The organism is Dyadobacter sp. 22481 (assembly GCF_052044875.1).
In the GTDB taxonomy this organism is placed as follows: domain Bacteria; phylum Bacteroidota; class Bacteroidia; order Cytophagales; family Spirosomataceae; genus Dyadobacter; species Dyadobacter endophyticus.
Genome location: NZ_JBQENV010000005.1, coordinates 1 through 115,343 on the forward strand (window position 1 = coordinate 1; position 115,343 = coordinate 115,343).

General features: G+C 48.7%; 66 protein-coding genes and 1 pseudogene (1 of these 67 running past the window's edge). 27 read left to right on the forward strand and 40 right to left on the reverse strand.

Annotated elements, in window-relative coordinates; translation table 11 throughout:
• Positions 1–1,801 (forward strand): T9SS type A sorting domain-containing protein (locus ACTJJJ_RS28270; RefSeq protein WP_440703710.1); only part of this gene is annotated, 1,801 nt, incomplete at its 5' end.
• 138 nt (positions 1,802–1,939) lie between these two features.
• Here the strand turns inward: ACTJJJ_RS28270 and ACTJJJ_RS28275 are convergent.
• The 4 genes from ACTJJJ_RS28275 to ACTJJJ_RS28290 all read right to left on the reverse strand — a co-directional run bounded on the left by ACTJJJ_RS28275 (position 1,940) and on the right by ACTJJJ_RS28290 (position 8,904).
• Entirely contained in the window at positions 1,940–3,526 is a 1,587-nt protein-coding gene (locus ACTJJJ_RS28275; RefSeq protein WP_426293908.1) for a RagB/SusD family nutrient uptake outer membrane protein, read from the reverse strand.
• Positions 3,527–3,556: 30 nt separating this feature from the next.
• Complete coding sequence (locus ACTJJJ_RS28280) at positions 3,557–7,111, reverse strand: SusC/RagA family TonB-linked outer membrane protein (RefSeq protein ID WP_426293907.1); 3,555 nt, start codon at positions 7,109–7,111, stop codon at positions 3,557–3,559.
• Positions 7,104–8,114, reverse strand: a complete 1,011-nt coding sequence (locus ACTJJJ_RS28285; protein WP_426293906.1) for a FecR family protein — start codon at positions 8,112–8,114, stop codon at positions 7,104–7,106. The genes ACTJJJ_RS28280 and ACTJJJ_RS28285 overlap by 8 nt, the downstream gene beginning before the upstream one ends.
• Before the next feature lie 139 nt (positions 8,115–8,253).
• Positions 8,254–8,904, reverse strand: a complete 651-nt coding sequence (locus ACTJJJ_RS28290; protein WP_188928052.1) for an RNA polymerase sigma-70 factor — start codon at positions 8,902–8,904, stop codon at positions 8,254–8,256.
• A gap of 489 nt (positions 8,905–9,393) precedes the next feature.
• Between ACTJJJ_RS28290 and ACTJJJ_RS28295 the strand changes: the two genes are divergently transcribed.
• On the forward strand, positions 9,394–9,954 hold the full coding sequence (locus ACTJJJ_RS28295; protein WP_229221177.1) for a helix-turn-helix domain-containing protein: 561 nt from the start codon (positions 9,394–9,396) through the stop codon (positions 9,952–9,954).
• 154 nt (positions 9,955–10,108) lie between these two features.
• Positions 10,109–11,350: an ice-binding family protein gene (locus ACTJJJ_RS28300; protein ID WP_426293905.1), complete on the forward strand. Its 1,242-nt coding sequence runs from the start codon at positions 10,109–10,111 to the stop codon at positions 11,348–11,350.
• A 129-nt stretch (positions 11,351–11,479) separates the two neighbouring features.
• Here ACTJJJ_RS28300 and ACTJJJ_RS28305 read toward each other — a convergent pair whose 3' ends face one another.
• Positions 11,480–17,368, reverse strand: a complete 5,889-nt coding sequence (locus ACTJJJ_RS28305; protein ID WP_440703711.1) for an Ig-like domain-containing protein — start codon at positions 17,366–17,368, stop codon at positions 11,480–11,482.
• A gap of 163 nt (positions 17,369–17,531) precedes the next feature.
• On the reverse strand, positions 17,532–18,554 hold the full coding sequence (locus ACTJJJ_RS28310; protein ID WP_426293903.1) for an LLM class flavin-dependent oxidoreductase: 1,023 nt from the start codon (positions 18,552–18,554) through the stop codon (positions 17,532–17,534).
• Between the two features lie 197 nt (positions 18,555–18,751).
• On the opposite strand from ACTJJJ_RS28310, the gene ACTJJJ_RS28315 reads away from it, so the two are divergent.
• Complete coding sequence (locus tag ACTJJJ_RS28315) at positions 18,752–19,750, forward strand: WD40/YVTN/BNR-like repeat-containing protein (protein ID WP_426293902.1); 999 nt, start codon at positions 18,752–18,754, stop codon at positions 19,748–19,750.
• 116 nt (positions 19,751–19,866) lie between these two features.
• Here the strand turns inward: ACTJJJ_RS28315 and ACTJJJ_RS28320 are convergent, their stop codons facing one another.
• On the reverse strand, positions 19,867–20,403 hold the full coding sequence (locus tag ACTJJJ_RS28320) for a hypothetical protein (protein ID WP_188928042.1): 537 nt from the start codon (positions 20,401–20,403) through the stop codon (positions 19,867–19,869).
• Positions 20,404–20,681: 278 nt separating this feature from the next.
• Here ACTJJJ_RS28320 and ACTJJJ_RS28325 point away from each other — a divergent pair, with 278 nt between their 5' ends.
• Positions 20,682–21,479: an SDR family NAD(P)-dependent oxidoreductase gene (locus ACTJJJ_RS28325; RefSeq protein ID WP_426293901.1), complete on the forward strand. Its 798-nt coding sequence runs from the start codon at positions 20,682–20,684 to the stop codon at positions 21,477–21,479.
• Positions 21,480–21,593: 114 nt separating this feature from the next.
• On the opposite strand, the gene ACTJJJ_RS28330 is transcribed toward ACTJJJ_RS28325, so the two are convergent.
• From ACTJJJ_RS28330 to ACTJJJ_RS28340, 3 genes are all read right to left on the reverse strand, one after another.
• The gene (locus ACTJJJ_RS28330) at positions 21,594–22,244 is read right to left on the reverse strand and encodes a DUF5683 domain-containing protein (protein WP_426293900.1); all 651 of its coding nucleotides are present in this window, start codon (positions 22,242–22,244) and stop codon (positions 21,594–21,596) included.
• Positions 22,245–22,345: 101 nt separating this feature from the next.
• A complete protein-coding gene (locus tag ACTJJJ_RS28335) occupies positions 22,346–23,725 on the reverse strand; it encodes a T9SS type A sorting domain-containing protein (protein ID WP_426293899.1) in 1,380 nt (459 codons plus the stop codon).
• A gap of 174 nt (positions 23,726–23,899) precedes the next feature.
• Positions 23,900–24,466 (reverse strand): dihydrofolate reductase family protein, encoded by a 567-nt coding sequence (locus ACTJJJ_RS28340; protein WP_426293898.1) that lies wholly within the window; start codon positions 24,464–24,466, stop codon positions 23,900–23,902.
• 326 nt (positions 24,467–24,792) lie between these two features.
• Between ACTJJJ_RS28340 and ACTJJJ_RS28345 the strand changes: the two genes are divergently transcribed.
• From ACTJJJ_RS28345 to ACTJJJ_RS28375, 7 genes are all read left to right on the forward strand, one after another.
• Positions 24,793–25,356, forward strand: a complete 564-nt coding sequence (locus tag ACTJJJ_RS28345; protein ID WP_426293897.1) for an RNA polymerase sigma factor — start codon at positions 24,793–24,795, stop codon at positions 25,354–25,356.
• 108 nt (positions 25,357–25,464) lie between these two features.
• The gene (locus ACTJJJ_RS28350) at positions 25,465–26,433 is read left to right on the forward strand and encodes a FecR family protein (RefSeq protein WP_426293896.1); all 969 of its coding nucleotides are present in this window, start codon (positions 25,465–25,467) and stop codon (positions 26,431–26,433) included.
• Positions 26,434–26,641: 208 nt separating this feature from the next.
• A complete protein-coding gene (locus tag ACTJJJ_RS28355) occupies positions 26,642–30,157 on the forward strand; it encodes a SusC/RagA family TonB-linked outer membrane protein (RefSeq protein WP_426293895.1) in 3,516 nt (1,171 codons plus the stop codon).
• Between the two features lie 21 nt (positions 30,158–30,178).
• A complete protein-coding gene (locus ACTJJJ_RS28360; RefSeq protein ID WP_426293894.1) occupies positions 30,179–31,954 on the forward strand; it encodes a RagB/SusD family nutrient uptake outer membrane protein in 1,776 nt (591 codons plus the stop codon).
• 109 nt (positions 31,955–32,063) lie between these two features.
• Positions 32,064–32,417 carry a hypothetical protein gene (locus ACTJJJ_RS28365; protein ID WP_426293893.1) on the forward strand — a complete coding sequence of 118 codons (354 nt, stop codon included), beginning with the start codon at positions 32,064–32,066 and terminating at the stop codon, positions 32,415–32,417.
• A gap of 399 nt (positions 32,418–32,816) precedes the next feature.
• Positions 32,817–32,969 carry a hypothetical protein gene (locus ACTJJJ_RS28370; protein WP_426293892.1) on the forward strand — a complete coding sequence of 51 codons (153 nt, stop codon included), beginning with the start codon at positions 32,817–32,819 and terminating at the stop codon, positions 32,967–32,969.
• Positions 32,970–33,139: 170 nt separating this feature from the next.
• Complete coding sequence (locus tag ACTJJJ_RS28375; protein ID WP_426293891.1) at positions 33,140–33,565, forward strand: hypothetical protein; 426 nt, start codon at positions 33,140–33,142, stop codon at positions 33,563–33,565.
• Between the two features lie 174 nt (positions 33,566–33,739).
• On the opposite strand, the gene ACTJJJ_RS28380 is transcribed toward ACTJJJ_RS28375, so the two are convergent.
• The 11 genes from ACTJJJ_RS28380 to ACTJJJ_RS28430 all read right to left on the reverse strand — a co-directional run bounded on the left by ACTJJJ_RS28380 (position 33,740) and on the right by ACTJJJ_RS28430 (position 59,405).
• Positions 33,740–36,067 (reverse strand): glycoside hydrolase family 44 protein, encoded by a 2,328-nt coding sequence (locus ACTJJJ_RS28380; protein ID WP_440703712.1) that lies wholly within the window; start codon positions 36,065–36,067, stop codon positions 33,740–33,742.
• A 134-nt stretch (positions 36,068–36,201) separates the two neighbouring features.
• Positions 36,202–37,092, reverse strand: coding sequence for a hydroxypyruvate isomerase family protein (locus ACTJJJ_RS28385; protein ID WP_188928015.1), 891 nt, complete (start codon positions 37,090–37,092; stop codon positions 36,202–36,204).
• A gap of 58 nt (positions 37,093–37,150) precedes the next feature.
• Positions 37,151–39,280, reverse strand: coding sequence for a glycoside hydrolase family 44 protein (locus ACTJJJ_RS28390; RefSeq protein ID WP_426293889.1), 2,130 nt, complete (start codon positions 39,278–39,280; stop codon positions 37,151–37,153).
• Positions 39,281–39,356: 76 nt separating this feature from the next.
• Positions 39,357–40,547, reverse strand: a complete 1,191-nt coding sequence (locus ACTJJJ_RS28395; RefSeq protein ID WP_440703713.1) for a hypothetical protein — start codon at positions 40,545–40,547, stop codon at positions 39,357–39,359.
• 12 nt (positions 40,548–40,559) lie between these two features.
• Positions 40,560–42,137, reverse strand: a complete 1,578-nt coding sequence (locus ACTJJJ_RS28400; protein WP_440703714.1) for a RagB/SusD family nutrient uptake outer membrane protein — start codon at positions 42,135–42,137, stop codon at positions 40,560–40,562.
• Positions 42,138–42,227: 90 nt separating this feature from the next.
• Complete coding sequence (locus ACTJJJ_RS28405; protein WP_426293887.1) at positions 42,228–45,368, reverse strand: SusC/RagA family TonB-linked outer membrane protein; 3,141 nt, start codon at positions 45,366–45,368, stop codon at positions 42,228–42,230.
• A gap of 230 nt (positions 45,369–45,598) precedes the next feature.
• Positions 45,599–49,720, reverse strand: a complete 4,122-nt coding sequence (locus ACTJJJ_RS28410) for a two-component regulator propeller domain-containing protein (RefSeq protein ID WP_440703715.1) — start codon at positions 49,718–49,720, stop codon at positions 45,599–45,601.
• A gap of 92 nt (positions 49,721–49,812) precedes the next feature.
• Positions 49,813–53,820, reverse strand: coding sequence for a fibronectin type III domain-containing protein (locus ACTJJJ_RS28415; RefSeq protein ID WP_426293885.1), 4,008 nt, complete (start codon positions 53,818–53,820; stop codon positions 49,813–49,815).
• Between the two features lie 286 nt (positions 53,821–54,106).
• Positions 54,107–54,376 (reverse strand): hypothetical protein, encoded by a 270-nt coding sequence (locus ACTJJJ_RS28420; protein WP_426293884.1) that lies wholly within the window; start codon positions 54,374–54,376, stop codon positions 54,107–54,109.
• A gap of 75 nt (positions 54,377–54,451) precedes the next feature.
• On the reverse strand, positions 54,452–56,239 hold the full coding sequence (locus ACTJJJ_RS28425; protein ID WP_426293883.1) for a RagB/SusD family nutrient uptake outer membrane protein: 1,788 nt from the start codon (positions 56,237–56,239) through the stop codon (positions 54,452–54,454).
• A 10-nt stretch (positions 56,240–56,249) separates the two neighbouring features.
• Positions 56,250–59,405 carry a SusC/RagA family TonB-linked outer membrane protein gene (locus ACTJJJ_RS28430; RefSeq protein WP_426293882.1) on the reverse strand — a complete coding sequence of 1,052 codons (3,156 nt, stop codon included), beginning with the start codon at positions 59,403–59,405 and terminating at the stop codon, positions 56,250–56,252.
• A 1,474-nt stretch (positions 59,406–60,879) separates the two neighbouring features.
• Between ACTJJJ_RS28430 and ACTJJJ_RS28435 the strand changes: the two genes are divergently transcribed.
• The 5 genes from ACTJJJ_RS28435 to ACTJJJ_RS28455 all read left to right on the forward strand — a co-directional run bounded on the left by ACTJJJ_RS28435 (position 60,880) and on the right by ACTJJJ_RS28455 (position 69,866).
• On the forward strand, positions 60,880–65,202 hold the full coding sequence (locus tag ACTJJJ_RS28435; RefSeq protein ID WP_440703716.1) for a T9SS type A sorting domain-containing protein: 4,323 nt from the start codon (positions 60,880–60,882) through the stop codon (positions 65,200–65,202).
• A 149-nt stretch (positions 65,203–65,351) separates the two neighbouring features.
• Positions 65,352–66,854: a S41 family peptidase gene (locus ACTJJJ_RS28440; protein ID WP_440703717.1), complete on the forward strand. Its 1,503-nt coding sequence runs from the start codon at positions 65,352–65,354 to the stop codon at positions 66,852–66,854.
• Positions 66,855–67,092: 238 nt separating this feature from the next.
• Positions 67,093–67,461: a glyoxalase gene (locus ACTJJJ_RS28445; RefSeq protein WP_188927991.1), complete on the forward strand. Its 369-nt coding sequence runs from the start codon at positions 67,093–67,095 to the stop codon at positions 67,459–67,461.
• 70 nt (positions 67,462–67,531) lie between these two features.
• A complete protein-coding gene (locus tag ACTJJJ_RS28450; RefSeq protein ID WP_426293879.1) occupies positions 67,532–68,419 on the forward strand; it encodes a PhzF family phenazine biosynthesis protein in 888 nt (295 codons plus the stop codon).
• Between the two features lie 175 nt (positions 68,420–68,594).
• A complete protein-coding gene (locus ACTJJJ_RS28455) occupies positions 68,595–69,866 on the forward strand; it encodes a TlpA family protein disulfide reductase (protein WP_440703718.1) in 1,272 nt (423 codons plus the stop codon).
• 27 nt (positions 69,867–69,893) lie between these two features.
• Here the strand turns inward: ACTJJJ_RS28455 and ACTJJJ_RS28460 are convergent, their stop codons facing one another.
• Both ACTJJJ_RS28460 and ACTJJJ_RS28465 read right to left on the reverse strand, forming a co-directional pair.
• Positions 69,894–72,875 (reverse strand): glycoside hydrolase family 38 C-terminal domain-containing protein, encoded by a 2,982-nt coding sequence (locus ACTJJJ_RS28460; protein WP_426293877.1) that lies wholly within the window; start codon positions 72,873–72,875, stop codon positions 69,894–69,896.
• A 324-nt stretch (positions 72,876–73,199) separates the two neighbouring features.
• Positions 73,200–73,496 carry a hypothetical protein gene (locus tag ACTJJJ_RS28465; protein ID WP_426293876.1) on the reverse strand — a complete coding sequence of 99 codons (297 nt, stop codon included), beginning with the start codon at positions 73,494–73,496 and terminating at the stop codon, positions 73,200–73,202.
• 210 nt (positions 73,497–73,706) lie between these two features.
• On the opposite strand from ACTJJJ_RS28465, the gene ACTJJJ_RS28470 reads away from it, so the two are divergent.
• The 3 genes from ACTJJJ_RS28470 (at position 73,707) to ACTJJJ_RS28480 (ending at position 76,859) form a co-directional block, all read left to right on the forward strand.
• The gene (locus ACTJJJ_RS28470) at positions 73,707–74,942 is read left to right on the forward strand and encodes a helix-turn-helix domain-containing protein (protein WP_426293875.1); all 1,236 of its coding nucleotides are present in this window, start codon (positions 73,707–73,709) and stop codon (positions 74,940–74,942) included.
• Positions 74,943–75,090: 148 nt separating this feature from the next.
• A complete protein-coding gene (locus ACTJJJ_RS28475) occupies positions 75,091–75,723 on the forward strand; it encodes an outer membrane beta-barrel protein (protein ID WP_426293874.1) in 633 nt (210 codons plus the stop codon).
• Between the two features lie 23 nt (positions 75,724–75,746).
• Positions 75,747–76,859, forward strand: a complete 1,113-nt coding sequence (locus ACTJJJ_RS28480; RefSeq protein WP_426293873.1) for a serine hydrolase domain-containing protein — start codon at positions 75,747–75,749, stop codon at positions 76,857–76,859.
• 24 nt (positions 76,860–76,883) lie between these two features.
• On the opposite strand, the gene ACTJJJ_RS28485 is transcribed toward ACTJJJ_RS28480, so the two are convergent.
• From ACTJJJ_RS28485 to ACTJJJ_RS28495, 3 genes are all read right to left on the reverse strand, one after another.
• A complete protein-coding gene (locus tag ACTJJJ_RS28485; protein WP_426293872.1) occupies positions 76,884–77,051 on the reverse strand; it encodes a hypothetical protein in 168 nt (55 codons plus the stop codon).
• A gap of 108 nt (positions 77,052–77,159) precedes the next feature.
• Positions 77,160–78,155: a chemotaxis protein CheB gene (locus ACTJJJ_RS28490; RefSeq protein WP_426293871.1), complete on the reverse strand. Its 996-nt coding sequence runs from the start codon at positions 78,153–78,155 to the stop codon at positions 77,160–77,162.
• Positions 78,156–78,209: 54 nt separating this feature from the next.
• Positions 78,210–81,395 (reverse strand): CheR family methyltransferase, encoded by a 3,186-nt coding sequence (locus tag ACTJJJ_RS28495; protein WP_426293870.1) that lies wholly within the window; start codon positions 81,393–81,395, stop codon positions 78,210–78,212.
• Between the two features lie 157 nt (positions 81,396–81,552).
• On the opposite strand from ACTJJJ_RS28495, the gene ACTJJJ_RS28500 reads away from it, so the two are divergent.
• Positions 81,553–81,816 (forward strand): hypothetical protein, encoded by a 264-nt coding sequence (locus tag ACTJJJ_RS28500; protein ID WP_426293869.1) that lies wholly within the window; start codon positions 81,553–81,555, stop codon positions 81,814–81,816.
• 475 nt (positions 81,817–82,291) lie between these two features.
• Here the strand turns inward: ACTJJJ_RS28500 and glgX are convergent, their stop codons facing one another.
• Together glgX and ACTJJJ_RS28510 are read right to left on the reverse strand one after the other, a co-directional pair.
• Entirely contained in the window at positions 82,292–84,490 is a 2,199-nt protein-coding gene (gene glgX / locus ACTJJJ_RS28505) for a glycogen debranching protein GlgX (RefSeq protein WP_426293868.1), read from the reverse strand.
• Between the two features lie 84 nt (positions 84,491–84,574).
• Entirely contained in the window at positions 84,575–84,844 is a 270-nt protein-coding gene (locus tag ACTJJJ_RS28510) for a hypothetical protein (RefSeq protein WP_188927969.1), read from the reverse strand.
• Between the two features lie 188 nt (positions 84,845–85,032).
• Here ACTJJJ_RS28510 and ACTJJJ_RS28515 point away from each other — a divergent pair, with 188 nt between their 5' ends.
• Positions 85,033–85,461: a response regulator gene (locus tag ACTJJJ_RS28515; RefSeq protein WP_440703719.1), complete on the forward strand. Its 429-nt coding sequence runs from the start codon at positions 85,033–85,035 to the stop codon at positions 85,459–85,461.
• An 84-nt stretch (positions 85,462–85,545) separates the two neighbouring features.
• Positions 85,546–85,998: an alpha amylase C-terminal domain-containing protein gene (locus ACTJJJ_RS28520; RefSeq protein ID WP_426293866.1), complete on the forward strand. Its 453-nt coding sequence runs from the start codon at positions 85,546–85,548 to the stop codon at positions 85,996–85,998.
• A gap of 293 nt (positions 85,999–86,291) precedes the next feature.
• On the opposite strand, the gene ACTJJJ_RS28525 is transcribed toward ACTJJJ_RS28520, so the two are convergent.
• A complete protein-coding gene (locus tag ACTJJJ_RS28525; RefSeq protein WP_188927963.1) occupies positions 86,292–86,555 on the reverse strand; it encodes a GlsB/YeaQ/YmgE family stress response membrane protein in 264 nt (87 codons plus the stop codon).
• Between the two features lie 240 nt (positions 86,556–86,795).
• On the opposite strand from ACTJJJ_RS28525, the gene ACTJJJ_RS28530 reads away from it, so the two are divergent.
• Positions 86,796–87,422, forward strand: coding sequence for a hypothetical protein (locus tag ACTJJJ_RS28530; RefSeq protein WP_188927960.1), 627 nt, complete (start codon positions 86,796–86,798; stop codon positions 87,420–87,422).
• A 350-nt stretch (positions 87,423–87,772) separates the two neighbouring features.
• Complete coding sequence (locus ACTJJJ_RS28535; protein ID WP_426293865.1) at positions 87,773–88,405, forward strand: LysE family translocator; 633 nt, start codon at positions 87,773–87,775, stop codon at positions 88,403–88,405.
• 80 nt (positions 88,406–88,485) lie between these two features.
• Here ACTJJJ_RS28535 and ACTJJJ_RS28540 read toward each other — a convergent pair whose 3' ends face one another.
• The gene (locus tag ACTJJJ_RS28540; protein WP_426293864.1) at positions 88,486–89,259 is read right to left on the reverse strand and encodes a DUF4249 family protein; all 774 of its coding nucleotides are present in this window, start codon (positions 89,257–89,259) and stop codon (positions 88,486–88,488) included.
• A gap of 2 nt (positions 89,260–89,261) precedes the next feature.
• Complete coding sequence (locus tag ACTJJJ_RS28545) at positions 89,262–91,574, reverse strand: TonB-dependent receptor (protein WP_440703720.1); 2,313 nt, start codon at positions 91,572–91,574, stop codon at positions 89,262–89,264.
• 334 nt (positions 91,575–91,908) lie between these two features.
• Here ACTJJJ_RS28545 and ACTJJJ_RS28550 point away from each other — a divergent pair, with 334 nt between their 5' ends.
• Together ACTJJJ_RS28550 and ACTJJJ_RS28555 are read left to right on the forward strand one after the other, a co-directional pair.
• Complete coding sequence (locus ACTJJJ_RS28550) at positions 91,909–92,844, forward strand: sensor histidine kinase (RefSeq protein ID WP_426293862.1); 936 nt, start codon at positions 91,909–91,911, stop codon at positions 92,842–92,844.
• Positions 92,841–93,572: a LytR/AlgR family response regulator transcription factor gene (locus ACTJJJ_RS28555; protein ID WP_426293861.1), complete on the forward strand. Its 732-nt coding sequence runs from the start codon at positions 92,841–92,843 to the stop codon at positions 93,570–93,572. The genes ACTJJJ_RS28550 and ACTJJJ_RS28555 overlap by 4 nt, the downstream gene beginning before the upstream one ends.
• A 639-nt stretch (positions 93,573–94,211) precedes the next feature.
• On the opposite strand, the pseudogene ACTJJJ_RS28560 reads toward ACTJJJ_RS28555, so the two are convergent.
• From ACTJJJ_RS28560 to ACTJJJ_RS28600, 9 genes and pseudogenes are all read right to left on the reverse strand, one after another.
• A pseudogene (locus ACTJJJ_RS28560) lies at positions 94,212–94,772 on the reverse strand (transposase); the annotation flags it as partial.
• A 153-nt stretch (positions 94,773–94,925) separates the two neighbouring features.
• Positions 94,926–95,291 carry a hypothetical protein gene (locus tag ACTJJJ_RS28565; RefSeq protein WP_426293860.1) on the reverse strand — a complete coding sequence of 122 codons (366 nt, stop codon included), beginning with the start codon at positions 95,289–95,291 and terminating at the stop codon, positions 94,926–94,928.
• Entirely contained in the window at positions 95,263–98,442 is a 3,180-nt protein-coding gene (locus ACTJJJ_RS28570; protein ID WP_426293859.1) for an RHS repeat domain-containing protein, read from the reverse strand. Before ACTJJJ_RS28570 ends, ACTJJJ_RS28565 begins: the two co-directional genes overlap by 29 nt.
• A 191-nt stretch (positions 98,443–98,633) precedes the next feature.
• On the reverse strand, positions 98,634–106,352 hold the full coding sequence (locus ACTJJJ_RS28575) for a hypothetical protein (protein WP_440703721.1): 7,719 nt from the start codon (positions 106,350–106,352) through the stop codon (positions 98,634–98,636).
• A gap of 75 nt (positions 106,353–106,427) precedes the next feature.
• The gene (locus ACTJJJ_RS28580) at positions 106,428–107,744 is read right to left on the reverse strand and encodes a kelch repeat-containing protein (RefSeq protein ID WP_426293857.1); all 1,317 of its coding nucleotides are present in this window, start codon (positions 107,742–107,744) and stop codon (positions 106,428–106,430) included.
• Between the two features lie 20 nt (positions 107,745–107,764).
• Entirely contained in the window at positions 107,765–109,684 is a 1,920-nt protein-coding gene (locus tag ACTJJJ_RS28585; RefSeq protein ID WP_426293856.1) for an SdrD B-like domain-containing protein, read from the reverse strand.
• A gap of 1,049 nt (positions 109,685–110,733) precedes the next feature.
• Positions 110,734–110,910 carry an energy transducer TonB gene (locus tag ACTJJJ_RS28590; RefSeq protein ID WP_426293855.1) on the reverse strand — a complete coding sequence of 59 codons (177 nt, stop codon included), beginning with the start codon at positions 110,908–110,910 and terminating at the stop codon, positions 110,734–110,736.
• 1,545 nt (positions 110,911–112,455) lie between these two features.
• Entirely contained in the window at positions 112,456–114,186 is a 1,731-nt protein-coding gene (locus ACTJJJ_RS28595; RefSeq protein ID WP_426293854.1) for a tetratricopeptide repeat protein, read from the reverse strand.
• 25 nt (positions 114,187–114,211) lie between these two features.
• Positions 114,212–115,343, reverse strand: the 3' portion of a protein-coding gene (locus tag ACTJJJ_RS28600; protein ID WP_426293853.1) for a hypothetical protein. It continues 347 nt past the right edge of the window; only the last 1,132 of its 1,479 coding nucleotides appear in the window; the start codon falls outside the window, past its right edge; it ends in the stop codon at positions 114,212–114,214.

Below are 115,343 nucleotides of genomic sequence, written 5' to 3' on the forward strand. Positions count from 1 at the left end.
GCCTTCGCTCCCATCGGGCTGGCTCAACACAGGTGAAAACCTGGGAACCGCTGCCGGTAACGACGGAACGGTCAATGGTGTGCTGACGGGCATAGAAGTGACAACAACGGATGTGACCAACGCCAATTTCGGGGTACAGGTCCCACCGGTTACGACAAATGCAGCAGTGCCTTCACAACCCAATCCGGGGGGTGTGGTAACGGTCGATATTTCGGACGAGTTTGATTTTACAGACGCTGACGGAACAGTCGAAACCATTACATTCACTGAATTCCCAGAGAATGTGACAACGGTGACCATCAATGGTGTTACCTATGTAGCTCCGGGTGAAACACCGGGCACAGGACAAACCGCATGGCCGGACTCATTAACGGTTCCGGTAACAGGTCTTTCTGTTTTGATTGACCCTATCGACGGCGCTGTGACCGCCTCTGTTCTTTTTGTAGTAACAGATAACGGTGGTGCGGTAAGTAATGAAAGCACGGTAACGGCTCCATTCACTGCACCGGCAGTTGGTCTTTCCGGCAATGTCTTCCACGACGCCAATGCATTGACCGACAGTACAGTCAATACCACCTCGGCCATTGCTATTCCTAGTGGATTGTATGTGACGCTCGTGGATAGCACCGGAAATGCGGTAGCGACCGTTCCTGTCAATGCAAATGGTTCTTACGACTTCGGTAATGTAGTGCCAGGTACGTACAGCGTGGTATTGCATCAGACAGCGGCTGGCTCGACGACACCTAGCCTGCCTACCGGTTGGAATAACACCGGTGAACACCTGGGTACCAATGCAGGAAGCGACGGAACGGTGAATGGTATATTGCCAAACATCACAGTGACCACTACCGACGTGACCAATGCAAACTTCGGTGTGCAGCAGCCGCCGGTAGCAGATCCGAAGGATTACCTGATCGATCAGCCGACTACCGATGCGATCATCCCGCTCAACGGGACGCATACCAGCACCGGTACAGGCACGACCACGCCTGCTCAGCTGACAGGTACCGACCCCGAGGATGGTACATTGAATGGTTCAGGCAGAGATCGCACCGTGGTGATCACAACCCTTCCTGACAATGGCGAGCTGTATTACAACGGTGTGCTGGTAACGGCGGGACAAGTGATCCCGAACTACAATCCTGACTCGCTGGCTATCAAGCTCACAGGCACGGGTTACACCAGCATCAAGTTTGAATATGCTTACGTGGATGAGGCCGGCGAGCAATCACCGCCTGCACCATACACGATCCGCTGGGAAAAACCGCTTCCTGTCACGCTGGTGTCCTTCACTGCGACCGCGCGTGAAAATACTGCTGAATTGAACTGGGTAACCTCCGAAGAAACCAATTCGGAACGTTTCGAGGTACAACGCAGCATTGACGGCAAGTCGTGGAAGGCCATCGGCAGCGTACAGGCGCAGGGCGAAAGCAAGGTGAGAAAGACCTACGTTTTTGTTGATCACAAACCGGAGGTTGGCGATAACCTCTTCCGCCTGAAAATGATCGATATCGATGGCACGTTTGCATTCAGCGCTATCAGAAACGTTCGCTTTGAAAGCAAGCTGGAAAGCAGCATCTACCCTAACCCGGTTAGCAATGAGCTCACGCTCAAAGTTACCAGCTGGAAGCAGGTGAGAGCCATCCGGATCGACAACCTGGCAGGTTTGCAGGTTTACAGCTCAGGAGCGGCCTTATCAGGTAAGGTTGATGTAAGCAAACTCGATGCGGGCGTGTATATTCTGCGCATCACACACACTGACGGATCTGTTCACACACACAAATTCGTCCATATTAAATAATAACTGGCAGATGCCCTTGTACTGAGGGCATCTGCTTTTCTATGAGAAGTCGGCAAAAACTGCGCCACCTGATTCGTAACAAAACCCGCAGGTCTCTGCGGGTTTTGTTTTAAAATAGCCAGGAAACAATTTACTAACTTAGTTCCAATCGTCACTGATGTCTTTGGCCACGAGCGGATTGGTATTTTTCTCGGTCAGGGGAATGGGAAATAAAACGTGTTTGTCCTGAAAGAAAGATTGGCTGGAAGCAGGATATTTGGCTTTCTTTTCTGCGTTCAGGGTTTGCTTTGCGATACCCCATCGGATCAGGTCGAACCAGCGCACCTGCTCACCGGACAGTTCAAGCTGGCGTTCCAGCATGATCTTTTTCATCGCTTCATCCTTGTTGCCGAGCGTGGTGTAGGCAAATGCAGCGGAGCGCGTACGCACCTTATTGATCAGCGGCAGGGCCTCGGCGATTTTACCCGAATTCACCTGTGCTTCGGCCAGCATCAGCAGCACATCGGCATAGCGGATAACCTGCGAATTGATGTCCGATTGAGGCAATTCTCCTTTCTCTTTGTATTCGTAAGGCTCATATTTCCGCCACCGGTAACCGTTTCCATTTTCCGCATACGGGTAAGGTTTGGCGCCTCCTGTGCAGTTGTCGCAATAGTTGACGTCTCCCCCACTCGCCTTATCGCCGTAGAACGTGTTTTTAGCTCTCGGGTCCACGTAAGTTTTACCTGCTTCATCCTTGTAAGTGAAAGCATTAACGGCGGCGTCGGAGATAAATACATTTCGCCAGTCGTTCCACCCATATTCCATAGCACGGCCGGTCAATGTATTTTTTCCGCTTCCCGACCCTTCCTGCGACCCGAACATATAATAAGGGCTTCCTTCTGCCCAGCCGCCCCATGCCTTATGAGGAATATCGAAAACCGTTTCAGCATTTTTTACCGGCGATTTGGTAAAGAGCTCATCCAGGTTCGGGACAAGGTCGTAAGCGTAAGGCGCTTTGGTCAGCAACTCGAACTGGGCGGCTGCTTCGGCATATTTTTTCTGGTACAAATAGGATTTGCCCAGCAAAGCAATGGCTGCACCCTTGGTAGCCCTACCCAGGTCGGCAGCAGGGTTCGCATAAGCGACGGGCAATCCGGCAATGGCATTCGCCAGGTCGGATTCCACCTGTTTCCAGACCTCTTCCGTGCTGGCTCGCGGCAAATAAAATTCGCTGTTTTCACTGTAATCCTTGCGAATCGGCACCCTTCCCCAAAGTGTTACGAGCAGAAACTCCGCATAGGCCTTTAAAAAGTAAGCCTCGGATGTGTACTGCGTCAGTTTCGCTTTATCGGCGTCGTTGGCGGGAACCACCTTCGCAGCCTTATCGATCACCAGGTTCGCCCTGAATGTGACTTTATAGGCAGTAGACCAGAGATCATTGATCTGCGCATGATTGGGAGCGTAGCTGTAATCGTGCAGCTGTAACACGTCCCCCAAAAGCGGCGCATCTGCCTCGGCCTCATTGCCGGTCAGATCCATGAGATAGTAGAAGTCCCTCGAATACAGCCCCTTGTAAAGCATCAGACCATAAGTGGCCGTTACGGCTTCCGAAATAGTGGCTGGTGTAGTGAAATAGGTATCGTCGTTGTAGCTCACCTGGTTTACGACATTGTCCAGTGAATTGTCGCATCCGGCCATGGCCAGGCAGGCCAGCGTTCCCAGTGAAATTATCTGTTTTTTCATGATGCCTCAATGAAAATGAATGTTAAGAATTTAAAACCCAACCTGGACCCCGAGAAGGAAAGTACGCGGTTGCGGGTATTGACCGGTATCAACGCCTTTGGTGAAAATGAACGACTTGGCGTCATTCACACTCGCGCTGACTTCCGGATCATATCCCTTGTAACGGGTGAGAGTAAGCAGGTTCATGGCCGTGGCGTAGACCCGAAAGCTTGAAAACACCTTTGTGTTGCCGGCATTTAGTAATGCTTTTGGAATGGAAAACCCGACGGTCAGATTGCGGAGGCGCATAAATGAGCCGTTTTCGAGAAAGCGATCGGAAGCGCGCAGGTTGGAAGGCGTGTTCTGGCCGGACCTTGGCATGTCGGTAATATCACCGTCCTTTTTCCAGGCGTCCAGAACGGCCGTCGAGGAGTTGAAGGGGCGGGTTGTTCCCTCTGTCCAATAGCGCAATGCATTATAAACCTTCACATCGCCAATCCCCGCAAGGCCCATCGACAGGTCCCAGGCTTTATAACCCAGGCTCACCGAGCCGCCATAAGTCCAGACCGGAATGGCCGAGCCCAGAAATGCCTGGTCCGAATCGGTAATGCGTCCGTCCCCGTTCAGATCCTGGTATACGATATCTCCCGCCTTCAAACCATCCTGATAGGCTTTAAAGCCGTTCGCAATGGCCTGCTCGTTGTATTGGGCCACCTCGGTAGCGCTTGACACGACGTGGTCGACTTTGAAACCATAGAACGAACCGATTGCCGCACCCACATCGGTTTTGGTGATATTAATCCCTCCATTGGTGCCGCCGCTGATGATCGGCGCCCCGTTGCCCAGCGAAACGACATTGTTTTTGTTATAACCGGTATTCGCTGAAATACTGTAACTGAAATCGCCCGCCTGGCCCGCATAGGAAACCGCCGCTTCAAAGCCTTTGTTGACGGCGTTGGCTGCATTCTGTACCATGCTCGCATCGTTATAAACATCGCCCAGGCCCGTCGAAACCGGGAGTTTCACATCCAGCAGCAGGTCTTTACTGTTGCGTTTGTAGTAGTCCAGGCTTACCTGAAGTCTGTTTTGCAAAAGACCAAAATCAACACCGAAATCGACCTGTGTAGTCTCTTCCCATTTCAGGAACGGGTTGGGCACGCGGGTAACAGTCGCACCTTGCTGGAATGCCTTGTTTTCTCCAAAAGAATAGACAATGTTGTTGTTTCCGTAACCACGGTAAACGGTCGGATCGGTGAGGAAAAGGCCGATGTTGGCGTTTCCGGTAATGCCCCAGCTTCCGCGGAGTTTCAGGTCGGAAATGAAGGTGACGTTCTTCATAAAGTCCTCGTTGGCTAACTTCCACGCCACCCCTACCGACGGGAAGTTCCCTTTCCTGTAAGCTTTCCCAAATGCGGGGTTAATATCCTGCCGTATGGAGGCATTCACCAGGTACCTGTCATGAAAAGCATAGGTAATACGGCCGAAATACGATCGCGACGCATAAATGCCCGAGCCGGCACCGGTAATGCTGTTGGATTTGGAAACGCCGATCTGTTTGATGAGGTCATTGGTAAAACCAGCCCCTGTGAGGTTGACGCTCCGGCTTCTGTTACCTTCATTGAAAGTGTTACCCACCATGAGCGAGAAGTCGTGGCGGCCGATCGTTTTGGAATAGGTCAGAATATTTTCAACAATCGGCGAGACCGCGAATGAATAGCTCTCATCGATCTTGCGGTCCGTTCTGGTATTGCCGTTCAGATATTCACCTGTGTAATTGTAACTGTTGCTATTAGAAAGACCAATATTTGCCTGCGTTCTGAATTTGAGGCCATTGATAATATCTACCTCTCCCCAAAGCTGGAACAGATTAGAAACGCCGCGGGAAAGTTTCTCGGTCAGGTAAATGCCCGGCAAGGGATTCAGGGCGTCGTTCTGGTCGAGAATGGTGGTAACTCTGCTGTATCCGCCCAGGTTCGTCGGGTCCAGCGTAGGCGCGTAAGGCGGCATCCGAAGCGCCTCCACGAAGCTGGCGACGTTACCTGTTGTTTTGGTGTATTTAAAATTGATGGTCTGCCCCAGCCGTATCCGCTTGCCGATCTGCTCTTCCAGCTGCGTCCGCAAATTGATGCGCTGGTAGCCGTAATCCTTCATAATACCATCCTGATTGGTATAACCGGCAGAGAAATTATAGGTCGCTTTTTCGCTTCCGCCTGTCACATTTAAATGGTGCTCGGTGATCTTCGCATTCCTGAAAATCTCCTTTTGCCAATCGGTGCGGGTTACCAGTACATCGGGCGTATTGAGCTTGTCGGGTATCTTGTTCCCTTGCGCTTCATTGATGTCCTTCACCAGCTGAACATACTGTGCAGCATCGAGCATATCCAGTTTTTTCCATGGTTGCGAAACGCCCACGTAACCATTATATGTCACTTTCGGAGTGCCGGCTTTGCCTTTTTTGGTAGTAACTAAAACCACACCATTCGCTGCCGATGCACCGTAAATAGCCACCGAAGCGGCATCTTTCAGCACCGTAATATCCTGGATATCATACGGGCTTACAGAATTGATATCACCTCCCTGAATACCGTCGATCACATACAACGGGTCCGAATTAGTAAGGGAGCCTACACCGCGGATGATGATTTTGGCATTGGAACCCGGCAAACCGCCTGTATTCACGATCTGCACGCCGGCAATTTTTCCCTGCAAAAGCTGCTGGGCGGAGGTGGCCGACACATCGCCGAATTCCTTGCGGCCCACTACGGAAACTGCTCCCGTGAGGTCCTTCTTTTTAGCCGTTCCGTAACCGATCACGACCACTTCTTCTAACGCCTTGGTATCCACCAATAGCGAAACATCTACCACCGCACGATTGCCAACAATCTCTTCTTTGGGCAAATATCCCACAAATGAGAAGATCAAAACGGCGTTCGCATCTGCGCCAGTGATTTCATATCTACCGGCGATATCTGTTATCACCCCGCGCTGCGAGCCTTTGAGTACCACACTCACGCCCGGAAGCCCATCTCCGCGTTCATCGGTCACTTTGCCTTTTACAGTAACTTCTTCGGGACTCACTTTGGCGGTTTTCAAAACGGCAATAGCAGGCCTTCCCACGGGTTCGGTCGACATCGTCGGTGCCGAGTTAGCGCTTTCGAGGGTAGCAGTTCCGGTTTCGGAGGTCCTTTTCTCAAACCTTGGCACGATCACATATGCCTCTTTTCCTGCCTTTTTAAAACGGAGGTTGAATGGTTTGAGCAGGTCAGTCAACTGCTTTTCCAGCTTGCTACCATCCTGGCGGTAATCCGCTCCCGTCACTGTGATATTTCGTACTGTCTCCTCTTCAAACAATATACTCACCTGGTGCTGCTTGCCCAGGTCCACGAGCAGGTCTTTCAGGTTTTTGGCCCTGTTGCGGCTTTCTCCATGCTGGCCCTGGCGCGAACCAGCCTGGGCCGCAATCGGCTGGGCCGCAATAGGCTGGGCCGCAATAGGCTGGGCCGCAATAGGCTGGCTGGCCAATGAAATGCCCTGCGCTATGCAAAGTTGCTGAACAGATAACATGGTCAGCACGATACGGGTTTTTTGTAGAAATCTGCTACTCATGATTCGGGTTAGTTACTGATGTTCTCAATTCGATGAATTCGCTATGTTTTACCACTTCCAGATGGAGCAGCTCGGATAAGATGGCCAGCAAGTCTTCGGCCTGCCTGGCTTTGTAGACGCCGCCAATGCGGCGCTTACCCAGAACGGGATCGAGTATACGCACATCTACTTTGAAGCGGTCGTTCATCTGTTCCACCGCCTCCGATAAAAGGGTATTGTCGAAATAGAACATATCCTGCTTCCAGGCCACAAATGCGGCTGGTTTGGATGAGGACGTAAGGGTAAACGCGCCGTTGGATCCGGTAGCGAAGAGGTTGCCAGGCTTCATGTAAAGCTGCTTTCCCTTAGGCAGGCTCAGTTTTACTTTGCCTCTTGTCAGGAATACTTTGGTGCCTCGTTTTCTGGAAAATGCAACAAATTCGGTACCAAGCACTTCTATCACATAATCATGATCCATTCGCACGATAAAGCGGCTATCCTCCCTGGTATGAACGACTTTGAATTCCGCCTCTCCTTCCAATGTCACCTCCCTGTTGCCTGAACCGAAACCGAGCCTCGGAACGAGCAAGACAGAATTAGCATTGAGCACCACCTGCGTGCCGTCGGAGAGCTGATAGGAAGAGATACGCCCGTTACCGGAAACCAGCGATTGGTACAGCAGCTCATTTCTAAAAACAAAACCGGCTACCATCAGCACACAGGCGGCCGCGGCGCTGTACAACCAGGGGTTTTTCCAGAAAATAGACCGCGTCGACACAGGTTGCGACAATGGGGCCTGCTTGCCGGCATCCTCGTTGTTGATCAATGAAATGTAATTTGACAGCGCGTGATCCATCTTCGGTGAGAACTGCGGATGGCGGCTTTCCCACTCATCCAGATATTGATAATAAAGCTCCTCATTATGCGGATCGGCAAGCCAGTCCTCGACGAGCTTGCGCTGAATGGATGTGGTCCGTCCATCAAAAAAATCGAACAGGACATCTTTGGGTAGGGAATCTTTCATTTTATGCTTTTTAGCTTTTACGGGCTTTTAGGATCCTTTCAGGGCAACCACAACACCATTGTCCGGCAGGACACGGTGATGTTTATTTCAAAGGACAGACAAGCAGGATGCGCGCATCCCCATGCCGGGCCTCACACTTTTATTGAAAGCAGAAGACAAGACATATAAACCAACTGTCTTTCAACCCGTTGCGAAGCCTTGCAATGGCACGGGTAATGAGTGCCTCCACGGATTTGGGGGTAATCTGAAGCTCGGCAGCGATTTCTTCCAGCGTTTTGCCTTCTACACGTTTCAGCAAATACGCTTTCCTGCATTGCGGCGGCATTTCCTGCACAATGCGCTCCACCTGCTGGTAGAGCTCATTGTATTGCAATGCCTCGCAGGGATTAAGCGCATGGGCCGCGAAAGGCGCAGTCAGCGTCTCCATCGGGGAAGTGCGGTTCAAGTCCCATTTCAGGTAGTTGTACGACCGGTTACGGACCGATTTGTACAGATAAGCACGGTAGGAAGTGGTGACCAGCTCAAAAGTGCGGCTTTGCCAGAATGCAGCAAACACTTCCGAGACAATATCCTCGGCCACTTCTCTGGAATGCACAAAGCGGATCGCGTGGTTGCACAAATTGGTGTAGTACTTCCTGAAAAGCAGCTCGCATCCCTTTTGAGGCTCCCGGCTGAACATTTCACGGATGAGGTATTCATCATGGAGCATGACCGGTTCGTTGTCCTGCGCAGAAAGATCCACGATCTCGGGCGATTGGAGCGGTAATTTTTTGGTAGAATTAATGGCCATAGCGTTTCATTAAACCATTTGCAGATTTTGCAGTTCGATCTTACAGACAAGTCCGCATGACCCATCCCCATACTATAAATAATATTTTTTTTTCAGCAAATAATTCAATTAACCCCAGTTTGTGCGACAGGATTTATATTGCATAAATTATTCTCTCTGTTTTTCTGGCTGAGTTTTTTACTTCTTAAATCAGGAAATCGACGATACCCTGGTCGCAGAACTCTTTAGTGGCGGGTTTTTCTGTCCGCAGAGCTGGTATTATGTTTTGAAATTTTGGGACATTTTTGTGGTGAATTGAAATTTCATCCGGCCGTTTGGCGTGGTTATTGCTAGTGTATCATTGGTATTGAATTAAGTCCCGTCCGACATGGATTGCATAATAGGTGATCCGAATTTGACGCAACAAATTAGAACCGTATTTAACCCACTAAAGACATATGCAATAAAATCTAAACTGGCTGACAAGGCTGATGACTAAACTGTGCACGGATGAGACTTTACATTAAATATATGGTCAGTTTGCGGTGCAAAATGATGGTAAAAGAAGAACTGAAAAAGCTTGGCATCAGGTATACTGATCTTGACCTGGGTATGGTGGAAATACTTGAAGAAATGACAGTCAAACAGCGGGAGCGGCTGAAAGCAAATCTGCTCAAATCAGGACTTGAATTACTGGACGACAAAAAGAGTATACTGATCGAAAAAATAAAAAATGTGATCGTTGAAATGGTACATTACTCCGACGAATCGCCTAAAATCAATCACTCCGAATACATCAGCAATAAGCTCGGTTACGATTATACGTATCTTGCCAACATATTCTCCGAAGTGAAGGGCATTACCATACAGCAGTTTATTATTATAAACAAAATTGAACGAGTAAAGGAGTTGATGTTATACGATGAGCTCAACCTCACAGAGATTTCCTATAAGCTGAATTACAGCAGTGTCGCTTATTTGTCTAACCAGTTTAAAAGAATTACAGGTCTTAGCCCATCCTTTTATAAGCAATTAAAAGGAAAACGAAGCGGGAATCTTGAAAACATATGATTTGAAGAGGTAATAGTAAAGAAAACCTATCACTTTTTATCCCAAAAGAAATGTGTGAATATGGTAACTATTTCTACACTTTTTGTAACACTATTGGATAGCAAAGGGCTCATCTTTGCATTGTGAAAATTATTTCACAGCTATTCCAAATGATATGAAAACGTCTACATTCATCACGCTGGCCGTCATTATTTCAGCCGCTTTCACTGCTGCGCCAGGTTTGGCCCAAACGGCGCCGAGCTTAGGAACCGCAGCCGGATTTGCCCTTTTTACCTCCGTAGGGGAGTTTGCCAACACCGGTACCACCGCCGTAACAGGTGATATTGGCAATGGTGCTGGTGCCGTAACGGGGGATGCAGTAACAGTTACAGGTAATACGCACTTCGGAGATGTGCAGGGAGTCGCTGCTACGTTAGCCGTTGCAGCAGCCTACGCGCAACTGACAAACCCCATTTTAAACCCATGCGGAAATACTCTGACTTCCCCTATCGGCGGTGGCGCTACATTTGCTCCTGGGGTTTATTGTAGTACAACGGCTACGGTCTTGACCGGAGACCTGACTTTGGATGCAGGAGGCGATCCGAACGCAATATTTATTATAAAAATAGACGGTGCGCTTTCGGTAACCGCTCCGGTAAACATTATACTGACGGACGGTGCATCGCTTCAAAATGTTTACTGGCAAGTTAATGGTGCGGTCAGTTTAGACGCCGGGTCAGCTTTTAAGGGGACCGTAATCAATGTCGGCGCGATCTCACTTGCCTCGGGAGCTTCCATTTCCGGCAGAGCCTTTTCAACGGCGGGAAAGATTTCGCTTAATAACAATATTGTTTCCAATGAAGAGGTTGTTTTGCCTGTTACGCTGGTGGCTTTTACCGTCAAAAAAGGAGAAAATCAGACTGCTTTGCTGTATTGGGCCACTACTGCGGAAACAAATAGTGACCGCTTTGAAGTTGAGCACAGTTCGAAGGGTAAAATCTGGAAAGAGATTGCAACAGTTACTTCAAAAGGTGAAAGCCGCGAACTGATGTCCTATTCTTTCACTGATACGGCGCCGGAAGAAGGGAATAATCTTTATCGTTTAAAGATGATAGACAAGGACGAGAGTTTTACGTATAGCAGTATACGGAGCATTAGTATAAATTCGAAAAGCAAAACAGCTTTATATCCCAATCCAACCACTGCTCAATTAATATTGGAGGTGAGCGATATCAGCAAGATTGAGCGTGTACAATTCAATGATATGTCCGGAAAGTTGATTTTGGATCAAAAAAGAAGTTCTTTATCAGATATCCGTACTTCTTTCAATGTGAATAATTTTCTTTCCGGCTTATACATAGTAAAGGTGACACACACGAACGGATCAGTTGATGTGATGAAGATAGTGAAACGGTAGCCCGGGCTGGCCTTGCTATACGCACACTATTATAGTGAAGGTCCGGATTAAATCAACCGCCATAAAAAGTCCGGATCAACCTGGGCTGATCCGGACGGAAACTATTAATTACGAACTGAGACTATGCTACTAGCGCTTCACAACCTTCAATACAACGCCTTCCCGCGCTGAGCCTACCTTAATCAGGTAAAGCCCTGCGGTTTTGCCGAGCGGCAATGTGTGTCGCTCCTGGTCGGCTGGTTTTGGGATTGATTTGCTAAACAAAGAACGGCCATTCACGTCGGTAACCGTCACTTGGAGCGGCAATGCATTGGCGCCGGTTATGACAACCTCGGCCTCATCGCTGCTTATTGGATTTCCCATCAGCGTCGCGGTCAGTTTGGCTGGTACTATTTCATTTTCGATTACACCAAACCGGCCATTTGCCAGAGCTGCCGGTTCCTGGCCATACACGAGCTGCCCTTTGTAATACACGGTTATCTTATTGTTTTCCGCAAATGGCGCCGCTGCTTTGAAGGAATAATCATTGGTTTCATCAAATACAGACCAATCCGATTTCGCGATCCGGTACTGAATGTTGCCGGTGCTGCTGAGCGGGTACAGTTTTCCAAGTGAAGGCGCCCCTTTCAGCTCGAAATAGGTGTTGGCATTGGCTCTCTGCTGGTTGCCTGTGAACTGGCCGGAGATATTTCCGGCGCCCAGCTTCGCGAAGTCGATCCAGTAGTTCAGGCTCGCGGTGCCGTCGGACGTAAACCAGTAGCGGACAGAAAGATCGGCATAGTCCACCGGCACATTGCCAGCGTTCTCCACTTTAATCCAAGTGCTCAGCGAGGTCGGTGAAGCGCTGGTGTTTTTGTTTTCGGAAAAAACCTTCAAACTCTGCACCACCGCAGCCGTGTCGGGCTCAATGCCCCACCACAGCTTACCGTTGCGGTACAATGTAATATGGTTGTTCACCGCATATTCAGAACTACTTTTGAACGAATAGTCATCGGCCTCAGCAAGGTTCTCCCAATTCGCATTGGCAAACCTCGACTGTATCGCTCCCGAGTTCGCACCCGCATTCAGGTTACCCGCAGATGCGTTGAATGCATATTCGACATACCCCAATGCGCCCTGGCGTGGCTTATCAAGCGCTACATAAGCCATGGAAACCTTACCATTCCCGATTTCGGCATAGTCGATCCATTTGCTGATGCCCGCGTAATTTTCGGCGGTAACCCAGTAACGCGCAGTTAGCTCGCTGTAAGGAATGGCAGCGGGGCTTTCGTTGGCAATGGTCAGGTAAGGTTTGATGTTGTTATTATTTAGCTGCCCGTTGTCACCATCCTTGTAAAGCACTTTCAAGCCCGATGAAACCACCAGCGTTCGGCTTGAAGGCTGGGCCGGGCTGTATGTGGCATTACCACTTTGCGAGGCCGTAATAACGGCGCTTCCTGGTGCAACAACCCGCACTTTTCCGTTCGAGACAACGGCCACGGTCGTATCCGAGCTTGCATAACTCACCGGCAAACCGGAGCTTGCCACCGCACCCGGGTCGAAATCAGCATCACCGAATGTCTTGGCCGGCAAGCTGTCCAGCGAAACGGTTTGGCCGATCAATGCAGGAGGCGTGATGGCCAGGCAGAAATCGTCTAGCAAAAGATTACCGGTCGGGCCGGCTTTGGAAGCCCAGAAACCGATGGTAGCGGCATTGGCGGGGGCGAGTTTGGTGACAGTATATTTGGTATAAACCGTGGCCGTAGGCGAAGGATAGATCTGAAACTGTGTGGAGGCGGTGGTAATTTTAGCACCTTGCGCATCATAGAAATCAATCCCAACACCAGCCCACCACGGCATGATCAGTTGGGCAGGGTTACCGGGATTCGGCGTACCTTCCACTTTGGCCCAAACATCGAAAGTGATTTCCGAGCCTGCCGTAACCGTAATGGTTTTTCCATAATTAATAGCGCCCTGGTCTGCTGTGATAACGGCCGCTTTCAATCCGCTCTGGGTTGAAGTGCCTATCGTTGCCACTCCGTTGTTCGGGTTTCTGATCCAGTTTACAAAACCGCTTTCAAAACCATTGTTGGTAAGCACCCCGCAAGATCCTGCGCTCACCACCGTAAGGGCCGAGGCGGAGGAAACGCCGCCTGCATCCTGTGCTGTCGCGTTAATGCTGGCCGTGCCGACTCCCACCGCCGTTACGACGCCGGCTGTGTTCACCGTCGCAATCGCAGTGTTCGAAGACGTCCAGACAACCGTTTTGTTGCTCGCATTCAAGGGAGCGATCGTCGCCTTAATGGTTGTCGTATCGCCCACGCCAACGGTGGCGGCTGGTTTGTTTAATGTAACAGCGGTAATCAGCACATTGGAAGCGGTAACGACGCTGCTTGCTGTTTTGCCGCCGTCTTGTGTGGTAACTGTCACAGTCGCCGTGCCGGGCGCAATACCTGTGAGTACACCGTTTTGATCTACTGAAACAATGCCCGCGTCGGAGCTCGACCAGGCCAGTACCTTATTGCTGGCGTTGGCTGGCTGAATGGTTGCGGCAAGTGTAGTGGAATTGTTGACCCCGACCGAAGCGGTAGAAGGCAGCGTTACGCCGGTTACGTCAATGTTATAGGCTGTAATCGTCGACGAGGCTGTTTTGCCGCCTTCGTCGGTGGTGGCGGTGACGGTAGCATTGCCCGGCGAGATTCCCCGCAAAAGACCGTTTGCATCAACCCCCACAACGGATGTGTTCGACGAGGTCCAGGTAACTTTGCGGTTTGTCGCATTGGCCGGCAGTATCACGGCTGATAACCTGGTGGTATCCCCCACGCCTACCGAAGCCGTGGCCGGGTTTACGGCCACTGAGGTCAATGGCGTCAATCCTACCTCTATTGCGTTGATGGCGGGATAGTTTAAATTTGCAATAGGCCGGAACACCATCCGGATCTGGCCAGCAGTAGTTGATCTGATGGCAAACTCCCGAACGATGGCTTTATTTCTGCCGCCAGCTTCCGTGAAAATGTCAAAGTTTTTAAGCAGTGTATCCGCGCCGACCGTCATATGAAATTTCCTTTTTCCTGCTGTAATAGTCGTTGAGATTTCTGCAAAATGCAGTCTTACCACATACAATGCATTCGGGATCAGGTTATCATATTGGTAGATCAGCGGCTGTCCGGCGTTACGCTGGGTTTTGTAGGCATCAGCAGGCGCAGGGTTTACTACTCCGCTCAGATCTATCGCTGTCGTAACAGTAGAAGTCCACATAGATGCGGATTGCGGTGTATCTGCGATAAAATTGCCGATGGTAGGGCCGCCGCAGTTGTTGGCAATAACAACGGTTCCAACTGTCAACAGGGATGTCGCTGTTTTTGCGCCGTCATCTGTGGTAACGGTAATGGTCGTTGTGCCCAGCTTTAAGCCTGTAACCAGTCCGCTGGGGTTGATCCGGGCAACGGTTGTGTCTGATGAAGCCCAGCTTACTTTTTTGTTGGTTGCATTGGCGGGGGCCACCGTTGCGGTCAGATTTCTGCTCGTACCTAATCCTATTGTGATCGCAGGGTCAAGCACTACTCCCGTCACACCAATGACGGGCGTGACCTTGATACTGCTCTGGGCTGTTTTCCCACCATCCTGCGTGGTGACGGTAATGGTGGCTACACCAGCAGCCACGCCGGTAACCAATCCGCTTGCGTTAACGGTAGCAATGCCCGCGTCGGAGGATGTCCAGCTCACGGCATTGTTGGTCGGGTAAGTGGGTGTGAGCGCAGCTTTCAGTTGTTTGGTAAAACCCACTATCACAGAATCCGCAGCGGGTGTTACCGCCACCGAAACCACCGGGCCGCCCGATGGCTCACCCACAAAAATTCCGTTTCCGCCGATGCCCAGATATACCCTGCCGTGTAAATCGGCTGCCATATTGCTCACGATCCCCGGAACCGGGTTGGCAATCGTCGTCCAGCTGGCCCCATTATCATCGGAACGGAACACACCGTAGGAGACACCGTTGATGGCAGTGCCTTCCGAGCTCACGTAGATTACCGGATTGGAAGCAGCCGTCGTATCCGCCTTCCCGACAGCTACCCATTTGGGTTTGGTAATTACTGTGGGGTTTACTTTGGTAAAACTCTGTCCGCCATCCGTAGAGTGAAAAAGCCCGTCGCCCGAGAATGCGATCCACAAATCTCCTTCCTTGCCCGGGGTTGTTTCCACATTCATTTGCGCCACATTGCCCACATTAGGCAGGTTCGTAGCAGCAGTTGCCGCAAAGTTCACACCGCCGTCCGTACTCACATACATCTTGCCCGCAGCATAAATATAAAACTTGTTGCCGTTCACCTTGTCGGCAGCCAGCGGGTTCATGCCCGCCCAGATCTCATAAATACTGCCCGGTTTTAAAACTGCATTGGGCACCCCATTACAAGGCGTCCAGTTTACCCCCAGGTTGGAGGACTGATAGGTAAGGCCGCCTTGGGTCACCCAAACCATTTTGGTGCTCGTTGCCGAAACGGCAATCCTGCCCCTTGTTCCGGGCAGTGAGGCGAATTTAGTATAGGAATCTCCGCCATTGGTAGAATAGCCGCCTATCCCTGTACCATTCCAGCCATCGCTGCCTACCCTGGCGATAAAGTCAGGATTTGAGTATTGGATTGCGCCGCCGGATGTGTTGGTACCCGTATTGGTTGCAAAAAAACTGGATATTCCTTTCGCCGGCGGCAAATCCAGCGATTTATGGTCAAAGCCACCGACATCACCGGTGGTGGATACCAGAAAATTGGAGCCGGAAGGCGGGCAAACCAACGGACCGGCTACGACAATTTCTTCCAGGCCGTTATTACGCAATTTCCAGGTAACCCTGCTCGCCCACACATTCGTCGTCTGGCCTACATCGAGCATATCCGAGAACCAGACCTGGCCTGCATTGAATGGGTCCCACACAAAGCCATTGATATTGTGACCAATATTTCCGTCGGCACCGCTTCCACTTGAATGCGGAGCCTCGGTGACATCCCGGGTAGCGGGCACCAGCGCCGTCCAGCTCCCACCGCTTCCGCCCGTCGTGCTGCGGTAAGCGATATCGTGGTTCCATGAACCGGTCGTTGTAACGATAATCTCGTTGCTGTTGGCAGGATTCACACCCACACCACTGAATTCCTTGCCGGTAACCGGCGTAATGTCGACCCAGCTGCTGCCATTCCATTTGTTTAGAGTCATTCCTCCCAACGGGCGGTTCGCATTTTGCGGCAACCTCGTCACGAAAAAGGTACCGTCATTACTAATGCTCGCGCGACGTGGCTCAGTGGGGCTGCCGGCCATCAGTGCAAACGTATTTCCGCCGTCGGTGCTCCGGTACACGCCATCGCGGCTGCCCAGAAAGATATTGCGGGTGACGCCGTTCACTACCCCACCGCTTTTGTCGAAAAAGATAAAACGCCCCGGCAAGTTATCCGGCAATGTCGTATTTACCTTCGTCCACGAGCCAACCGCGCCCGCGGCGGTACTTTTATAGGTTCCATTTGCGCGGGTGGTGATATACACGACATTGCTATTGTTGGGATCCACCGCCAGCCGGTCCGAATAAGTCTGATCGCTGTTGGGGAGCACCTGTATCGGGAGCTGGCAATCTGTCCAGGTAGCGCCCCTGTCGGTCGATTTCAGCACCGTTCCCGGGGAAGTTCCACCGCCTGGAACGGTGCCCTTACCTGTCTGGTGGGTCGCGTACAAGATATTTCCGGTCGCATCACTTGGGTCAAATGCGAGGTCGCCGCATTTGGCCGCGGCTTCCCAGTTCCAGTAGGTAGTGGGAATTTTGTCGTACCACATCAGGTCTTCCCATTTCTGGGCTGCGTGGTTCCACCGATAGGGCGTACCTACATCGGTGGTAATGAAAAAAAGGTTAGGGACTTTTGGATGCGCTTTAATGCTTGTAACGTTGCCGCCTCCGCCCATTTTCACGGGCCGCCAGTTGTAAGTCTGTGCGCTGGCGAAAAAATGTAAGGCGCCTGTCAATGCAATCAACAGGGCCACCATTCGGATTGATCTTTTCATAAATGTTGCTTTTCGTAAGATGTAACTCGTAAAACACCTCTTACAGACAAGCAAAAAGAAAAATCCCCATATTAGAACTTGATATTTTGCAAAAATTTACCAAAACTGTTACTAAAACCCGTCCTGGTCCACGAAGTTTCGTAAGAATGCAACCCCGCAAGGGTTAGCTGCTGAAAAAACTTTCATCCTGAATACTTTTCAACACCTCGTAGCTGTGGATACGGGCCTGAGGATCGTAGATGTGGCTGGTGACCATCAACTCATCCAGCTGCGTGCGTTGTTGAAAATCGGCCAGCCCGCTGCCTACTGTCTTCCTGTCGCCGATAAATGTAAACTTCATCATTTGTCTTACTGCCTCCTCCTCATATTCTCCCCAAAGTCCTTCCATACTCTCCACAGGCGGTTGCAATGCCCGCCGCCTGCCGGTAATGATTCCGGTAGCCAATTGAAAAAAAGAGGTCGCAAGCCACTCGGCTTCCTCGTTCGTATCGGCGGCAATCACATTCACACAGGCCATTACATACGGGTGGGCAAGGTGTTGCGACGGCTTGAAATTCTGCCGGTAAAGTGCTATCGCATTCAGGAAATGTGTAGGTGCAAAGTGACTCGCAAACGCATAAGGTAATCCCATATGGGCAGCAAGTCGGGCACTGTCAGTGCTCGAACCCAGTATCCAGATCGGTATGTCCAGCCCTTCGCCGGGGATAGCCCGCACCTTGGAGCTGCTGTTGTCCGCCGAAAAATAGGTTTGCAATGCAGCCACATCATCTGGAAAATCCTGGGCGGATTCCATATGGTTACGCCTAAGCGCTCGGGCAGTAACCTGATCGGTCCCAGGGGCACGCCCGAGCCCCAGGTCGATACGTCCCGGGTAAAGTGAGGCAAGCGTGCCGAATTGTTCGGCAACTACCAGCGGCGCGTGATTGGGCAGCATAATCCCGCCGCTGCCCACACGGATGGTATGGGTGCCGCCGGCAATGTAGCCAATCAGTACGGATGTAGCTGAGCTGGCGACGCTTTCCATATTGTGGTGTTCGGCAAGCCAGTACCTTCGATAACCAAGTTCTTCGGCGCGCTGCGCGAGCCGGAGACTATTCCTGAATGTGACGGCTGCATTATTTCCCTCAGTGATCGGTGCAAGGTCAAGGATGGAAAGTGGTATATGCTGAACAAGTTTGTTTGCCATATCGATTAAGTAACTAAACGGATCTTCTCAGTAGAAACATTTAATGAGCTTGTGAGTTCCTTTTTGCCGGCCGCCGCAAGCTTTGGGTTGTTTTGTAAACATTTTACATTTCATTAACAACATTTTACTTTTGAAAGCTTCCCGATATTTCCTGCCAGCTACCTTTACATTCTTGGTTCACTAAATCAATTATGGTCATGACTATCTCCAAATTCGTTTTTTTGCTCCTTTTTCAATTCTCACTCGTCTTTGATCAGTCGTTAGAGTCTCCAAAGGCATCCCCTCGCATAAAAAGTCAACAAAAAAACAAGAGCTTTAAGAGGCCAACAGCCGCAAACATCATTTTAAAATCTACGGATGGTGGACAGACATGGCAGGACATTAGCGAGGGGCTGCCTGAAAATTTGCAGGCAGACAGTTTCATTGAAAAAGATAGTGAGCTCTATATACGTGCAGGAAATTGGATTTATCACAATAAACCCAATTCACAAGCACCTTTTTGGAGAAAAGAGATTTACCCCGACCAACCCAGTAGTATTGCTCCTGGCAGTACAGCGATATTTGCATATAATTACGGCGGCCAATTCTTGCAAAGAATAAACGGAACGAGTCTATGGTTGCCTATGTTGACGAATTTACCAACAAGACAGGCGCGCACCGTTTTCGAGAACGGAAGCACAGTTTTCATCGGTTGTGACAGCGGGCTTTTTAAATCCACCGACGGTGGGAAAATTTGGAGGCAGGTATATACCGGCGGCCGGGTAATGAAATTGGTGGCGGCAGACGGCGTACTGATGGCAACCAGCCAAAGCGGTATATTACGGTCGGCCGATGATGGGGAAAACTGGGATAATGTGATCAATGAAGGCGGTATTGGCATCGCCATAGAACGGATCAAAGGCGGATTCGCTGCGATCACTTACAATACAACGTCTGAAACCAGAAGAGTGCGGGTCTCCTACGATGGCGGTAAAATCTGGCAGCCCATCGATGGCGGCCTGCCGGCAAGCCTATCTATTGCTTCGATAATACAATTTGGTGAATACTTCTTGTGTGGTCATCCGACCGGTATTTTCAGATCATCAGATAAGGGGAAAACATGGACACTCTTGCTTCCCTCTATTGAAAGTAAAGTCTTCGATTTATCTGTTTCAGGGAACGTGATTTACGCAATGCCCAAAAATGGGGGCTGTTGAAAATTCTGGAATCTGGCAGCTATCGCGATACGACTCCTGAAACGGACCATCCCGGGCGCATATTTAATTTGTCCCTAACCGTCGAGCGCTACTGCGCCAAGCCTGTCAGGCAATCCTTATCGGTCCCGTTTCCGCTTATGTTTTTTTACAAAAACCCAAATAACAGGGCCGGATTTCCATTGAGTCAGATCGACAAAAGCGGCTTGCGGGACAACCGGCCCCCTTCCCCATGCACTTAAATAGCCATAGGACGTCTCTGGCGCGGGTTCTTCTTCTTTATTGCGGTTCAAGTCAGTTTTGAACTGAGCAGAAGTGCTTCCGCTATGAAAAGCTGTTGAATGCGTCCCGTTGGGATTTACGATGATCGATGTATTGCCATTGTGAAAGGCAGTAGCATGCGTGCCGTCAGAGTTTACGATAATTGAGGTGCTACCATTGTGAAATGCAGTTGCGTGCGTTCCATTAGGGTTTATGATCGTCGATGTGCTGCCGTTGTTGAAAGCCGTCGAATGTGTTCCATTCGGGTTAACGATCACGGATGTACTGCCGTTATTGATTACAACAGAATGCGTCCCATCCGAATTAACCACAACGCTCTGGGCCCTTGAAGCCATCGCAAGGGCAAGTAATGCCAATGTTAGTCTAAGTTTCATGTGTAGCTGCTGACGATATATAATGGAGTCAATTTAAGCAGATGAATTGATTTGAAAAATAACTGCTGGTAATTTTTCCATTACCAATATCGCTCGTTTTTGAGCCCCCTTCACCACTCTTGCGAATACATCGCCTCAGGCCTGCACGTTGAACTTTTGAACAAAGCGATTTGGGCCTTCTGACAAAACGGAGATGCTGCCTACCGGCGAAATTTGTGTCCGAAATTATTGAGTGCTCATCCTGTTGGACACTATTGAATTACTAAAACAAAATTGAAATGGATTTACAACTGAAAGGAAAACGCGCCCTGGTGACGGGCGCAAGTTCAGGATTGGGCGAGGCGATCGCCCGCATGCTCGCCGCGGAAGGCGCGGAAGTGATTGTACACGGCCGCAATGCAGATCGCGCCGAACAGGTAGCCGGTGCCATCCGGGATGCAGGCGGCCTGGCCGTGGTGGCGCTGGGCGATCTGGCCACCGACGCGGGGGCAGATGCGGTTGCCGATGCGGCCCTGCAAGGTGGGGCCATCGATATACTCATCAACAATGCCGGCGTGGTGAGCCACAAAAACTGGTCGGACGCAATGGCTGTGGATTGGCTGGAAGTCTACAACGCCAACGTCGTATCGTACGTGCGCATGATCAGACGCATCATCCCGCAAATGAAGGAGCTGGGCTGGGGGCGCGTGATCAATATCGGCGGCGGCCTGGCCATCCAGCCGATCAAAGAACAACCCCACTACAATGCGACGTTGGCCGCACGCCACAACCTGTCCGTTTCCCTTGCCAGGCAATTGCAAGGCACCGGCATTACCAGCAACGTGGTATCACCCGGGGCGATCATGAACCCGATGGTCGAGGATTGGCTCATCAACGCCGCACCGAAGTTCGGCTGGGGTACCGAACTGGAAGAAATCAAACGAAAGGCCGTCATGGACCTGATACCCAACGACACCGGAAGATTTGGCCGGCCCGAAGAAGTTGCCGGAGCGGTTCTTTACCTGACCAGCCCGTTGGCTGACTACATTAGCGGCGGAATTATTCGTGTAGATGGCGGTACCATGAAGAGCCTTTGACAGATGTCGGAGAGGTCATATGACTGTGCACCGGGTAGATGCTTCACCCCGTTCGTATATATACAGCCGTTATGGGAAGCACTTTACCCTGTCCACCATTACTTGGCCAGCAATCTATTTGAAGTTGAAAACAAGCTGAACACCTGGTGTGAAGGTAGTGGATGTGAACTTCAACGGGCTTGGTGAAATACCGACGGAGATATCATCGGAGATGTCAAATGTTTTAAGATGAGCGGCCACATTGGCTTCAATAATGCTGAGACCGTATATGATTCCGATTGCCAAAACGGAAATATTTCTATACCTACGCCACACATTTTTTCTCCTGGCGATTTGGTCTACCGTCAGCGAGGCTAGGGTTGCCTTTGTATTAAATGTATTGCGTACAATGACGGGCTTGGGTGTATCATGATCAATACCTTGTCCAAAATTTCCAGTGCCCATATCATAAAATGATAAATATGCTTTTAAAAAATCGTGGTACTTTATGGAATTTAGATGATAAGCAAAAATACCTCCCCCCAGCGACGCGTAAACGATTGGAGCTTTCCATAGCTCCCTATTGTAGATCTGCCCCAGGCCTGGTATGATTGCCAGGATGGTGGCCTTTTTTGGATTTACCACCCTATCGCTTTTTGTTAATTTACTGGCCGTATCCCTGGTGACGAGCGCTTGATTGCCAAAAATAGGAGCAGATACTGCCGGGGTAGACGCCAACGCGATATACATCGCCAAGGAGGCTAGTTGTCTGTGAATGGTTTTCATAGCTTGCTTTATAGTTTCAGGCAGCAAGCAACTAACCGAGTATTACATCGACAACATAAAAAATGTTAATTGAAAGCCTGGCTTAATCCCAGTATGCTGTGCTATCTCTGTATTGCCACTTTCGACTGATAAATCTGACCATAAATATCCTTCATGCGGACAATATACGTACCCACTGGCAGCGCCCTGACATCCAGGAAGTTGATTTTTGATGGGTCCGGTTTTTGGGCAATAACAGTCAAACCTTTCAAATTGATCAACTGAATATCCACCAAATCTGACTGAGAAATAACGGATAGTTCGCCAGAAGCCGGATTCGGGTAGACGCTCATAGCTTTGGTGCCATCTACCGCCTCACGGACGATTTTGCTGTAAGCGTAAGTCCCGTCGAGATCCACCATTTTAAGGCGATAGTAGGCCGGCTTACCTGGTATGATCGCGCTGTTATCCAGGAAACTGTAATCATGGGTGGCACCCTTTCCCGCGATATAGCCGATTTGTATAAAGCCGTTCTTAGGATTTTTGCTTTTCTCAATTTCAAATCGGTCAAAACCGGTTTCCTCTGATGTTTTCCAGCTAAGAAGAATTTTGTTTTCCTTTTTCTTTGACACAAAACTCAGGAGTCTGACCGGTAATGTCGTCGTTTTGACATTGAAGATACACGAGGCGGCCGGACCACAACCGTTATTTACAGTATATGTGACCGGATGCACCCCTTCGCCTGCAACCGATGGGTCAAAAATCGCAGTTGCACTGTTCACCCCAGTTCCTGTATATATTCCTCCTGCATCGGTAATAGGCTGTCCTGAAGACGAAGGTAAGCCCCTCACAGTAAGATTTTTTGCCCCGGTTAGCGTAAATGCATTGTCAAGGACAGAGATTGTGGTATCCTTTGGACAGGAAACAGCAGGAGCGCCGTCGATGGCAATTGAACTTGCAAACGGACCGGAAGTGCACCCGTGACTTGTGGTGGCCGTGGCATAAAACCTATGAAATCCCGGACCGGCTATCGCAGGGGTAAACTGGTATCCCGCTACGGAATTTCCGGTAATCCCCGCTCCGGTCCATGATACGGAAACAGCTTCTGAAGGAGTCGTGCTAAATGATGTTATTGTTCCGAAATATTCCGGAAGATTAGCGCTTTCGTCAACACATACGGGTATTATCCCCAAAATCTCCATTTTCTCCGCTGCCGGGTTAACGGTGATCGTAAATGTGCAAGTAGTGGTATTTCCACCGTCCTGATAAGTGTAGGTGATGGTTTTTGCCCCGGTCCCAGCAACAGCAGGCGAGAACATTCCATCCGAAACGCCAGGGCCGCTATAGGTGCCACCTGTCGGGCTGGCGCCCGAAAGCGTGAAAGGGGCTTCATTTGCACAAGCTGACCTGTCCTCGGGGCATGTGGTTTGCGCTTGAGCCGCACAAACGGTGGCCAGGAACAATAGCGGGCTCACAATCAAAGATTTGAAGAGGTGTTTCATACCGTTCCGAAGATATAAATGAGGTCTACGTGTAAACGCGTTTAGCACCTAAATGTAACCTATATATGATTTTCAGCAAATTATGAAGTCACCAATTTTTAAAAATTTTATCAAAACACGCCAGCAATACCGGTCTGAATATGGTTGCGCACCATTCATGATCTAGGGCAGTACTTACTTGTTGGCATAATGCAAGGTAACTACGCCCGAGTTGAGCGTTTCGGATGCCAGCAATTTCAGGTTACTGGTGGTTATGTTGGTATCAAACAGACTAATACCACCGCCCAATATGATAGGATGCAGCGTCAATTTATACTCATCTATCAACCCCAGCTTCATAAAACTTTTGGCCAGGCCCGGACTGCCGAATATCACCAGATCTTTTCCCGGTTGCTGTTTGAGTTTGTTCACCTCCTCGGTAATATTCTCTTTGATCAATGTAGTGTTATTCCAACTCACGCCTTCCAACGTAGTTGAAAATACCACTTTGGGGATATCATGCACCCATTGCGCATGTTCCAGCTCATGTTTACCGGCACAAGAGTCGCCCAGCACGGTAGGCCAGTAGCTTTCCATCAACTGGTAGGTGGTCCTGCCATACAACGGAGCGCCTACTGTTTTTACCAGTTCCCCAGCATATTTTTGCAATTCCTGGTCATACGACAAAAAACCCAGTCCGCCATTGACATCTCCTGCAAAGCCATCCAAGGAGATGTGCGCAAATAAAACTACCTTTCTCATTTTGATTGCATTGATTTGTCTTATAAATACAAGCTCCCTTTTTATTTACTTGTATCTGTTGAAAGCAACCGCTTACGCCATTCAGGCAAAATAGTTTCTGAACTTCGATTCGCAAACACATTCCAGAGACAACTGCTTCTGATAAGGAGTGTTAAAACCAGCTATTCAACAGAATAAAATATTGAAATTTTACAATTTCAAAACTACGCCAAGGACTATTTGCAAATTTCCATACTTTTTATTCTGTTTATTTGAAACATCGAACAATATTATGGATGCATTAATATATATTTGATTACTGACAATTGGTTTGACGCTAACCTACGATGAAAAATCTGCTTCCCTCTTTATCTGATGATCAGCTCGCGGCGTTACTCAAAGAGGGTGAGGAACGGGTGTTCGATGAAATTTACGTCCGGTACTGGGACAAGCTTTATTACACCGCCCACCGGATGGTCAAATCGGCAGCTGTGGCAGAAGAGATTACCCAGGATACATTCATGCTTTTCTGGATGAAGCGCCAAACGCTTGAAATACATTCACTGGGACCTTATCTGGCCGCAATGCTGCGCTACGAGGTGTACCGGTATCTTGCCAAATCCAAACAGGCGCAACAGATGGAGCAGTCGATCCGGCACGAAGCTACCCCATCGGTGTCAATCGACCAGGAAATCGAGAACCGTCTGCTGCTTGAAATCATTACCAACCTCACCAACCGCCTGCCCGAGAAATGCAGGCTGGTTTTTCAGTACAACAAATTGCAGGACCGCTCTCTGCCCGATATCTGCGAAGAGCTGAATATCTCCCCAAAAACCGCCGAAGCACATCTGACGAAGGCATTAAAGATCGTCAGAGCGAGTTTGAGCAATGTGGTAGCGCTGTTGCTGTAAGGGCCGGACGATAGGCTGCCGACCGCCGATAAAAATATTTACCCTAACACTAAGGGGTTTTCACCACTACATCCCTCTATGTTCTGCAAAGGGCAAAACCGCTTTGCAATGACACAGGAATACATCAGACTGCTCGCCAGGAAATTCTTCGACGGGACTGCCTCGGAAGAGGAGAAACAACTATTGCACGAGTGGTACGATCAGCTCATCGAAGATGAAGGCCCTCAGAATATCGCCACCCTCAAACCCGAGGGGCCGGATGAAATACGCGAGCGGATGCAGGCCAACATAAGGAACCGTCAGCAGCAACGTCCGGCAAAACCCTTCGGTTGGGTACGGCGGCTCACGGCATGGTCTTCGGCCGCAGCCGCGGTGGTAATTGTGGGGTTTTTGCTCTGGGCCAACGAGCGCAAACCCGCCCCTGCGCTTAGCCGACTGGTGCAGGCACCATTTGGAAAAACATTGAAAGTAAGCCTGCCCGACGGCTCGCATATCTGGCTCAATGCAGGATCCTCCCTAAGCTACCCCGTCGCATTCAAAGGTAAGACACGGGAAGTTGTCCTACGCGAAGGTCAGGCATTCTTTGACATTTCGCGCGATACCACCAAGCCATTTATAGTTCATGCCAAAACGCTGGATATTACAGTACTGGGCACCTCATTTGACGTGAAAGCCTACCAAAACGACCCGGACATTAAAGTGACAGTCAAAACCGGCAAGGTGGGCGTAAAGGTGCGCGACAAACCCGGGCAACCCGCTTTGATGCTCCTTCCGGCCGAGCAGGCCGTGGTCGCCGAAAAAGCGCAGAACATCCAGGTAAACGAGATCAGCAAACCCGCCATTGCCCCCTGGAAGGACAACCGGATGGTGTTCGAGGATGAGCTGTTGGTAGAGGTGCTGCACGCATTGGAAAGAAAATACGATCAGCACATTATCATTGAAAAACTGGAGCTTTCAACCGAAAAGATATCGCTTACCCTCAACGATCAGCCGATGAATGACGTGCTGAAAGTGCTGGGCTTTTCCAAGAATTTCAATTATTCACAACTAAACGATAGCACGATAGTCATCAGATAGGAGCACAAAATGCGGGCTGGCTTTCCAGGAAGGCTGGTCCGGTTGAATACCGGGAACACTGCGAATGTCCCCGGTATCGGATGTCCCCTGCCAGCCAATGCTTGGAACCATGAACGGCGAGTGGACGCAGTTTAACAGCTTAACCATTAAACATCAGACAAATATGGTGAATTATTACCATAAGGGAATCCCCTTGTTCAAAAAATGTATGCGCATTTCTACGCTAATACTGGGTATTAATGTCCTGACAACCGCTCTGCTGACGGCCGGACCTACGGAGGCCCAGCATGTGAGCATGGATGTGAGGCAGAGCCGGGTAAAGACGGTCCTCAGGCAGATCGAACAGCAAACCGGTCTCACGTTTGCGTTCGATGAGAAACTGGTGCGCAAAGCGCCCGAGGTCACTGTTTACGCCCTGGGCCAGCCTGTGCCGGCCATATTGAAGATGATCGAGAAGCAAACCGGCCTGGAATTCAGGCAGGTGGGAAATATGATTGGCATTACCGAACGCCCAAAACTGGAAATTACACGCGAAATTGCTCCGTTAACGCAAACGCTGACGCGACCGGTCAAAGGTAAGGTTACCGACGAGAAGGGCGAGGCGCTGCCATCTGTGGCAATTCGCGTGAAAGGCACCAATGATGGGACCATGACCGACGTGGAGGGTAACTACACGATCGATGTGCCCGGGGACGAATCTATTCTGATATTCAGCTTTATCGGTTTTACCGCGCAGGAGGTAATGGTCGGCTCGCGCAGCACCGTGGAGGTCTCCCTCAAACCGGATGTTTCCACTTTGACAGAGCTGGTAGTGACCGGCTACGGAGCGCAGCGCAAAAAGGACCTTATCGGCGCGGTCTCTGTTGTGGATGTGGAGCAATTAAAGCAAACTCCCGACGGACAGGTTACCAACCAGCTGCAAGGGCGTGCCTCGGGCGTTACGATCCTTAGCTCCGGGCAGCCTGGTGAAACCCCGCAGGTCCGCATCCGAGGCCTGAACACATTTGGGAACAACTCACCATTGTATGTCGTCGACGGGGTACCTACAACCTCGATCACAGACCTGAACACCAACGACATAGCTTCGATGCAGGTGTTGAAAGATGCAGGTTCGGCCTCGATCTACGGTTCACGGGCGGCAAATGGGGTTATCATAATCACTACCAAAAAGGGCAAGGATAAGGTCAAGGTCAATTACAGCGCGTGGTTTGGCGTGCAAACGCCTCCCGGGGGCAATGTATGGAACACGCTCACTCCGCTTGAACAGGCTCAGCTCAAATTTCAAGTACAGAAGAACTCCGGCCTGACCGTGGGCGATGACCAATACGGTCATGGCACTTCGCCGGTTTTGCCGGATTACATCTTACCGGCCGGCGCCAAAGAAGGCGACCCGGGCACCAATCCGGCGCTGTATTATGTGAACCCGAATTATACTTCGGTGGATGATTTCAATACATTCAATCAGATCGTAAAAGCCAACAAACAGGGTACTGACTGGTTTCACGAGATTTTCAAACCAGCACCCTCTACAAGCCATAATATTTCGCTCAGTGGGGGCAGCGATCAAGGTAATTATCTGTTCTCGTTGAATTATTTCAACCAACAGGGTGCACTAACGAACACCTACCTAAAACGCTATACGCTCCGCTCCAACAGCCAGTACAACGTTGGCAAGCATGTGCGGATCGGAGAAAACCTGGCCTATTCGATTTCAGACAACCCCAAGACCAGCCTTTCCGATGGCGGCTCAGCCATTGCATTCTCCTTCCGTATGCAGCCGATCGTGCCGGTACACGACATCATGGGCAACTACGCGGGCAGTCGTGCTTCGGGTATGGGCGACGCCTTCAACCCTGTGGCTATGCGCGACCGCACACGTTACGACAAAGGCCTGGACAACCGGCTTTTTGGTAATGTTTTTGCAGAGGTCGACCTTTTCAAATACTTTACATTCCGCACCAGCTTTGGCGGCGAGAACTATTCCGGCAGATGGAGCTCGTTTGCCTTCCCAAGCTACGAAAACAAGGAAAACAGCAACACCAACACATATTCGGAAGGCTCCTACTCGGGCTTCAACTGGACATGGACCAACTTGCTGACTTTCCACAAAACCATGGGCAAACACGATCTGACCGTAGCGGCCGGCACCGAGGCTTACAGTGGCAAGTATTACGAGCTAGGCGGCAGCACGCAGGGTTATTTCTCCTTTGACCCCAATTATATGAACCTGGGCACCGGCTCGGGCACGCGCACCAATTCCAGTAGCCGCTCAGCCGACGCATTGTACTCGCTGCTGGGCCGTTTGGATTACATCTATAATGACAGATACCTGTTTGGTGCGATCATCCGCAGGGACGGCTCATCCAAGTTCATCAACGAGCGTTACGGTTTCTTCCCGGCCGTGAGCGCGGGCTGGCGTATCTCGCGCGAGGAATTCATGCGTGGCATCAGCTGGATCGACGATCTGAAACTACGTGCCAACTACGGCATCATGGGTAACCAGATCAACGTAACTTCCGGTAATGCATTTACCACTTACAGCTCTAATCGCCGCAGCTCTTACTATGACCTGGGCGGCACCAGCGGTTCGGGCGCTTTGGAAGGTTTCGAAAAAAGCCAGATCGGGAACCCTAATGCTGTTTGGGAAAAGAATGTAAGCACCAACATCGGTATCGACGCGACTTTCTTCAAGGGCAGGCTGGACGTAATCGCCGATTATTATGTAAAAGAGATCAAAGATCTGCTTTTCAACCCTGCGCTGATCGGTACAGCGGGTGGCGGCTCGGTACCTTATGTGAATATCGGACAAATGAAAAACAAGGGGATCGACCTTCAAATCGATTCGAAATTCGACCTTGCCCGTGACCTGAAATTGAACGCGACACTGACGCTGACGACCTATAACAACAAGATTAAGAAGGTCACCAACAGCACCAACTACTTTGATCTGGAAGGCCGTGGCTTCGACGGCGCATCTATCGTTCGAAACCAGGTGGGCAATTCGATCGGCCAGTTCTTCGGCTACAAGGTGATTGGCTTCTGGAATTCGCAGGAAGAGATTGCAACGGCCAATGCCGACGCCGTACGGCTAACCGGTGATCCCAATGCGGTGTTCCAGGACGGCGCTTCGGTAGGACGTTTCCGCTACGAGAACATCAACGGCGACGGCCAGATCACGGCCGCCGACCGCCAGGTGCTCGGCAACCCGAACCCCGATTTTAGCTACGGTTTGAATCTGGCATTGAACTACAAAAGCTTCGATTTCAGCCTGTTCCTCTACGGTGTTCAGGGTAACCAGCTCTGGAACCAGACCCTGTGGTGGAGCGATTTCAACTCCTCGCGCTCCGGTGCTAAAAGTAAAACCGCATTGTACGACTCGTGGACACCCGAAAACCACCATGCCAAAGCCCCGATCCAGGAAAACAGCAGCTCTTTCAGCACCATTAATGTACCCAACTCCTATTTTGTGGAAGACGGCTCCTACCTGCGCGCAAAGAACCTGCAAATCGGCTATACTTTCCCTGCTTCGCTGATGAAGAAAGTGAAGATCCAGCAATTCCGCCTGTACCTGCAAGCGACCAACCTGTTCACCCTTACCGGATATTCGGGACTCGATCCGGAGGTAAGCCGGAACGCCAGCGGCAACCCGACCGTGTTCGGTATCGACGAGGGTTCCTACCCGTCATCCAGACAATACACCGTGGGCCTGAACCTTACTTTTTAACCCATCTCAAAACGACGCGATATGAAGAAGTTCATCAAATATATGGCCGTTCTTTGCTGGATCGGCGGTTTTACAATTTTGCAGGCTTGTCAGGACGACTTCCTGGATAAACCTGTACAAGGCGCCTTAGGCGATAATGTCCTTGCCAATGCCAAAGGTATCGACGGCCTGCTCACCGGCGCCTATGCCGCGCTCGACGGCCAGGGCGACTTCACCGGCGGCAGCGGCTGGGAGTCCCCACCCGACAACTGGGTTTACGGCGCGATTCCCGGAGGGGATGCGCACAAAGGCAGCGACGGCGGTGACCAGACGCCCATCAGCGCCATTGCGACATTCGCTACTGGCGCCGACAATGGCTTTTTTAATAGTAAATGGAAAGCATTGTACGAAGGTGTTTCCCGCTCGAACACCGTCCTTAAAGTACTCGCGCTGGCGACCGACGTTTCGGCTGAAAACAAAGCCAATATCGAAGCTCAGGCGCGGTTTCTGAGGGGTCACTACTATTTTGAGTTGAAAAAAATGTGGAATATGGTGCCTTGGATCGACGAAACGACTACGGATTTTAACCAGCCCAATGACAAGGACATCTGGCCGATGATCGAAGCAGACTTCAAAGCAGCTTACGAACAGCTCCCTGCCACGCAAACCCTTGTCGGCAGGGCCAACAAATGGGCAGCAGGCGCTTACCTGGGAAAAACTTTTCTGTATCAGAAAAAATACGCCGACGCTCAAAAAGTGTTCGGTGAGGTGATCACCAGTGGGGTTACCACAAATGGCTTGAAGTATGAGCTGGTATCTTTTAAGGATAACTTTGACGCGGCCACTAAAAACAATGCAGAATCGGTTTTTGCAATTCAGATGGTTGCAAATGACGGAACTTTGGATATTACCAATGCCAATCAGGGCGGAATGCTCAATTTCCCCTATGGCACTGGCGCGCCATTCAGTTGCTGCGGATTTTTCCAACCGACTCAAATGCTGGTGAATATGTACCGCACCGATGCAAATGGATTGCCCTACGTGGATTTCAACAGTCACGCCGTTAAAAACGATATGGGTCTTACCTCGGCCACCGCATTCACCCCCGATGCGGGCAGCCTTGACCCACGCCTGGACTGGACCGTCGGCCGCCGGGGTATTCCTTACCACGACTGGGGCATCTATCCGGGCATGAACTGGGTGCGAGACCAGCCTTACGGCGGGCCATATGCCCCTAAGAAGAACATTCACCGCCAGAAAACACAAGACCTTTACGCCGACCTGAGCTCCTGGGCACCCGGCAATGCGATCAACGTGCTGGTGATCCGCTTCGCCGACGTACTGCTGATGGCGGCCGAAGCCGAAGCAAATGGCGGGAGTCTGGCAAAGGCCGAAGAGTATGTGAACAAGGTGAGAAACCGCGCCGCGGATAAGGCCGGCTGGTTGTACAAGTATATTAACGATTCCAACCCACTGGGCGGCTTCTCAGCCACTCCGGCAGCAAACTACGTGATCAAACCCTACCCAACCGGCACGCTTGCCGCCAAAGGCAAAGACGGCGTACTAGATGCGATCTATTACGAGCGCGGCATTGAACTGGCAATGGAAGGTCACCGCTTCTTCGATTTGGTCAGGTGGGGAAAAGCCGGTACGGCAATTAATGCCTATTTCGGCTACGAGTCCAAGATTACCACCGATCTTGCCGGCGGTAAATACCTCGAAGGCAAAAACAACTACTTCCCAATCCCTCAATACCAGATCGACATGAGTGTGGTGAACGGTACGCCATTACTGAAACAAAATCCGGGTTACAACTAAGGCGAGCAACCCTGGGCGGCCAATTCAATTTTGTCTGTGGCCGCCCAGGGTCGCCCTGCCAAAATTAATCCGCGCATATTATCTTGGCCATCCCGATTTTGATTTTTGTATGAGACGACCACTCCTGTTCTGCTTTGTAATGTCCCTGTTGGTCTGCTGCAATACCAAAAAACAAAATCAAAAAGTAGAATTTAAAGGTCTGCCTGCTTCCAATCTTTCGGGGAAAGAATTAGCGATCGCCCATTGCAGCCGCTGCCACGGATTGGTTACCCCTGAACTATTACCAAAATGCAGCTGGCAGGACGTGCTTCCGGCTATGGGCCACCGAATGGGTATTTACAGTGGAGGTATCAGACCCGACAGTTTGTTTGACCCCAAAACCGGTGGCGAAGTGGTTCGCGCTGCCGGTATTTACCCGGAAACCCCGGTTTTGGCTAGGTGCTACACCAATCGGGTTTTATGAAAAATCAGATACGCTATTTTTGACGACAATAGGAAACGGTGTTTTTCCCACTGATAATGCCCATGGTGCCGTGCATCGGTTGGTCAGAAGAGGCTTAACACAGGGCTACCAGCCCGGCGCGACGGCCATTGCCAATTTGCGACGTCCCGTGTTTGTCGCTTATGGGGATTTGAATAAAGACGGGCATGAAGACGTTGTTGCCTGCAAATTTGGCAATGAAACCGGGCAATTGGCCTGTTATGAAAACAGTGGAAGGGGTAGTTACCAAAAAAGGATTTTAAATGAAAGGCCCGGCGCCATTTCAGCGGTTATGAAAGTTTTATTTACCTGGAAAATAAAGGAAAGTTAAAATTTGAGAATTATTCATTCCCCCAATCTTTCAAAGGAAGATGGATAGTCATGGACGCGGGTGATATCGATGCGGACGGGGACATCGATCTGGTGCTCGGCTCATTCGTATATCTGATACCGCAGGGCGATACAACTGGTCTGGGGAAAAAATGGCTTTCCGACGGGCCATCAGTTATTCTCTTGGAAAACACCGTGCGTTAAAAACCTGTCGCGCATTGAAACTGGTCCGGTTCGTTGGTACAACAGCGAGTTAATTCAATGGTGGCAGGCCGGTGATGCCGTACACTCAAAACATATGCAATGCCATGTACTTTGTATTGAATAGTACATGGCATTGCATATATTTACATAAATCAAAACCGCCATGAAATATGAAAAATCTATTACTATTGCCCGTCCTGATGCTTGCTGTACATTTCCATAGTTTCGCCCAATGCAGCGAAGAGGTGATCCTCTCGGCTTCCAAAACAGAATATCTGAACGGCTCGGATGTTTTGCAAAGAACTGTCGACGAATCGAGCACGATCGAAATAAGCAAAACCAAAGTCGTTATTAAACCCGGAAATGCCGATCAGGTGATGATAGGAACCATCACTTCCGATACCTGCAACTGGAAGACACCTTACACCGAGGGATTAATGGTGATCCATGCCTCATTTGACGACCCATCGGCTGAACCGCGGCATGCGACGCTTAAAGTGGAAGGAATAGCTGGTAAGATCACATTCCTGATGGAAATCCAGGAGATGCCTGATAGGAAGATTAGGGTCAGCATCGACAAATTCGCAAAGAAGTAATCGCCTGCCAGGGTCAATGCCTTAAAAGAAATTGGCCGAAGTGAATCCTTCGGCCAAAATTAACTACTACATCTAAATGAACCTCGAATAAGAATCGAGGCCCCGGGTTGACTGTTGTGCGATCATAACGTGGCCATAAAGGCTCATGAACGTACCGGCCTATGTTGGCAATTTTTACTTCTTAAATACTTTAATCGATTTTGACCAGGTTAAGCCTTTTAGGTGAACTATGTATAAGCCTGGCTTCAAAGCAGTGCCAAGCGTCACCGTCTTGGCGTTACCTGAATGCTTGGTCGTTTCGACTGCATTTCCAGCCGAGTCGAAAAATACAATTTCTAGCGGCTCACCCGAATCCGGCACATCAAGCTTGAAATTAGAGACAAAAGGATTTGGATAAGCATTCATCTTTAGGCTACCGGGTTCTCGCGTCGCGACGTTTTCCTCGACCAGGTAACGACGCGCTCCGTTCTGGGAATTTGCCGTCGTGGTTATCGACCACTGCTGGTTTGAGCTGCTGCTTGTCTGCCATTGGCCCAGGTCCACGCCATTCTGTGATTGGCCCAAACCGTCGATGTACAGCCCGGTCGCCCGGTTTTTCAATTTGACATAGCTGCCTGCGGCTTCCTGCGTCCATTGCTGATTGAAACTGCTGCTGCCGGCTTTTTGGACAACTGCCGTGCCATTAACCGAGCTTCCATTCCCGTCCAGATACAAGCCTGAAGCCCGGTTTTTAAGTTTAACATAGCTTCCGGCCGCTTCAATAGTCCATTGCTGTGCTGTACTGCCGCTGGAATTCCACTGGCCAGCCAGCGAACCATCCGAGAACCGATACATCCCGTCCATGAGCAGGCCGGTAGCCCGGTTGACCAGCGTGACATACGAACTGGCCGGAGCTTTCAGGAGAATGGCCGTCGTGGAAAGTGCCGGAACCGTGACCGTTAGCGAGTTTGAATTCACGGCAACAGTGCCTTGTTGCAATGCATTTTGCGTGTGCGACACGAACGTCTCTGTTGCCGGTAGGGAGGCCAAACGCAACGTTTGGTAATTTCCGTTGGCTACATTGAAGTTGCTCAGATTGATCGTAACCGTACGGGAAGCGCTCATGTCACGGTTTACTAGCATCACCGTCAGAGAGTCTGCATTTTCATTCACCGACGAGTAAGCAGAAACCGTATTCTCAAGGGAAGAAGTGCTGGATACACTGTATTTTTTCGCGTTCCGGCTGAACAGGTGTAGTGTTTCCCACATGCCAACAGACCAGTTCCATGGTGAAAACAGTTCAACACCGTTGTTTGCAAACGTGCCCAGGTGCGAAGCATAAATGACCGATTCCAGGCTTGGGTTGCTGCTGGACATGGTCCCCCATTCGCTAACACCGGGTGTAATGCCATGGTTTGCGCCGAAATGCTCCGTTAGCCAGCCATCTATACGCTTGAAAATGTATTGTTTGGTAAGGGAGGCATCCCACCCGCCGGTACTGGTCTTGATCCCGTTTGAACCCGGATAGTCATAGGTTTCATCGTAGTAGATCCGGTGCCCCTGCAAGGCCTCTGTATCATTGTTATAAAATGGATAGTTGTGAATATCGAGCACATCCACCAGTTTAATCCCAGTTGCCTTATATTCATCACCGAGGCGTTTGATGAAGTACTCGATCCAGGGATAATACCTACCGTTGATGTATATACTTTCATTAGACCACTTGTACCATTGCCATTCAGAAGTTGTAACGGGCCCGCAAAGTTTGATGCCCGGATTAATCGCCTTTGCCTTCTTGGCTAATTCTATATAGCGGTCCATGAAAGCAGAGGCAGATATCTGTGTAGGCATTGCCCAGTCATGCGTGCCATTCCAGATATCCACCTCGTTATCCATGCTCCAATACTGGAATCGGTTTTGGTTAAACCCTTTACCATTGGCTCCAAACCAGCGATTCAGAATTGCCACTGAGGAATCGGCGGGCCATGGCTTGGAGAATAAATCTTTGTTCCCCTCAACCAGGGCCGCACCTGCGGCGTTAGGATTGGGTGTTCCTCCACCAGCTAGGTTTTGTCCGTAACCATTCCAACCCGGGTGGGCTTGCATGTAATCCCAGTCAGGGAAGTTGTTCTGCCCGCTGGATGCGACTCTGCCCAGTAGCTGAAAAGCAAACATGCCCTGAATGTTGGAAAAGTTGTTATTGATTTTTTGTGCAGAAGCGTCCCAATCCGCACCGTATACATTGTTAAACCAGTCGGGATGAACCGCAAGCTTGGCGCGCCAGTTATATGCGGATGCGTTATTTCCCCCGTTCATACGCGCAAAGCGCAGCCCGGCATCTTTGTAAAACTGGTCTGATTTGTCAAAGCCTTCGTTGCGTCCGTAAATGTAAGGTGAAATCAGTCGCTTGTTCTGAGTCGCGTTCACTGAAATAGTGACGTTCTGTGCGAAGGCCGTGAGCGTTGAGCATAGCAATGCCCATCCCAGGGCCATTTTGGCCAGGTAAAGTACTCTTTTTCCCATCTCGATTTTTTTAGTTGGTTTGCTTTCTCTTTCCTTTTTGAATTATGGGGAGGGTATGCATTCACCAGGATTCCGCTGGCCGGAGTGAAGGCCAGCGGATGGAATTGAAGTTTGTTGACAGCCTGCGAACTGTATCAGGCAATGTCGCAAATGGTAACACCTTGTTTCAGAGAGGCGAGATCGTCGTTACGGCTTGGGATGAACTCCTGGCCAACAAAGCCTGTATAACCCGTATCGGCAATAGCCTTCATAATAGCGGGATAATTCAGCTCTTGCGTATCATCGATTTCATGGCGGCCGGGAACGCCTCCTGTGTGGTAATGCGCGATGTACTTATGGTATTTCCGGATGGTGGCAATGACGTCGCCATCCATGATTTGCATATGGTAGATATCATAAAGCAGTTTGAATTTTTCTGAGCCAACCATCTCACACAGCCCCGCGCCCCATTGTGTACGGTCACACATATAATCCTTATGATCTACTTTGCTATTGAGCAGTTCCATCACCAGCGTAACGTTATGTTTTTCAGCAAGCGGCATCAATTTGCGCAGTGCGACCGCACAATTCATCATACCATCTGCATCGCTCATACCACGGCGGTTGCCGGAAAAACAAATGATCTGATTGTACCCCGCTGCCTGTACCTTCGGAATGATATCGGTAAAACCCTTGATGAGCTCCTCATGATTCTGGGGGTCATTAAACCCTCTGTCCAGGCTTCTGGTGAGCCCCTCTCCCCATGGAAGCGCGCACGTCAGACCATATTGTTTCAGCACCGGCCATTCCTGCTGTCCGCAAAGTTCTATGGAAGTAAGTCCTATTTTCTTTGCTTCCAATGCAAGCGTTTCCAAGGGAATTTTGCCATAGCACCAGCGGCAAACCGAGTGATTGATTTTTCCGTTGAGTTTCGGGCCCAACGCTTTTTGGGAAGCAGCTATGAGGTTGGTCATCGATAGCGGCAAGCTCAAAGCTCCGGCGACGACATTTTTCAAAGCCGTACGTCTGTTGGTGGTACTTTTCATTTAACTGGTTACAGTTTATGGTTAATCTGGTAATTTTTAATTGTGTACTTCCTCTTACTTATTCTATCACTACTTTAAATGTGTAGGACCCCAGTGAGATCAGGTATAGCCCTTTGGGAAGATGAGCGGTTTCATAGCTACTCGCCGAAAAATCCACTTTGTCATCCACCACCACGCCTGCCATATTGCGGACGATCAATCGCCTTTTGGCAGCAGGCACATCAAAATGCAACACCCCGCTGACCGGGTTCGGGTACACCTCACCCTTGATTCCGGATTCATTTTTCACATTAATACTTTTCGAAAATGTATAGCTTTGATCAATATCCAGCTGTTTCAACCGGTAGTAACCATTCGCAAGCGGTTGTTTATCAACAAACTGATAGTCAACCCTGGCCGACGCGCTAATTTTACCTGGTACGAAACCGATTTTTTCAAACCTTACACCATTCAAACTTCTTTCAATTTCAAATCCCTGGTTGTTTACTTCCTCGGCCGTGCTCCATAGCAATACATTCCCCTCAGATGAAGCCTTTCCCGAAAAATTGATCAATGTAACCGGTAAGGTGGTTTGGTTAGCCAGCAAAATGGCCGTCGTAGACAGTGCGGGAACGGTTATAGTCAAAGAATTTGAATTTACCGCTGCTGTGCCTTCCTGCAAGGCATTCTGTGTGTGCGACACAAATGTCTCCGTTGCCGGCAGCGATGCCAATTGCAATGTTTTGTAGTTTCCATTGGCAATAGTAAAATTGCTTAGATTGACTGTAACGGTGCGGGGAGCATTCATATCACGGTTAACCAGCATCACTGTCAGTGAGTCGGCGTTTTCTGTGACCGAGGAATACGCAGAAACCGTATTATCAAGGGAAGAAGTACTGGCTACACTATACTTTTTGGCGTTTCGGCTGAACAGGTGCAGCGTTTCCCACATGCCAACAGACCAGTTCCATGGTGCAAACACTTCGACGCCATGATTTGCAAAAGTACCCAGATGGGAAGCGTAAATAACGGACTCCAGGCTTGGATTGCTACCGGACATGGTGCCCCATTCGCTTACGCCGGGCGTTATGCCGTGATTAGGGCCAAAATGCTCTGTCAGCCAGTCGTCGATACGCTTGAAAATGTATTGTTTGGTAATGGAGGTATCCCACCCGCCATTCATTGTCCTTATGCCGTTTGAACCCGGGTAGTCATAAGTCTGATCGTAGTAGATCCGGTGGCCCTGCAAGGCGGCGGCATCATCACCATTGTACCATGGGTAGTTATGAATATCCAGCACATCTACCAGTTTGACTCCGGTCGCTTTGTACTCGTCTCCGAGGCGTTTGATAAAATACTCCATCCAGGGATAGTACCTGCCGTCGATCCATATACTTTCATTGGACCACCTGTACCATTGCCATTCCGAGGTGGTGACAGGGCCACAGATCTTGACATTGGGATCGATCGCTTTCGCCTTCTTCGCCAGTTCAATGTAGCGATCCATAAAGGCAGAGGCCGATATCAAGGTCGGCATCGCCCAATCGTGCGTACCATTCCAGATGTCTACCTCGTTGTCCATGCTCCAATAGCGGAATTGGGTTTTGTTAAGTCCTAAACCACCCGTACCAAACCAGTGATCAAGGATCGCCACCGAAGAGTCGGCTGGCCAGGGCTTACTGAACAGATCAATGTTTCCATCAACGAGCGCCTGACTTCCGCCACTTGTGTTGACTTGCCCCCCACCGGCTAGGTTCTGCCCAACCCCCGACCAGTATTGGGACTGGTTGAAAGCCCAATCGTTGAAGTTGTTACTTCCACTGGATGCAACTCTACCCAGCAGCTGAAAGGCAAACATACCCTGCATGTCGGGAAAGGTGGTATTGATTTTTTGTGCTAATCCGTCCCAGTCGGCCGGATATACGTTGTTGTACCAGTCAGGGTGGACCGCAAGCTTTGCACGCCAGTTATAAGCCGATGCATTATTACCTCCGTTCATCCGCGCGAAGCGCAGCCCTGCATCTTTGTAGAATTGCACGGAGTGGTCAAGAAAATCATTTTTCCCATAGATGTTGGGAGATATCAGGCGCTTGTCCTGTGTGGCATTCACCGAAATAGTTACATTTTGTGCAAATCCCTTAATCGAAATACTGCACAAGAATGCACTGACCAGGCACATTTTTACCTGGTGAAGTACTGGTTTTATCATTTTTAAAATCTTCTGATTGGTTTGTTTTCTCTGTTCAAAGAGCGCCTTAGCCGCTGCTGACCCATGCGGTCATTTATTACTTACGGACATAGTTATGAATAGCCAATTCTGCCTTATTCGGATCCTTGAAAGCGAGCTGCATCCTGTCCTCTTTCAGGCTGATAACATATGCTTTGGACCAAACCTGATCCCTGCCCATATTAAGCGGGACGGCGTCAATGAACGAGATCGTTTTTGTCTTGATATCAAAAAAGTAGCTGCCCAGGAAAGTCCCGCTCCTGGTTATCCCTTTTTGGACAACCTTTACAACAGGCTCGGCCGAACCGGCTTTGATGGCGAATGTCATCGTGCCGTAGTCCTGAACCGCACCCATCCAGCTTTCATAATTCGCATCATACAGCCAGCAATCCCCTCCTGTTTTGGTACACTGATTATCCCAGCCATAATCGACACCGGAGAAGTACAATGGGCCTTTGAATTTGGCTGAACCACCCTTCGCGTCCAGATCGAGCACCCAGGTTTTTTCTTTACCTATTCCGCCGGCAAGCAATGTAAACAAGGGGTCTTTGTAGTATTCCAGGATAGCGGGGTCAAAAATTCGGATGGAATAATTGATTGTGTCGACTGCTGTGGCATAAGTGATTTTGTTCGCCAGCAAAGGATCGGCTCCGGTGAAATTAGCCGGAACCTTTACGATCACACTCGAATCGGTGTAGACAGCTCCCGCCAAATTAGCGTCCAGACCCTGGAATGCTATTTTAGTCGCGTTTTTGAGATTATATCCAACGATGTTGATCGTCTGGCCCGGAACGATGGTATTGGTAACAGTATCCCTGGGGGCGGCAGCGTAATTTCTAACCCGCGAAATCATAGGCGCACCGGTGATATTGATTGTGAATGAAGCCGAGCCACTGCCATTCACCACAGTAACGATATTGATCTTATCTCTGGCCACAGAGTCAAAGGGGATCGCGGGCACCTGTACCACAATGCTTTGAGCAGTAAGTAAGGTATGGTTAATGGTTGCGGGGATACTACCGAAATAGACCTGTGAAACATCTTCCAGGTTTTGCCCGAGCACCACTACCCATTGCCCGGCTTCCAATGTTTGCACGATGGTGTCGCCGGGCGATGCGGCATAATTCCGTATTTCGCTGATAACGGGCGGGGATACTTCGTCCTTTTCACAACCAGACATTAAGAATGCAACCGCGGCAAGGCAGCAAAACAGAAGAAAACATGTTCTGTCGTATATGTTCTTTTTCATTTCTCTAAGTTTTTAAAACGAGTAAGGCACCGGAGCTTCCAGCAGTTTGGGATTAGCCGTCGCTTCCGGCGAAGGGATCGGGAATTTGAATGTGGTCGTGTTGGCCGGAGTAATGCTTCCCAGCGCGTCGCCTTTTGTCACAACCCCCTTGTCATCATAGGTAAACAGGATCCGCTCCTGCTCGTTGAGCTTTTTAATGGCCTTTGGTTCGTTGTAATAAGAAAGCCTGACCAAATCTTCCCAAAAATGCCCTTCGGCCGCCAATTCGACTCTTCTTTCTTTGAACAAGGTTTCAGCGTCAAGGGATGCTACCGGGGCAAGACCTGCCCTTGTGCGCACTTTGTTGAAATACATCAGCGCGTCGGCATTGGTCGTCGAGGTATTGTTGCCCATCACGGCTTCCGCGTAAATTAAGTACACCTCCGCAAGCCTTAGCAATGCATTGTGCTCGGTCGACGATGTCAATGACATCGTCGGAGCGCTGTTATCTACCCTTGTGCCGATGATGTGCTTTTTCAAACCGGTGTTGCCGGAAAATTTATATCCTCCTCCTGCCGCATTCAGCTCGGGATAATAGTCGCCTTTGAGCATGATCGTGGCCTTGCGTCTGAGCGAGTCTCCTCCCAGGTATTGCTTATACAAATCGTAGGTGGGCGATATTGAAAACCAACCGGCCTGCCCGGCGGCTGAAATCTCGGCTCCTCCCGGCGAATAGATTTGGAGCATGTTTCCTTCCAGCCACCCGGCACCCGCAGCCCATTGCAAGGCAAATAAGGATTCCTGGTTATCGTTAAACTGCGTCTTGAAAAGATCCGCATAATTGGCCAGCAGCGTTAGCCCGCTTTGCTTACAGACGTTGCCTGCATGTAACCTGGCACTATCAAGCAGCGCCTGGTTTCGCGGGCCATTGCCTTTTGCATCCAGACCCGCCCAGGTCAGGTACACTTTGCTCAACATGCCTTGTGCAGACCAGGTTGTTACCCTTCCGGCATCTTTGGCCGGGAGGTGTTTCGCAGCGAAAAGCAGGTCATTGGCGGCAAACCGGTAAACATCCTCGACAGTATTGCGGTACACCAATGGAGCATTGATCAGCTTGGTATTGTCTTCTATAATCGGGACATCCCTCCATTGCAGGGCCAGATTATAGTAGGCGTATGCGCGCAAAAATTTTGCCTCGGCAAGAGCTCCGTTCCGGTCTTTTTCAGGAATGGAAGCAGGCGCTTTTTCCTGGATGGCTTTGATGGTAACATTGCAATGTGCGATGATCTTGTACATCGCTTTCCAGCTCGCAATCATAATTTCGTTACTTCCGCTGACGGAAAAAGTATGCAGCTGAACCGCATCCCCCCAGTAATTAACGGCCATGTTGCCGCTCAAAACTTCGCCGATGGGCAAGTAGCAGGTATAATTCCATTCCGCCCACGGCTTACCGCCATACAGGGCAGCCGTCGCCAGTCTGAGGTCATTGGTTGTCTGATAAAAGTTATCGGCACTGATCTGCGACAAAGGCGGACGATCCAAAAAGCTCTCACTGCATCCGGCCATGCACACGCCAGCGAAAAGCAACGCCGTCGCCAGTTTATTTTTCATTTTCATTTCTCAATATTTTAGATTACATCATTTAGAAGTAACAGCGCCAAGGAAATCATTTCAGGCGCTTCTGCACGCATTGATCAGGTGCTATTTGGTCAGCTGCAAACTTGCGCCTACGGTGAACACGCGCGGTTGCGGGTAAAAACCGCTGTCATACCCCGCATTCAATGGGTTCCAGGACCCAATCTCGGGGTCCATTCCCTTGTATTTGGTGATAAGAAACGCGTTGGAGACGTTCACATAAACCCGCAAGGCGTGAATGTGCGCTTTTTCCAGGAGCTTATCCGGTAGCGTGTAGCCAAGCGAAATGGTTTTGAATCTGATGAAAGACCCATCCTCGACATATTTGTCGGAAGCCCTGGTATTTCCGTTGGTATTGTCATTTCTGATGCCCGGAATATCCGTATCGGGATTCACTACATACACGTTATTGATATCGGTAGCAGGTTTTTCGGGGTCGATCAAAGCAGTCTTCGCGTAGTTGTTCAGCGCTTTAAGATACCCGAAGCTTGTTCCGGGATACTCGCCGTTCATACGCATTTGATTGAACACCTTGTTGCCGTAATTGCCGGTTAAGAATACGTTCAGGTCAAATTTCCTGTAGGATATCGAATTGTTAAGCCCAAATTGAAACTTGGGGATCGGCGATCCGAGGTAGGTCTGGTCGCGCTCATCGATCACCCCGTCGCCATTGATGTCTTTGAACTTAAGATCGCCATACCAGATACTGCCTCCGGCCGCACCGACAGGCAAAGGCACACCGTTCTTTGTGGGCAATGCGTGGGTTTCAAAATCCTCTTTCTTTGCAAAAACGCCGTCTGCCTTGTACCCGTAGAATTGGCCGATCGAGTTCCCAACGATAGTCTGGCTGTACGGCCATCCAACAAGTGAGGCGCCGTCGGTATTCAGTTTCAATACCTTGTTGACATTGCGTGATACCGTCAGATCGGTTTTCCAGGTAAGCTCTTTTCCTTGAATGTTGGTCGAGCTGATTTTAAAATCAAATCCCTTGTTGCTGATCGTTCCTACATTGACATAAGGAGCATCCAGCGCGCCCGGAGACCAGCCAACGGCGGTTCCCGAGTAGAAAGGCAACGGAATCTGCATTAAAAGGCCATCCGTTTTCCGGTCATAAAAATCGACAGAGAAGTTGAGTCGCCAGGATAGCAATGCGGCGTCGAGACCGATATTGGTATACTTTGTTTTTTCCCACTCCACGTAAGGGTTTCCGATGTTCTCGGTGAGCTGGGATATACCCGATAAACCGGTGGCCACAGTGGCTAACGTGGATGTATATGCAAAGTCCCTGACGTTCTGATTATTGGTCAAACCATAGCCCACGCGAAGCTTCAACTCGTTGATATCTTTGAAGTTTTTAAAGAAATCCTCATTGTGTAACTTCCAGGCCACCGCGCCCGAATAGGTGGTTACCCACCGGTTTCCAGCGGCAAATCTGGAAGAGCCGTCGGCGCGGACATTGCCTGTTATCAGGTATTTGTCAAACAATCCCAGGTTCAACCGGCCAAAGTATGATTCCTGGGCATTCTGGCTTTTCGAACCGGAGTTGGTCGCCGAGGTCGGATCGCCGCTGTTGATAACCTGCACATTATTGGAGGGAAAATTATTGCGGCTTGCGCCTACATTTTCGCCCTTGCTTAACTGCGCTTCGTGTCCCACCATCACATTAGCATTATACCGGTCGTTGAACGTATGCGAATAAGTGAGGTAATTTCTGACGGTTGTATAAATGCTTTGATTGTAATTGTATGAGGCGCTGTTACTGTTGTTCTTTACAAGCCCCATCGTGTAGCTTGGATTAAATCTATCCTCTGTGCCCATCGAAAAGCTTCCTGTTACCTCGTTTCTCAATGTGAGCGATTTGCTGAAAGCGATCTCGGCATAGGCGTTTCCAAATAGCTGATTCCTGTTTGCCTGATCCTTGTTGATAGTCGCCACAGCGAGCGGATTGATCGTGCTGTTCACCCAACCGTTAGGGTTATACGCGCCCCCCCAGCTACCGTCCGAATTTTTTACTGCGATGTCGGGCGTTTGACTGAGCGCGGAGTTGATGACATTTGAACTGGTCGCGTTTACATTCTCGCGGATATTGGCAAGTTGGAGGCTGGTGCCAATCTTCAACCAATTGGTCGTCTTGTTATCCAGGTTTAGTCTGACGGATATTCTTCTGAAATCAGAGCCCGTAGCAATTCCTTCCTGCTTAAAATACGAACCTGAAAGCAGGTATTGCGTTTTGACATCCCCACCGTTGATCGTGATGGTATGGTTAGTCATGGGTGCATTCTTAAATAACACTTTTTGCCAATTAGTACCTTCCCCCAGGTATTGAGGATTCGCAAATTCGGGCCGCGTGTCAAAGCCCCAGCCCAAACCGGCGTTCCGCTCGTTGATGAAGGTAGCATATTCCCGTAAATTCATGGTAGGAATTCTCTTTGGCAGCTGCTGAAAACCCGTGTAGAAATCATAAGAGATCCGCGGAGGTGTTACCGCGCCTCGCTTTGTTGTAATGATCACTACGCCGTTCGTAGCCTGCGAACCATAAATAGCGGTAGCAGACGCATCTTTCAGTACGTCCACAGACTCGATTTCTGATGGGTTAATGGCAGCCAACGGGTTAGTACCAGCGCCCATCGAGGAGGCTCCGCCCAGGATCACGCCGTCGATAACATACAATGGCCCGCCCGATCCGAAGGAAGAAATCCCTCTGATCTGTACTGAAACGCCTCCGCCAGGTTGGCCCGATACCTGCTGTACCACCATACCCGCCACTTTTCCCTGTAATGCCTGATCGAAGGTGACCGGATTTGTCTTACGGATTTCAGCGCCGCTAACCGAGGATATGGACCCTGTAACATCTTTCCTTTTGGATTCTCCATACCCGATCACTACGACTTCGGAAAGCGTAGCAATATCGGGCTGAATGGTAATATCGAAACGGGTCTTATTGCCCACCGGAATTTGCTCTGACAGATAGCCGATAAAAGATATTTTGAGGACATCCTCAGGTGCAGCCTGGATAACAAAGTTTCCCTCCGGGTCGGTTGAGACTCCCATTGTGGTTCCTTTTAGCAGGATGGTCACACCGGGCATCGGACTTCCCGTTTCGCTTTTCACCGTTCCTGACACAGGCTGTCGCTGCGCGTGGGCCATGATACACGAGAACAAAATAAGTGCAGTAATACAGAAGCATCTGTAAATTTTCTTCATCATTGATTTGCCTTAAGTACGTTACACAATGTGATTTAAAACGGATTCCCTCAATCATAATAGTCCTGGGGTAGGCGCGCCACGTACCTTATCGGACTAGCATAATAACAGGGATTGTTTGCATCAAAGGTAGAGCACCAACGGGCTTCGGAGGGGTATGAATTAGTCCGAATGAGGGGGATAAAAAGTCCAGAATGGTATTAAAAAGCCAAAAAACTGAAAAAAATTGATTTTTAACCGACACCGGTTTTGCCTCCGTTTTTACCAGCTGCCCTTTTACCGGATGAGTATGCGGACGGCAGCACTTCATAAAACTCCTTGAAGTAGCGCGCGAAATATTTGGGGTTGTTAAAACCGACTTGGTAGGCAATTTCAGCAACCGAAAGCTGGCTTTTCTCCAATAGCTGCGCAGCATGCTGCAACCTGATATCGCGGATCACTTCAAGTGGAGATTTCCCGGTGAGGGTCTGGACCCTCTTGAAAAATTGTGAGCGGCTCACGCCCATTTCGCGCGCAAGATCGATAACCGTAAATTCAGCATTGGAAATATGTTTCTCTATCACCTGAACCATATCCCGGAGAAATTGCTGGTCCAATGGCGTGATTGGAATTTCACTAGCCTTAACTCCATTTTTGGGCGCGAACAGGGCCCGCAGATTTTGGCGTGAGGAGATCAGGTTCTCTATCCGCGATTCGAGTACCTGAAAGTTGAATGGCTTGGGAATGTAATCATCGGCTCCCGCTTTAAATCCTTCGAGGAATTGTTCGTCCTCCGATCGTGCGGTAAGTAAAATGACCGGCGTATGGGAAATCCGCTGATCCGACTTTACCATTCTGCACAAGTCGAGCCCATTCAGACCGGGCATCATAATATCTGTCACGATCAGGAGCGGACGTTGAGCCAGAGCCTTGTCCCACCCCTGCTCACCGGTTGCAGCCTCAATGACCGAATAGGATTGCTTCAAGTTGTCTTTGAGGTAGAACCTAAAATCTTCATTGTCCTCTACCAGTAAAATGAGCGGTTTCCCTACCGGCTCCTGTTCCGTTTGAAGCTGATCGGTCGGCGCAGTGGTTCGGGCGTTCTCGGTAATGACTTCATGCACTGACTGGTTGAGTTTCTTCAAAGAAAGCTCCACCACAAAACAGCTTCCTTTCCCCACTTCGCTCTCCACCCGGACAGAACCGCCGTGAATACGCACGAATTCGCTGGTAATAGCCAGTCCGATACCACTGCCCTGGTTGATGATTGAATTCGGCAGATCACTTTGAAAATACCGCTCGAAGATCAGCTCTTGTTTTTCGGCAGGTATCCCAATGCCCGTGTCTTCTACTCTGATCTCCACTGTGTGACTCTCGCCGGCATCCTGAACGTTGACCCTTACTGATACGTCGCCCGGACCGAGCGTAAACTTTATGGCGTTAGAGAGCAGGTTAAATAGGATCTTTTCGAGTTTGTCATGGTCAAACATCGTTTCCAGTACCAGGATGTTTGAATGAAAGGTGAGCCGGATATCCTTTTTCTCAGACAGATCAGAGAATGAATAGACCGTATTTCTAATGAACCGGACGATTTCGCCTTCTGAGGGATGAAACCTGATTTCGTTCACTTCCAGTTTTCGGAAGTCGAGCAGTTGGTTGACAAGATTCAGCAATCGCTTCGCGTTTCTTTGGATCAGATCAAAATGCTTTTGATCCTGACTGTCCATGGCCTTCTCACTAAGCTTTTCGATCGGGGAAAGGATAAGGGAAAGTGGCGTGCGAAGTTCGTGGCTTACATTGGTAAAAAACTTTGTCTTTAACAGGTCCAGCTCCTGGGAACGCCTCGCCTCTTCACGTGTCTGCATGATCGCAAACTTCATCCTTTCCCTCTCCTGGATGAGCCTGCGTGTTGCCAGCAGAAGCAAAACCATACCCAGCACATAAAGGGCATAGGCGATTGGCGATTTCCAGAAAGGCGGAAGCACCTTGATGGGAAGTGCTATGCCTTCTTTATTCCAAAGCCCATCGTTGTTGGATGCAACCACACGAAAAACGTAATCGCCGGCGTCCAGATTGGTAAAGGTAACTTTCCGGTTGCCTGCGTCGGTGATCAGCCAATCGTCATTGAAGCCTTCCAACTTGTACTTGTACTGATTTTGGGCGGCCTGGATAAAACCCAGGGCAGCAAACTCGATAGAAAAGACATTATCGCTCGCCGGCAGCACAATGGAAGGCTTCGTTGTGATGGAGGTGGGAAGGACCGACTTCCCATGAATTGTGGGACGGATACTTCGGTTAAACAGCTGAAAATCGGTAAATACCAATCGGGGCACAACCTTATTTTCACCCAAATCCCGCGGCTTGAATATATTGAAACCGTTGGCGCCGCCAAAAATCAATTCTCCATTGCGTGTTCTGAGAGCGGCATCCTCGGTGAATTGCCTCCCCTGCAACCCATCCATCTCCGAATAATTGCGGAAGCTGACCTGCAAGCCTGCCTTTCCCGAAGCAATGGTTGCGCGTGAAAGTCCGTTTGGGGTACCCAGCCACAGCCGCCCCTGGTCGTCTTCCAGCATCGACAAAATGGCGTTGTGCGGGAGTCCGTGCTTTTCGTTGTAATTGGCGAAGGTGTTGGTTGCTGGCTGCCACAAGCTAAGTCCTCCTCTCGTTCCTATCCATATCTGCCCGTTCGAATCTTCCAGTATGCCAAAGACGTCGTTGCTGGCAATGGAGTTGGTTTTATTCTTCTCCGTTTCAAAATGGATCATCGCGCCCGACGACCTGATCAACATGTCTATCCCGGTGGAGGTCCCAAACCACATATTACCTTTCGAATCTTCAAAAATGGTAGGAACATAGGTGGAGTAAAGTGCCCGCTGTTTGGGATGATGATACCTGGTGAAGCTTTCTGTATTTGGATTAAACAGACACAGGCCTCCGTCGAGGGTGCCGATCCAGAGTTGTTTCTGCGAGTCCTCAAATAGCTCCCAGACGCTCCTGCCCGAAAGGCTTTTCGCCTGGGCAGGGTTATGCTGGTACCGTTTGAATTTCTGTCCGTCAAAACAGTTCAGTCCGCCAAGAAACGTCCCTATCCACAGTCGATTTTTATGATCGAGGCACAAACTGACGATGACATCGTTGCTCAGGCTTCGCGGGTCGTTCGGATTATGCCGATAAGTCGTAAATTTTCCCGTTTGCCGGTCAAAATAGGTCAGTCCTCCCCCATTGGTTCCAAGCCACAGATTACCTTTGGCATCCTCGACAAATGCGTTGATGTCCTCGAAAGGCAGGCCGGCAGGCTTGGTGTACCGGTTGATGAGCGGAAAGCGCTTGATGTTTCTATGAAAATAATCCAGGCCGCTCTTGAAGGTTCCAACCCAGATTATGCCCTCCTGGTCTTTAAGCAATCTGGTCACCGAATTATGGCTCAGCGTGTGGTCATTTTCCACCGCATGCTTGATATTGGTCACAGATAGGTTCCCCTTGTTCAACACGTCGATACCGCTTTGGCCATTGGAGATCCAGATATCACCATTTTGATCCTCTACCACATCGGTTACCATATCTGAGCTTAGGCGCGGGCTTCCAAAGGTCTTCCCAAAATAATGGATTTTGCCCTGCCGCCTGTTCCAATAGGCGGCACCCATGTCATAATTGGTCGGATGCACCCAAATGTCCCCATCCCTGTCCACCATCAGCAGGCAATGTAGCAGATCCTGCTTCCGGACCCTTCTGTCGCGAAAGAAATTGAGCCTTTTAACCACCCTCACACCCTGCCTTTCAAGAATTATATTTTCGACCAGCCCACTGGAATGTACCAGCCAATAAGTACCATCCGGGTGCGGTGCAATGTTCGTGACGTCGTTGCTGGAAATAGAAGAAGTATCCCGGTCAAGATGCTTAACAGAAAAAGCCTTTCTGCTCTTCTCATTGTAGCAGACCAGTCCCTGGTTCTGGATGATAAACCAATAGTTACCCTTGTTGTCTGGAATAACAGTTTGCAGGTTCTCCGGCTTATGAATGGAATACGCCTGAAAACCCTTCAAAGGCCGCGAGAAGGTTTCTGTTGCCGGGTCATAAACGCACGGGCCAATGGTGGTAAGAACGCCCATTTTCCCGCCAGGCACTTTGAATAGCTCGGCAACATCGTCGTGAAAAAGGGAAGTAGAATCAGACGGGTCGTTACGAAATACTTTGATCGTGTAGCCGTCAAAGCGGTTGAGCCCCGATTCGGTACCAATCCAGACAAAACCCGTTTCGTCGCGATAAATGGCTCTTACATGGGCATGGGAAAGCCCCTGGCGGGCGTCGATGTGAACAAACCGACGCTCCTGCCCGGACGATCTAAATGCGGTGTGAATCAGTAAAAACATCATCAGCAACCGGACACCCTTCAATAAATTTGATCGCTTTACCACTAAATTTCGAGATCAGAAACCGACTTTTAATTTGCAGCCACCCGCTGCAACTAGTTAACTTTCATAATCTTACCTACCGCAGATTCGCCATTTTTCAGCCTAAACTGCAACAGATATTGCCCCACAGGATAGGCTTTCATATCAAACTTGTTTGTTTTTAAAACATGGGTAGATATCACCTTCCCTGCCCGATCAACAACCCGCATATCCACTACCTGGCTCCAATCAGGAAACGAAAAATTCACCTCACTGACAACCGGGTTCGGATAAGCAATAAGCAATTTTTTGGTTGAAAAATGAACATTTTCAATGCGGCTGTAATCGGTTTCTCCGTTCAGGTCGATTTGTTTTAACCGGTAGTAATTGACACCAGCGACCGGGTTCGAATCCCTGAATTTGTAATGTAAAACATCGGAGCTATTGCCCTCACTGCCCGCAGAAGCAATAAATCCAATGCGCTTCCAATGCAACGCATCCGATGAGGCCTGCACTTCAAAACCCGCCGAACCGCTTTCACTTGCCGTGGTCCACGATAAGTTTATAGCGTCCCTGTCCTGCTCTGCCTTAAACCCGACCAGCCGGACAGGGAGCGGGTTGGGAATTTCTCCGGATAATTGCAGCTGATCGATATAAAATACCTGACCTAATGCACTACTGCCATTCTGAATGGTGACCCTTTGGACCATATCCGCCATCACCCGGGCATTTTCCGATCCAAGGCGGGCTGTGGTATTCAGGGTAAGTTCAGACCACGGGATGATCACTTTTGTCCACACATTCAAAGGCACTTCGATCTGCTTGATGCTGCTGGCCGGTACGCCACCGCCTGTACTTTCTGTATAAACGCGTAATTTGACCGTAGTCCCTTCCGAGGCTGTTTCTGCGAATATCCAAAACGAAATCCCGCCTTTGTAACTGCTGATATCCAGTGCCGAACTGTTGTAAAAACTGAGCGCTCCCCAGGTTTCGGTGGGAGTTACCTTCAACGATTTGGTCCCCACTTTCACCTGGGCAGTACTGCCTGCGTCCTGTGTTACCGCGTAAGACCAGTTTGACCATCCTGTTTGAAGCGCATCTCCATAAATCACCTTATCGGGATTTACGGCAACAGGTGGAAGCTCGGCCAGTAATTTGATAGCATCAAAGTTGACAACAACCCCGCCTGTCCCCCCCGTTTCCTGAAACAACACCGACTTAACCTGACCGGGGTTACCCAGATCCGCCCACGAGATTTTAAAGTAGGTCCACGCTCCTGCCGGTACCGAGATGGATTTGGAAGTACTGGCCACATCGGAGGCATTGGTGGTCAGCACATTCAGTTCTACCGCGGCGCTGCCCTCCGCATAGGCCCAAAAGCCGATACCTTCCGGATAGGTTACCGTCGAAAGTGCATTGGCCACATCCGTTACAGATAATCTGAAACCCTGCCAAGCACCTGTGTAGCTCACCTTATAGGCTTTGCTACCCACTTTGACAGGTGAAGTACTTGCCACATCTTTCACGCCCGCCCAGGAATTCCAGTCGTTCCATCCAGCCAGGATCTCTTCATCGTATAACACCAGGTCCGGCGTTGGCGCATTGCTGGTGGTAACGGCCAATAATACGCTAAAATCGGAGGTGTTGCCGGCAGCATCCTTCGCTTTCACGGCCATATTGTAAATGGTATTGCCCGAAAGTCCGGATACGGCAAAATTAGTAGCGGCCGTTTCGCCAATTTTCACACCGTTTCGGTAAATATTATACCCGGTGACCCCTACATTGTCCGTTGAACCGGTCCAGGATAGCACAAAACTTGTCTGCGTAATGCTGGCTGGCGAGAGATTGAGGGGCGTTGAAGGCGCCTGGCTATCGCCGCCGGTTTGCGCTACGGTCGTGGTCGCATACACCACCCCCCTGCTATTGGTTGCCAAATACACCCTGCCGTACATATTAGGGTCACCGGTGATATCATTGATATTCCCATACTGATGCTGGGAATCGTTGATACGCACCCAGGATGAACCCACGTCATTGGAACGATAAAAACCGTAAACACCTTCCGCGAAACCCACCATGTAGACCGCGGGATGATTGCTACCGTTGGCCGCTTTGCCAAAACCAACCTTCGAAGCGCTGTTTATGCCTGCTACCTGGGTATAATTAGCACCGCCGTCAGTGGAATAATAAAGTCCGGCCGTATTGCAAATCCACAGCTCCCCCTCGATTCCCGGCACCGCTTTGATGCCTGTTTTCCATAACTCCCAGCTGAATGCCGTAGGAAGCCCGGAGGAGGCAAGTGAAAAAGTCACGCCACCGTCTGTACTGCGGTAAATTTTCCCTGCTTCGGCATCATAACCGTAAAACTTAACGGGATTCACCCGGTCGGCTACTGGTTTGATGCCAGCTGGAAGGCCCGACGCTGCCGTCCAGGAAGTTCCGTTATTGGTTGAATAAAACGCAGCAGCGTTAGCTGGCTGCCATACCAAGGTATTGCCATCAGAAGAGATCGCTATGTTTCCAGCACCCGTTGTACCCGCCGGGAAGCTACCAAATGCGGTCCAGTTCACTCCCCCATCGGTTGAATAGGCGCCATAATTTCCTGAAACATTGTTATGAACCCTTACAAGTTTACCGCCAACCTGCTCGGCGTAGGCAATGGAGCTGTTGGTGCCATAATGTGGTGATAGTCTTCCCGAAGGCGGAGATTGATCCAGATTTGTTTCGTGTCGGAAACCGTCAATATCGCCCATCGCGCTCACCAGCAACGGGCCGGCAGCCGGACTTGCCAGTTCGAGCACAACGGTTTCTTCGATGCCCTTCACCTTGAAGTTCCATGTGGGGACCGAGGCCGTGATATTCTCAGAATTGAAAACGCCATACCCTGTAATAAACCATGCATTGTTCTCATCGAAAGGATCTATGTCCACATCACCAATCCAGTGAGGTGTGGAAGCTGCACCGTAAGGCGCATCCGTGTAGGTGTATCCGGCGCCGTTGAGACGCGTCTGCCAGCTCACGCCGCCGTCGGTACTTCTGTAAATTTCATCTCTGGGAGACCATCTGTCAAGTGTGCTCACTATTACCACGTCAGGGTTACTGGCCGAAACGCTTATTCCGGCATACCCTCCCTGGTCGGTGTGCGGACTTGGCGTAATTTCCGTCCAGCTACCCGAACCTGTGGCGTATTTGAAAACGGCGCCCGCCGTGGCTCCATTGGGGCCAGCTCCGTTGGCATAAGCAATGTACAAGGTGCCGTTGGATGCCAACGTGGCATGATGCGGCATATAGTCGGTGGTGGCGCCAGCGACGGGCGACCAGCTTTGGCCACCATCGGTAGAGCGGTAAAGATTCGAAGTTCCGGTAACGGCCACCCCGACATATATGGTCTGACTGGCAAGGCCAGCACTACCACTGGTTTTATCAAAAAGTACAAATGAGATCCCTCCGGATGAAATAGCTGAGGAGCTCACCGGGAAGCTATTGACTTTGGCCCAGCTTGAACCAGAATTTACACTTTTCCATAGCCCGTCTGTGCTAGATCCCAGAAACAACGTGCTGCCCAGGTTTGGGTCCACCTGCAACCGTTCCCCCATGGTGCGCCCGTCTTCGTTACCTCCAATTTTAATGCTCAACGGACTTCGCGTCCAAGTATTTCCCTTATCAGAAGATGCATAAACAGCGCCCGTCCCGGCCCAGGACTGTGTATATAAACCAGTTAAAATGTATACTTTATTGGCATCACCCGGATCAGGCGCGATGCTTAGCACCCCCATATCGTCGGCCGTATTGTTTCCCGCAAACTCGGTGATGGGTATCCATTCCTGAGAAGCCTGGTCCCAGCGGTAGGCGCCGCCCACGTCGGTCCTGGCATAAACCAGGTTTTGCTCGGCGAGGCTGTATTCGACCCCCGATACCAATCCCCCACCACCCATGCGCACATTTTTGAAAGTGTGTACTTCGGAAATCTGCGCAAAAGCCGGAACAAAAGTCCAGAAAAGCAGCATCGAGCTAAGGACAAAAAAATGGCGGCTTTGTCCGGCTATCGATAGGAACATCTGTCTGGTAATTGTTTTTTTCATAAAAGTTAATTTTCATTTTACACAGATAAACAATTGCAGAAATTCCAGGGATAATCATAGATGGGGGGCAGACACCTTCTTTTTATCCAAAAATTTCTTGGACAAATTTAGAAATGGTCAACTTGGCGGAGGGGTATGTTTTGTTTCCAATTAGGGGTGCAAATGTTGCCTGCTAGCGTTATTTTGTCGGCTTCTACGGAGTTTCTGGCGCGGCCTATCGCTGCAACCGGTCAGATCTTCCGTTCACAGCTGCCAAATTTCGAAGCTGATTCAGCGGCGGTACGGATCAGCTGTGAGGCTTTTTGATACACCCGCCCGGACTTTTCAACCCCTTTATTGGGACTAATCCATACCCTCCGCAGCCAGCCGGCAGCCTACCTTGAATGTAGTTGGTCCGTTGCAATGAGAAGTGTTCCGTATTGACCTGACTAAAATCGACGCGGTGGGTAATGTAGGTTGTCGGATCGATCACCATGGTGGGCAATGTCGCCCTTGGTAATATATCGCTGCATAGCGATGGGTAGCTAGCATCCTTAGGCAAGGCAGAATTGATCATTACGGCAATAAGTTGCCAGCCGGGAGAGAAAATAAATGCCGGTCTGTGACCGGCATTTATTTTTATGTACTTTCATTAATACCCCGGATTCTGAATAAGCTTGCTGTTCTTATTCATCTCATCCAGTTTAATAGGGAGGAAATAATTCCTATCCACCCATTTACGTTCCTGAACTTCTATGATCTTATAAGTCGCTTTTGCGGCGGTTGTCTTATCGGGATTTAACTTGTAAGTCGGTTCAACGCCGCGTGCGTTGGAATAAATCTGGGGAGCGATCATCCAGCGGCGAACGTCGAAAAAGCGCTGCTCTTCGTAAGCCATTTCAATGCGGCGCTCATTTTGATAACGTTTCATCAGCGCTGCGCCGGTTTCAGTAATTTCAGGCATTGCAGCTCGTTTACGAATCATGTTCAGATACTTTTTAGCTTCGGCTTCTTCACCCAGATTGATACATGCTTCTGCATAGTTGAGCAAAATCTCTGTATACCTGATAAATCTCCATGGCACCTCAGATCTGAAAAACTGGGCGTCCACCGCAGGATCCATAAACTTTTTCAGATAATACCCTGAATAGGTCCCGTTCCAGTCTTCGATAGGCCCTTTTCTGGTGTCAAGCCCCGCCACAACTTCCACTTTTGAAGTAGTGGCGTTCCATTTTTCCCAATAACCTGTTTGAATGATACCTTTGGGATCTTTGTCAATCACATCAGCCGGACGTTGTCTCCATGGTGCGCCTTCGAATAAAATGTCCGAATAGAAACGTGAATCGCGCCCAACATACGGATCTGCGGCATGCGCCGGGTTCGACCACGAAAATTTAGTACCGTCCTTCATTTCATAATCATCGGCCAGCTGGCCAAGTGGTGTATTTCCACCCCAGTTATGATAGCCATTAGGGCCGTTGGAACGTCCCGGCCAGGCGCCGTCGTTGTCCAGTTTTGCCAGGAAGAAACGTACATGTATGTCCTCAGGCGATTGTTTGGAAACGAACATGTCAGCTCTGTTTTTTGAAGCTTCTGCCAGTGTCGCCGGATTGGGTGCGTTCAGACTGTAAATGTTCAGGTCCATAACGGCCTTGGCAGCATCTTTGGCTGCTTTCCATCTTGCAGCACGGTCACCACCCTTATAACCGATCAACTCCGGATTGGCATAACCGGCCGACCAGGTTGGATTGGCATACAAATCACTGGCCGCATACAACAGCGTACGTGCTTTCAGTGCCAGGGCAGCCCCCTTGGTGGCGCGGCCCGCATTAGCAGCAGACTGTGTTAGAGGAAGCAAAGCAGCAGCTTTATCACATTCATCAGCGATAAACTTGATACACTCTTCATAGGTGTTACGGGGCATTGAATATTCTTCGCCGAGGCCATACGCCTGCGTAACCAGCGGTACGCCACCATAAACCGATACCAGATTGTGATACAGATAGGCCCGGACAAAATGCTCTTCGCCCATGTACATGTTTTTCGTAGCAGCATCCAGCGTTGTTGCACCGTCAATCTTGCTGAAAAACAGGTTTGTTGCGCGGATATTTTTGTAAACATTGTCCCAGACAAAATATCCGGCCCGGTCATAAGCCCAGTCATTGATATCACTGGCATTGATAAGGCCTTTGGTCACGTTTACAACAGGTCCCCAAACAGCCATGGATTCATCGCTGTAAGTAGAGAACATCACGTTGTTGAAACCATGGCCCAGTCCCCGGTAGGTATTATTGATAAACGTTTGGATCAGTGCGGGATCACTCCATACTGCGGTTTCTGAAAACTGGTCCTGTGGCTGCTTGTCAAGAAAATCTTGATTACAGGAAGTCAGATTGCCAATGCTCAGCGCAACTGTTAAAAAAGCTACAATCTTTTTCATATATAATTCATTAAAAAGTCAACGATAAACCGCCATTTACGACTCTGGAAAGTGGGTAATTGATGCCACCAGTGTTATTATCCTCAGGATCGAATCCTTTCAGGCCAGGGCAATAGGTAGCCAGATTATTTCCATTCACATAAAAACGAACGTTCTGCAAGCCAAGACGGCTGGCAAGTCCCATTGGTAGGGTGTAACCAAATTCCAGGTTTTTCAGCCTTACGTAGTTGGTGTTGAAAAGCAGGTGCGTATTTCTCTGTGATCTCCAATACTCATCACTTCTGTTGCTCGCACGCGGTTTGGAAGCATTGATGTTTTCAGCAGTCCAGCGACCGTCAAAATCTTCTTTCCAGTAGTTTCCGAAATCACCACTTTCCAAAGACAGATAACGAAGCGCGCCCGTAGCCGCCTGGAACAGGATAGAAAGGTCAAAGCCTTTGTAGCTCAGGTTAGCACCAATACCGCCCTGGAAGCGGGGCACATCTGTTTTGTAATTGCGAACCCGGTCACTCGCATCGATTTTGCCATCATTGTTCACATCCTGGAAAATTACATCACCCGGACGAGCACCTCCCCAGTGCGGATACGCATCAACAGCAGCCTGGTCTTTGAAGATGCCGATCGCCTGATAGTACAGATCACGATCAGGATCGAAAGGCGTATTGGGATCGCTGGGTTTAGTGGGGAGCGGGTGCCCGGTAACCTGTTGGTAGTCGGGACGCCCCGGTGTTTCATCAATGAAATTCACCTTATTGATCGCATAACCTCCATTCACAAAGAACGTGTATTTCAGGTCCTTCACACTGCCGCGGTAGGACACATTGAAATCAAATCCTTTGTTTGACGTCTTGCCAATATTTTCGCTGGGAAGGGTTAAACCAGTTGAAGTAGGAACTGACGCGTTTCTTTTCCAAAGCAATCCCGAGCGACGATAATCGAATACGTCGAAAGTAATATTGATGCGATCATTCAATAAGCTTGCATCAAAACCGATATCTGCCTGGCTGGCTACTTCCCATGTCACGTTGGGATTGGGGATGCGGGTTTCTCCCAGGGTTTTACTTTCAATATTGGTACCAAATACCATGTTTTGGTTCTGGAAGCCGTAGGTTCCAAGATATTGCCACTCTTCGATACGGTCGTTACCGGTTTGTCCCCACGAAGCGCGAAGTTTGAACTGATTAATAAAGCTTATGTTGTCTTTCCAGAAGCCCTCTTCCGAAATGCGCCAGCCCGCAGACACACCCGGGAAAAACCCGAAACGTTTTGCTTTGGGAAAAATGTAGGATCCATCCACCCTCCACACAAACTCCATCAGGTATTTTTCCTTGAAGCTGTAATTGACACGTCCGAAATAGTTCAGTCTTGCGCTTTGGTTTGCTGTCCCGGCATTGTCCTTCTCGGCATCCCCACCTGCATTTAGCTGATCAAGGGAAGTAGATACGAAATAGCGGCGGAACGCATTGAATCTGTCGCCATTACCAGTTCTCCTTTCGCTACCCACCAAGAACTTCACCATATGGTTAGCGCCTATGGTTTTCTCGTAATTAAGATAACCATTCAGCAAAATATCCTGCTTGTCTTCTGTGTATTGCGTCAGGTTGGGATCTCCCACGCCTTTCTTTCCACGCACCAGTATAGGCTCTCCATTCGCGTCACGGCTGGTCCCGTCCCAGGAATTGAGATACCACGGAGTCTGGAAACGCTTTCTGAAATTGAATCCCTTATCAATCCCGGCATTACCCGTGAATGAAAGTCCTTCTATCCAGGGAATTTTGACATTCAATTGTAGCGTACTGTTCAAAACATACCACTTATCACGGTCGTACCCAGTTTGGTTGGTGCTCACCACAACAGGGTTATTTCCATACTCGATATCCGGCCCGGTAGCGCCGTTTGGCCAGTAAGCGGGCATATTCGGCTTGCCCCTCATCACCATCCATAATATATCTCCCGCTGAGCGCGTGGGGTAATTTTTATCTTCCATGCGGCCAGATACGTCAAAGCGCAGGCTTATATTCTTGGTGATAGTAGCATCCAGGTTTGTTCTGAAATCATGTTGGGTGTACTTGGTCGCACTATTCTTGTAATACCCATCCTGGGTTTTTGTACCCAGGGAAACAAAATAGCGCACAGCCTCGCTGCCACCTGATACGGTAGCGTTATAAAAGTGCTGACCTGACCAGTTTTTGTAAATTTCATCGAACCAGTCTGTATCGGGATATTTCCATGGGTCCGAGCCATCGGCAAACTTGGCAATGTCCTCAGAGGTATACCGGGGCGGACGATTTCTGTATAGATCCACCTCATTCAATGCCTGGGCATACTCCGACGAGTTGGTCATTTTAGGCAGAATGGTAGGCTGACTGAAACCCTGATTGGCATTAAAGGTAATAGTAGGTTTTCCTGTTTTACCGCGTTTGGTGGTAATCAGAATAACCCCGTTTGCGGCCTGAGCTCCATAAATCGCAGCGGAAGCATCTTTCAAAACTGAAATCGTTTCGATACTGTTGGGGTCAATACGATCAAGTGATCGTCCCGGAATACCATCTACTACCACAAGGGCGTCGTTGTTACCTAATGTATTCATCCCGCGGATCCGGATTGTCGACCCATCTTGTCCCGGCTCACCGCTGCGTGAAACCAGCGTTACCCCCGGTAAACGTCCGGCAAGACTGTTACTTACGTTGACAGCCGGAGATTTAACAACGTCAGATCCTTTCACTGTTGTTACAGCTCCGGTTAATGTCTCTTTCTTCTGTTCTCCATAGCCTACGACAATCACTTCACTAAGGGCTTGTGAATCACCCAGCAGCGTTACATTGATCGAATTCCTTGTGCCTACTGCGACTTCCTGCTTAACGAAACCAACGTAACTATATACGAGGATAGCTTCTGCATTAGGAACTGCGATCGTATATTCTCCGGAGGCATCCGTGGTAGTACCTGTGTTTGTCCCTTTTACAAGGATACTTACACCGGGTAACGGGGTCCCATTCTCCTCAGCCACTTTTCCCTTCACGATGATTTCCGCCTGGAAAACAGTGGTTTTAACGCCCGGCAGACCAGCCGCCAGAAGCGGCAAAGGTTGGTTTACAGCAACTGCCATCATAGCCAGGCACACAGCAGGTGGGCATAGCCGTTTTAAGTAAATGATTTTGCTCATAAATCTCAGTTAATAAATGATTAGGTAGCGTCATTTTAATTGTTGGGCACAACAAATCCTCCCTACCGAAAACCGGTTGTTGCCTTACAAATGGAAATAAGTGTAGTCTGGTTTTTTATTTAGTCATAGGCACAGGTTTATAATACAGAAATAGACCAACAAATTGGAATAAAATACAGCGGGGCCGGCGATGTTCTGATAAAAAAGAAATGTGATAGAGGGGCGCTTAATGCTCAAAAGATGATAACTAAAAGTGGGCTCTTAGTTAGGTTTTATCATAGAATGCACTGGTTCAGAGGACCGATTCCATGATAATTAAACGCAAGTGAAGATAATGACTAAGAAAAATTTGACGTAGTTGAACAACATCGTTAACAGCAAAAGTTGTTTTCATAATTGTTAGGTGTAAATTGGAAACAGAGTATGATTGCAGCTATTCTAGTGCAGAGTTAATAATAAATTATAAATTTTGGTCAAAAATGAATACAAATTTTTATTGAAATTTAACAAAAGTGTCACTTGGACATAATTAGGCACTTTGCAGCCAAATATGAGTCCGATGGTTACATAATAAAATGCCACATTTCAACGTCAACATCGGTGGAATGGCCATATCGGCACATACATAGATTCCGGTCGAGCGGGCCAGAAATCCGCTTCGTCCATTATCCGGAAGGCAAACCCGGCTACACAATCCCGTATTGGGCTGAACAAGAACCCTACTAATGAAGCCATGAGCAGTCACGCTCGAAGGCATTAAAGTATTTTGAACACAGCTGCCTCGATCGGTATTTTTAGCCGGTTAGTTCCGGTACATCCATATTCCGTATGGCCTCATACGGCCAGTATTGAAACAAGTTTACGAATTACATATCAAGGCATGCGATCTGCTCTTTTATCAAATTGTACAGTGATTTGACAACAACAACCCACAACTTAATCTCACTTTTTATTGAGAATTCCAGCAGTTTTCATCCCATTCTCTCCGTTTATCAAGCTTGCGAAATCAGTAAGGCTTTTTATACCAGTTTTAATTTAGAAACCACACAACATCAATGGATAAGAAATACTCCTCAAATTGAGGCCATCGATTAAGTTTAGTGACTTGACATTAAACCAATCAATAAAATAAAACAAAAGAGGAGGAAATTATCGTAGTGTTTAGTGCGATCCTTGCAAGAGGATAAGCTTATTTATATGAGCTGGATATTTAGTTTGCAAGAAACAGTTGTTGCAACTTGGGCACTGATCGTTGCCAGTCTGGCTTCCTTTGTCCTATGGCTGTAAAGATAATGAAGGCGGTTGCGTTTCGAAGATTTCCAACTCACCGCTTAGTATGGACAAAAGCGAATCTTGCATCGAATTTTACTGGTACAGGGAATCTTCATCAAGACTCGACTGGAAGAATGGTTCCATTGTGTACATTTGTGTGCCTGACAGATACAACCAACTTCCCCGTTCCCCTCAATCAGTTATGATCAGACATTTTACTTGCTTTTTCATTATTCTGCTGTCCGTTTCCAGGGTTTTTGCTCAAAATACCGCCATTACTATTTCCGAATTAAGGTCCGCATGTCTGCGAACAGCCCACAGCATCCCCGTAAAACTCACAGGGTCCTTTCAGGCCGGCAATCAATTCTGGGTACAGATCAAAACAAGTGCTGAATCCGGGAGCTTTACGCAATATGCGGCTACGCTCAAAAACGGGGCTATTGAAGTATCGTTTTCTGATTCTGCACTCACCTCGCACCCTCAGCTCTGGTTACGGATTGCTGCCACCGCCCCGGCTGTAACCAGCAATTGGCAGGAGAATTTCCATGTGCATGGCAAGGGGTTGGTCATGATTTCCTCGCTTGCCTCCGATACACTGAACAAATATGAAGACCACCGCTTCCAGATACAGACGATTAGTTCGTCGGATGGATTTGGGCTGTTAAGCGATAGTAGCCGTATTAGTGTTTACGCCAGTTATGGCCCTGGAATGCCTGAGCAAAAGGATTCGAGAATGGTAGAGCGGACTACCAACTTTACGGTTGCCCGCGCAGAAAATTACTGCGGGGCGATGCAAACCAGCGGTGTGGCGCGGGCGGTAGTGAACGCGGTTTCTTTGATTACCGCATCTGTTTCACCATCCACTGTCTGCCCTGGAAACAATGTATCTGTCCATTTTTCATCTGACGGTCCGTTGCCAGCAGGCGCCGCCGGCTGGAAGGTACGGTTGAAAGAAGCGATTTATACAGGAGAAGACAAGCCCGGTGGCCGTACGATGGAATTGCCGGCAAAGCGAACTTCCGAAAACACGCTTGAAGTTGCGGTACCCGCAGGCTTTGTGCCAGAATACAACATGCCGCTGAATATCCGGGTAATCGCACCTGATGCTAAAATCGTCGGCGGACGTGGAAAAGTGTTTTTACAAGTGCAGCTGCCGCCGCAAATTTCATTTGCAAAAGCGGCCTACACGGTTGCATTTGGAGAAGCTACCTTGCTGGAATTGCAAAATGGTGGCGCCGGGAATTATCGGGTGAAACTGAGCGACGGCCGGGATTACTTCAATGGAGCCAGTACCGAGTTTGATGAAAGCAACCCGCTTTATAAGAAGCCTGCCCAAACCACCACCTATTCGATCAGCTCGATAAGCTCCGCTTGCGGAGTGAGCACGCCCTCACCGGCACCGTCGGCCACAGTTACCGTGCTTCCTGGCATCTTACTCGACGATCTGGACCCGGCCAAACCCTTTTGCGAACAACAAACTGCCCGCTTGCATTTCGTTTCCAACGTGCCCATACCGGCATCCAGCACACTTTCAATGGAGATTAGTCATGAGAATGGCGAAGTAAAAACGGTCTCTGTCATCAGGGAGGGAGATTATGTTTCCTTCAAAATCCCCGTTTTTGTCAATTATACCACTCAATATCCCCGCGTGCGCGCCAGGTTCAAGTTCCGGCTTGTGAGCAGTGCGCCAGCGGTGCGCTCGCTGGCAGTAGGTGACATTTCCATTCAATCCAAACCGCAACTTATTTATCCCACCGATGTAAACGATTTCGTATTCGATACGCCCACTAATACCCGGATTTACATGGAGATCTCCGGTGGAGGACCCTATGACGTGGTTACCAGTTCGGGCATCCAGTTACCGCCGCGACCGGCAGAATCCCTCTTTTATGAAGCACTGTTCGTTAAGCAAAGCATGGATTTTGGTATAAAATCCGTCCGAAATGCCTGTTTTACCACTACTGACCTTCCCAAAGCCAAACTCACTGTTAAAAACCCAACGAGCCCCAAGCCATTTATTTCCGTGTTGCCTGTTGCATTCAGCGGGTGCCACCGCGACAGCCTTGAACTGGACATTCAAACCGCGGGAACCTTCGGAGAGGGAAATGTTTTCAGGGTCCAGATCGTGAAGGGTGACAACTGCTGTAACTACGAGACGATCGCTACGGTAACGCGCGGCGGCAGGGTCAAATTGAAAATCCCAGGAGACGATACACGAGGAACCTCCGGGGACGGAACTGAAAATTTCGGCCTCCGGGTTGCCTCCACACAACCGGAGGTGATCGGCTCGGAGTTCTTTCCATACCTCCGCTATCCGCTTTTCGATATGTCTATCGACTTCGTGAACCGGGCAACTAATCAGCCGGATTTTACCTCTAACGGGGATTTTTATATCCATTTCAATTCCAAAGGCGGATCGATTGATACGCTGGTGTATTCCAACGGGCAGCAGGATTACACACTCACCGGTTTAAACGGGGGGATGTCGCCATTCAAAATCAGGCCGAAAGTGGGTGAGAACACTTTCACCATCAAGTCGGTTAGTACGGCTTGTGGCCGGCAGCAAGTAAATGTCAGCAAAACGATGACAGTTATCCCTTACCGGATCGTTATGACCGAAACATTTACGGATGTGACGCTTTGCCCGGGAGCAAACGTGAGTGTGCCATTCGTAATTCAGGATGGCGATGCCAGCGGCGCGGTTTATTCCTGGCAGGTAAGGAAAGAAAATGATTCCGCCTTTCAAACGATATTTACCGGCAGCGACAACAACCGGCTAAGCGGAGTTATCCCTTCAACCCTGGGGCCTGGGAAATACATTTCACGCATCAGCTCGCAACAGGGTCCGCTATCCAACGAGGTGGCTGTAACAATCGGGCAGCTACCGGCAGCCTCACTGACCTTCCCTAATCATCCTAATGAAAATCCGATCATACTTGACGGCAGTAAGCAGCTACTGTTCCGCATCGATTACACTGGTTCGTTCCCGATCACAACCGTGAATCAATACAACGAAAAGCAAAGCAAATATCAGACACCCGAAGAGTTTTCCCATTCGCCTTCCGGCAGAACAACCTTTCAAATCAAATCGGTAAGCAATGCCTGCGGTTTCGGGCCTCCCTCACAAGCCGTCGTGGTTAGCCCCAAGCCAGCACTGGCTATGTCCATGGTGGTTGTGGGCACCGTCTGTGCCGGGGGGAAATCTCTGGACATTATCTACAATCTGACCGGTGACTACGACCTGTCGGATTCCTTTATCCGTTTCGAACTGGAAAATCAATTGACGAAACAAAAATATCTGCTCGATTCAACCAAATTGGCATCGGGGCAGCGCGCTTTCGATATTCCCAAAGGTATTGCGGCCGGAGAATACAATATGATTGTCAATGTGCCCAAATACGGCCTTAAACAGCAGCTGTCGATGTATGTTCACACGGTCGTCGATGCTACGCTATTCGGGGATATGACCGTAGTCGCAGGCGACACTGCTGGCCTGGGCATTCGCATCAATAATATGGATTTTTACGAGCGTATCGAATATGTATTGTCTGATGGTAGCAAAGGTTCCTTCATCGCTCCGGATGGCTATATCCTGGTAAATCCATCGAAAACTACGACTTATAAGATTACCTCCATTACAAACCAATGCGGGGCCGGGACATTCTCGGGCTCGTCGGTGGTGAGCGTCCAGCCCCGTTCGGAGCGCAACATAAGCGTCGCAAACTGGTGGTCGCCTGCTTCGACTGCGTTTTGCAGCATGGATACCATCCACGTCGCGTATCGCACCAGCGGCAGTTTTTCGGCTACCAACCGCTTCACGGTGCAAGTTTCCGATGTAAACGGGCAGAATTTCCGCAATATCACTACCATTGGTAACACAACGCCGCTCGCCGCAGTGATACCCGGCGATCTGCCACGCGGGCGCGGTTACCGGCTCAGGGTAACCGCATCCGACCCGGGCACCTCAGTTAGCACCTATGCTGAGCCGCTTTTCCTGCGTCAACGCGCCAAAGCCCGGTTCGGAGCGAGCTCCATTCCATTCCACAACAATTTGTTGGTGCGACTGCCTTTGGAATTCGAGGGTGATTCGCCTTGGCGCTATTCGGTAGGGACAACCGCTGCGTTCCCAACAAGGGAAACCGGCAATTCCCCGGATACGATGATCGTTCAGCGTACGGGCGCGACAGTTTACAGGCTGCTGGGTGTTTGGAATGTGTGTGGCGCCGGGACCGTGGAGGAGCCGTCCACACTGCGATTTGAAGAAATCCTTGCATCCGAAAATCCTTCGCCGAATTTCGAGGTTAGGCTCTCGCCAAACCCGTTCGGTGATGTCATCAAACTGGATTTTCAACATGCGGCAAAAAGGACTATCCGCGTCTACACAAGCTCCGGGGCGCTGATGCAGAAGAAAAGCATTACGGCAAAAGCACACGAAGTCCAGGCCAGTCAGTGGCCGTCGGGAATTTATATCCTGACAGTCGAAGAGCAAAAGCGGGAGCGATCGTTCAGGGTTTTCAAGCCTTGAACCCCGGCTTAACTCATACCCTCAACACGTGTTTAACCTTGCTGAAATAAGACAACAGGTTGATAGAAATCTAACTGGAAAATTAGTGACTAGCTCATTTTCCCCAAGCTCATAATAGCGCTTACCTTTGTTGCCTGATGATCCGACAAATGAAAGTTACAGTTAAACTAGGTTGCGCTCTGCTGGTGCTTGCAATGCTGATCGGTTGCAATACCAATCCGCAAAAAGGCAAAGTACCTTCTGAGTCGTCCGTTGATACTGGTTCGATCAAATCGGTAGAAAGCATGCGGGATGATCTTGCCATTCTCTGGTCGGCGATACAGGAAATGCATCCGGGTTATGGTATTTACACCACCACAGATGACATGCGAGACTTGTATAGTAAAACATATGCGGCCATTCAAACCCCGTTAACAGAAAGCCAGTTCATCACAGCTATTTACCCTTTTTTGTGTGGTTTGCGATGCGGTCACACACAAATTAGACATTCAGAAGGCTACAAGCGATCCATCCCCTCTCAAACAGCTCCACTCCCGTTCAAAGTGCTGGTTCGAAATCACAGGGCATGGATCACAACCCATCAGACCAATCAGCTTCACACCGGTGATGAAATAGTAAGTGTGAATAATGTACCAGCCAAAACAATCATTAACCGTGGCTATGATTTTTACGGCGATGATGGTTACAATGAAACATTCAAAGAGCTGTTTCTAAGCCAATACGACGGCTTTGAAGATGTATGCAATAAGTATTATCATTGGCATGCACCTTATCAGCTAATACTCCGCACCATCTCCGGGGCGGTCAGGACAGTGCAGATTCAGGAAATAGGGCGTGGTATCCCTGTTACCCCTGCGGCGAAGGAAGTTGACAATTATGCTGGCTGGATAACTGAAAAGAGCATACCCGATTCACGTTTGCGATTTCTGGGTAATGCACCGGTGGCATTACTTCAATCTCCCCCGTTTGCCTATGCGGATACCGTCGTCTTTAAGAACGCTTTTAAGCTGATCCATCAAAAAAGGATAAAAACACTGATCCTGGACATCAGGCAGAATACAGGCGGTGATATCAGAGTGGCCACACAATTACTTTCTTACCTTGCCGATACCCCTTTCCAAATTGTGAAAGATGTAAAATCAAGGCTTCCCAACCCCACACTTAATAGTTTTGCCGAATACTTTGACAGATCGATAACTCAGGGTTTTTTGTTAGGTTTTAGGCCAGATTACAAAGAAGGAGACTGGTATCATATTGAACCCAAACCCGCTTTCGGCAATCTGTATGGCCCGTTTGCACTAGATAAGGCTGACCACTTCAAGGGAAAACTTTTGGTTTTGATTAGCGGCGCCACGTTTTCATCGGGTGCCCTTTTCGCAGCGGCACTTAAAGTGCAGCGCAAAGGCGTAATCTTCATCGCCATGGAAACGGCCGGGAGCGAAGAGGGTTGTAATGGCGTAACCCTGCAAAAGTTAACTTTACCCGCTACAAAGATCGTCGTAGATTTTCCATTAATGCGGGTTGTATCAATGGCCCAAAAACCTGTCCCCGGCCGTGGCATAATGCCCAACTATCCGGTTAATTATAGCCCAAACGATATAGTCACGCAAATCGACCTTGATTTGAAGAAGGCTGTGAGCATAATTAATTGAATACATTCAAGTCCCGAAGAAGTCATATTTTCGCGTATGGTCAGCAAACTCCCGCCGGTATACCCTGCCATTTTAAGAGCGACAGGCAATTATACTGATGAAGAGACCCTGCTTTTTGAAAAAGAGGCCCGCGTTTGCCAATTCGAAAAAAACAGCATAGCGAATGGCACCATTTCTTGATTTGGATCAATATGAGTGATACTTGCAATGCGCTACTTTTGGCAAAATCATATGTCCAATGAAACACAGAGCATTATCTATCCGCCCATTCATCGGGGCTGCCGACTTCGAATTATCACGGGCATTTTACCATGACCTGGGTTTCCAGGAGGTAAAATTGACACCGGCGCTATCCTTGTTCAAAACCGAAAATTATGGTTTCTATCTGCAAAATGCGTTTAACCGCGATTGGATTGACAACACAATGGTGTTTGTCGAAGTGGAAGATGTCCAGTATTTTTGGAATGAGCTCATTAAGCTGGATCTTTCAAGCAAGTACAGAAATGTTCGTCTGACACCGATCCGTGTCGAGCATTGGGGACGGGAGTGTTTTGTTCATGATCCTTCCGGAATATTATGGCATTTCGGAGAATTTCAAAAAAGCTAACCAAAGATATCAACAACATCCAAAAATACCCGACTGGTTTGCCGGGAAGATAAAGGATTACCTTGCCTATATGAAAACCTATTCTTACTACGTACTAGACGTATTTTCCAATGTAAGGTACAAAGGAAACCCATTGGCCGTCGTGCTAACTGATTCAGATCTGGATACTGCAAGCTACGCAGACATCGCCCGTGAATTTGGCTATTCGGAAACCTCTTTCATTTACTATTCTAAGAGGGAAAAAGCCTTAAAGGTGCGTTCGTTTACACCTACCGGATTTGAGGTCGGTGGTGCGGGCCATAACCTGCTGGGTGCGGTGGCCGCTGCGATTCTGATCGAGCTCGACATTTTCTCCGGGCAGGAGCAAACGCAGTTTGTGGTAATGAAGGATGATGTTATCGATTTATCGATTGACCTATCAGTACGAAAGGCGCCGATAATCGGTATGCGCCAGGGTCCGGCCAGCATCTTGGCAACAGTGCCCAGGGAAGACGTTGCAAGGGCGCTTTCTTTGGACGCCGGCCAGGTATTGTCAGAAGACTTGTATCCCGCCGTGGTCTCAACAGAAGCTACGCATTTGATGGTGCCACTGAAAGATACCGCCGCACTCAGGGCTGCAACTGTCGAAAAAAAGCTGCTGATCAAGATCGCCGAGCATTACGGTTTTGAAGGATTTTATTGCTTTACCATACTAGAAAATGACCCCAATTATTTGGCACAGGCGCGCTTCTTCAATCCAGGTATCGGAATCGATGAGGATCCCGCGACCGGCAGCGCCGCAGGCCCTCTGGCAGGCTATTTACAACAAAAGGGGTATGTAAAACCTGCAACAGATTATCAAATATTGCAAGGGGTGGAAATCGGACGCCCGTCGGTCATCCACTTTAACGCCGGGCCGGATGGCATATGGGTAAGCGGCTCAGCCGTCATCGTAATGGAAGGCAAAATTCACATTTGACATCCACCTCATGGCTTATCTTAGGATTCTCGTCTTCATTGTAGGGTGTTCATTGCAAGCTCCTACTCCCCTATTTGCGCAAAGTGCGAACTGGTATAGTTTCAAAGGAACCGCCAATCTTATAATCAACTACGAGAATAGTCCCGGCAAAACCTGGTTCATTCGCACCATTAAAATGGTTCCTGACCAGGAGACCAGGCTTAGCGACACTATTCCCTCCGGGTCGGGAAGCAAGACTTATGTTTTGCCAGTAAGCTTACCGCAGAAAGTTACTCTGGCAACTTCCGGTAAGACCCTCACGCTGTTATTGACACCCGGCTCCACCCTGATATGCCATCTGGATTTCACCGATCTCACTATGGCTAGGTTCCATGGAACCGACAGCCTGGGGGTTATCAACGAGTACTTGATAAAAAAGAACTTCTCCGCCAGCATGCCCATTAGCGCACGACGAGCTAGTGCACTGCATACGGCGGCTAACTTGCAGGAATTAAGCGTCCAAATGGATGCTCTTTATCTTGAAGAGCTCCAATTCTTTAACAAAAACATCGGTAGACTACCTAAGTGGTACCAGCAGCACGAATATTGGGACATTCGATATGCCGATGCAACCGACCGAATGAATGCGGTTAATATGCGGGAACATTCACAAAATGTAAAAGAGCGGGTACCTATCCATTATTACCGCTTCTTAGATTCTCTCAATGTCAATAATCCAGCGGCCAAAAGCTGCGCTTCATACTATTACTTCCTGTACGAGGCTTTTAACAAAAGAATGAACGCGAATGACCTGGCAAATGGCACAAAATCCAGTTTTATTGATTATCATATTAATCAGGCAGGCCGGGAATTGTCATCGGAGGTATCGGATTTATTCAAAGCGTTTATTGTTCAATTAACCTTCAATCACTACAAGAGAGAAGTCGCAACTGAATATCTCAAAATTCACGGCGATATTTTCAGCGAAGATATTTGGAAAGCAGAACTGGAAGCCTACTTCAAATCGAAAGTGGTTCGTGCCGCGAAGGGTAAAATCCCCCCAAACTTTGTACTTGCTGACACGAAAGATTCGCTTACATGGCTAAGGTCTTTGAAAGGAAATGTGATTGTACTGTCTTTCTGGTTTGCGGGCTGTAAGCCCTGTATCGAAGAGTTTCCTGCCGAAAATGCATTGGCAGAAAAATTCAGAAACAAACCTGTCAGGATCGTTAGTGTATGCCTGAATACCTCCAAAGTCGTCTGGAAGACATGGAGTGAGCGTTTTGGTCTGAAAACCATCAATCTTTGGGCAAATACGGAGTGGGAGAAGACTATTATTGAAAAATACGATCTAAATGTATTTCCGAGATATGTATTAATAAACCGGGACTACGAGATTGCGGAAATGAATGCGGATAAGCCAAGCCAGGGAATGGAGGCCCAGATTAATTCACTGTTGGCGAGGTGATCTGAAAATGCCTTTCCCGTTGGTCAGCTATTTTTTATTATTACTCTCATTTGGAAATTTTGCTTCGATGGTCAGAAAACCCATGGCAGGAACAACTATCTCAGTGACCTCTCCCCTATTGTTAATTTTACCACTCTGATCAAGAATGGCTATCGATTCAGGTTTGCGAGCCATCCAATTCAATTTTACAACCTGGTCCTTCTCTGATACGGATCGAATTCTTAGCTCAGTATTATTTCCGGTAAGATCGGTCTTGAGAATTGATATGAGCACCTGATCACTACCTTCCAGAGATACCGGGCTTTCGATCCGCATAGTTTTATCTATTGCAGTGGCCATTAAAGGCTGGGCCTGTTCCACTCCAAAGCGATTGGCCCTTCCCGCGTCATAAGCAGCATTGCGTGGCAAAATCCGGTACCGAAATTCCATTTTACCTTGCTGGCTTAACGGGAAATTGGTGTGCCAATGGTTGTTCAATGCCCAGGAATAAACACTACTGCTGGGTTCTATTTTTTTTATCCACTCCTTCGAGTTAGTCGCAGAGCCTAAAACATTAGCCGTCATGCTCCCCACTTCGAAGACAGGGGCATCCAGGGAGCACCATGTGACCCCTTTGGTATTATTTCCAATATCCAGCCATCTTTGAAAACCGATCCAGTTTCTATTAGCGGCCGACAGTTGATTGCTATCTACGTCTATGACTCCCCAAGGAATATCTGCCCTAATAACCGGGTTTTTAATATCGAAGGCAAAACCAAAATGAATACCTTCTTTTTTAAGGACTGGTTTCTTATCCACTATATTCTTGATCTCGATGTATGGCTGGCCGGCAATAATGGTAATCTCCCGCGTTAAACTGTTACATCCTTCCGCATCTGATTCCACCAGGATTGAAGCCAACAATGGACCGTTTTCTTTAATTGATATTTTTGCATTAGAACCAGCGATACCTTTTCCGGTTTTGTCATCACCGAACAGATATCGAAAACTGTTAATTTTGGAATTGGCATCTGCAAACTCTTTTGATCCGCTTATCAAACTGGATATTTCACCTGTTTGGGGGTCAATCACCACCCTGACTATTCCGTTATCCAGCACATTGTTTTCAGCAAGTTTTTTTGACGTCTTAGTTTTTTTGTTTTTGAGCTGATACTTTTTTAAGCCGAATGCGGGAACATCTGCGGCCAGAAAAATAAGCTCGCCCGACGAAAGCCTTTGACTGGAAACCTTTCTCCCCTTTTCGTCTGCTATACCGTTAAATCTCCCGCTCTGCTGTGCAGTCAGATAAACCAAGCCCGATCGCTTCCAGGAGAGGGTATTGAAAACCCCGACGGCTGAACTTTCATCTTGCGAGACATTCGCTAACGTCAAATTCAACAATGACTTACTCGTTTTCTCTGCTTCTTGAAAAAAACCAAATTTCACCTGTAGAATATCGTTGGTAATCGGTTGTTTTGAGGGATCAAAATAACACCAGGTATGTTCGGTTCCCATACTCACATTGCGCCAGGCTTCCTTTATTTCGGCTCGCGGCGCAGGCTCACCCGGGTGCAGCATGGTCCAGAGCGTTTCATTCTGAATCAACCTCTCCTTAGTGTTTCGGTTCATACTGGTTTGTTTTGCAGCTGCGCCCAAACCATCAGTCCAGTACTCCGTAAAATCGCCGGATAAGACCGGCAACTGGTCAGCATATTTCTTTTCGAACGCCTGCATGATGTCGGTTGCGCCGGCAATAACCAGGTGAGGAAAGGCATAGTCCTCATTCCAGCTCTTGACCGCATCCGGCAAATCTGCATCGATCGGGGTATTATCTGCCATCGCCCAGGACATTGCAAAAATATCGTAAGGGTAAGAGCCAGACTTTTCCAGTTCTGGTAATTTCTCAGCAAGGTATTTGTCAACAAAGTGTTGCCGCGGATAGTCTGTTTTTACAATGGGTATCAGTTTGGTTGTGTCTGTCTGTCCCAGCATTTTTGGCCAATAATCATGGCCTTTCGCTCTTTCACCAGGTGTATAACTACCGGGTTGCAGGAAAAGGACTTTCGACTTGCCATCAATTCCCATCCACCAAAAAGGCTTAAAACTTAAATCGGTCGAAAGCCCTACCCGGTCGGAGCCATTGTTCATCGCAAAAACATATTTTACGCCAAGTTTGGCCGCAACAGGTACGATTCCCCACGACATTCCCGGCACGTCTACCTGAACAAATGTTTCGATCTTGGTCCCCGTCAATTTTTCAAGATCTTTACCATGTTCCAGAAACTCAAACATTTCTTCGTCCGCCGCAGCACTCGTATTGGTATTGACATAGCTGGCGTCCAGCCTCAGGTAACCTTTTCTTACGGCATCAATGATTTCTTGTTTTTGAGCAGGTGTTGCAGTTTTCAGGTACCTGTCCACAGGCCACAATACTTCCGGATTCCATAGGTAACGCGCCCCTTCCGGATACTCAGCTGTTTTTTTTGCCAGTGCAATGCCATTTACCAGGTTTCTTTTGTGTATAAATTCCACGTTGGCCTGCGTGTTTGTATATCCGATGTCAACATGGGAGTGGGGGTAAATGTAGACCGTCCATTGCCGGAGCGCCGGAACTTTTACAGTTCCCTTAAGTTCGCGGCTTGCGCACAAAAGCCTGAATTGCACTTCGCAATCTGTTTTTACGCCGGCACCAACAGGAAGCAAAGCCGCCAGGCTATCCGTTCCCTCTTTTATCGTTACATGGGTTATTTCTTTTTCTCCCAAACAGGTGATTTCAAGGGTACCTTTTCCAAAAAAACCCGGATCTGCCAGATGCAGCATAATCTCCCGTACCGGTTTTCTATCCTTACCATACCGGTAGAAAGGCTGCACTTTGCAAACAGGTTTCTGAGGTTTTGAGGCAGTATCCGAAGCAGGTATTGCCTTGATTATCTGCATATTTTGCGCCTGCAAAAGGGATGTGCTAAGCAATAAAACAAAAAGTATGTATAAGCCCGGAGTGCTCTCTTTCTTCAACTTAATTTGATCCATGTTTCTTGTTATTAGAATTACTCTTTCAATGCCTAGCACCTCCCCCACCTGCGTATCCCCACCGGATATGGGATACCCCAGCTGGCACTTTTCTGCATACCAAGTAAGGTTGATTCATTTGTACAAATGTATGTACATGTCAATGAAGTAAAAAAATAATCTAATAAAATATGAAATATTCCCAAATATGGTATTTGCCGACCGGCCAGCTTACCGCCCATTAAAGTATCGAAAAGAGCTTGCCTTCACATTGGCCTCTTTGAAGGTTATAATCCAAGGAAGAATGGGGTCAATTTTATCAGCCAATCTTCAAGGCTAAATAGCCTAGCGCATCGCCACTTTGGGAAGCCTCTTTTTTAGCGCTTTGGTTGCGAAAAACCCAAATAACAGGCATAGCGCGGTGATCGTAGAAACATTGATCCATGTCTCCAGATAATGCAAGAAGTGTTGTTCAGGCTCAACGAAACGAACGAAGGTGGCCGCAGCTGCCAACGATGAGAAGAAAAACGAAAGGAAGGCCATTCGAAACAAGTCGAGGGAGCTGCCTTTTAAAGATTGCATACATATCCATCTGCCGGTGTAAACATTCACAATCACGATGGCGAAAGTGAAAATTGCCATCCCGGGACGGTTAGGTGACAATCCCACAAAGATTGTTGAAGCACTGAAAAGCAGCACTATCAGACAAAACAAAAGGTGCCCGGATATCCTATTTTTAACCGTGTCGACCATTTTACTTCGGAGAAACATTATGATAGCCTATCTTGCTTTAAGATGTGAGTTCACAATTTAACGCTTTTGCAATTTAGAGCCTTGCTTCTACCCATGTAAATGTACAGTTTGATCATCAACGCAGCCACCGCCAGTTGCCTGTTCTTTTTAGCTATTCTGGCTATGACGAAAAGGAGCCATAATTCTCTTGGCTACCGGTTTCTTGCTGCACTTTTTGTGGGTCTCGCATTTGATTTTACAGACGAAATCCTTGCTACGATCGGTGTTTATTCCCGGTATCCCTGGCTGTGCGTAGCTTTTCAGCCGGGTTTGTACACATTTGCCCCTGTTATCTATTGGGCTACCGTGTACCTGACCTCGGTTTCGCAGAAATGGTCGCCGAAGATTTTCTATCATTTTATCCCCTATCTGGTCATCCTGCTGCTGTATCTCAAAGGCTACGTTTTTACAGATGACGACCTGAGAACATTAAGTGAAGCGGCTGTTTCCGTCGAACGCGACCCGGTCGATACTATTCTGGTGTCCCTGTTCTTTGTACAGGTTGCCCTTTACATGTACCGTTCCATCAGTACATTAAAGAAACACCGGAAAACGCTGCCGTTATTTGTATCCAACCTTTCCGACAATGACTATCACTGGCTTTCCAATGTGATGATCGGGCTGTGTGTTTTGTTTGCGGTTTCGTTTGCAGAGGTTTTTACGGACGGTGCGCACCAGTCCGGCGTTTTTCCGTCTGTTTACCTGGTCGGATTTTACTATGTCGGCCTTCAATTGGTACGGCAGCGGGATGTCTTTTCCTTCTCAAAAGAGCAGGCCGAGAGTCTGTCGAATCTTGTCGATGATCAGTCGCTGCCGGATTTCCCTGGCGGGGAAATCGACACAGCGCCCGGGATAGCGGAACCGGGTAAGCAACATCCGGATACCGTTTCCGAAAGTGAACAATCCGTTTCTCAGAAGAAGAAAACGATCAGTGACGAAAAGATCGCCCTTTTTCACCAGCGACTTTTAGCCATTATGGAAACGGAAAGACCTTACATGGATAGTGAAATCACATTGCCTAAACTGGCCAGGATGATTTTTCTCAATACCTACCAGACATCCTACCTGATCAATTCGGGCTTCAATGAGAATTTTTACAATTTCATCAACCGATACCGGCTGGAAAATTGTAAAAAAATGCTTGCCGGTAGTGAATTCGATCATTTGAGTATTCTCGACATTGCCTTCGAGTCGGGTTTCAATTCGAAAACTTCTTTTAATACTGCCTTCAAAAGATACACCGGTTGCTCCCCGAGAGAATTTCGCGAGCGTAGCAGAGCCCAGGGAAGATTTTAATTAAGTTCCGATTTATCATATAACTGATATTCAACAATTTAAACCCGAAATAAATACACAAACCCGAACGTTTGCGGTCGAGTCGGCAGGTACCTTTGCCCGGTAAAATTATCAATCCAACCCAAATACCAAACCGGGAGATTCCGCCATGAAATGTATTTCTCAATTCAAAGTCATTATTTCTCTTTTGTTTTTATGTCAATGCAGCTATGCGCAAAGCAAGCTGTCGGCCGGGGTGAGGTTTCTGCCATCAGCCACCATGTTCCGCTACAATACCGGCATTCCTATCGCCGATTTTCTCAAAATCGCACCGCACTATTCACGAATCCGTACGGCGCAGGGCGTGGGTATAACCTACAATCCGAGTAGAAAGCTGAATGTCGGGGCCGATCTGCTTTACGCTTTTCAGGGTGGCGGATTTGAGCAAAGACGAACCGATCTGGGCTACATGAATCTACCCTTATGGATCGGATACAATACCGCACCTGACAAAAAGCTGATTTTCACGATTCAATCGGGGATACAGCTTTCCTATCTGATCAATGCAAAACTTCAATACGAGAACGGCACCTCGGCCAACATTGCCCCGTACCTCCATAAAATGACCATCGGTGTGCCATTGGCTGTCGGGTTCAAATTCAGATTGACACCTTCATACATCCTCTCGACCCAGCTTTACCTGTCTTCCGATCTGAAATCGCTTTCCAGGACCAGCAAAGCGTTTGGTGTATACAATTATGTATTTCCGGGCCTCAGGATCGCCTTTGACCGCAACATTTAACAGCTTTTGAAATCAATATGAGCATGTCACAATTCAAATACGCCCTGCCTTTTGTCATCATCACAACATTGTTTTGCTCCTGCGAAAAAAAGGCCCCGGAGCCGACAACGGTCGGGGAAGCAGTAGACAACGTAGTTTATCCCTATATCGCAACAGGTGCGAATGTCGGCGTCATCGTCGGGGTAATCAAAGACGGTAAAAGGCAGCTATTCAGTTATGGAGAAAAGGAGCCGGGAGGTCGGGAACAGATCAGCCCGACGTCGGTGCTCGAAATAGCTTCCATTACGAAGACTTTTACAGCCATTGCGCTGGCAGACATGCATTTGCGTGGCGAGCTGAACCTGGACGATCCCATAGAAAAGTACCTGCCCTTGCATGTTAAAATCCCCTCCTTCAATGGAAAAAAGATCACCCTCCGACACCTGGCAAACCATACGTCGGGGCTTCCAAGGTTACCTTCCAACATGGACGACGATGCCTATAACCCATACATCGGTTATAGCGAACAGAAGATGTACGAATTCATCAACAGCTACACCCTGGGACGCGAGCCCGGTAGCAAGTTCGAATATTCGAATGTAGGATATGGTTTGTTAGGACAGATCCTGAGCCTCCGCAGCAAGCTGAGCTACGAAGAAATGATAAAGCGGAACGTATTGAAACCGCTGGGGATGCAACACACTACGGTTTCATTCACGGAAGCGCAGCGTTCAAACCTGGTAAGCGGCCATCACGGCAATAAGGCAGTCGAGTCGTGGAGTAAGTATATGGAAAACATCCTTCAGGGAACCGGATCATTGATTTCCAGCCTGGACGATATGCTGATTTTCCTCGAAGCGAATATGATTTCGACTGGCAATCCGCTCAAAGAAGCTATGCGTCTCACGCACCAACATACGTTCAGCCACAAAGGCGATTATCAGGACGGAATTGGCCTGGGATGGACGCTGGTTGCTTTTGACCAAAAGAATTATATCTGGAAAAACGGCGGCAATGGCGGCTACACCTCCTTTATTGGTTTCGACCGATCATCCAAAACCGGCGTGGTGATCCTATCGAACTCTTCGATGAACCCGGACCCTTTTCAGACACAAATGGGGTTTGAAATTCTGCGGGCCGTGAATGGGAAGTTGTAGCTGCAAATGGAGCAACGTCGTAAACTACCAGTTCAGAAACACCATTCCAACCCCGCAGATCGTGATGGTCAGGCCACCCAGCGCATGCAGAGCCGTGTGGTTGGGTATGGCCCCGCAAGCGATGGAAAAGATAGCCATTCGCCCCTGGATCCAAATAAGCATATGTATCAATATCCTGGTGACGATGCTCATGCTGCCATGCTTTTAACGCCATTTGTGGAATAGCAGGGCCTTGGCCACACATATGGTTTGGAATCGCCTTGGAAGCGTGTGAGAGGCCGGCGGGGAGAATTCAGGGCTTCAAGCGGATGCGTCTTGGGTAGCTTCCTCGCCGTCAGCAAGCAGGATCGCCTTGATCCGGTCAATATGGATCTGGGACAGTTTTGCCCGTTCCAATGCGGAAGTGCCGACTGCACCGGTTTGCCCCTTTGCAAAAGTGGTAAGCAGGTTCCTTCGCTCCTCGAACATGCGCAGCGCAGTCCACATGCTCTCTTCGATCTTTAATGTTTGCTCGGTTATCAATGCTTGTGCGGTATAAGCGTGACCCACATGGCAGCGGAACCGGGTGGAGGGCCCGTCATCCATTTTCCAGAGAACGCCTCCACAACCGGGGCAATTGAAAGGGACCTGCTCGCCCAATGCGTTTACGGCGGGCAGATCGCTTAATACACGTTTGGCGATTTTTGCCTCAATCAGTATATCTTTCGGGATTGGTATCTTCTTAGCCGTTTTCGACGCCAAAAGCAGATAAAGCAAACCTCCCATTTCAGAAATCGGGACGCAATAGTCCACTTTTACCTGGCTTAAAGCATTAGCGGGCATATCAGGATATTCCGCGTCTTGCGGATCCTGCACAATCAAAGTCCCGCCGCATCGCCTGATAGCAATCAGACCGACCGTCCCGTCATCCAGGTAACCAGTTAAAAGAACCCCGATCACGCGATTGCCGAATACTACCGCAGCCGACCGAAACAAGGGGTCGATCGCAGGCCGGGAGCGGTTCTCTTGCGCGCCCTTCGTCACCAGGATACGCTGGTCGTCGCCGACCATCAGGTGATGATCGGAAGGTGCCAGGTATAAATGCCCGTCTTTCAGGGTTGCCCCGCTTACGGCCTTTTCGCATTTTATGTTGCTTTGCTGATCAAGTGCATCTAAAAGCAAATTCCCGGTCGCGTCGGCTGAAATATGCATGACGACTAATATCAGTGCAGGGAAACTCGGTTGGAGCTGATTGATTAATGCTCTTAACGCACTGAGCCCGCCTGCTGATGTGCCTATCACTATCACTTTTCCCATTGGACCTTGCCTGATTAGTCATAACAATACGTCGAAAGAGAATTTTGAGAGCTATTACAAAAGCCCTGCCACAGGAAAATAGATTACGAACTTACTTCCGGTGCCGGGCGCGCTCTCAACACGGATACTTCCGCCTGCGGCGTCAATGATCTTTTTGGCAAGGTAAAGCCCTATCCCCTGTCCTTCACGGTCAATCCCGAGCCTGCCGTATTTATCAAAGATCTTGTCGAGATCACTTTCTGCCATGCCAATACCATTATCCTGAACGGACAGAACGGTGAAATCGTTACCTGCCGATGTCTGGATGGTAATTGCCGGTGCTTCGTCGGAGCGATATTTAATGCCATTTGAAACCAGGTTAAAAAGAATACTTCTCATATTCTTTTTCGAAAAATGGATCTGACCGACTTTCAAATCGCTTTGAATGACAGCACCACTTTGCTTTATCTTATCCCCAAGGCTCCATAGAATGTTGTCTACAATTTCATCCAGTTCTACCATTTCCTTTGATCCTGCTTCATCTTCAATGCTGGCTACTGCACCGATATCCTTAACCAGAGACCTGAATTTTTCAACTGAATTGCGGATGGCCCCTATGAGAGGTTGCATGTCGGGGTTATCAACTTGCATATGCTCGATTAAACCAATACCTGCCGCGATACTTCCCAGCGGTTCAAGCAGGTCATGGGATGCAGTATGGACGAAATTGTCCAGATCGGCGTTAATACGCGTCAGGATTTCATTCTTTTTGTCCAGCTGGCGTTGAATATCTTTCAGGTTCGTAATGTCATTAAAGGTGATGATTGCACCGGTCCTCTTGTTGCCAAGCTGCTGGATGTAAGGCATCGTCATGACCTGATACCACTTACCATCATTAGCTTGTACCTCCCGGGTAACGGGATAACCATTTTCAACGACCTGGCCGACATCATCTGCAATGGTTTCAAACCTGAAATTAGTCGAGATATTACTCAGCGACCGACCAATGTCGCTTTCCAGCAAGTTGATATGCCGGACTGTTCCAGGGGAAAACCGCATTAGCCGAAGTTCCGAGTCAACAAAGAGCTGCCCGTTAATATTGCTTTTGAAATAGTTGTTCAGATCGTCATTAAGCTCTAAAAGCTCCTTGTTCTTGAGCTGGTAGTCAGCATTGATTGTATGCAACTCTTCATTAATTGACTGCATTTCTTCGTTGGTGCTCTGCATTTCCTCGTTGGCCGATAGCAGCTCTTCATTAAAAGACTGCATATTCTCGTTGAGCGCAAACAGCTTTTCGCTGGCGGTAGCCAGTTGGTCCTTTTGATCCTTATTTTCCTGTTCCAAAAACCTGGAATAGTCGTCCAGGTAGAGCTTCTCGTCAAACTCCATTGTGCCAGAGAGCAAATCCGACCGGTCATCCTCGGTAAACTGGATAACCAGAAACCCGTTCGGCCGGCCTTTGTAAATCATGGGACTTACCGACAGGCTTACTTTGATCTTTTCCTGGTTTTGTTGGATGAAGATACCAGTTACCTGCGCTCTTCGCTGGGTTTCACCGACCTTATTGCGCGCCGTCTTAAACGCGATGCTGAGAGGCCCAGGTAAAAGTTCTGTTAAATCGGAAGTAAAGTTCCTTTGATGCAAGAACCTGCTTGTAGGGCCGTAGGATTTGAGCACCTTGTTGTTTTCATCAATGCAGACGATCAGTCGCTGCTCCTCGCTGAATACCGTTTCATTGATCGCTCCATCCAGGGTGCGTTCAGGAGTTTTGGCGACTTCCGGTTGGGACGGCCGTAAGCTGGCCGGCTTGTGATATATGTATTCGGGTATGGTAAAGCCCTCAAAATTTACGGCTGGGCCAGCATCGAGCTTCTTGTAGATTTTCGATTTCTTGTCGACAATTTTCAGCCCTTTCAATATAGGTAACGGGTTCTCGCTCGAACCTAGAAACAAATAGCCTTCGGGCTTAAGCCCAAAAAAAAGCATTTGATAGATTTTCTGCTGCAAGGCGGGTGTCATGTAGATCAGCAGGTTACGGCAGCTGATCAGGTGCATATTACAATACGGTGGATTTTTCACAATGTCGTGCCGCGAAAAGATGACCATTTTCCGTATTTCGGCCGTCACCTTATAGCCATTGCCTTCCTGCACGAAGTATTTTTCCAGATGTGCTGGTGTTGTCTGGGAAACCACGGCGGGTGTGTAGATACCTTTACCCGCATGGGTCAGCGCAGCAGTGTCGATATCGGTAGCAAAAATTTTTACTTGACGGTCTTTGATACTTTCTCCTAAAATTTCACTTACCATGATCGCCATCGAATACGCTTCCTCGCCTGTCGCGCAACCGGCCACCCATATCCTGATTTCCTGATCAGGTGCAAGACCATTCACTATTGCGGGGAGCACCTTCTTTTCGAGGCAGTCAAATGCTTCCGTGTCACGGAAGAAAGCGGTCACACTGATCAGAAAATCTTTGGCCAGCGCTTCTATCTCCTGCGGGGAACCCTTGGCGAAGGCCAGGTAGTTGTCTAGCTTTTCAAAGTTGTTATAAGCGGCCCTTCGTTTGATCCGTCTCAAAATGGTCGATTCCTTGTAGTCGGAGAAATCCAGCGGTAGTTGCTGGCTGATCAGCTCAACCAACCCGGCCATATTCTCGACATCGGACATGCCTGCTGCCAGCAATCCTATTTCCCGCTTCACATAGTCCTCAATGACCTTGGGCATAGCTTCCGGCTCGACAATAAAATCCACCAAGCCTGTGGCAACCGCATTGGAAGGCATACTGTTGAATTCGGTTGTTTCCGGGTTTCTGGCAATTACCATCCCTCCTGCCCTCTTGATCGCTTTCAGCCCGTCACTACCGTCGGAGCCAAGGCCTGACAAGATCACCCCTATCGCTTTGGGACCGTAATCGACGGCGAGGGAGGAAAAAAATGTATTAATGGTCAGGTGAGGACCTTTGACATTGCCTTTTTCACTTAAATGTAAATGACCGTTTCTAACGATCATAAACTTGTCGCCTGGGATAATATAGACAAAGTTGGTTTCCAGCCCCATGCCATCTTCTGCCTGTATCATTACCAGTTGGCTGTATCTGGACAGGACCTCTGCCAACCGGCTTTCATAGTCGGCAGACAAATGCTGGACAACAATATAGGAAACGCCGTCCAGGCGTGTGTTTTCAAAAAATGAAATCAGCTCATCCAGCCCACCGGCCGATGCGCCGATGGCAACAATGTGATGTGGTTCAATCGATTTCATACGTAGCCAATAATAAAGTATACCCCGCTTTCTTACCCTCACTGTTTCAGGTACTATAATTGAGCCAAAGATATGCCTGGCAGCGACAAATCTGATGGTATTCATTGAAATGGGTATGATTTTTGTTAAGCGGCCGCGTACTAAAAGATCAATGTTTATGGAAAACTTAAGAAAGGCTGATCATGGAGAAGGCAAGGTGGCGGAAGCAATTGAAGAACAGACTTCCAAGTTACCTTCCGATATTTTCCTGTGGGCATCAGTGGGCGTTATGGGTGTGTCGCTTGCTCTAAAGATCATGGGACGTAAACACACCGCTCTGTTTGTCGGGCAATTGGCCTCGCCGATTTTACTGATGGGGGTCTACAACAAGATCGTCAAAACACAGGGACACGACCAGCAGGAGACCGTCTCTAATTTTTGATGGCTGGACGATATTAAAACCGGCCCGCAATAAACATAAAGGTCACTGCAAGGTGACCTTTATGTTGGAGTGGAAACACATCAGGCCCGTGGTTGGTCCCACATTTTTGTAAATACTGAAAATTCCGCACGCTTTCATATATACGTGGCCTACACTCCCAAGGCTGCCCGCTTCTAAGCGTGAAAAACAGCCGTTGCCTGCACGCTTTCGCCCGTCGCATCGGCTTTAACTAAATAAGGCTGCGTTGAAAGGCAATGAACAAACCAGGATCATGATTCCCATCAGCACCCCGAGTTGGGGAATTTGCGTGGAAGGTGATGCGATTGCACCAATCAGCAAAGCAAGGTTAAATGATAGCGGTCCGGATAAGAACTTCCAGCAGAAACTCGGCAGCGCCTGGCCAAACAGTATGCGATCTCATTCCCAAGGAAGAATATCTTCCTTTTTCATTTCAAATTGAGTGAGGCAACTGAAATTAAGTATTGGTTTTGTCGCTTCCTGCGTCTGAGCATTTCAATACCATTACAGTACGCGCAGGAACTGTAAGTTTATCGCCGGACTTGAAATCATCACCCTTCTCAGCGATCATTCCCGCATCGGTATCGATCACCACGTGCCAGCCATCGCCACATTCATCGGAGGGCAGCATAAAATCGATGCGATCGCTGGTACGATTGAAAATAAGCAAGAAACTGTCGTCCACCAGCCGCTCTCCATCCATATTTACGCACCGGATACCCCGACCATTTAGGTAAACGCCCAAGATGGTTGGATCCTCGGTTTCCCACTGTTCATCGCGTATCTGGCTGCCATCCGGCAGTAGCCACATGATGTCCTTGGCGTCCGTACCGTGAAGCGACAGCCCTTGAAACCAGCGCCGGCGGCGGAACGAGGGATGACCTTTACAAAATCTGATCAAACCTCTGGTAAAATCGAGCAGTGCCGAATCTGCGTTTTGCCACGAGATCCAGGAGATTCTGTCATCGTGACAATAACTGTTGTTGTTACCACCCTGGGTGCGCCCAAGCTCATCTCCTGCCACCAGCATCGGCACTCCCTGCGAGAGGAACATGGTCGCCAGCAAATTGCGTTTTTGCTTCCGGCGGAGGTGGTTGATACTTTCATCATCGGTTTCGCCCTCGGCACCGCAGTTCCATGACCGGTTATCGTCTGCGCCGTCCTTATTGTCTTCACCATTGGCCTCATTATGCTTTTCGTTATAGGAAACTAGGTCATGAAGCGTAAAGCCGTCATGTGCTGTGATGAAGTTGATGCTTGCAGTAGGCCGACGGTAGTCGCCCCGGTAAAGATCCGGGCTGCCTGTAAACCGGTTTGCAAATGTGCTGAAACTGATCACTTCCCCTCGCCAGAAATCGCGGATCTCGTCCCGGAACTTGTCGTTCCATTCTGCCCAGCCAGCAGGAAATTTGCCCACCATATAGCCCTCCTCACCAATGTCCCAGGGTTCGGCAATGAGCTTGACCTGCGAAATGACCGGGTCCTGATGTATGATGTTAAAAAAGGAGCTAAGGGTATCCGTCTCGTGTAACGTGCGGGCGAGCGTAGAGGCAAGATCAAACCGGAAACCGTCCACGTGCATTTCGGTGATCCAGTAACGCAGACTGTCCATGATCAGAGCGAGCACATTGGGAAGTTGTACATTCAGTGTGTTACCAGTACCGGTATAATCCATATAATAGCGCTGGTTTTCCGGGATAAGCCGGTAATAGGAAGCGTTGTCAAAGCCTTTGAAGGAAAGCGTCGGACCCAAATGGTTGCCTTCGGCGGTATGGTTGTAGACAACATCCATGATCACCTCGATACCCGCCTTATGCAGCTGCTTTACCATATTTTTAAACTCGGTAACCTGCTCTCCGCCGCGACCGCTGGCGCTGTAACGCGCATCCGGGGCGAAGAAGCCCAGTGTATTGTACCCCCAATAGTTGGTAAGGCCCTTTTCGAGCAAATGCTGATCGGCCACAAACTGGTGAACGGGCATAATTTCAAGGGCTGTAATACCGAGTGATTTCAAGTAATCGATGGCAACCGGGTGAGCCAGTGCCGCGTAGGTTCCACGGATGTCTTCCGGAATATCGGGATGCAAGGCCGTCATGCCCTTGACGTGCGCCTCGTAGATGATAGAGTCGTGGTAGGGAATTTCCAGGCGGGCCTCGTCTTCCCAGTCAAACCGGCTATCAATGACGACAGATTTGGGAATGAATGAGGCGCTGTCGCTTTCACTGAAACTTGCATCCTCCTGCTCGCTCCCTATCTGGTAGCCAAATAAAGCTTTATCCCATTTCAATTCACCGGCGAGTGCCCGGCTGTAAGGGTCTACCAGCAGCTTGTTGGGATTGAAGCGGTGACCGTTTTCCGGCTCATACCGGCCATGAACACGGTAGCCGTATAGCTGCCCTACTTTGAGGCCAGGTACGTAAACGTGCCAGACGTGGTGTGTAACTTCCTCAATTTTAATTTTGATATATTCCTCTTTATCGTTTTCGCTTTCGAACAGGCAAAGCTCCATTCCATCGGCGTTTTCAGAGAAAACTGCAAAATTCACCCCGTTTTCATCGGGGGTCGCACCCAGCGGAAACGGTTTTCCCGGCAATGCTTTAAGTTGCCGGGAAGCCGGGGCCTCAAGCAGTTCATTTTCTATGTGTCTGTCCGGCATATCGTCTGTTGAGAAAGTGGGATTAATAAATTGGTTTGCAGCTCGCAGTTCTGCTGTTTAGTCGTTATTTTTTCTTTTTTTCCGTTACTCAGGCACTTTGACATCGTGCTTTCTGCTGGTTGAATCAGCGTTCAGATTAGATTGGTTGGAAGGATAACCAAGGCTGTCGTCCTGATTATCTTCACCTACGCCCGAGGTTGACCTGCTGGTCGCCCCGCTACTGTCGTTGGGGGTAGTTTGCGATGCACTTCCCGAACCGGCACTCCTGTTGGTATCATCGTTCCCTGTCCCGCAGGAAGATACAGCTATGCACAGGCCCAGCAACAATGCCCCCAAAAGTCTGATAGTTTTCATGATAAAATGCGTTTACAAGTTTGCGACTCTCAAAGGCCGAGGGCGTTTCCATGGCAAGCGGAATTATAAAAGCCATGCCAGAAAACTTCCGGACAACAAAGGTTAGGTATGGGCGCAGGCGAAGAGAACTTTAAAAAGTGTAGGTGGCACCATTTTTTTATACTTCCCTTTTCATATATGGCAATCCCATGGATAAAACTGGTTTAATTATCATTATCGAAGATGACCCCGACGATCAGTTTGTGCTGGAAGAGGTATTTAGAGAACTAGGCTATTTAAACAAAAGAATTTATTTCGCAGATGGATTATCGGCCCTGGACTATCTCTATACAACCACCGAACGGCCTTTTATCATAATTTCTGATATCAATCTGCCGAAATTAAACGGACTTGAACTCAGAAAAAAAGTGCAGACCGACGCCGCACTAAGTCTTAGATGTATTCCCTACATATATTTTACAACAGCCATTAATCAGCGGGTTGTTATCGATGCGTATAGTACTTCCGCGCAAGGCTTTTTTGTTAAACCCGGAGCATTCGAGGAAATAAAAGAAACCATCAGGATCATGATCGAATATTGGAAAAAGTGTGCAGCTCCGAATAATTTTGATGGCTAGCGACTGTACTTACGATTGCTCATTTTTTAAAATCTACGAGCAATATCAAACTAAAACAAAATATCAAAGCGGGACAAATCGATCATGACCTTAGAAAATAGCTTCCCCATGGAAGGAACAAAAGACAAACGCTTTTCAGCTTTCTTGACTGCCTTTCAACTCAGACCTGATTTGATGAAAGACCTTCAAACACTTATAGAAAAGCGCCCGGATCTGCTATTTGGGGAACATCACTGGCGGACTATTTCTGAAAATGGGACTAATTTTAGCTTCCCTGAAACCGGTAGGCCTCATAATAATGTAGTCGCATTTTCCCGAATTTTAAGTGGAAGGGAAATATTGTGCGCGATCAACCTTCATCATCAAGATGACGCTATCGTTTACGTTACTTTGGATAACAGTTTGCATCCGAGTGGCTCCCGAATGACTTGCTTGTATGCGTCGGCCCCTAGTCCTGGTGAACTAAATGTGGAAGACAGGAATGGAAAAGCAGTCCGGCTTACGATCCCGCCCGGATCGCTTGTCGTATATGGCTGATCAACTCTAAAAAGCATTCAACATAAGTCTTTCTACGGCCCTTGCACCTACTGCGGGCTCCGGACATGAAGTATCGTCTCCGTTTAAAGCCGTTTGGCAACGTCACAGATACCAATCATGTGAAATAGACAGATGAGACTCTTAACTGTATCCATCTCTACTCCTCCAATCACTCCCTCTGTTGAACTGTTCGGAAATTCCGATTAGCTCCGCCTTCATGCTCAATTAAGTTGATGCGCTTTTTGCGAGAATAGTACAATCCCAAATCCAGTCACTTAGATGCGGCAGCCTCTTTAAGACCGGTTCTGGCCGGCAGCAAACTTTCTGTAAATGAACAGAAGAAGAACTGAACCTAAAACTGCGACAAACAGACTCCCAATATTGAAGCCATCAACTGTTCCGTAGCCCAGCAATGAGGAAATCCATCCACCAACGACCGCACCAACAATTCCAATTATAATTGTCAGGAAAAAGCCGCCCGGATCCTTGCCCGGATGGATGGCCTTCGCAATTGCACCTGCGACAAGTCCAATAATAATCCATGTGATGATTCCCATATGTAATGTTTGATTGTTTATTAAGCACCTCGTCAAAAACTATGCCGGTTCGAACCAAATCGTCGGAATACACATCAATCAATTAAATCAGATTGTAACAATAGGTAACCGCATTGAGGTAAACCAAATCAGCATGGCACCATTTCCGGAAGACGGTCCAGCTCCTATCGCATGCGTACTCGGCACAGATATTTTGATCATCAGCAATCAATAAATTATGAACATTAAACCTTTTGTTTTATGGCAAAGACAGTCGTAGGGATTTTTGAATACGAAAGTGATGCGCAGAATGCACAAAATCACTTGCTTTCTAACGGGTTCGGTGATGGCGATGTAGATATTAAAATTGCAAGCTACAAGTCCGGGGACAATGATTCATCCGCCGACTCGGATGAAAATGCGTTTGAAAGGATTACTAATTTCTTCAAAGAACTTTTCAAAGGCGATCGTCACGAGACCGAACGATATACGGAAGCCGGCAAACGAGGCAGTATTGTTACGGTTCATGCCGGAAGCTCGGATGAGGCAGTCGCTGCCGCCCAGATCATGGACAAGTTCGGCGCCATTGACGTAACCAACAGTCAATCCGTTTCCCAGCCAGGCAAGCGATATGAAGATCCGATTGTTAATCCACCCGGTGTCTCAGACGGCGATCAATTAACGCCTAACAGCGTGGACGCACGCGGTTTGTATCTAAAAAGTAGGATCATTGACAGGCCGCTGCCGCAGGAACAACGCCTTCGCCAACAACCCTTTTCAATTGAGCCCCCAGAGAGTACAACGCCCCAGCAGCAGGCACCCGAGCTGAACAATACAGTCGCTCAACGCGATGCATTAATCAAGGAAATCATTGATAAGGATAAATGAAAGTAAATCAGAAATGCAAAACCGGCGGTTCTTGATACACCGCCGGTTTTGCATGAGTGTATATTTTTCCCTGATTGGGATTCGGCAATCGCCATTCTGGCAAAAATTCGGTCGCAAAGCCCCTTCATGTGGCCCGCGGCCACCCAGATGGATTATGCTGGCCTGTTCGCAGCTGAACTAGGGTTCTTAGCGGATATAAATATACTCGCTCAATTGCCTGACGTAGCGGCAGTAAATATCGAGGCAGAACCCGGTAGAATGGCCGCCCAGACATGATTGGACTGCTCACTTCTGAAAAAACGGACTATCACAAACAGCGGGTTTTATGTGAGCTTTGAAAAAAACAAATCATGATACCAGCTGACACACTTTTGATTTTCGCCTTAGCCGCCTTAGGCCTTGTGCTGAGCCCAGGGCCCAATATGATTTATCTGATATCGCGTTCTATCAGCCAGGGGCGCAGAGCCAGCTTATTGTCATTGATAGGTATTGTGTTAGGTTTCCTGATGCATATCATGTTGGTTTCCCTGGGGTTATCTGCCGTGTTCTTGACTATTCCCATTGCTTACGAGGTGTTGCGCTGGCTTGGCGTGGGATACCTGCTGTATCTGGCCTGGGAGGGTATAAGGCCCGGCAGTACCTCTCCATTTCAGACCCGTAACCTTTCGATTGACTCAGACTCCAAACTGGTACGCATGGGTTTTGTAACCAGTGCATTGAATCCCAAGGTTGCCGTATTCTATCTGTCTTTCTTCCCTCAGTTCACCCGTCCTGAATATGGATCGCTGATAAGCCAGAATCTGACGCTGGGTTTTACGCAATTGCTGATCAGCACTTTTGTAAATACCATCATTATTTTCGCGGCGGCCAGCGTGGCCAGGTGGTTTCACACCCGGCCCACCTATGTGAGCGTGCAGAAATGGATTATGTCGGGTGTTCTGACAGGGCTGGCTGTTCGTATGGCTATCGATAAGGGCAAATGATTTCTCGCAGAGCCCGGATGGAATACTGCCCTGTCTTAATCTCCAAGAATGTGGCTTATTTTCCTTTAACTGGTGAGCTTTTACTTAAACACAAAGCTTCTTGTTCTAATGGTATGTGCGCAGAAATAACCCATCGCGCCACCCAATATATTGGTTTTGGGGTTGGAGATCACTGCTGAGTTTTGCTTCAGAGCCTGATCCAGGGTGTAGTAGAAGTCATACACGGCGGCATCGATGCATTGCAGGTCCACTGTAACGACATCGCCCTTTCTGATATCTACGTCATTATTTAAAACGTGGCTTACCCTTGCCCCGTTGTTGATCTTGTCGTTGTGCAGGTATATCTCTCGCGATGGTCTGTTCTGAACCGTTAACACGAGATGATAAAAGTTTTCCCGCCCGACGGGATCATCATAGATGGCAACAATGTCCGTGCCGTCGCCAAATGCAGCTGGTTTCGTGTACACGCTGTCCAGTGCAATGGGGAGCGGCATTGTGGAAACGGAGGAAAATATTTCATTTCCCACCATCACGACCAGTTTGTAGGTGTGCCCGGGGATGCCCTCCAAAAAGTGCGTCCGGTGCCGGCCAGGGGCCACCTCCGTCAAGGTATCTGTCAATCCGACGTTCTGATCTGTAATGCAGACTTTGGCGCCACTGACTGCCGGAAAATTGTTATCCTGATCAAAATTAATGGAGCTCGTTATTTTTACTTCATACGGTCCGGGCTGGTCGGTGATATTTCCGGTGACGACATATCTGGGAGAAGACGGATTGAGCTCGATATCAATCACTTTTTGACATGAATAAAGTGCGATTACGCCCAATACGAGCGTCCAAACTAATGTTTTCATAACTAAAATTTGAAATTATAAGAAACAGAAGGCACCCATCTGAATAATGAGGTCTGGAGTGCCTGGGTTTTGGCGGGGTTGTCGGGGTCGGTTTGGAAGTTGATGATGTAAGGATTTTGCCTCCCGTATGCGTTGTAGATGCTGAAAGAAAGTTCCGGCGAAAAATGCTTACGCTCCTTTAATTTGACCGTCGCGCCCACATCCAGTCTGTGGTACGCTGGTCTTCTATACTCGTTTCGCCCGGTGTAATATGGTATAGCTTGATCGTCGATCCCATATTTACCGCTTGGAAAGGTAGCTGCGTTGCCCGTGTAGTAAACAAAATCGGCCGATACCATCCATTTTTTCGATAATTTATACATTCCTACAACGGCCAAGTCATGGGTGCGATCCTGCGTGGCCGGGTACCAGCTGTTATTATTGACACCGTTGATCCGAAGCTCTGTTCGGGATAATGTATAAGACAGCCAGCCTGTTAACCGGCCTTCATTTTTTTTCAGACTGAATTCAATACCGTACGCACGCCCCTGCCCAAATAAAAGCTGCGGCTCGATGGGTTCGTTGCTGTTCAAAATTTGAGCATTGTCTTTGTAATCGGCGACGTTATGCATCGCTTTAAAGTAGGTCTCTATACTGGATTCATAAGCATTTTCGCTGAGGTTCCGGAAAAAGCCGAGCGATACCTGGTCGGCCACCGTCGGCTTGATAATGTTATTGGTCGCCACCCATTTATCGATAGGGTTGCTTGTAATGAAATTGGAATACAGGTGCAGGTACTGCGCGTTCCGCGCATATGCTGCCTTGACTGATGAAGCATTTCCCAACTGGTAACTGGCCGATATCCGGGGTTCGAAATTCAGGTAGGTCTTATATACATGCCCTGACGAATATTGAAGTGTATCAACGATTTGGCGGCTGTCATCCAGCGTGTAAAATTTGGAATTACCGCCAAGGACCAGAAAGGCGCTTAACCGCGCTCCGATATCGATGTTAAGTCTTGGGCTCGCCTTCCAGCTGTCGCTGATGTAAATCGCATTCTCCCACGTCTTTGAATTTGCACTGTCGGATACGGCGGGACTGGCACTGATAATTCCCGGAGCGATTGAATGGTGAATAGCATTGAATCCAAAATGCCAGGAATTGTTAGTGTCCATATAGTAGTCGAACCCTTGCTTGAAATTCCAGTCCTGGATGGACGACAACATATTACCGTTAACGCCTGCCGTATTTACCTTGACTTTGTAACAATAGTCGCTGTAAATAAGGGAGGTGTTTGAGAATAGTTTCGAACTAAAAATATGATTCCATCGAAGGGTAGCTGTCGCATTACCCCAGTCTATGCTCAAAACGTCCCCAAATGACAAGATATCTTTACCATAGTACCCGGAGAGATAAATCCGATCTCTGTCGGTGATTTTATAGTTTAACTTGGCGTTCAGATCATAGAAATACAGGCGGTTATTACGGACGGTCGAATCGCCGGACAACCCTAGAAATGCATCTGCATAGGTCCGTCTGGCGCTCACCAGAAATGATCCTTTGCTTTTTACGATCGGACCTTCCACATTCAGCCGGGCGGCGATCAAGCCTATTCCTCCGCTTGCGTGATACGACTGATCATTGCCATCGTTCATTTTAACATCCATGACCGACGACAACCGCCCGCCATATTGCGCTGGCTCATTGCCCTTGTACAAGGTAAGGCTCTTGATCGCATCCGAATTGAAAATCGAGAAAAAGCTCAGAAGATGTGATGGGTTATACACGATTGCCTCGTCCAGCAGAACAAGATTCTGATCTGCTCCGCCCCCTCTTACATAAAAACCAGTGCCGCCTTCACCAGCGGCTTTCACCCCCGGCAAGAGCTGTACGATTTTCATGACGTCCTTTTCGCCGAATAATACAGGGAGTGAAGCCAATTGTTTCACATTCAAATTCTCCTTTCCCATCTGCGCCGAGGTCACCGCCTCATTTTTAGCTTTTTCACTGATGAGTACCTCCTGTAAGTTGTTACCTTCGGTGACCAACATTATCTTCAATTTATAGTCCTTATCAAGCACCACTTTTTCAGCATATCGTGCATATCCTATATAGCTGGCATTGATAGTGTAGGAGGCTGCCGGGAGGGAGATGGAGAAAAAACCGTATTCATTCGTTACCGTCCCCTTATCAGTACCCTCGATGCCGACAGTGGCCCCAATCAGGGACTCGCCGGTCGCTTTGTCGGTTACTGTTCCACTAATCGTATATATTTTCTGCCCGATGCTGCTCAGACTGGCAAAAAGCAACATGCCAACTATCAGTAGTTTGTTCATAACATAGAATTGAAGTCGGACAAAACTACTTTTCTATACCTCAGCGGCTTCGGCGAATTATAGCAAGGAGGCTAACTTTTATACCAAAGATGCCGGCCATTATAGAACCGCAACCTGTGTCCGGGCAACAGAAATCAGGGAGCTGTGTTGGTATAATAAAGCAAGCCGTTTGTATAATTCAGCATTTGCGGGAGCATTTAGAACGTTATCTTGGAGTTGCAAAAGTGAAGACTATCAAATGGAACCAGCCAATGGGCTTTCAGTCCGCGATAAATACATGGAGCTTTTGATTGCCGGAAGGTACGGGATATATAGGCACCTGATACTGGCATTTATGCTCGGGGCTTTTGTGTTGAGCATGGAGCCAGGCGGCGGCAACACTTCAGGGGACCTGATAAAGTTGCGTTTCTTCATTTTTTTTATGTCCCTTCTTTATGCGAACATGTATTTACTCGTACCGCATTTTCTCTTCAAGAATAAACCGGTCCAGTTTATAGCGGCTATCGCGTTGTTTATTACCATCGCATATCCTCTGGTATTTTTCAACTACAAAGCCAGTGGCTTTTCGACCACACCCTATTGGGGAGTGGCTAAATATGTCTTCATATCCCTGGTGTGGGTTGCAGCCTCGGCTGCGATCAAACTATTTCAACGTTGGTTAATAGACTCCCAACGTATCAGCGAATTGGAGCACCTGACGAAATCTGCCGAATTGGAGCAGTTAAAAAATCAGATTAATCCCCACTTCCTGTTCAATATGCTCAATAATGTCAATGTGCTCACTCAAAAAGATCCGGAAAAAGCTTCCCAGATACTTGAGAAACTCAGCGGCTTTTTGAGATACCAATTATATGACAGCGCCAGACCCAGGGTGTTGTTAACCTCCGAGATACGCTTTATTCAGGACCTGCTCAACATGGAGAAAATAAGGCGGGACAACTTTGAGTTTACCATTTCCAATGAAGGAGTGCTCACCGGCATCCAGGTCGCTCCCCTGCTGTTTATGACCTTCGTCGAGAATGCGGTGAAACACAGCCTCGATGCCGACAATGGGTCCTGGATTCATATCTATTTTGGTATCCACGAGGATGAATTGAACTTCAAGTGCATCAACTCAAAACCGCAATTGATGGCAATACTTCAAGGTCCGGGAGGGCTTGGACTGGGAAACGTCAGGCGCAGGCTTGCCTTGCTTTATCCGGAAAGGCACATTATAAAGGCAGAGGATTCCGCACAAAGCTATTCGCTAAGTTTAACCGTAAAGTTATGAGATGTATCATCGTTGATGATGAGCCATTGGCAAGAGAAGGCATCGCGTCCCTGGTAAGTAAAACACCAGGAGTGGAACTGGTCGGAAGCTTCAACAGTGCCAATGCCGCAGCCAGGTATCTGTCTAACGAGGCGGTTGATCTATTGTTTCTGGACATTCAAATGCCGGGAATGAACGGCATTGATTTTGCTAAATCCGTACCTCCGTTGACATTGGTGATTTTCACTACTGCATATGCGGAATATGCTTTGGATAGTTATGAAGTTGAGGCGGTAGATTATCTGATCAAGCCGATCAAAATCGAGCGTTTTCAAAAAGCTGTTAACAAAGCATCGAACTACCTGGATCTATTAAAATCGAGCTCGACATCAACCAACCGTATCCAACAGATAACAGACGACTATTTCTTTGTAAAAGCCGAAAGACGCATTTTCAAGATACAGTTTAATGATATCCTTTTCATAGAAGGGTTAAAGGACTATGTGGTCATTCAGACCGTATCGCAAAAAGTAATCACTGCGATGAATATCAAAACCATTTATGAGCAGCTCCCTCAAAATACATTTGCGCGCATAAGCAAGTCATACGTTATCAACATGAGCCAGGTAACATCCTTTGATAACAACACCGCTTTTATCGACAAGTACGAGATCCCGATTGGCGATGCCTATCGGACTCAGTTTTTTGATGAGTTTGTAACAAGGAAATTATTGAGCCGAAACAGGTAAATACCAGCTTCTGCTCTCGCAATCAGCCAATGATGCCCAGGCATTGTCAAATCTTTCTTATCGTCAAATGAGCCAAAAATCAAGCAACAAACATATTACAAATTGCCGAACATGCGGCCGAAGCAATAACACCTTTTCTCCAACACCTGCATAGACGAAAAGAAGCATAAGCCAATGCTTCGGTTTTAGACAACGTGCTTCGCTTTTGCGTCCATAACGTTTCAAGTCCTCGCATTCTCAGAACACCTTCCTGCTGCCCGCTAATCCGTTGTCGTTCAAAGGTCGTCCTGGTTCGCTTATCCAATTCCGTAGGTATTCAAAGACGACAAACACTAATCTTTTCTCCAACAATCCGCCCCTATTTCTATATTCGTAAAATTCAATATAAACTATGCCAGTCTTCACCATCAATTTTGCCAACAATAGCAATTCCGAGGGTCGTTTTTGCCTGTTTCAACGAAAACACAATTGCGATTACGAAGCCGTTTCCCCCTTGGCATGGCTTGTGCGAAATGCTGTTTCACATTCGGTTGCTTCCGTATCCTGGAATACAGACTTTCATTTTTTTCATTCGGCAACTAGCCAACTTGGTCCAGGTGTACACGTTAAGGCAGATGAAAAGTTAAAGGCGAGCCTGACCAAAACTTCCTTATAACCATCCCGTTTGGGACCGACGGCGATATAGATTGTCTTGTTAACAACCTTGCTGTTTTCACGCACTTTGAAAACGATTCTGTCCATCCATACAATGAGGTAGACTGGCTCCAAAGGCCGCTTTTGCCAGCTGCCGATATCATCGGCTATACGGGATGTAATGCGGCTGATCGCGAAGGCGGAAACGTCAAAGTTGTAAACATCCTTAATCTGCTCTTCGATGTCAGCAACGCTCATTCCTTTGGCGTACAGCGAAACGATTTTCCCGCTTAGCGACGATCATAGGATTGAAGCTGGCGTCACGATTACGCGGAACGCTAACCTCAGATTTGCCGTAGCTCGTCCTTATCTTCTTCTTGCCGTAGCCATTACGCGAATTGCTGTCGCCCGATTGTTGGTGCTTATCGTAGCCTAAATGTCCGTCCAACCCACCTTCGAGCATCTTCTCAATGCCCCGCTTCTGCAACTGGCCCAGGAAGTCATTAAGCGACTCGCGGCTCTTGAACTGCTTTAAAAATCATCCGTTAAAAAATCCTCTGGTTTCATAAGCTGTGTTTTGTTAAAAATAGAAAATCGGGATCATTAACCCCGATTTTTCACTTACACAGTTTTTGAGATAGTGTCCCGGATTCCCGTGCAGATGTCATTATGTGTAAACCTATTCTCTATTCACGCCAGTTACTCGATGTACGGTACGAGCTAGCGTTTTTGAGAATGATCTAAATCATATTGCAAAATCGCCTTTTCAGGATCCACCTTTGAATAGACAATCGGTACGCTATCGCCAACGGAAGTATTGAAATAAAATTCGTCCGTGACGCTCGCCTTAAATTCCAGTTCCCGGTCGCCTACAACGTATGCAACCGTAACACCTTTGCCTTTGTACGAAGTTTCATGAACCACAATTCCGAGTGCCTTAACGGGGTTTTGCAGAATAAACTGCTTTTCTTCTTCAAAGTCCTTGTCAATGTACCATGTGATTCCGTAAATAATACTCCATATGACTATGGTACCTACGGAAATTATCGCAATTTTTTCACTTATTCTTGTCTTTGTTGAGTTCATATTTTGCAATTGCTTTGACTGCGTCTGAGGTTCTGTTTTGATATCCGTTTTTAACAGTTTCTGCCACCGGAGATCTAAGAAGAGTCGCAGCAGAAGAGACAACCACTTTTTTTGCTTCGGCTTTTGCTGCGTCGGCTGCTAATTTACCAGAATAATTTTTTGCAGAATGCTTTTGTGTTTCATTCGCATAACTCTTAGCAATGCTGGCAGCCCTGTTTGCCGTATCAGACTCTTTCGCAAGTCGCTTAGCGGTTGATTCTAAACTACCAGTCAAACCTGACATAATCTTCCCTGACACTTTGCCTCCAACGAAGTCAGCGGCCCCGTCAAATGCTGCCTCGTTCACACTTTTTCTTCCATTGGCGACCGTCTTCAAACCATCCGCCCTAGAGTAATCCATACTGGCTTTGGCAATCAAGCCACCTGCCTCCATCAATCCAGCCCCGACCGCACCAACTCCAGAACCTAAAATAAGACCTTTTGTGGCTTCAATACCAACATCGGCCCAGTCAACCTCCCTAAGTGATTTTCCAGCAAGGAGCTGACCACCTAATTCGGCTCCCCCTTTCAAAAGTGCACCAGCGGCAGCCGTCAAACAGTTGGGACAATCCCCATTGGGATCACTACGAAGAATAGGGTTATTCCATCCATACTGGAAAACAGAAAGGTGTTCTTGTGTTTCAGTGACTGGGTCTACTTGAATAAACCGGCTGATTGTCGGATCATAGAAGCGTCGAAGGAGGTCCATGTATCCCGTTTCAGGCTGCTTTTCGCGATTCAAGAATGTGTATTTATTGATACCGTTCCTTTGAGCCTGGGACTGAGCAGGGTTGTCACTCGCAATTTCTAGTCCAAACGGAAAGTATTCCGTTTCCTGCACCACTGCTCCTGCTTCGCTGATTACTTGGCGGACGTTGCCCAGATGGTCTGTCAGATAATATTCCAACGCAAAATCATTTCCATTGTTAGTAACCCTTACCTGCCCTTCTCCCGTCCCGATGCGTGTCAGGTAGTTACCCTGGTTATATTCAAATGCGCCTGCATACTTCGTGTTAACCGCGCCATTGGAATTGCTCATTCTCAGCTTCGTACCTGAGGCATCAAAGTGATATTGCACGGTATAGCCACCGACAACAGCTTCCCTAACCAAATCATTGAAATTGTAGCGCAAACCTCCCGCAGCTATTCCACGGTTTAGGTCTTGCGTCAGGTTTCCGTTACCATCGTATGCATAATCATCGCTGCTACCCGAACTGCCGTTGTTAAATCCATTCGCATTGTTCTCGGCGTCTGTGACCTTCTTTAACCGGTTTCCGTTGGCACTGTAATCGTATGTAAGGTTGTCAATATTGCTGCCATTCGAAACTCGCTGCAAACCTGTGATATTCCCATTCCGGTCGTAACCCGTCACGGTCTCCCTGTAATTGTTATTAAGGCCGTCGCCGTTGGTTAAACGGTTCGCCCTGTCGTAACTAAATTTATATCCTACCCAGCTAGTGCCACGCTTCCATAACATCTCAGCAATATTTCCATTGTACTGGGCTGTCGCCTCAGCAGGGTTTGTGTAGCGGAGTTCTACCCCATAATTCTCGCCGGAACTAACTGACCCTGTAATCTTACTCAGGAAATTCCGCGGCGTATAGCAATAATCGAGCTTTTCCCTGAAAGTAGCCGCCGCATCGACAGAATGCAGAAACTTGTTTTTCAACTGACCAATCCCGTTGTACCGGCTTGCGGAAAGGTAAATGTCTTTCTTCACATCGCCTCCTTTCTTCACAATGTAGCGCGAGCTTAGCTGACGGTCGGAGTGATCATAACTATACAATTTTTCTACTGAATAGTCTCCGCTTCCCGTTTGCTGTAAGGTCAATTCCTTTTCAATCCGGCCGTCAAAGCGTCTGACGTTTGAATTCCGCTCCCTGGCGGTGCCGCCGATGTCAAACAAAGAACGGACCGTCTGGATGGGGTTATAGCGGTCGTCATAATAGATGGTAGCGTACAGCCAGGAACCATAGGTGCCGTCCGCATTAAGGACTCTGTTAGCGGAGACCGTTTGTTTTCCTTTGACTGCCGTACGATAGCTCCCGGGATAGTCGCCGCCGGCACCTACAAATGCTTCACTGCCCCCGAAAGAAGGTGAATACGTGTCGTAATGTACCCTCGACAACGGTGTTTCTGTCGAACCTGATTTTTCTCCGGTTTCGGTTACGCGGTTCAACTCGTCGTATTTGTAATAGGTTATTTTTCCCCTGCCGTCAGTCGATTCCTTCAATCTGTCCCTTTCATCATAAACCATGTTGGTGGTCCCGCCACCAGGCACATACTTCGATGATACCAGGCCCTTGGAGTTGTAAGTATATTTAAATGCATACAAGTCGATATTGGCATTGTCCTGGAACTGCGGCTGTAATACGAAACGCAGTTGATCATAATCGTCGTAGACATAATAGGTATCCAGTTTCTCTGAGTCATTATCACTTAAATAAACCCGACGGAGTACAACACTCCCGGTTTTATCCCGATACTCACGGGTCCTATTGCCGTTTTCATCTTTGGTTTGCACGCAGCTGAGTTGTCCAGCGCCATAATCCCCGGGATATTGCACGCTGGTGCCAGACACTACATATCGTTTCACCTCGCCACTTGCATTTCCCCGGTAAGTGTATTCAATCGCTCTTTCCGATCCGGCCACATACTGCTTTTTCACCTTCTCATCCGGAACCGCTTCATATTCCAATAGCGTGTAACCACGGTTGTTGTTCTGGCAGAAGTTCGATGAGTTGTAGTAGTCGACGGCGGCGGCGGCGGCATTGGACCTAAATGCTCCGTTACCTTGTACAGGATATGGCGCATATTGCATGAACGGCCTGCCCGATGCATCATATTCGGTATGGCTCACCAGGTCGGCAGAACGCGAGCCGGTAAGCAAAGGACTCGCCTGGGCTGATATGCTCTGCAGAGGCCGGCCCAGACCATCCAGGTAGGCTACCTCCTGAGTAGCGTCCTTCACGTTGCCGCTGACAGTCGTTCGAGCGGCCTTGTAGGTCCTGGCCAAGACGAAGTTTTTATCTGTGCTTTGTCCGAAAAGACCCGGTGAATAAAGGGTCGCTGCCAAAAGCAGGTAGCGAAAATAGGTAACGGGTGTCATCATTACTTCCGAAAAATGATCCTTTTGAATTAAAAAATTTCTCTTTCACCAACCCGCTCGTTACTTCCAATCAACCCCAGGCTCTTATGAGGATAACTGTGCATTTGCCTGGTTACTGGACATGAAAACTGATTGATATTTTATCAAGTGCTGGAAGTGAAAAACCTCTCACTTCCAGCTTTATTAACAATTCTCTAAGGTACCGTCAACGTAATGGTGTTGTAAGCAGTAGTGTACGTAGCGGTCGCAGTCTTCACCACGGCATAAAAGCGGTAAGTACCCGGATCGAGCAAAGCTGCGGGCCACTTTCCGTTGGCGCTGCCCTCCTGAGCCGATAACTTGTAAACCCCTGGCTGACTACCATCAGCTATCGCATAGCCCATCCGGTTATGGAATGTGTCAGAGGTCGTTGACGCCCAAATTTCTACGCTGGTGATGGTAGAGCCAGTGGGGACACAAGTAGAAACGCTGATAGCCGTGATCACCCGACCAGCGGTAACAGTGCTGGCAGTACCCACCACACTGGCATTGTTGGCTGGCGAAAGTACACTACCCGTCAGCGAGGTACAACCTGTTGTGGGAGCAATCAGCGTAACGGTAACGTAATCGGTTGTGAACGTAGTTGTCGCCGTATTCACCTTAGCGTAAAAGCGATAAGTGCCTGGGTCGAGCAAAGCTGCCGGCCACTTCCCGTTGGCGCTCCCCTCCTCGGCGGCCAGCTTGTAAACACCTGGCTGACTACCATCAGCGATGGCATAACCCATCCGGTTAGGAAAGGTTCCAGTACTGGTTGTCGCCCAAATCTCAACACTAGTAATCGTGGAACCGGTTGGGACGCAGGTACTAACGCTAATGGCTGTAATCACCCTGCCGGCGGTAACAGTACTGGGTGTGCCCACTACGCTGGCGTTATTTGAAGGCGAGATCACGCTGCCTGTCAAGGTCGGACAACCTGTAACAGGAGGAGCTGTTAGCGTCACGGTAATATAATTGGTTGTGAACGTAGTGCTCGCTGTGTTTACTTTGGCATAAAAGCGGTAAGTACCCGGATCGAGCAAAGCTGCGGGCCACTTTCCGTTTGCGCTGCCCTCCTCAGCGGCCAGCTTGTAAACACCTGGTTGACTGGCATCAGCTATGGCATAACCCATCAGGTTAGGAAAGGTTCCGGTACTGGTTGTCGCCCAAATCTCAACGCTGGCTATCGTCGAGCCTGTGGGAACACAAGTGAAGACGCTGATGGCGGTGATCACCCTGCCAGCGGTTGTAGTACTGGCCGTACCCACCACACTGGAGTTGTTGGCAGGCGAGAGCATATTGCCCGTCACGGTAGAGCAACCTGTAACAGGCGGGGCAGTCAGTGTTAGTGTAATATAATTGGTAGTGAACGTAGTACTCGCAGTTTTCACTTTGGCATAAAAGCGGTAGGTACCCGGGTCGAGCAAAGCTGCAGGCCATTTCCCATTGGCGCTACCCTCCTCAGCCAGCAGCTTGTAAACACCTGGTTGACTGCCATCAGCTACCGCATAGCCCATCAGGTTATGGAAGGTATCAGAGGTAGTTGACGCCCAAATCTCTACACTCGTAATCGTGGAACCGGTAGGGGCACAGGCATTGACACTGATGGCGGTGATCACCCTGCCAGCGGTAACAGTGCTGGCCGTACCCACCACACTCGCGTTATTGGCAGGCGAGATCACACTGCCCATCAGCGATGGACAGCCTGTGACAGGCGGGGCAGTCAGTGTCAACGTAATATAATTGGTTGTGAACGTAGTACTCGCAGTTTTTACCTTGGCGTAAAAGCGGTAGGTACCTGGGTCAAGCAAAGCCGCAGGCCATTTCCCATCAGCACTGCCCTCCTGGGCAGACAGCTTGTAAACACCTGGTTGACTGCCATCAGCTACCGCTTTGCCCATCAGGTTATGGAATGTGTCGGAAGTGGTCGACGCCCAAATCTCTACACTGGTAATCGTGCTACCTGTGGGGACACAAGTACTGACGCTGATGGCGGTAATTACCCGTCCAGCGGTAACAGTGCTGGCCGTACCCACCACACTCGCATTATTGGCTGGCGAGATCACACTGCCTGTCAGCGTAGGACAACCTGTGACAGGCGGGGCAGTCAGTGTCAACGTAATGTAATTGGTTGTGAACGTGGTGCTCGCTGTTTTTACTTTGGCATAAAAGCGGTAGGTACCCGGATCGAGCAAAGCTGCTGGCCACTTCCCGTTGGCACTGCCTTCCTCTGCCAACAGCTTGTAAACACCTGGTTGACTGCCATCAGCTATGGCATAGCCCATCAGGTTATGGAACGTATCCGAAGTGGTCGACGCCCAAATCTCTACACTGGTAATCGTGGTTCCCGGGGGGACACAAGTGGTGACGCTGATGGCGGTAACCACCCTACCAGCGGTGACAGTGCTGGCCGTACCCACCACACTCGCATTGTTGGCTGGCGAGGTCACACTGGCTGTCAGCGAAGGGCACCCTGTTCCAGCAGGAGCCGTCAGCGTTACCGTTATGTAATCGGTTGTGAACGTGCCGCTCGCAGTATTTACTTTGGCGTAAAAGCGGTAGGTGCCCGGTTCGAGATAAGGTATCGGCCATTTTCCGTTTGCGCTACCTTCATCAGCAGACAATTTATAGAGACCTGGCTGACTGGCATCAGCTATGGCATAACCCATCCGGTTAGGGAATCCACCTGTACTGGTTGCAGCCCAGATTTCGACGCTGGTGATGGTAGTACCTGTGGGGACACAAGTGGTAACGCTGATAGCAGTAGTTACCCGTCCGGTGGTGGTTGTGCTGGCTGTACCCACCACACTTGCATTGTTGGCAGGCGAGGTTACACTGGCTGTCAGGCTAGCGCAGCCCGCTCCCAAGTCAAGTCCAGCGTAGTTCGTAGGGCCCGGAGTGTGTCCGTGCCAGGAAGTAGTCACCAGGCCATCAAAAGCATTAGCGTAGCCGTAATTGGCCGGATCGTTGTTATAAGCACTCAAGGATCCAAATTTTGTCCCGGTCAGCTTTACATTTCCATTATAAAATTCCAGTTCTTTCAATTCCCCATAGCTGTTGGCGCCCGCCAGGAAACGTACATACCGCCAGGCGGTTGTCGTCCGGATAGGATACTCGTTCCACCCGGCAGCTGGCGTCTGGCTAATCGTAGCCAGGGTAGTCCAGCCGTTGGGGTTTGACATGTCATTAGACCCTTGAATTACACTACCGAGGATGCGATCCATACAGCATTCGGTACGGGGAGACAACCGGACCCTGGTGATATTGCCCCCGATATTGGATGGCAGATCGGTATTTCTAACTTTGGCCCAGATACGCTCGGCGATCTCTAACATCCCCGCATCGCCCGGGTGCCGGTCGCCCGTATTATTGGGGAAGGCAGCCATGGATACCGGGTCATTTCCGGCCAGATAAACGGGGTTTGAGATCATATCACTCAGATCCACAAAGGGCAATCCACGTTCAGTGGCCACCTGCAGAATCTTTTCGTTGGCAAGCGGTTGGTCCGGCCACATGGAATTGGTCACAATTACTTTTGCACCGGGGCTGCTTACTTCCAGCACTTTATTAATCAACGTATTATAGGCCGCCTTGAAATTGTTCAGCTCGACCTCGGAGTTAAGCACGTTTTCCCCCAAACGGATAATGACCAGGTCCGGCTTCCAGGACAATGACCCAAAGCTATTGGCTATACGGTTTTGAAGGGCCGTATAATTGTAGGTAACCCATCCCGCAGGGCTGCTGATATAATCCCGTTCAAAGGGTGCCTCCCACAAGGGTAAAACCTGCGCGTTAGGATCGAGCCCCTTGAAACGGGATTCCAAAATGTGCGCGAAGTCTTTCGCCTGGGTGGAGGAAGCCCGTCCCCAACCACCGGCGGCGGTAAGGGCAGGTGATTGCCAGCCATCCGAGCCCGACTGGGCTATTAGTTTGGTAATACTGTTACCGACAATCACTACCCGGCTATAATTAGGAAGGGCACAACCGGCTTTCTGGTTCAGAACGATTGTATTTGAGAAGCTGCTGTATGAACTGCCTGATTTAGAGCGCACCTTATAGCTGCCGGCGACCGTTGCTACATACTGCGTTTGGCCCGGCTGAGTGCCTGTAATCAATACATCGTTAAGGTACCATTCCAATTGCTCGCTGAAACCAGAGGCTGTCAGCGTTATCGGCGAGTCGTTCGCGCAGACATCTCCATTGGTACTCTTATACAAGGTGGGTTTAATCAGCGTGGTCGCGCAGGGTAGGCTAATCCCTACAAAATTGCTGTTGCCCGGGTGGCCCACAGGAAGAACATATTCAGCATGCCATTGGGTCGTCTCATTGCCGTCGATGGCATTTGCCCAGCCTTGGCCAGCTAAGTTCGGCTCAGAACCAAAGCCTGTGCCGGTTAAGGCAGTTTCAGATCCGCTTCCATCTACATTATAGAAACGGATCTCTTTAAGGTCACCCACCCCATCTGTTGCTCTCGCATTGTAACGGATATGGGGATAGTTTTGCGGGTTATTGAAATTGGCCGTAAGCCAGGTACCAACAGGCGCATTCGACGGAAATTGGTAAAGTACTTCCCAATCCGCACCGTTGCTTGAACCTTGTATTGTAGCCCCGACCAGCCTGTCATGGTTATAGTTTCGCCACAACAATTTTACTCGATTGGCTGCGCACGGGTTGCTGCTACTACCACCGGAGGTAAGACCAGGACTAGATGGCACGGATACGTCAGGATTATCCACGATGCCATTGGCAAAGCTGCCTTGGTTCGCATAGTTATAATGGAAGCTCTTAAGCAAATTGCCCGTACTACTACCTTCCCGGATGTCTGAAAGACGGCCTAAATTGTCGTAATTGTACCAGGTTTGTTTAGCAGCCGGGTCTGTCATCGACTCCATACCCACCAATGGTTTGTACGTATAGCCTGTCACAAACGCACTCGTCAGATTGTTTCTTACAGCATCCACCTTGGACCGGACATCTGCCGAGCTGGTCGACGCCGAGATCGCAGAAAACGAACTGCCGGCGGAAGAAAGCGCCGAATTGACGGCCGAATAATCCGCATTACGGATTTGTGCCACCGGGAACTGGCCTTTGTAACCCCACAGATAGGACACTTTTTCAGAGCCATTCAATAGTACGCTGAGCGGGTTGCCTTGCGCATCGTAATTACTCGTCCGGTAAACCTCATCATAAGAAGACGAGCCCGATACTGGCTCAGCAGAACCGTTATAAGCACCGAAAGTCGCGATTGCCCCGTCAAAGCCCCTGAAGCGGAACTCCTTTTGAGGAAGATACAATGCCCCTTTATTGGCGTTTCCGGTAAAGCTCCCGTAAATTGTCAGATTGGCATCGATCACCTTCCTGTCCGATGCCGATTTTTCAAGGTATGTTACGGTTTCAACCGGGTGAGTGACCATATTATCGGTAATCATCGCCTGTAATGTGCTATTGCCGCCGGAAATATAATCGAGTGGAAATTTGTAATTCGTTTCCAGCACTGATCCATCACTTCGCGTAACACGCCTTTTATTTAATTGCAGGTGGTTGGTACCGTAAAAGAAATTCGTCGTCGTTGTAACCGCATTCTCACCCGAAGATCCATAGTCAGTGACAGTCTCCGAAATTTTGCGTGGCCATCCGCCGACGATGTAATACGCTTTACCATAGTAGATGAACCTCTCTTCTTCAACATAGGTAGAGTTACGATAGGTGTATCGAGCCAGCAACTCGTGATGGACAGCTGGCACCTGGAAACCGTTGGATGTGAAACCATCATATTGATAACTAGTTCGTTTTTTGGGGTTTCCACTTAAATCTGTCACCAGAATTTCCTTCGGAAGTGACCGGAGATAAGTATAATTTCCAAAGTCACCAATCTCTGTGTAGCTTGACTCTCCGAGGATCGCACCAGTATGTCCCTTCTCAACGAAGAATGCCCATTTGCCTTTATCATCTTTTTTGTCAACATGGGATGTAAACGAATACAGAGTCTGGTATTGATCATTAATGACCTTAACGTCCCGGTAATAAAGTGGGAAAAATGCTTCCGGGTTAAATGCGGATGATCTATAAACTGTATGAAGGTCTTGACTATTTCCAAAAGTAAGTTGAAAAAAGGGTTCCTTTGAAACAACGCCACTGGACAAATTAGCATTAGCCGGGTCGTTGTAAGTAAAATTTGTAGAAACGGATACTCCGGGGGATGAATTCGGATTATCGACTAATGTCTTGACCCGCGCTCCTCCATAGTTATTGACATTCGAAGTAACGCTCCTGAATACCTTGACATTCATACTGATTTTAAATCCGGGCATTTTGGCATCCGGATGGCTGCAAGGGTAAAAATTGAATGACGACAAAATCTGATCAGGCGTATACGTGCCTGCATTCAGCGTGTTGGACAAAAAAGTACCCTGGCTAGTGCAATTAGTAGGAGCCGGCGCTACTGAGCTGTTGTTCAGTCGCACATCTACCCGGGTGGGCTGGGTCAGCACTATACTTGTAAACCCACTGGCTCTAAGACTATTTGGTAAACTTGAATCATACTCCCGTTCATGAAAGAATTCTTCCACAACTATCCTGGAATTGGAAGTGACGGCATTTTGAACGTAGCTGTATGCATTTTGCTCATACTCAATGCTTGTACTGCCTCCCGTTGGGTAGGTCACACTCGTCAATGCACCTGTAAGCGTCAAATTGAGCCGCGGCTCAAGATCTGCACCGCTCTGAGGAATCAAGTTCACATTATTCTGGCCATTGTAATATCCCCAGTAATCTTGACTACCTTCGATGCCTATGATATCCGAAGGTGCGTATGAGTAGTAGCCAAATGTATGCCCCGCATTTCCCTCTTCACCGACAGTAAGCAAGTGTAACCGGTTCCCTGAATTATTCAAATAACCAAAATTAAATTGCTTTACCTTCGCCGAAGGGCTAGCCAGTGTATTAAAGAGCTGAATATTATTAAGTCTGCGGCCATTGAAAGCATCGAGCGTACTCGGCTGTGACTGGGCATAGGCTTCCGAATTAAATACCAGTTCCCATGATGAACCTTTTATTTTGGTCAAAAAGATTTCCTCCGTACGGTTCGTCGAAATTATTGACGAGTTTTCGGATACGGCTCCGCTATTGATCTTTGCGTTATAAATCTGGTCAAAACGGCTATACTGCTTTCTCCGGGCGGTGTTTAAGGTGTTGGGCTCGGTATATTCGAACGTAATGCGGTTACCTTTGACATCCACGATCTCCGACAAATTCCAAGCAGAAGGGGCAAAGTCATGGTCTGGCCCGGCGTCACCGGTAAACTCCATATTGGTAAATGTGTACCGGGTACCATCCTCCACCTTAAACACCCATTTCCGGATGAAGGTCCCAGCGTGATAGGCATTACTACCCTTTTCATAGGTAATACCTATCTTTGCATCGGACACTATTTTAACAGCGCCGGAGCCATCGATTACCATTTGCCCCGAGTAGCCGTTAAACTGAAATGAAAAAACATCCGCAGTCACATCGTTGTTATTATCGATGTTTGCTAAATAGGAAGCAAGCGTAGGGCTAGGGAGATTTACGAAATCAGCTATCGCATTAGGGTGCGCTTGATAGCCGAAACCGGTCATTTCGTCGGCAAAGCCTTTGACTTTCCGGGTAACAGCGCCGCCCGCAAATAGCGAAAAGCCCATGCCTACCCATCCGGGTTGGTCGCCGGGCCGAAATCCACTGTAACTATATTGCAAGGAAATGGGTACTTGCAGGGTTCCTTCGGTAACGGTCACTACGGGGAAATTAAAATTAGGTGTCCCGCTGCTATGATTTACCTGAAGTCCGCCGAATTTTCCCAACTGCGTAGCCTGAGGACTCGGAAATGCAACTTTCTCGCCAACCTGTGGTTGTTGGGCCATCGACAAGAACGGTAAAAAAAGGAGGCAAAAACGAAAAAGACGATGTATAAAATTCTTCATGTGGGGTAGACAATTTTATTTTTTCAAACGCCAGACCAAATTGGTAGGACGGGTTTGGAGGGTATTCTGGTCAAGTTCACCACCGCCAAACAAGTAAAGAGTTCCGTCCGCATCGGACAGGGTCGCAGCCTTGCCTGTCACAGCTGAAGACAGATCAGGCAGTACATTCCATAGGTTTGTCCCGGGATCGAATTTCCAAACACCCTTCTCGATATAAATCATATCGTTTGATAATTGGTTGTGACCTCCCATTAAGTATAGTAGCCCGGCTTTGTCGCGCCAAATCGTCGCGTTTGCACGCCGACCGGGCGAGTTTTCCTTCGAACCTTTCGCGCCCGAGAAATTGTATGCCTCCGCATTAATTTTAAAGCTGCCGTTTCTCATCTCCCACTTTCCCGACTTGATCGAATAAAACCACATATCCGACAGCCCGCCCATCGCATTCGTGGATGCACCATACCCTACTCCGCCATACATCCAGAATCCGTTTTCCTTCTCATCAAACCAGCCCAATGCCTGGCAACGCGAAGAGGGTTCCCGCTCAGTTACTTTTAACAGCGTGTCCACGGGCTGATTCGGCTTTTCCGATCCCGAGACCCACTGCCACTGACGCTTTTGAGTATCAAAGCGCCAGAGATCATTGTAAAACTTAGTTGTTCCAACCGTCTCCGGATCATACGCCTGGCCGCCAAATAGCCACAAATCGCCGTTTCGGTCCGTCCAGGTGGTCGCGCAAGAGCGGCTTCCGGGCGTGGACTGACTCCCCTGTTCACCCTTTCTGCCCCTTACGGACGACCGATTAAATTCCCCTTTCCCAGAAACTGACGCCCACTGCCCCTTGCTAGTGTCGAACACCCACATATCGTCCAGGTGTAAGAAATCCCTGAGTTGCCTCCCTCCAAACATCCATAAGTCTCCCCGGTTATCCACCCACGACGCTGCATCCTGTCGGGCAGCCGGTATTTGTGAAGATCCCTTGATCTGCTGCTCGGACTTGTTTCTATCCCCGGTTACCAATGCCCACTGATTGGAACGCGGAGTGTATTTCCACATGTCCTGAAAGACCCCCCATTCATAGTTTTCATCATAACCAATTCCTCCGAACAACCACAGGATACCTTTGGAATCCTGCCAGGTCACAGCCTGATTCCTGGGTGAAGGCACTTGTTCCGAGCCATAATTGTAGTCTTTATCTTTGTACGGTTTGACTTTCCCGTTAGCATTTATTTTTGCAGTCTCCTGCTTGTAACTGGTGAGCTTTTCCCACTGTTGCTGGCTATAGCCGGATAGCGCAAAACACGCCATCGACATGGTTAGTAAAAACCTGTTCATCCTATTAATAAATCGATCGGTTACTCCTTAATTTTAACTATGGCCCTGCTGAACCGCTTTCCCTCGGCCGTATCCAGAACCAATACATAAGTCCCGTCGGGCAACGGGCTAAGGTCCAGCTTCTGACTTTTGCTTGCTTGAACCGGATGGCTGAGTACAGTCCGACCCAGCAAATTTTTAACAGAAACCACTTGCGGCGTAATGCTGTCAGAAATTTTGACAGCTACATACGAAGATGCCGGATTGGGGTATACGACAACTGCGTTGGTCTTCGAATCATCGTCCGGGCCGGAGGGAAGTACACCAATATCTACCGAATGGCCGGCCGGAGATTCGGCGCTTGTTACCGTAGTTGCTACCAGGTATCCGTCTATTTCAACAGCATCATTATCCGATTCTTCATCCGATCCTGCTTTAAAAGCGGATGCACTGGAAATGGATGCAGTTCGTTTCACACGCATCTGGTATTCGGTACCTTCCAAAACCCCTTCCATCACATTGCTATGGTCAAAAAGATAATGGCCGTCCACATCCGTAATTGTAGACGCTACCTGGATGTTATTTTGCCAAAGCTCCACGTTCACGCCCGAAATGCCATGCTCATCGGGATCCTGAATGCCATCTTCGTTGGAATCATGCCAGATTCTGTTTCCGATGAAGGTGCTCTTCCGCTCAGTAATCAGGGCTAGTGCGCCGATACCATTGGCCTTCCCGAATGTCCCTCTTTGTCCATCCTGATAGAAGTGCCAGAAGCGGGCCATTTTACCGTCCTGTGAATAGAAACTCTTGATACCGCCCGAATTGAATTGCTCCGGCTCATGTACCGAAACAAACAGTTCACGTGTGTGAGGTACGCTCACCAGTGCCCCCATCGCGGTCTCCTCATGCACTACCCGTGAATATTTTTGATCATACTTGGTAACGAAGCCATCCTGAAAGTAAAATTCCCCACCCGAGGGTCCCTGACCGTTGTTTTTCCCTTCACTTGCTGCTTCACCGGCGACGGCATTTTTTTCCATCCGAAGTTTTTGCCCCTGCGATAGACTTACCCGTAAGATATCCCCTGCCGCAACTCCCGAATAGCTCGCGGTACCCTCCGGATTTGGAAAGCCCGGTCCGGAGAGATGCCCAAACCTGTCCATAAAACCCAGCACCATTTGCCCATTTTCGTCAAATGCAATGGATGAAAGAATTGGCTGAGGATGAAGCGCCGTGGAAGGGAATTCGGGCACCAGCGCCTTGGAAAAATCGTCGGTCCAGGGATTCCATTGTTTCAGCTCGATGCCCGCAACAACGACACCACGCTGATAATCCAGGTGCTCCCGCAGCAATTCCTTAAAACGGCCTGATTGCGGGTCCAGCTCATAAACCAGCGCAAACAGATCACGCCTATCCTGCGAAATACTTGCATCATTTACTGCTCCGACAAATACCCTGCCATTGTAATATTTAACCGCAAAAGGGCGGACTTGCCCACCCTTCATTTGCAGGCTGGGCAGTTGAAACGCCCTGATATCCGAGGTTGTGACAGCCACAGTAGTGTCAACCGGCAAGTGGACAGCATAAAGCTTTCTGTCATATAAATTTACCACATACAACGTGTCGCCATTAGCGGATAAGTCCATGCCTCCAAGGCTCACTTTTCCGACATGTTTCATCATTTCCGGATCAGTGCTGGCACTATCCACATTACTGCTTAGCCCCTGGTGAGCGTCAAGGCCGGTTTCTACACCTAATTTCCGGAGGTCAAGCCACGCTTTCGTTTTTCTTGTTTTCCAATCCGTCCGATAAATACCTCCCGTACCGAGGGGACCGTACCCGACATGTCTTTTAGCGAAAGCCGAAGCATATAAAATCCCGTTACGATTATCGAACGATATACCATATACGCTCCCTATCTGAGAGGACGCAGCAATAGTTGTCCGAGATGAATCGCGCATCGAGAGCCCTATTAACGCAGACGTGCTATCATTTCCTTTTCCGGCTATAAAAACTGGCGAAACCAGAAAAGAGTTAACATCGCCTCGTTTCGATTTGAGCCTTAGGTCAGCATTGCTCGCAGGACTTTGAACAAAACGGACCAGTGGCGTACCTCCATCGGGCTCATACTCTTGCGAGTTATGATTAAAAACGATTTTAAATTGCTTCCCTTTCGGCAATGGCAAACTGTAAAAACCCAAAGAATCCGGATGCACCTTGCCTGCTAATCGAGTCAGCCCATCATTAGTCACTTCAAATGCCGAGATGGAAATGCCTGGCAAGCGAGAACGATCAGAAGAAATTTTACCCGTGATTTGACCCGCAGCATTAGTGCTGCAATACACCAAAAAGCTTACGGCCCAACAAGTGGCCCAAACTCGTTTCATAAACCAGAATTATAAATAGGATGATAGGAAGACCCCTTAACAGGAAACTTTGAAAAATCTTTCGATGAAAATGGGATCAGCTAGACACGAAAATGCAATTACGATTACCGCAGCAGAAATTTTGCTTAGTGGAGAGAAACAACATAATGATATTTGTAGGGGTATATTTATCTATTTTGTGGCATTTGATAACGACTAAATGTCATTTGAGTTAGATTCCTTTCCTATTTACAGCGTAATGCCACCTAGCTACAAGGTTTGACTTGGGGGATATTAGTGAGTAAATACCGTGACAAAAATATTTACGACTTCTCACAGTTCCTACTCTTTTGTAAAAATAATTTTATTCGGTTACAATTCCTTCGATCTAAACATTACCAGTTGATATCCTTGCAGTAAAATCTAATGTCAAGGATAATAACAACGATCGACCTAAGGTCTATTATCTCAATGAAGAACCGGAGAACATTGTAACCCCTATCAAACTCGAAGCAGATGAAAGATACCTCCGATTAAAGATTTTTTTGATTGGAAGTATTCTAGAAAATACTCATGTTGCAGCCTCTTCGATTCTCAAAAAAAGTGGGTAATCGGAGAAACCTTTGCCTGCCAGAGATTTGGTGTCAAATTTTGACAGGTAAGGTGTATTTCACTCGGGTTGACTTGCCAAATTGGCTGCCCGGAATCCAATTTGGCATTGATTTGGGTACTCGTGATACCTCCAGATCATATTCCGGACTTCGACCTTTAACAATTGAAGCATTTTGCAAGGTCCCATCAGCGTTCACTACGAATGACACAATGACCCTCCTTGTTTTAGTAGTCTTAGGTATTCTCAATTACGGATAAAGAACTCCATTCGCTCTGAGCTGCCTCCTCGGAACTCGGGTTGCTTCTCGACTACCATAAAAACTGGCTCACTAGACTGGTTGTACCTAACCCAAGCAACGAAAACTGTGTCAGAAAACGGCCATTAAATCCGATAGCGCTGATCAAGGAAGTGAGGAAGAGGAAGACGATTCAAAAGACGAGAAGGATAAAGAATCAAAAGATAAAGATTCCAAAGAAAGAAAAAAAGAAAAGTAAGTTTATATGTATTAGTTGAGACTTAATCATATACACAGATTTAAGTATGAGTCGGAAGGCAAAGTGCAAAGCCCTCCGGTTTTACAAAGTATATTCGCCTATACGGAGTCTAACGCAAATTTGGGAGAGCGAAATCTCGGAATAAAGTTTTAACTTTGGTAATGGCGTTAGATAATCAAAATCTATCAAGATAAGCAAAAAGAATCGGTTACCATTTCGGTTACCTATTTTGAAAGGAATTACAAGTAATTGATTTACAAGCGCTTTTAATATTCAATTTGTTCCCAGCGGGGTCACTTGAAGAGTAACAAAAAGCAGCAAAAGCCTGCAAATCAAACGATTGCTGGCTTTTTTTTGTTTGCCCTAACTACACCAAAACGTTCAAATATTCTCAAAGTTTTGGTGAGTAATTCGGTGAGCTTCAGTCCGAAAATTTAGTAAAACCGAGTTTCTTCTCCGAAAAGCTGAAGTGGCCCGCTCGATATACTATCTGCTATCCGGAGCTGTCTGACAGTTCGAAGCGTTAACGGAGGAAACGCAAAATGTGATCGACTTGCACATCGCTGGCGAGTGGTTCCTGAATTATGAAAGTTTTTGCAGCTTAACAAGGTTCTTGAAGGCGCGATCAAAAGAATGCAATTTTTCGATAAATCAATGATACCTGCCGAAAAGTATCTTTCTATTCATAATCCACGTCCCGCACTAATTCAGGCATTTCCACTGAATATGATCGCCTCTTATCTTAAAATCTCCCCGGAGAAGCTCAGCAGGGTTAGGAATACAGTCGCCATTAGCACCACTTATTGATTTCAATCAAGTTGCCCCATCGCGCGAACACGCTAGTTTGAAAAAACAAAAGCAGACCCAACCATGTAGCACTGCGCACTGTCTATTCGCCCGTTTATCGGCGCCACAGATTTCGAAACCTCCCGGGGATTTTACCGTGAACTCGGCCTTCAGGAAGTACCGATAACGCCGGCCATGTCTCTTTATAAAAAGGGGGATTTGGGCTTTTACTTGCAAAATCCATCGTTCAAAGACTGGATCGATAATATGATGATCTTTTTGGAAGTAGTACGTTCGAGCTGAAAGAAACCATATCTGGATATCAGGAATACAAAGATTGGGGTATGGCTGGCCAGGCACGGTATCGATGTGTTTTCTACGAGTTTTTCTAAACATGATCGTTGGAGAAAACGGGCCGGATTCTACATTATTTATAGCAGGCCTAACGGTTCCAGTTGTGTAAGCGGAGTAAGTCAAAGCGGATAAAGAGAATGATCACCCTGTTCAATCACTTCGTTCAGCTGGGACGCCAGTGCTTTCGCTTTGGTTGTGTCGCCTTTCTTTTTGTAAACTTTGTAAAGGCCCCAAAGTGCATTGGCGCTATTCGGGCGCTTCCTCGAAAGCTCCTCGTAAGCCTTGATTGCCAGGTCGTATTGTCCTGCTTTTAAATAAACCTCGCCCAGGCTGATCAACACCGGCCTGGCATAAGAAGGCGGCTCGCTGTAACCCAGGTCGTGTTCTTTCTTTTGGGCGATTTTCAGGATGCGAATGGCAGCTTCATCGTCATTTTCCAAACTTTTGATCAATCCCTGTAATTCCAGCGACGCTACATTGAGATCCCCCAGTCGCCTGGTGGCAATCACGTCGCCGGTCGACGATTGGGTGCTATTGCGGTACAGATGTGCATCCAGCGCGTCCGAGTATTTCTTTGCTTCCTCAGGTTTGCCGCGCTTAACAGCATCCATGCCCAATGCAAAATAATACAGGCCATCCTTGTAGCCGATGGCCTTGCCGGTAAAGATGCTGTCCTTGTCGTTGATCAATTTAAGGCGATCGGCGGCTTTTTTATAAAACCCGAAACACAACTCCATTTTGGCCGGCGCGATAATGCCCTGGTAAAAGAAACGCCCCTCATATTTGGCTTTGCGTTCTTTGGTGACCGGCATGTTTTGCAGCTTTTCCGCATAATACAGTGCCGTTTTATAATGCCCGTTTTCGGCGCTGTTGGAGAGCAGGTAGTTGATATTGTGAATATAATTCCAGGTATCCACTTCGGGGATGTGCTGCTTTCTCATATAAAGAGAATCTACCGCCACCGCCTCCAGGAAGGCCTCATGGGCTTTCTGATATTGGCCTAACTTGTAATACACGTGCCCCGGCATATGCACCATATGCGCCGCGCCCGGTGTGAGCAGCCGTATGCGCTCAGAGCTTTTAATGGCCTCCTCGGGACAGCAATTTTCCATCAAATGGATCCAGTAATGATGTGCGCCTGCATTGTCGGGGTCGGATTTGAGGACGTCGCGGAGCAAATATTCACTGTAAATCTGCCCTTCGCGCGGGTTCAGGTCCACGTCGTAGCCGCTCATTTTGCTCAATGCCAGAAACAGCTTGGCATCCACGTCATCCGGGTATTTATGCACGATGATTTCGAGCTTTTGCTGGTATTGCTTGCGGCTGTTTTCTCCCGGCGCGTCGCGGAGCAGAATGGCCTCGGCGTAAAGTTTTTCGTGCTCGCTGGCCTTGTCTTTCAAAGCTTTCAGTTTCCTGACCGCCAGTTTTTTATCATTGTCGAAATCAGGCCCTTCGGTGGCTCCGATGGCGCTGTAAAGCCCCCAGTAAGGCATCACGGCCGAAGAATCCAGCCGGATGGCTTCTTTAAACGAACGATAGGCCTCGAAATCCCAGAAATCGTGCAGGAGCGCGACGCCTTGGGCAAAATATTTTTGCGCCTGTTCGGATTTCGTCGTGATTTTCAAATTGGAAGTGCCTATGCCTTCGAGGAACTGCGCGGGCGGCAGGTTGTGCACGTAGGCGGTCTCCTTGCGATAGGCCTGAATGTGGTCCAGGTGATTGTGGGCAAACTCGTTTTCGTCCACGTGGTGCGCGTGGTCGTGTGCACTTGGTTGCGCCTGTCCCTGCCGGTCGCGCTGGGCGAAGGTGGAAATGGAAATCAGGCAACTCAATACAAAGGGAATTCTCATTTTTGATACGAATAAATACAAAAAATCAATAGGAAGTGGCCGAGATCGCCGGCCGGTCGACGGGCTGGGTTTGGCTTCTGGATTTGGTCAATGCGTAATCTTTGCGGATGCGGTCGAGTACCACATAAATGGAATCCCGATGGTCGTCCAGGCCGGAAAGAACGATGCGATCCTTCGAAGGGCGCTGGAAATGCCAGGCCAGCGGCGGAATGCTGTCGGCCTTCGCGGCAGGCTTACGGGCCCTGCCACCACCCTCTTCTTCGCTTTTCGCCCGATTTTTGTCTTGCAGCAGCAAGGTTTGCGTTTTCAGGTCGGCCTCGTAATAGAAAAACCTTCGTCCCCCGCCGATGCCCGCCAGCTCATAGCTGCGATCGACGTCCTTGGTCTGTGGCGTGCCATTCGCGAGCGAAATACTCACCGGACGGTTCACCTGGTAGATCAGTGTCGAAAATTTCTCAAAAACCACATTCTGCCAGCGCACCGTATCGAGCGGGGAATAGGGCAATGTGCGGTTGTTGATTCTAAATTCGGTGACCTGATAAAGGCCGGCCGCATCGGCCAGTCCGGGTGTCCTCGGTTCTTTGAGGCGACGCTGGTTGTAATGCATATCGTAACGGAGCCAGCCATAAACGAATACAAAGCCGACCACGATCGCATATTTGAGCCCGAACAGCCAGTGGGTAAGCCATTTGGCATCGTATGCCGGCACATATTCAACTGGATTGACATTTTCTTCACGGACCAGCAGCTTCCACACATAGGGCACCTCATGCGCCAGAACAAATGCCGAAAGCAGCGAAAAATAAGCGCTATATACATGCACGCCGCCGTCGTAGGCATGGTTGGCATGGGCAATGTTATACAAAACACCCAGGTTAATCACGGCTCCCAGCACCGAAGTCGCCCTGAAAAACATCAATGCACCCGCAAACACCTCGATGAAGCCCAGAAATACCTCGTACCAGATCACTACCCCCACCGACTGCCAATAGATTTTGTAGGCCGTATACTCGCCTATCGTCGCTTCCAGGTTGGATATCGATGGGAACGGCATTTGCATAGGATACAGCTTCAAAAAACCGAATGCGATGATGCCGATACCAATGCGGTAACGCGCGAAGGCTCTGATCCAGTAGTAAAGTTCGTTGTACTCCTTC

What these genes read in the sequence shown, in the direction of transcription:
- ACTJJJ_RS28275 (WP_426293908.1), bottom strand. Translation starts at nt 3,526, where the DNA reads ATGAAAAAACAGATAATTTCACTGGGAACGCTGGCCTGCCTGGCCATG.
- ACTJJJ_RS28280 (WP_426293907.1), bottom strand. Translation starts at nt 7,111, where the DNA reads ATGAGTAGCAGATTTCTACAAAAAACCCGTATCGTGCTGACCATGTTA.
- ACTJJJ_RS28285 (WP_426293906.1), bottom strand. Translation starts at nt 8,114, where the DNA reads ATGAAAGATTCCCTACCCAAAGATGTCCTGTTCGATTTTTTTGATGGA.
- ACTJJJ_RS28290 (WP_188928052.1), bottom strand. Translation starts at nt 8,904, where the DNA reads ATGGCCATTAATTCTACCAAAAAATTACCGCTCCAATCGCCCGAGATC.
- ACTJJJ_RS28295 (WP_229221177.1), top strand. Translation starts at nt 9,394, where the DNA reads ATGAGACTTTACATTAAATATATGGTCAGTTTGCGGTGCAAAATGATG.
- ACTJJJ_RS28300 (WP_426293905.1), top strand. Translation starts at nt 10,109, where the DNA reads ATGAAAACGTCTACATTCATCACGCTGGCCGTCATTATTTCAGCCGCT.
- ACTJJJ_RS28305 (WP_440703711.1), bottom strand. Translation starts at nt 17,368, where the DNA reads ATGAAAAGATCAATCCGAATGGTGGCCCTGTTGATTGCATTGACAGGC.
- ACTJJJ_RS28310 (WP_426293903.1), bottom strand. Translation starts at nt 18,554, where the DNA reads ATGGCAAACAAACTTGTTCAGCATATACCACTTTCCATCCTTGACCTT.
- ACTJJJ_RS28315 (WP_426293902.1), top strand. Translation starts at nt 18,752, where the DNA reads ATGACTATCTCCAAATTCGTTTTTTTGCTCCTTTTTCAATTCTCACTC.
- ACTJJJ_RS28320 (WP_188928042.1), bottom strand. Translation starts at nt 20,403, where the DNA reads ATGAAACTTAGACTAACATTGGCATTACTTGCCCTTGCGATGGCTTCA.
- ACTJJJ_RS28325 (WP_426293901.1), top strand. Translation starts at nt 20,682, where the DNA reads ATGGATTTACAACTGAAAGGAAAACGCGCCCTGGTGACGGGCGCAAGT.
- ACTJJJ_RS28330 (WP_426293900.1), bottom strand. Translation starts at nt 22,244, where the DNA reads ATGAAAACCATTCACAGACAACTAGCCTCCTTGGCGATGTATATCGCG.
- ACTJJJ_RS28335 (WP_426293899.1), bottom strand. Translation starts at nt 23,725, where the DNA reads ATGAAACACCTCTTCAAATCTTTGATTGTGAGCCCGCTATTGTTCCTG.
- ACTJJJ_RS28340 (WP_426293898.1), bottom strand. Translation starts at nt 24,466, where the DNA reads ATGAGAAAGGTAGTTTTATTTGCGCACATCTCCTTGGATGGCTTTGCA.
- ACTJJJ_RS28345 (WP_426293897.1), top strand. Translation starts at nt 24,793, where the DNA reads ATGAAAAATCTGCTTCCCTCTTTATCTGATGATCAGCTCGCGGCGTTA.
- ACTJJJ_RS28350 (WP_426293896.1), top strand. Translation starts at nt 25,465, where the DNA reads ATGACACAGGAATACATCAGACTGCTCGCCAGGAAATTCTTCGACGGG.
- ACTJJJ_RS28355 (WP_426293895.1), top strand. Translation starts at nt 26,642, where the DNA reads ATGCGCATTTCTACGCTAATACTGGGTATTAATGTCCTGACAACCGCT.
- ACTJJJ_RS28360 (WP_426293894.1), top strand. Translation starts at nt 30,179, where the DNA reads ATGAAGAAGTTCATCAAATATATGGCCGTTCTTTGCTGGATCGGCGGT.
- ACTJJJ_RS28365 (WP_426293893.1), top strand. Translation starts at nt 32,064, where the DNA reads ATGAGACGACCACTCCTGTTCTGCTTTGTAATGTCCCTGTTGGTCTGC.
- ACTJJJ_RS28370 (WP_426293892.1), top strand. Translation starts at nt 32,817, where the DNA reads ATGGACGCGGGTGATATCGATGCGGACGGGGACATCGATCTGGTGCTC.
- ACTJJJ_RS28375 (WP_426293891.1), top strand. Translation starts at nt 33,140, where the DNA reads ATGAAAAATCTATTACTATTGCCCGTCCTGATGCTTGCTGTACATTTC.
- ACTJJJ_RS28380 (WP_440703712.1), bottom strand. Translation starts at nt 36,067, where the DNA reads ATGGGAAAAAGAGTACTTTACCTGGCCAAAATGGCCCTGGGATGGGCA.
- ACTJJJ_RS28385 (WP_188928015.1), bottom strand. Translation starts at nt 37,092, where the DNA reads ATGAAAAGTACCACCAACAGACGTACGGCTTTGAAAAATGTCGTCGCC.
- ACTJJJ_RS28390 (WP_426293889.1), bottom strand. Translation starts at nt 39,280, where the DNA reads ATGATAAAACCAGTACTTCACCAGGTAAAAATGTGCCTGGTCAGTGCA.
- ACTJJJ_RS28395 (WP_440703713.1), bottom strand. Translation starts at nt 40,547, where the DNA reads ATGAAAAAGAACATATACGACAGAACATGTTTTCTTCTGTTTTGCTGC.
- ACTJJJ_RS28400 (WP_440703714.1), bottom strand. Translation starts at nt 42,137, where the DNA reads ATGAAAAATAAACTGGCGACGGCGTTGCTTTTCGCTGGCGTGTGCATG.
- ACTJJJ_RS28405 (WP_426293887.1), bottom strand. Translation starts at nt 45,368, where the DNA reads ATGATGAAGAAAATTTACAGATGCTTCTGTATTACTGCACTTATTTTG.
- ACTJJJ_RS28410 (WP_440703715.1), bottom strand. Translation starts at nt 49,720, where the DNA reads ATGATGTTTTTACTGATTCACACCGCATTTAGATCGTCCGGGCAGGAG.
- ACTJJJ_RS28415 (WP_426293885.1), bottom strand. Translation starts at nt 53,820, where the DNA reads ATGAAAAAAACAATTACCAGACAGATGTTCCTATCGATAGCCGGACAA.
- ACTJJJ_RS28420 (WP_426293884.1), bottom strand. Translation starts at nt 54,376, where the DNA reads ATGATCAATTCTGCCTTGCCTAAGGATGCTAGCTACCCATCGCTATGC.
- ACTJJJ_RS28425 (WP_426293883.1), bottom strand. Translation starts at nt 56,239, where the DNA reads ATGAAAAAGATTGTAGCTTTTTTAACAGTTGCGCTGAGCATTGGCAAT.
- ACTJJJ_RS28430 (WP_426293882.1), bottom strand. Translation starts at nt 59,405, where the DNA reads ATGAGCAAAATCATTTACTTAAAACGGCTATGCCCACCTGCTGTGTGC.
- ACTJJJ_RS28435 (WP_440703716.1), top strand. Translation starts at nt 60,880, where the DNA reads ATGATCAGACATTTTACTTGCTTTTTCATTATTCTGCTGTCCGTTTCC.
- ACTJJJ_RS28440 (WP_440703717.1), top strand. Translation starts at nt 65,352, where the DNA reads ATGAAAGTTACAGTTAAACTAGGTTGCGCTCTGCTGGTGCTTGCAATG.
- ACTJJJ_RS28445 (WP_188927991.1), top strand. Translation starts at nt 67,093, where the DNA reads ATGAAACACAGAGCATTATCTATCCGCCCATTCATCGGGGCTGCCGAC.
- ACTJJJ_RS28450 (WP_426293879.1), top strand. Translation starts at nt 67,532, where the DNA reads ATGAAAACCTATTCTTACTACGTACTAGACGTATTTTCCAATGTAAGG.
- ACTJJJ_RS28455 (WP_440703718.1), top strand. Translation starts at nt 68,595, where the DNA reads ATGGTTCCTGACCAGGAGACCAGGCTTAGCGACACTATTCCCTCCGGG.
- ACTJJJ_RS28460 (WP_426293877.1), bottom strand. Translation starts at nt 72,875, where the DNA reads ATGGATCAAATTAAGTTGAAGAAAGAGAGCACTCCGGGCTTATACATA.
- ACTJJJ_RS28465 (WP_426293876.1), bottom strand. Translation starts at nt 73,496, where the DNA reads ATGGCAATTTTCACTTTCGCCATCGTGATTGTGAATGTTTACACCGGC.
- ACTJJJ_RS28470 (WP_426293875.1), top strand. Translation starts at nt 73,707, where the DNA reads ATGTACAGTTTGATCATCAACGCAGCCACCGCCAGTTGCCTGTTCTTT.
- ACTJJJ_RS28475 (WP_426293874.1), top strand. Translation starts at nt 75,091, where the DNA reads ATGAAATGTATTTCTCAATTCAAAGTCATTATTTCTCTTTTGTTTTTA.
- ACTJJJ_RS28480 (WP_426293873.1), top strand. Translation starts at nt 75,747, where the DNA reads ATGTCACAATTCAAATACGCCCTGCCTTTTGTCATCATCACAACATTG.
- ACTJJJ_RS28485 (WP_426293872.1), bottom strand. Translation starts at nt 77,051, where the DNA reads ATGAGCATCGTCACCAGGATATTGATACATATGCTTATTTGGATCCAG.
- ACTJJJ_RS28490 (WP_426293871.1), bottom strand. Translation starts at nt 78,155, where the DNA reads ATGGGAAAAGTGATAGTGATAGGCACATCAGCAGGCGGGCTCAGTGCG.
- ACTJJJ_RS28495 (WP_426293870.1), bottom strand. Translation starts at nt 81,395, where the DNA reads ATGAAATCGATTGAACCACATCACATTGTTGCCATCGGCGCATCGGCC.
- ACTJJJ_RS28500 (WP_426293869.1), top strand. Translation starts at nt 81,553, where the DNA reads ATGGAAAACTTAAGAAAGGCTGATCATGGAGAAGGCAAGGTGGCGGAA.
- glgX (WP_426293868.1), bottom strand. Translation starts at nt 84,490, where the DNA reads ATGCCGGACAGACACATAGAAAATGAACTGCTTGAGGCCCCGGCTTCC.
- ACTJJJ_RS28510 (WP_188927969.1), bottom strand. Translation starts at nt 84,844, where the DNA reads ATGAAAACTATCAGACTTTTGGGGGCATTGTTGCTGGGCCTGTGCATA.
- ACTJJJ_RS28515 (WP_440703719.1), top strand. Translation starts at nt 85,033, where the DNA reads ATGGATAAAACTGGTTTAATTATCATTATCGAAGATGACCCCGACGAT.
- ACTJJJ_RS28520 (WP_426293866.1), top strand. Translation starts at nt 85,546, where the DNA reads ATGACCTTAGAAAATAGCTTCCCCATGGAAGGAACAAAAGACAAACGC.
- ACTJJJ_RS28525 (WP_188927963.1), bottom strand. Translation starts at nt 86,555, where the DNA reads ATGGGAATCATCACATGGATTATTATTGGACTTGTCGCAGGTGCAATT.
- ACTJJJ_RS28530 (WP_188927960.1), top strand. Translation starts at nt 86,796, where the DNA reads ATGGCAAAGACAGTCGTAGGGATTTTTGAATACGAAAGTGATGCGCAG.
- ACTJJJ_RS28535 (WP_426293865.1), top strand. Translation starts at nt 87,773, where the DNA reads ATGATACCAGCTGACACACTTTTGATTTTCGCCTTAGCCGCCTTAGGC.
- ACTJJJ_RS28540 (WP_426293864.1), bottom strand. Translation starts at nt 89,259, where the DNA reads ATGAAAACATTAGTTTGGACGCTCGTATTGGGCGTAATCGCACTTTAT.
- ACTJJJ_RS28545 (WP_440703720.1), bottom strand. Translation starts at nt 91,574, where the DNA reads ATGAACAAACTACTGATAGTTGGCATGTTGCTTTTTGCCAGTCTGAGC.
- ACTJJJ_RS28550 (WP_426293862.1), top strand. Translation starts at nt 91,909, where the DNA reads ATGCTCGGGGCTTTTGTGTTGAGCATGGAGCCAGGCGGCGGCAACACT.
- ACTJJJ_RS28555 (WP_426293861.1), top strand. Translation starts at nt 92,841, where the DNA reads ATGAGATGTATCATCGTTGATGATGAGCCATTGGCAAGAGAAGGCATC.
- ACTJJJ_RS28565 (WP_426293860.1), bottom strand. Translation starts at nt 95,291, where the DNA reads ATGAACTCAACAAAGACAAGAATAAGTGAAAAAATTGCGATAATTTCC.
- ACTJJJ_RS28570 (WP_426293859.1), bottom strand. Translation starts at nt 98,442, where the DNA reads ATGATGACACCCGTTACCTATTTTCGCTACCTGCTTTTGGCAGCGACC.
- ACTJJJ_RS28575 (WP_440703721.1), bottom strand. Translation starts at nt 106,352, where the DNA reads ATGGCCCAACAACCACAGGTTGGCGAGAAAGTTGCATTTCCGAGTCCT.
- ACTJJJ_RS28580 (WP_426293857.1), bottom strand. Translation starts at nt 107,744, where the DNA reads ATGAACAGGTTTTTACTAACCATGTCGATGGCGTGTTTTGCGCTATCC.
- ACTJJJ_RS28585 (WP_426293856.1), bottom strand. Translation starts at nt 109,684, where the DNA reads ATGCGCGATTCATCTCGGACAACTATTGCTGCGTCCTCTCAGATAGGG.
- ACTJJJ_RS28595 (WP_426293854.1), bottom strand. Translation starts at nt 114,186, where the DNA reads ATGAGAATTCCCTTTGTATTGAGTTGCCTGATTTCCATTTCCACCTTC.